Here is a 109,904-nt window from a genome sequence, read left to right as displayed (position 1 = left end):
GAGCCCGGCCAGTCCCGATGCCGTCGCCGCGACCAGCGCATGACGGGTCGCGGCCGAGCCGCGCAGCCAGCCAAAAACCATTCCCATCGGCACGATCCAGATCAACCCGTCAGCCAGCAGGCGAGCCACCTCAACCGCAATGCCGGAAGCGCCCGGCGCGGCGTTGAGTAGCAGAAACAGCGTTTGATTCCAGTGTTCCATATCCGCTCCGATGAGATCAAGCCGTCCGGGGAATCACGTCCTTACGGGTGACGCTCAGGAAAACGACCGAGCCCAGAATGGTCGTGAGAAATATCAGGCTGGTCGTTACCGTGCCCAGTCCCAAACCACCATTGGCGATGGGTTGCGACAGCCAGTCGCCGCAGGAAGCACCGAGAGGGCGCGTCAGGATATAGGCGATCCAGAAAGCCAGAACGGCATTGGCCTTGAAGCCGTAATAGGCCACGGTAACGGCGGCGATCAGCGCACCGAACATGAGCGCGGAGTTGGCATACCCAAGCTTCATACTCTCGGCAACAAGATCGCCTGCAGCTGTGCCTAGGGCAAAAGTAAACAGAATGGCCGCCCAGTAGAGCAGTTCGCGCCGGGTCGTAACGATGGAGTGAATCGACAAAGTCTTCTCGCGGGCATACCAGAGGGCGAACGTGGCCAGCAGGGCGATGCCGAATGCGGCTGTGGTAGTTTCCAGCGCGATCCCGAAGTTATCCACCAGATTGTCGGTGATGAGGGTTCCGACGATGCTGATCAGTACGACGTTCACCCAATACAGCCATGGGACATATTTCCTGGCACGCAACTGGATGAACAGGAATGCGGCCAGCAGGCTGGCCATGACGAGGGAAGTGCCGGTCAGCCCGAAATTCAGATCGAAGTTGAGGAAATCGGCCCCGGTCTCGCCGACCGTGGTAGCCATGATCTTGATAATCCAGAAGTACAGCGTGACTTCCGGCACCTTGTTCAGCATTTGCATCGCTTCGTCGCGCGCGAGTGTTTTCATTTCAATTCTCCCGTCAGTTGCCGTGGCGCTGGCTCGATCCAGCCGACAAGCCGGAGGCGGCCACGCCGCCCCCGGCAATACGACCTGACCGATCAGTCGGCCTGGTCATGGTCGTCGTCGCGATCGGCCTTGTCCTCGGTGGCGGCGATAACCTTGCCGTTTGCCGGATCGACTTTCACGTCCATGACTTTCTTGCCATTCACGACCTCGACATCGAAGACCCACTGGCCCTTGTGCTTCTCGAACTCGGCGCGGGACGCCTTGCCGCCGACGTGTTGCTCGGCGGCGGTAACGGCCTGGGTCAGGCCGATCTTTGCGGCTTCAATCGCCAGAGCGTCGTTTTCCATTGCCTTGGCGGCATAGGCGCTGCCGATCGCGGTGGCGGAAAGTGCGGCAAGCGCAGACAGGTAAATCTTGCGTTTCATGATGGTCACTCCTTTAAATCACGCGGATATTCGCGTGGTTGTAAAGATAGCAATAGAGAATTAGCGGAGAATTAGCCAGTCGTGGTGCTATGGCCAGCTTCGACTACCTGTTCCAAAGGGGATGGTTCAATGTCGGAGAAGGAATGTTAAGCGGCCTATTGGTCGCGCAGTATTAGCGCACCAAAGTCTTCTGCTATTGGCACACAGCAGAAGTTTAGTTGATATGCCAATAGGCGATTTAAGCAACAGCAGGCTCAGCCTTCCCTGACCATATTGATCGTATATTTTGGTATTTCGATCACCAGGTCATCGCGGCCCACGGTAGTCTGGCAACTCAAGCGTGAATCGGGCTCAAGACCCCATGCCTTGTCCAGCATGTCGTCCTCTAACTCATCCGAGGGAGTCAGCGAATCGCCCCCTTCCCTGACGATGATGTGGCAAGTCGTGCAGGCGCAGGATTTCTCGCAGGCGTGTTCGATGGCAAGACCATGTTGCAACAGCGCATCGCATATCGAAATACCGAACGGTACATCGATGGCGATACCCTCCGGGCAAATTTCTTCGTGAGGGAGAACGATCAGTTGGGGCATGGTAGATGGTTTTGGATCTTCATTTTTAGAATGCGGATTCTCACAAGCTGGCCGCGATTTCTTCAAGGCGATGGCCTGACAGGGCCTGCCGCACCGACATGTCCATACGCCTGGCGGCGAAGTCTGAGGTCACTTGATTGAGAGATTCGGCTGCCATCTTGATAGCACGATGGTTGTCTCCGGCTATGGTTTCGCGCAGGGTCGCCATCGCCAGGCTGATGTCGGCGAGCTCCTTGGCGGTCAACAGGGCACCACCACTTTCTGCCACTGCCGACTCCGTGGCTTCCAGCAGACGGTTACCTTCGGTTTGCTGTTCGCGCAAGGTGCGTGCGGCCATATCCTCCTGGGCATAGAGATAAGAATCCTGCAGCATCCGGGTGATTTCTACGTCACTCAGACCGTACGAGGGTTTGACTTCTACCCTGGTTTCCACATCGGTACTTTGTTCGCGAGCGGAAACGGAAAGCAGGCCGTCCGCATCTACCTGAAAAGTGACGAGGATACGCGCCGCGCCGGCCACCATGGGCGGAATACCGCGCAACTCGAATTTGGCCAGCGAGCGGCAATCGCTCACCAGTTCGCGCTCGCCTTGCAATACATGGATCATCATCGCGGTCTGACCATCCTTGAAGGTGGTGAATTTCTGGGCGCGGGCAGCGGGGATGGTGGAGTTGCGCGGGATGATTTTCTCGGTTATTCCGCCCATGGTTTCTATCCCGAGCGACAGAGGGATCACGTCCAGTAGCAGCATCTCGTCCGCACTGCGGTTACCCGCAAGGATATTGGCCTGGATCGAGGCGCCGATGGCGACCACCTTGTCCGGGTCCAGGTTGGTGAGAGGATTCTGCAGAAAAAATTCGCCGACGGCACGGCGGACGTGGGGCATGCGCGTGGATCCGCCCACCATGACCACGCCCTTGATGTCTTCAATGCCCAAGCCGGCATCGCGCATCGCCTTGCGAGTCGGGGAAAGGGTTTTGTTCACCAGGTTTTCGGTCATACCGGCGAAGCTCAGGGAAGTCAAAATCAAATCCACTATCTGGCCTGTGGAAAGCACGGCCGTGATCGCCGTTTCAGGATGTTTGGTCAAGGCTTCCTTCGCTTCACGCGCCTTGGTCAACAGCAGACGCACATCGTGGGCGCCCAGTGAAGACAGCTTGGTTTGCTCCAGAATCCAGCAGTAGATGCGCTGGTCGAAGTCGTCCCCGCCCAATGCGGAATCTCCGTTGGTGGCCAGCACTTCAAACACTCCGCGTGTAAGCCTGAGGATAGAGATATCGAATGTTCCGCCGCCCAAATCGTAAACCGCATAGACACCCTCGGAGGCGTTGTCCAGACCGTAGGCCACGGCTGCGGCAGTGGGCTCGTTCAGCAGCCGCAGCACATTGATCCCGGCTAGCTTGGCTGCGTCCTTGGTGGCTTGGCGCTGGGCGTCGTCGAAGTAGGCTGGCACCGTGATGACCGCGCCAACAAGATCCCCGCCCAGTGCAGTTTCCGCCCGTACGCGCAAGGTTTTCAGGACATCGGCGGAGACTTCTACCGGGCTTTTCACGCCTGCGGCGGTTTTGATTTGCACCATGCCTGGCGCGTCCACAAAGCGGTAGGGTGTATCGATGGTCTTCTGCAAGTCACTGAGGCCCCTGCCCATGAAACGTTTGACCGATACGATGGTGTTGTGTGGATCTTCGCTTTGTTTGGCCTGCGCCCCGTAGCCCACTTCGACGGGGCCATCCACGCTGTAGCGCGCCACCGAGGGCAACAATCCTCGCCCTTGCTCATCGTTGATCACAGCACTGACGCCGTTACGCACACTGGCCACCAGTGAGTTTGTCGTGCCGAGATCGATCCCCACCGCCAGCCGATGCTGGTGGGGCGCGGTGCTCATGCCGGGTTCGAAAATTTGCAATAGTGCCATGATCCCTCCCAAACACTCAGACGTTAAAACTTTCGCCGCAGCCGCATTGGTTCTTGATGTTGGGGTTATTGAACTTGAACCCCTCGTTCAGCCCTTCGCGTACGAAATCCAGTTCGGTACCGTCCAGATAGGCCAGGCTCTTGGGGTCTACCAGCACGGTGACGCCGCAGCTTTCGAACTTGATATCGTCGGCGTTAAATTCGTCCGCAAACTCCAGCGTATAGGCGAGCCCCGAGCATCCGCTGGTGCGCACGCCCAGGCGCAGCCCGACTCCACTGGCACGCTGGATGAGGAATTTTTGCACGCGGTCCGCCGCGCTGGATGTTAAGGTGACAGCCATTTGTCCGCTCCCCTGGATAATTAAACCGAAAATGAACTGCCGCAGCCGCAGGTAGTGGTCGCATTAGGGTTCCTGATCACGAAGCGTGCTCCTTCCAGGCCCTCCTCGTAGTCGATTTCTGCGCCAACCAGATACTGGAAGCTCATGGGATCGACGAGCAATCTCACGCCGCCTTTTTCGACCACGGTATCGTCATCGGCAGCAGCCTCGTCGAAACTGAAGCCGTATTGAAACCCTGAGCATCCTCCTCCGGAAACAGAAACGCGTAGCTTCAGGTTCGGGTTGCCTTCGTCCAGGATGAGCTCGCTCACCTTGTTCGCAGCGCTGTCGGAAAAGACGATCGGGCTTGGAGTCTGGGTAGTCGCGTCTAACATGGTTTGACCTTTCTATCTGTGGAACTGGTGGATCAGGCTGCCTTCATCGGCGAGCAGGCATCGTAGCCCTGATCAGCGACGGTGTGCCTGGTTTTGTAATCAGCCACGGCCGCCTTGATCGCGTCTTCCGCCAGAATGGAGCAGTGAATTTTGACTGGAGGCAATGCCAGTTCTTCGGCAATCTGAGAATTCTTGATTTCCAGCGCCTGATCCAGGGTTTTTCCCTTGACCCATTCCGTCACCAGGGAACTGGACGCAATCGCGGAACCGCAGCCGTAAGTTTTAAATTTGGCATCCTCAATCACCCCGTCCCGGTTGACCTTGATCTGCAGTTTCATCACGTCTCCGCAGGCCGGTGCGCCGACCATGCCGGTGCCGATGTCATCATCGCCATTCTCGAAAGCGCCAACGTTGCGGGGGTTTTCGTAATGGTCCAGCACCTGCTCGCTATATGCCATGATTCACTCCTTGAAATTGATAGTGATACTGCTTTTCAAACCGGTGATTAATGTGCTGCCCACTGCACGCTGCTCAGGTCGATTCCAGCCATATGCATGTCCCACAGGGGAGACAATTCGCGCAATCTCGCAATCTTGTTTTTCAGCAGCTGAATGGCGTAATCCACTTCCTCTTCCGTGGTGAAACGGCCGATGCTGAAGCGGATGGAACTGTGCGCCAGTTCGTCGCTATGTCCCAAGGCCTTGAGCACGTAGGACGGCTCCAAACTGGCCGATGTGCAGGCGGAGCCGGAAGACACGGCAAGATCCTTGATCGCCATCATCAGCGATTCGCCTTCGACATAGTTAAAGCTGATGTTCAGGTTGTGTGGAATGCGCTGTTCCATATCACCATTCACGTACACTTCTTCCATGTCCTTCAGGCCGTTATAGAGCCTGTCGCGCAGCATGCGGATGCGCTCGTTTTCCGTGGCCATTTCCTCGCGAGCGATGCGGAAAGCTTCGCCCATACCCACGATCTGGTGCGTGGGGAGTGTACCGGAGCGCATGCCGCGCTCGTGTCCGCCGCCATGCATTTGCGCTTCCAGGCGGATGCGCGGTTTGCGTCGCACAAATAAGGCGCCGATGCCCTTCGGGCCATAGGTCTTGTGCGCGGAAAACGACATCAGGTCCACTTTCAGCGTGCGCAGGTCAATCGCCACCTTGCCGGTAGATTGGGCTGCATCGACATGAAAGAGGATGCCTTTTTCGCGGCAGAGAGTGCCGATAGCAGCGATATCCTGAATCACGCCGATTTCGTTGTTCACATGCATGATGGATACGAGCATCGTGTCAGGTCGAATCGCCGCCTTGAGTTTTTCCAGATCCAGCAGGCCGTTCGGCTGCGGGTCGAGATAGGTCACCTCGAAGCCCTCGCGCTCCAGTTCACGCAGGGTATCGATTACCGCTTTGTGTTCTGTTTGCATGGTGATCAGGTGCTTGCCTTTGCCCTGATAAAAATGAGCGGCACCCTTGATGGCCAGATTGTCTGATTCGGTTGCACCGGAGGTCCAGACGATTTCCTTGGGGTCACAGTTCACCAGCCTGGCCACTTCTTCGCGCGCATTTTCAACGGCCTGTTCAGCCGTCCAGCCGAACGAATGCGAACGGCTTGCTGGGTTGCCGAAATTTTCCGTCAGATAGGAAATCATCTTTTGCGCAACCCGTGTATCGACTGGGGTTGTTGCCGAATAATCCATATAAATTGGAATGCTTAGCACTTGTGCGATCCTTCGATGGTGTGTCTGCCCGGATATCGGACAGACAGTTTTATTCAATACTTAGCAAGTCTTATGCCATCGACTATTTCATGGCTAATGCACTGGTTCATAAAGATAAAATTTATTGGTCTGAATACAAACAAAAAGGTTTGTCGGTTTTTGTAGGGTTTGAGACAAACTGAAATGGCGGTGTTTTGACGTATAAATTGCGGCGATCGACCCGGACTTGCTCATTAAAACGTGGAAGGAGGGGGGGTCGATTAAAGAGCTGTCGATACTTGCGCTGGAAGGGATTGTGGTCGCACGTGAATATTGGAGGAGATGCGACCACTGGATTGCCGATATGGCCAAGTTCAGCGAAGAGGGGAGCCTCTGCTGGAGCCCCTGCTTTCCATGATCGACTAGCCGTGGCGTCGCGTGATGCTGTCAATATTGATTGTTGCCTTACCGGCTCAAGATCCGATGACGGTGCTGCTGCAACTTCCTCCGCATGTCCCGTGTGCATTCGGGTTGAAGAACTTGAGCCCGGCTTCCATTACGGCGTCGGCAAAGTCGATGATGCAACCCTCCAGCAAATCGCGGCTGGCCTTCGGCATGAACACTCGGAGAAATTCCAGCTCGATCACGTAGTCGCCAAAATGCGGGGCGCGTTCGACAGTAAACTCGGAGCTCAACCCGGAACAGCCTCCTGGGCTTACCACCAGGCGAAAACCTGCTGTCGCTCCGGCATTGCCGAAGCGGACCATGCGGCGCATGAAGTTTTCCGCCATGAGCGTAATAGTCAGGTTCATATTCATCCCCCTTTATGCCGCGTAGCGAGGCAAACTTTTATCCACCACCACGCAGCCTTCAACCGGGCAAACCTCTACGCACTGCGGTTCTTCGCCATCACATTCAGTACATTTCTTCGGGTCGATAATGTAAGTGCCGTTTTTTTCCTTGATCGCGACGCTGGGGCAAAGTGGCTCGCAGAGGGTGCAGGCGGTGCACGTAGATGAGATGATCTTGTAAGGCATGGTTTTCTCCTGGTGAATAAAATAATTCGTTATGCGGTCGCTAAATCTTCCGGGATGCTTATCTCACCTCTGCCGCCACGGCCGGTGAGGCCGTAATGGCGCTTTAGGTGGCAACCCAGCGTTCGTGCAGCCTGAGAGGAAAAAATGGAAATGACTTTGGTTAACATCACTTGATCCTTGCGAGCTTCATTTTCCTAATAGCAACAAGCGTGCCATGTGATTGTTTTGTTTTAATACCATTAAAAACATAAGGATGCAGAAAACTCAGAGGCTGTCTTGAATGCGACAAAAGAGAGGGGGTAGGGTGAGAAATGCGACAAGATGATTAATTGGGCAGCCAGGGCACCATCCCGGTCAAAGTGGTGCTTTGCATCAACCCCAGCGCCAATGTATTCGGTACTATTGATCCGTTACAACTGCTTAATCTCAATATTGAACTTCTTCAACGCATAACCCATCTGACGCGGCGTGAGATTCAGCAACCGCGCCGCCTTGGCCTGCACCCAGCCGCACTTCTCCATCGCCCATATCAGACGGTCACGCTCTGAAACCGGCTGATGTACTTCAGGGTGCTCGCTAGTGCTTTCCGCCTCCTGATAGGATTCCGGCAGGTCTTCGGGAATAGTCGGCATTTCAGGCGCGGATTGCCGTTGCGGCACGAGCGGGATCGAGCGGTGATCCTTGCCATAGTCCTTTAAGGTCGACGAAAAACACAGCCCTTTCTCGCACAGCATGTCGGACTGGCGGATAAGATTGCCGCGCGTCATGGTGGCCATTCGCTCGACGCAGTTTTCCAGCTCGCGCACATTGCCAGGCCAGTTACACCTGCACATGGTCTGCATTGCCTCCGGGCTGACGGTGAAGTTGCGCTTGTTTTCGCTGTTGTACTTATCCAGGAAATGCTTCAGCAGCGGGGGGATATCGTCGCGTCGTTCACGTAGCGGCGGCAGGAAGATCGACACCACGTTAATGCGGAAATACAGGTCGGCGCGGAATTCGCCCTTGCTCACCATTTCTTCCAGATTGCGGTTGGTGGCGGTGACCATCCGCACATCCACGCGGATGGTACGGTTTCCGCCGACACGCTCGAACTCTCGCTCCTGCAGCACACGCAGGAGCTTGGCCTGGAATGCCGGCGAGATGTCGCCGATTTCGTCCAGAAACAGCGTGCCGCCATTGGCTTGCTCGAAACGCCCCTTGCGGTCCGAGGTGGCACCGGTGAAAGCCCCCTTCTCATGGCCAAACAATTCCGATTCGAGCAGGCTTTCCGGCAGGGCAGCGCAGTTAAGCTTGATGAAGGGGCCGTCCTTGCGCGGACTGAGGAAGTGAATGGCGCGGGCAATGGCCTCCTTGCCGGTGCCCGATTCGCCGCGCAGCAGGATGGTGGCCTTGCCCGGCGCGGCTTGGTGCACGTCGGCGAAAACCTGCTGCATGCGCTTGCTCACGCCGATGACGTTGTCCAGGCTAAATTTTCCTTGCAATTCCTTTTGCAGCCGGAATTTTTCCTGCATCAACTGCTCGCGCTCCGCCGCCACATTCTGATGCAGGCGCACGCTCTGGCCGATCAGGTTGGCGACCATGGAAAGAAAGCGCACATCGCCCTGGAAGCGCCCCGACCTGTCCGCCTCCCGGTCCATGCCCAGCACGCCGATGCAGCGGCGTCCCACCTTGATCGGCACGCCGATAAACGCCACCTCTCCGGCTTCCACCTTGCGCGAACCGGTGCGGTTGAGGAACAGTGGCTCCTTGGAGACATTCGGAATCACCGCCGGCATGCCGCTCTGCAGGATGCGCCCAGTCACGCCTTCGCCTATCAGGAACCGACCGCGCTTGATCTCCTCGGCAGAAAGCCCTACCGCAGCCACCACCTGCAACTCACCGTCCTCTTCCACCAGGCTGACCATGCTACGCTGCATGTGCAAATGCGAGGAAAGCAAGTTCAGCACGCCACGCAAAGTTTTGTGCAGATCCAGCGAGGAGCCGAGAATCTTGCTGATTTCATATATGGTGACTAATTGCACCGATGAAGTATCTTGTGCCATGTTCGATCCAGGATGATTTTTCGACGACTGCATGGATACACGCAAGTTTCGCGCCAAGTGGCCATCCAGAGTTCAGCAACGGGTCATGAATGGCGTCTTATCTCGTCTTAAGGAAATTAACGGGATTTCTTCAAATACCAATTCGGGAGTTCACGACAGTAATTTAAGCAACGTAATGGTGCATGGTGTGGAATTAGGGCACAGCATGCACCATGGTAGACCACCAATTCCCGACAAATTTACTATACTATTGCCAGCAGATCTCATATGTGTTCAAATATAAACATATAAGAATAAAACGCTCTACCATAAAGCGCACAGGAATCCATTGTTTTATTTAAGATTTTAATGAGATAAAACACCTAGCCGGGGGTGTCCTGAATTTTGTGTAAACGGGTTTTCGTTTAACGCTGTGGCAACCGGTCATCGAACTGGATAGTAAACTGGTTTAGCGCAGCTTTCCAATCCCGGATCGGCATGGTCCACTTCTGGCTGATGTTCATCAGCGCCAGATAGAACAATTTCAGCAGCGCCTCATCAGACGGGAATGATCCCCGGTTCTTGGTTATTTTACGCAGGCTCATGTTCACCGACTCGATGGCGTTGGTGGTATAAATCACCTTCCTGATTTCCGGCGGGTAGTCGAAGAACGGGATGATGCGCTCCCAGTTACGCCACCAGGACTGGACAATCGAAGGATAGGCCTCTCCCCATTTCTCCTCGAACTCGGCCAACTTGGCCTCAGCTTCCTCGACGGTTGCAGCCGAGTAGATGGTCCGCAGATCAGCAGCGACGGCCTTGCGCAGTTTCCAGCTCACGTAGTTCAGGCTGTAGCGCACCAGATGCACGATGCAGAGCTGGACGGCCGTCTTGGGGAAGACCGCCTCGATGGCTTCCGGGAAACCTTTCAATCCATCAACGCAGGCGATAAAGATGTCCTGCACGCCACGGTTCTTGAGTTCGGTCACGACTTGCAGCCAGAACTTGGCGCCTTCTGTCTGGGCAATCCAGATGCCCAGCAGTTCCTTCTCGCCAGCCAGATTGATACCCAGCGCCAGATACACCGCCTTGACCCGCACCGCGCCGCTATCACGCGCCTTAACGTAAATGCAGTCGAGATAGCCGATGGGATACAGGGTATCCAGCGCTCTGGACTGCCAGGCTTTGGCATCGTCAATGACCGCATCCGTGACCGAGGAAATCAGCGAGGGCGAGACTTCGGTGCCATACATTTCTTCCAGGTGCCCTTGAATCTCCCGCACTGTCATGCCGCGAGCGTAGAGCGATAGTATCTTGTCGTCGAAGCCCGTCCAGCGGGTCTGATGTTTGGGGATCAGTTGCGGCTCGAAGCTGCCGTGGCAGTCTCGGGGGATATCGATGGGCAGTTCGCCGAATTCGCCTTTGAGCGTCTTCTTGCTTTTGCCATTGTGGGTGTTGCCGGCAGGGTTGGCGACGGGCTCATTTTTGGCATGGCCAAGGTGTTCGGCCAGCTCGGCTTCGAGCGCCCGTTCCACCAGTTTCTTGGTGAGTTGCTTGAGCAGCCCATCTTCCCCAATCAGGTCTTCGGGTTTCTTGTAATCAGCCAGCAGGCTGTCCAGCAGTTCGTTGCTTACGGTCATTACAGCTCCTTTCTTCAGGACGGCAGTTTCCTGCCAAATGACCGTTTACACAAAATTTCTTACACTCTTAGTTCTCGAATTTCTTACCCAGGTCGCTGAAAACCAGAGCCAAGTTGGCCTCATTTAGGAAACGACCGACACCGGTCTGGAACTTCCTTGACAACATCTAAGGTGTTCTTCCCAACAAAAATAGGGTTTTCATGTATTCACAAATACGCTCTCGCCTATGATACTCAAACCACATCCATAAGCGTTGCACCGGGATAGGTTGTACCAGCCCCCGTGACAGCCAGCTAGGGGGTAAGGCGCATGGCGCAGCCAGATGCGGTTTTCCAGAAAGGTGATGGCGGGCTGCGCGATACCGTCAGTCAGACGGTGGTTGCCGTGCAAGGCGGCAATTGTGCTGCCCCAGCTTGCGAACAGCCAAAAAACGTGCGCAGTTGCCGGGTGCCACCGCTGCGCAAATCATGCGAGACACCCTCTTGGGACTAAAACATCACCCAATCGACCGGACAACACGGCAGCGACACACCATCGCGCATCGGGATGCGTTCGTACCGAATTCCGCTGTGAAACCAGCTTGTCGATTCGGACGATAGACGCAAAAAACTGAATTCGCCCCTGCTTTGCTGCTTTGCTTTGAGGGATGCCGCGATGAAAAAATCAAAATCAGTCCGCTGGATAGCCATCTGTAGCGTTGCCGTCGTCGGGGCGACGCTCTGGTTTGCCCAGCCTGCCAACGAGGCGCGTGCCACGCTGCCGTCGGACCAGCCCACACCGGGCGCTGCCGTGCCGCACCCGGTCGCGCTGCCGGACACTACCGCCATGCCTGATGCGGCGGTGCCGTACAATGACGCCGCTTTCCACACCGCCGAAAAGGGACTCTCGCCGTCCGCCCGCGCCGGGCGCGAAATCTGGTTCAAGGCGACCGCAGGCAATGCGCGTTTTCACACCTATACCTTCCAGCAGCGCATCACCGCGCTGATCGACTGGTACGGCGTACTGCGCGGCGACCAGCGCAACACGCGTTTCAAAACCTGGGGCTTGATCAACGACCCCGACTGCTGCACGCCGGGTTCGGTTGGCTGCCCGGCCAGCAGTTACGAAGTAACCTATGGCTTCGACTGGTGCCCCGGCGACCAGACCCTGCTGAAGTTCGTCGGCAAACCCGGCTACCGTGACCCGGCATGCGACTTCAAGGATGCCAGTGCTGCCGCCAGCGACCCCGCAGGCCACCGCAATGGCCGCGAGGACAGCTGCAATCTCGCTTTCGGAACCTCCACCGGCGCGCTCGGCTTCCGCAAATTCCCCAACCCGCGCTTCGACCCGGTGGCCTGGAAAAAACTTAACGGCAGCCTCGGTACCTGGCAGGGCTACGACCACAAACTGTCCAGCGACTCCTCCCGCGCTGACTTCAAGCTGCGCAAACTCGCCGACGCCTCGATCGAACCGCCCTTCCTCATCGGCACCGCGTGCGCTTCATGCCATGTTGCCTTCAACCCGGCCAGGCCACCGCTCGACCCCGAACACCCGAAGTGGGAAAACCTCTCCGGCCTGGTCGGCAACCAGTATATTCGCGTCTCCGAAATCCTGGTTTCGGGGATGCCGCACGATGACCTGCTGTGGCAGATTTTTTCCCATGCGCGTCCCGGCACTTCCGACACTTCGGCGATCCCCAACGACCAGGTGAACAACGCGGGCACCATCAACGCGCTCATCAACATCGCACAACGCCCCACGTTTGCAGGCGAAAAAGTCAACCGCTGGCGCAAGGCGGCAGCCTGCCCGACGGGCGCCAAGGAATCCACCTGCTGGTGCGAGCCCGGCAAGCCCGGCAAATGCTGGGAAAAAAGTATCCAGACCGAGACCGTTCACCACATCCTCAAGGACGGCGGCGACTCGATCGGCGCACTTGGCGCGATCCAGCGCGTGTACTTCAACATCGGCTCATGCGCCGAGCAGTGCTGGGTCAACCACCTCACCGACCTGCGCCAGCTCGACCCGCAAGCGCGCAACTTCGGCCAGACGCCGTTCGACATCGGCCAGTGCCGCCGCGACTGCCCAAACTTCCGCGCAGTGGAAGACCGGGTGCACAACATTCTTGATTTCTTTTTGACCGCTCCCGAAGGCCAGGCGAAGGATCTCACCGAGGCGCGCGCGAACCAGCGCCAGACCGCATACGGCCAGGCCGACCTGGTGCGCGATCTGGAAACAAACTTCGGCAAGGACGCGGTGTCGCGCGGACAGCAGGTCTTCGTCGCCAACTGCGCTCGCTGCCATTCCAGCAGCAAGCCGCCGTTCGAAGTGGTGGACTTCCGCGCCATCGACAGCAAGACCGGCCTGCGCGCCGACTGGCTGGGTAACGACGTGCCGACGCCGGTCACCGAAGTCGGCACCTATCGCTGCCGTTCGCTGCATTCCAACCACATGCGCGGCCACGTCTGGGAGCAGTTTGCCAACGAAGATTACCACGCGCGCAAGACCGTCTCCGGCCTCCTCGAACCGCACGACGGTGGGCGCGGCTATTACCGCAACGTATCGCTCTTGAACCTGTGGGCGCACGCGCCCTTCCTGCACAACAACTCGGTCGGCCCGGAGCTGTGCGGCTGGGGCGGCGACAAGGCCAATGCCTACGAGCTGTACCGTTCCAGTTACGTCGATACGAGCAAACCCGGCAACCCGCCGCTGGCAAAGGACAAGCAGCCGGCCTGCTGGCCATACGACCCCTCGGTCGAGGGCCGTTTCAAGCTCTATGTCGCGGCTATGCAGGACTTGTTGAACCCGGCGCAACGCATCCCCAAGGCGACCAAAGTCGACGAGGACATCGTGCTCGACATCGGCCCGCGCATCTTCGACGGCAAGGAAGAAAAACGCCTGATCGGCTTCACCGTGCGGGTGCCTGCCGGTGCCACGGCGGGCAACGTCGGCAACTTCCACCACAAGGACTTCATCGTCGATCTGGTGCGCGCCAGGCTCAAGCCCGCCGAACTCGAAGCCCGGTTGGCCAAGGTGCTGCCCGCCGCCGAAGCGAAACAGCTTGCCACAGAAATGCAGGGCATCGGCAAAGCCATCGTTTCCGATCCAGGCCAGCTGGTCGAGGTGGTGAAGCAAGCACGCGCCCGCACCCCCGCACTGTGGCAAGTCTATGCGTCGTGCAGCGCTGAAATCGAAAACGACGGCCACCGCTTCGGCGAAGACCTGTCACCCGCCGATAAAAAGGCGCTGATCGCCTTTCTGGCGACTCTCTGAGGCACATGCCGATGAGCACGCCTCGACTCCTGGTTCTTGCGTTAATCCTGTCGGGCTGCGCCGAGATGGAGCAGCTTAAAAGTCGCTTGACGGTCGATCAGACGCCGCCAACAGCGCGCATTTATGTCGCGAACGAGAGCTCGAATTCGGTGTCGGTGATCGACGCGGCCAGTTTTAAGCAGATCGCCCTGATTGATCCAAAAAATACTTCGACCCATGACCTCGCGCTATCGCGCGATGGCACCCGCTTATACGCGACTAACCTGGCGTCTGGCCGGCTCTCGGTCATCGATACGCGCGGGCTGGAAACCATTGCTTCCATCTACACGGGCAAACGCTGCCACGTGGTGGCGCTCACCAACGACAATCGCCAGGCGTGGGTTGCCAATATCGGCGAAAACACCGTGTCCATTGTCGATACCGCCACTTATCGCGTGGTCGGCACGATCGCGGTCGGACATGGGCCTACCGGTCTGGCTTTTTCCCATGACGGAAAGTTTGCCTATGTCAGCAACCAGGGGGACCGGGCCGTGGCCGTGGTGGATACCGCAAGCTTGAAAGTCATCAAGACGATCCCGGTGGGAGAGAGCCCGCACTTTCTGACCTTGGGCCCGGACGGACGCATATGGGGAGCAAACTCTGGCAGCAAAGATATCTACATCATTGATCCTGCCACGCAGACCAAGCTTGCCAGCCTCGATGTAGGTGCGAACCCCCAGCAAATCGCATTCGCCTATAGGGGAATGAACGGACTCTATGCTTACGTCACACTTTCAGGCGCCAATCAGATCGCGGTGGTCAATACCGAGTTAAGCAATTTGCGTGTGGTCGCAAGGCTTGCCGCGGGTGAAAAGCCTAACGGCATTTGGGCGAATGCCGAGGGCACACGTCTTTATGTAGGGCATGAAGTCTCCAACGATCTACGCGTAATCGATACCGGAAGCAATGCTCTGATTGCCACGGTTCCTTTGGGTAAAAAGCCGATCCGGGTGGTGGCGTCGCGATGATGGTGATTGGATCTGGAATAATTAGGCACGGTCACCATATCGGCAAGGCGTTGCTTTTGCTCATTCTGGCACTGACCGCCGCTGTAGCCGCGGCAAGCACCATTGTTGGCGAGGCTAAAAATGCAATCGGTACGCTGCTGGTGACGCGCAGCGACGGCATCGAAGAGCGCTTGCGTGGCAAAGGCGCACTGGCTCTTTATGAGGGCGACGTATTAAGCACTGGACCCGACAGTCGCGCGCTCATCCAATTTCGCGATGGCGTTCGCGTGGCACTGGATTACCGAACCCGTTTCATGATCCTCTCGCGCTGGGAAAAAGATAAAGCCAGCACGCGCATCCTCCGTCTCGACAAGGGCGCGTTGTGGGTAAAAACCAGGTCAGGATCCGGGGCGCTGGAAGTAGAAACGCCGGTCGCCAGCGCCGCGGTGAGCGATGCTGAATTCATCATCGAAGTACTGGATGGCGGCAATAGCATCCTCAGCGTAATCAAGGGTGTGGTGCCATTCGGCACGGCTTTCGGCACCTGCCCGATTCGAACGGACACGGTGAGCTACGCGGTCCAGGGTAAAAAATGCACCAAGCCCGAGACCATGGATGTGCGACCCGCCGCGGCCTGGAAAGCCAGCCTTGATGACTCGCCAAGCGACTCGGCCGCTGGCAGCAAGCCGGATGCAGCACCCCTGCCGCCGTTCTGGCCGCCGCCGGACGCTTCAACCCACCAGACGATTCCGCGCGAGCTGGTGGTGGGCAACGCGCCTGCCACATCGACCTTGGCCAGCGTGGCGGCCCGGATGGAACGCGCGATCGGCAGCGCCGGCTATTCCAGCCCCGGCTACTATTCCGTGCCGGGCGGATTTGCCATGTTGACCCAGCTTGAGCGGATCAACCCCGATGCCACACCGCTCCCGGCTGAACAACGCTGGAAAATCAAGGTGAGTCCGGTCAGCCTCACTTCCTTCAATCTGGCGGCATATCTGAAAGCCTTGCTGGGCAAGGATGCTGGCTTGTTTCGCGTCATCGCTTTTGTATTTACTGCAGAGCCTATCGTCGCCAGCGGGGTGAAGCCGCTCATGGACGAAGCCAAGCTTTGGGTTGGCCATGGCGGCACCGCTCTGCCCGCAAAGTTCTCGGCACTGCCCTATTCCAGTGACATGATTTGCACCGCACTGGTTTACGAATTCGAAATACCGTCGCATGGTGCGGCTGCCCACCAGTTGAAACCGTCTGATCACAACGGACAGCAGCATCTCAAAGCTGCCCGAATTCTCCAGGCGCTCGGAGGCTAGAATGCAGGTATCCATGAGCTCCTCACGCAAAACGCTGGCCCTGGTCTGGTTCGTCGGCGCGGGGCTCAGTTTTCTGGCGCTCTATCTCATTACGACTTTCGGCCAGAGCGAGCGGGTCGAGAGTTTATGGGACTGGTATCTGCCCGCGGTCACCCCCAATCTCTCGCTCATCGTCGGCGTGATGTTCCACGACATCAAGTACAAATCTGCAAAGAGCGAACAGGTGGATGCTTTCATCTATCGGGTGGCGCTGTGGCTGTCCGTCTTCTACCTGCTCATGCTGCTGGCCACACCGCTGCTTTCGCCTTTTACAGAGGCTGGGATTGACCTCGATCTGAAGAATTCGCGTTTCGCCCTGTCCCTGATCCAGGCGCTGGCCACCACGGCACTGGGCGCATTTTATGTCAGCCAGAAGGGAAACCCATGACCCATCCCATATCCGTGAGTCTTCTGCTGCTGGCGTCCGTGTTGCTGGGCGGCTGCGACAGCGGCTGGTTCGCCGGCAAGCCCGCCATCGCCTTCGCGCCCTACGGCGACGCCTATCCCAGCAAGCCCGACTTCGCGCAGGTCGAATACGAATACCCGATCCCACTGAAGCAACTGGCCAAAGTCACGCCCAAATACCTTGCCAGCCTCGAACAGGAGCAGCTCGACCAGCTCTACGCGCGGCTCGGCTCGGGGCCGATTCCCAATGGCGCGTTCGACGGCGAAATCGTGTTTCCGCGCGGCAGCTCGGGCAAGTTGCGCGCCGCAGAGATCATCGGCGGCTTGAAGGGTCTCGGCGTCAACTTCAAGGGCAGGATGCTGGAAACCGCGGGCGAAGCTTTGTGGAAAGGCAAGGTTTTTTACCGCGACGAAAAAATCCTGCGCAACCGCATCGAAGACCTCGCCATGCTGCGTCCGGTCATCGGCCCCGGCGACATTCCAAAAATCGATGTCGATGGGAAGGATGCCTGGCTGCTGTTTCCCGCCAAGCTCTACTGCGGGCAAAGCCTGATCGACTCGCGCCGCGAATCCATCATCATCGACTACGCCTTCACCGACGACATCCGCGGCTACCGCGAAAAGCCCGATTTTCTGGCCGGGCGGCGCGGCCTCAAGGTGCGCGACGAAATCCGCATGGTGCGCCCGGGCCTCTATCTCGGCCGCGCCTACATGGACCACGCCTTCATCCTCAACTTCGTGCTCTACAACAAGGAACTTGACCACGCAGGCCGCGCTGAATTCGAGACCGGCCAGGTCAGGGACGAATGCTGGAGCGGCACGCAGCAGCGCGTCGTTGCTGCCCGCTGAGGACATTGCCATGCAAACGCTCGCCGATATCGACTTTGCCGCGCTGACGCAAAACCATTTCCATCCTTCGCCCGCCGCGTGGGAAGATCAGGTGTTCTACTTTTTTCTGGTGGATCGCTTTTCCGACGGCAACGAGGCTGGCTTTCGCGACCCCGCAGGCAATCCGGTAGCGGGCGGCACCACTCCCTTGCTCACCACCGCCGACCACGACAACACAGTCGGCACCGAGCCTGACGCGCAGACCTGGCGCAACACCGGCGCGCGCTTTGTCGGCAGCGCGCTGGTGGTCGCCGCGCCGCGTCCCGAGTGGCGTGCAGTGTGGCTCGAACTGCCTGCCGCCGGTTGCGCAGTGTACGGACCGGCGGACTGATGCCCGATGCGCGCCGCCGCTCCTGCCTGATTATGCTTGCCATTTGCCTGGCGCTAAGCCCAGCATGGAGTCATCCGGCGCAGCCGCCTGCTCCGGCGCAACCCGATCTACCTCCGCTCGGGCGATCGCGATTTGATCAGCTCATCGGCAACGCGCCGGTGCCCTATCCCTACTCGCGTCTGGCGCAAATAATCCAGGCGCAAATGCAGCCCGACCCGGGCGGCATGCCCACGCTCAAGACCACGCTGATCCCGCTCGGTCGCTCGCTGCAAAAAAACGCTGGGGCACCGGATTTCTTTCGATTTCCGCGCGTGGTTGCCGCCGCCGACGGCCTCAACAAACCCGGGGTCGCCCCGCTGCAAGACCGGCTGTTCCTCGGCTTCCACGAAAAGGGCGAGGTCATCGAAGTCATCAGCTACAACGATACCGCCGGGCGCTTCGAATTCCAGGTGGTGCGTGATTACGCGCCGGGCAAGACGCCGCAGGTTTTCTACGCGCGGCGCAATTTGTGCCTCGCCTGCCACCAGAACGCCGCACCGATATTTGCCCGCCCGCTGTGGGACGAAACCCCGGCCAACCCAGAAATCGCCCGCCGCTTGCGCGCGACGCGACGCGACTTTTACGGCGTCAAGCTCTCCGGCACTGACATCGCCTATTTCATCGACGCAGCCACCGAACGCGCCAATTTATTTTCGGTCTGGCAGACGCTGTGGCAACAGGCCTGCGGCGAGGGCGAAACAGGCGACCGCTGTCGCATGGAAGCGTTTGCCGCAGCGCTGGATTACGCCCGCAGCGGCAGTCTGCCCGCCGCCAACGCGTTACCGACGCTGGATCTCAACTGGAAAACCCGATGGCCGCAGGGGCTGCCCATCCCCAATCCTGATCTGCCCAACCGCGACCCGCTGGCCGCAATGCCGGATGCCGCGAACGACCCGCTGTTGCCGCGCCCACCGCTGGAAATCTGGAAAGCGCCGGACAAAACCGCTTTTATCGTCGGACTGGCCGGCATGCTAGACGCTGCCGTCGTTAAACAATCGACGCTCAAACAGCTGAGGCAGCGCGATTTGAGTGCCGCGCTGGAACGCTTGCGTGCACGTGGCGAACTGGGCGCGCGTCCGTTCAGCCTGTCACTGTTGCATGCCCTGCAAGCCGAGCTTGGCATGGCACGCAAAATAGCGCCGCTCAGACTGCCGATCGCGCGCACCGAAGCCGCCTCCCAGATCAGCGGCGCGCACGCCCTGTTCCGCACCCAGTGTGGCTTATGCCATGACAGCACAGCGAACTTTCCGCCGAATTTTTTGCACGGCGACGACGCTGCCGTCAGTGCCCGTCTCGATCATTGCGCCGAACGCATTTATTATCGCCTGAGCATGTGGCACATCGCCGAAACACGGCGCGGCAAATCCCCCATGCCGCCGCCCAGCATTCTGGCTGCGCGCGGCATCGACACCGAAACCTGGACACACTCGCCCGCCATGGCGGCACTGCTTGAAGACGTACGCCTGCGCATCCGCGCCCAGAACGGCCAACCCGAAGCCCTGCTCGCGCGGCGTTTCGAGCAACTGCGTGCCTGCCTGCCCGACCCTGTCGCGCCCTAAGCCGAAAGGACATCGCATGCCCAGCGAAAACTCAAATGCCAGTCGTCCGGTTCCGCGCGCAGATACCGACTCGGCGTTGCTGAACTGGCTCTCCGATACGTCCACCTTCCTGTTGCATCTGGAGCGGCGCATCGATCCCTGGCTGCGCCCACCGTTCGATGCACTGCTGCGCGACTCACTGGCGCGCCTGGTCACGGCCTGGATTAACTGGCAGCGCCACGATGAAGGCTTGCAACTCGCCGAGGAAAAAACACTGCCCGATGAAGCCGCGTATCTCGATTCGATCATTTCCACCTTCGAAGAACAGATGAAAAAACTGTGGAAGCCCGGTGGAATGGAACGTGGCGGCAACACCAAGACGCACGGCATTGTGCGCGGCGAGTTTATCGTTCATGACCCTCTCCCGCCGCAATTCCGCCACGGCATTTACGCCAGGCCGCAAAGCTTTGCCGCCTGGGTGCGTTTCTCCGGGCCGGGGCCTTACATCACGCCGGACATCGACGATGTCGGCTTCATGAGCATCAGCATCAAGCTCATGGGCGTGCCGGGTGCGAAGCTGATGGATGAGGAGCGGCACACGCTGGATATGTTCGGCGTCTCCACGCCGACCTTCGTCACGCAGGACACCCGGGCCAACGCGCACTTGCAAACCTGGAGCCTGAAGAACGCGTCGATATTCCATTTCCTCAACTTCAAGCGCCCGCACGTGCTGGATCTCATCATGCAGTCGCTGTTCATCAAGACGCAGAGCAGCCCGTTCGAAGCACCCTATTTCAGTTGCGTGCCGTATCTCCTGGGTGAAGGCCAGGCGATGCAATATTCGGTCTGGCCAAAGACGAAGCAGCGCACGCCGATCCCGCGGCTGCCGCTGCGCCCGCCCGACGACTACCTGCGCGACGCGATGATCGCAGCGCTGAGCAAAGGCGACGTTGAATTCGACATCCGCCTGCAACTGCAAACCGATCCATTCCTGATGCCGATCGAAAACAATGGGGTGCTGTGGCCGGAAAAATTGTCGCCGCGCGTGGCAGTGGCGACGCTGCGTCTGCCCAGACAAACATTCGATTCCCCGAAGCAAATGGCATTCGCCAAAAAACTTTCCTACAACCCGTGGCATACCATCGCCGAGCATCGTCCGCTGGGCAATCAAAGCCGCGCCCGGCAGCGCATGTATTTCGAGTTGTCCAGGCTGCGCCATACCGTAAACGCGGTGCCGCACTACGAGCCCAATGGTGACGAGCGCTTCGATGAGTAAACTGCGATGACACCGCAATCCAGCTTCATGATCCTGGCAGCCATTGTTCCGGCGCGCGAGGCAGTGTTGCGCCAGTCGCTCGCCGCCATGAACGACGCACCGGGGCGCGTAAATCCGAACAACGCGCTGCTGCCGTTCGCACAGTTCAATACCTTGCATGTCGCGCGGCTGCTGATCCTCGATGACCAAACCAGCGCAGACATCCGCATCCACGGTGAGACGGCCCCGGCTTACCCGCTTTATTTTGCCTTGCTCGGCGACATCGACGGCGACGAGGACAGCTTCCTCAACGCACTGGTACGGCACGCAGCGAATGGCTTGCGCACGCTGTTTTCCTGCTGCGAGGGCTTCACGCCCGCCACCGATCTGCTGGCCTGGATGAAGCAGCAGAGCAGCAGCGCCATCGCCAATTACGTGAACTGTCGCGGGCGCACGGTGGTACAGGTGCGCGAAGAAGCGGCGCTGCACGATGCGCTCGAAAGCCACCTCGCGGCACATGCGCCTGCGCTCCAAGGGCTTGCCCCGCGTGCGCTTCACGCGCAGCTGGCGCAGTTCGTTCAGGCAGAGAGAGCCGCCGGGCAGCTCAAACTCTCCGAGGAAAGCGCGACCCCGTTCAAATGGTGGATCGCCAACACGCTGCACCTGCTCGGCATGCCCGTGCTGCTGGTGCTGGCGTCGCCGCTGCTCATCGTGATTGCGCCATTCTATCTGGCGCGCCTGCGCTATCTGGAGAAAACCGATCCGGAACTGTGCCCCAGCGTCGATCAGGCCTATTCCGACGCGCTGGCGCTGGGCGAAGATCACGATGTCACCAACCAGTTCAGCGCGATGGGCAGCTTAAAGCCGGGCCTGGTGCGCCGGCTGACCACCATCGGCGTACTGCTCACAGTCAACTACGCCGCGCGGCATCTGGTTCGTCCCGGTCGCCTCGGGCGCATCCGCTCGATCCACTTCGCGCGCTGGGTGTTTATCGGCGGCACGCAACGCATGGCGTTTTTCAGCAACTACGACGGCAGCGTCGAGAGCTACATGGACGATTTCATCAACAAGACCGGCTTCGGCCTGAATGCATCTTTCAGCAACGGCGTCGGCTATCCACGAACCAACTGGCTGGTGCTGGACGGCTGCGCCGACGAATGCAAATACAAGGAATTCCTGCGCCGTCACACCCTGCCGACACAGGTCTGGTACAAGGCCTATCCCGGTTTGACCGCGATCGATCTGGAGCGCAACACGCGCATCCGCCGGGGCCTGGAATCCGCGTCGATGAGCGAAGAGGCAGTTCGCGAATGGATCGCCCTGTTATGAACCCAGTCGATTACGCTGACGTGCAAGGTTTGCTGCGCTTTGGCTACAAGCACATGACGCAAGCCACCTACGCGCTGGTGCGAGTCAAAAACCCCGCTGCCGCCCGCGACTGGCTGCGCACGGCACCGGTCAGCAACGCAATGCTGATGACCCCGCCGCCGACCACGGCGCTGCAGGTCGCGTTCACTGCGCCGGGCCTGCGCGCGCTCGGCGTTGCCGAGCCGGTGATCGCAGGCTTCTCGCACGCGTTTCGCGGCGGCATGACGCAGGAAAACCGTGCGCGCGAACTGGGGGATGTGGGCATCAATGCACCAGAACATTGGGAATGGGGCGGGCCCGCCAACGAGGTGCACCTGGTGATCATGTTCTTCGCCCAACCGGATGCTTTCGATGCGTTTGTGCAAGTCAGCACCGGCGCTGTCTGGAAGGAGGCGTTCAGCGAAGCCCGTTGGCTCAAGACTGAAAATCTCGACGGCGTCGAGCCATTCGGTTTCGCCGACGGCATCAGCCAGCCACAGCTCGATTGGGAACAGCAGCAAGCTGCCCATGTCGAGTATGACTACAGCAACTTGGCCGCGCTCGGCGAATTTTTGCTGGGCTATCGCAATGAGTACGGCAAGATCACCGACCGGCCTGTGCTCGATCCCGGTACCGCGAGTGCGGATCTGCTGCCCGCGCTGGATGCTCCGGAGAAGAAAGACCTCGGTCGCAACGGGACGTATCTCGTGATGCGGCAACTGGAGCAGGATGTGCGTCTGTTCTGGCAATTCGTCTACCAGCAGCGCGGCGGCAATGCGACTGAAGCGCAACAATTGGCGGCGGCAATGGTGGGGCGGACGCGCGCGGGCGATCTACTGGTGCCGATTCAGCAGCAGCCCATTCCAGGGACAGGAACAGACCCGGAACAGATCAGCCAAAACCAGTTCACCTTCGATCACGATCCGACGGGCGCTCGCTGTCCGTTCGGAGCGCATGTGCGGCGCGCCAACCCGCGTAATGCCGACTTCCCCGAGCGCCCGGCCAGCCTGCTGAAAAAACTCATCACCCTGCTGGGGTTTGGCCCGCAAGGGTTCCGCGACGACCTGATGTCTTCCGTGCGCTTTCATCGCATCCTGCGGCGCGGCCGCGAATATGGCAGCGAGCTGAAACCGGAAGATGCGCTGGCGCCCGCTCCGCCGGATGATCCCAGGCGCGGACTGCACTTCATTTGCCTCAACGCCAACCTCGCGCGCCAGTTTGAATTCATCCAGAACGCATGGATAGCAAGCACCAAGTTTTCCGGCCTGAGCGGCGAGAGCGACCCGCTTCTCGGCAATCGCCAAGCCATCCCAGGCTGCCCGGTAACCAGCGCTTTCACCGTGCCGCACGATGGTGCTTTACGCCAGCGCGTGACCGGGCTGCCGCAGTTTGTCACGGTACGCGGCGGGGCATATTTCTTTCTGCCCAGTCTGCGCGCATTGCATTACATCGTCGGAACAGATGATGCGTAATCTCTGAAAACCCTTGAGGAAATCAACCATGTCCACTCTGCGCCTTGCCACCTTCAACGTCGAAAACCTGTTCGCCCGCTACCGTTTCAAGGACGGCATCCAGCCCACCGAGGACGACGGCTTCAGCATCAACGACCTGGCATTCCGCATCCAGGATGAGGCCTCGAAAAAAATCACCGCCAAAGCCATACGCGCAGTGAACGCCGACGTGATCTGCCTGCAGGAAGTGGAAAGCCTGCCAGTGCTGGACCGCTTCAATTCGTTTTACCTCGGCGGCATGAAATACGCCTACCGTGCGGTGATCGACAGCTTCGACCCGCGCCAGATCGACGTCGCCGTGCTGTCACGCCATCCCATCGCCGCGCTGCGCTCGCACCGCGAGGAACGTAGCAAGGGTGGCGCAGCCTTCCTGTTTTCGCGCGATTGCCTGGAGGTGGACGTGTTGGTAGGAGGCACGATGCTCACCCTCTATCTCAACCACTTCAAATCCATGATGGAAGGCCGGGATGCCACCCGCGCACGGCGACAGGAACAGGCCGAGCGCGTGGCGTCGATCATCGACTCACGCTGGAAGAAGTCGGCCTACAAGGGAAATTTCGTGGTGTTGGGCGACTTCAACGACTATCCAGAAGGCAAGACCAGCCTCACCGCCCTCCTCGATCACAAAGGCCTCAACAACGTGCTGACGCGTTTGCCCGAGACCGAGCGCTGGACGCATTACTACTCTGGCGGCAATTCCTACAGCCAGCTTGACTATCTGTTGCTGTCAGCGGGGCTTGCCAAGGCCAACGCAACTCACCCTGCCGTGATGCGGCGCGGCCTGCCCTGGCGCGCTCAAAAAGTCACAGAAGAGCGGCTCGACGGCGTCGGCGAGAACGAGCCCAAAGCCTCTGACCATGCGCCGCTGTATATGGACATCACGCTTATCTGAATAGCGCATGCGACGGAAAATCGATCTATGGAACTGAGCAAAGGCATCGCACTCTTCGTTGGCTGGCTGTCCGGCGCACTGGCCGGCATCGGCGCGATTCTGTATGCCTGCGGCTATCTGCTGAGCACGGCGCAACTGCACCTGCTTGGGCTGTCCGGACTGGTGAATTACGGTCAGGAGCGTTATGTCGCGGAGGGTGGCCGCTTTCTCATCGACGTGCTTGGACTGCTCGGCGAAATCCTGCTCAATCTGCTCATCAGCGTCGGCTTTGTCGCGCTGCTGGTGCTACTGGTGCTGGCACCGCTGATGTATGTCATGCGTCGCCGCCTGCGTGCGGCGCAATCGCTCTGGCACGCGCGTCTGGCGCAGCTGCGGCAATCTGGACGGGCGCGCGCGCTGGTGTTCGCCGCGCTGCTGATGCTGCTACTGGCGGGCAGCGAAGACCCGCAGAGCCTGAATGCGCCGCTGCAAATCTCCAATCTGCTGTTCGTGCAGGGTCAAGCCGCCGCGGGCAGCCTGACCGCTCTGCTGCTGAGCGGCGACAGCGTCCGCCTCAAGGCCATTTTTGCCAACAGCCTGCTGATGCTGATCAAGGCTGTGGGACTCCTGCTACTGGCCTGGCGCGTAGCCGCGCCGTGGCGCTGGCGGCCGCTATTGAGCGCGCCGTTTGTGCTAATTGTGCTGCTCTATACGGTATTGTTGCCGATGCTCTATGGCGTGTTGCAGCGCCAGATCCGCCTGCCGGTCATCAGCCTCGAAACAGCGACAGCCTGGCCTGGCAGCGATGCTCAAAAGCTGTTCCTGCTCAACCAGACCGAACGCGATTTTGTGCTGTGGGATGCGCACGCCAGACGCGTGCTGTGGCTGCCCGTCACCGCCGTGCGCAGCGCGCAGATCCGGCAAGTCGAAGCACTGTTCGCAGGCAGTGCAGCTGCGCCAACGAGGGGAACGCCATGAGATCAGTGCCCGCGACATCATTGTTCACCATGCTGGGGCTGCTGTTTGCCTTGGGTGGCGACGCAGGCGGCGCGAACAGCCAGCGCGAACCGGCAATGGACGAGCGCATCGGCACGCTCGGCGTGGCCGGTAGTCAGGTGTTCCTCAACGGCACGCGCGCCTTGGGCGGCGAGGCGATACACGTGGGAGACACCGTCACCACCGGCAACGCCAGCAGCGGGCTGATTGAATTTAGCGACGGCGGCCTGTTTCAGCTGGATCAAAACACCGATCCGATCTTTCTCGTCAAACGCCTGCAGTCGGGTTTCTGCATTCTGGCGAAGATACTGAGCGGGCAGGTGTTCGTCGACAAACAGCCGTTCTGCATCGACAGTCCGGCGCTCGACGCGATCAACAACAGCCGCATCAATATCCGTGTCACGCCGCAGCAGACCGGCATCACCGTACTTTCGGGCAGCGTCACCGTGGTGCGCCCAGAATCGGCGCGCATTCTGGTGTCCCAGCAATACATCATGACCCTGCAGGGGGAGGCACGCACGCGCCAGCTGAGCGAACGCGAACTGATGGAGATGTTGCGCTGGCGCAAAAATTATACCTTCACAGGCTGGTGCTGCAAGGATCAGCAGGTCACTCACAGTGACCGCGAACAATGCGGCACAGCACAGTTTTCTTTCGACCGCGTGCTGCTGGAAGCGAAATGCAGGGCGCGGGACTCACCCCGCTTCGATCTCGATTTCGGTCTGCCCATGTATCCGCGCCACCGGCCGACCGAGCCCCCCACGCAGCAACCCAACTCGTTGCAATAAGCCGCTTTGGCACAGGAGACACTCATGAAAATTGAATTTTTTGGAACTGGACGGCATCGACGATGACTCAATCGACGACCACCACCGCAACCGAACACGACAGCGGGTTTCCTCCCACCGGTCAGGTGAGCCTGCATTTCAACACCATCACGATGGAATACCGGCCGCAGCAGGCTGGGACATCGCAAAAAATCAGGCCATTTGAGGCCACTACTGAGGAGCGCATCATGAGCAAAAAAACCAAGCTACACCTGTGCATCGACCGCATCATCCCGATTGAGCAAAAAATCGTCGCCGCCACGCTGGCAATCGATGAATACCACGGCAACCAGCCCAGAATGCCGCGCGCGTTGGCGGGCGCCTCGATGCATCCTGCCAAAATGGCGCTGCTGACGGGCAAGAAATGGCGCGTCGGACGCGAACTCGGCGTGTATTTCATGGACGGCAGCGCCACGCAGAAAGCCAAGGTGCGCCAGTTCGCCGAGATGTGGATACCTTACGCCAACATCAGCTTCAATTTCAGCGCCAGCCAGAACAGAGCCGAAATCCGCGTGTCGTTCGAAGCCGACGACGGTTCCTGGTCGGCAATCGGCACCGATAGTCTGCACACCGCGTATTTCAGGAAAAGCGAGCCCACCATGAATTTCGGCTGGTTGCGCGACAGCACCGGCGATGAAGAGTGGCGCCGCGTGGTGGTGCACGAGTTCGGCCATGCGCTGGGCGCTATTCACGAGCACCAAAACCCCAAGAGCGGCGTCAAATGGAACCTGCAGGCGGTGTACGATTATTTCAGCGGACCACCGAATAACTGGAGCAAGGCGGACATCGACCACAACATCATCCAGAAATATTCGCTCGATCAGCTCAACGCCAGCAAGTTCGACGCCAAGTCCATCATGCTCTACAGTTTCCCGCCTGAACTGCTGCAAGGCGGCGTGGGCACCGCCAATAACACCCGACTATCCACCGGCGACAAGCGCTTCATCCGGCGCATGTATCCCAAGGTTGCATGATCCTAGAAACCTCAACAGAGCGCACTAAGAACACCGAGGAGAAGCCGGTACCTGGCGTAAATTTATACCCTCCTCAGATGAGCCGGGATAACAGGTCAACCCCGCTTCATCTCTGTGTTCTCCGATATCTCTGTGGCGCGCTTTGCAGTTGTTCTGTTCAAGGAGTCACAGTTCATGTCACCCCCCCAGCCTGACCCAACCGACCCGAACGCCGCCCTCACTCTGGCGGCGATGCTGCAACACGAGCACGCCGTGCTGGCCGCGTTGCGCGTGCAGGACGGCACACCTGCTGACGCGCCGCGCATCGGCCTGGCCTTCTCCGGCGGCGGCATCCGCAGCGCCACCTTCAATCTCGGCGTAATTCAGGCACTGGCCGAACGCAAACTGCTGCGCGGCTTCGATTACCTGTCCACGGTGTCGGGCGGCGGCTATATCGGCGGCTGGCTGGCCGCGTTGATCCGGCGCAAGGGCAATGGCAGCGTGGCGGCACTCGAACCGCAGCTGGTCTGCGGCGGCGATGAGCTGACGGCGGTGCGCTTTCTGCGCAGCTACAGCAATTACCTGACGCCACGCGGTGGCCTGCTGTCGTCCGATACGCTGGACGCAGTGGCGACCTATCTGCGCAATCTCTACCTCAATCTGAGCGTGCTGATTCTGAGCATGGCGGCACTGCTATTACTGCCATGGCTGCTGATTGCCGCGCTGCCGCAGTTGGCCGGGCTGCAGCTGCCGTGGCTGGGCACGCTGCTGGAGTGGAGCGGATTTCATACTCTCAACGCGCTGCACCCGGTCTACTTCGGGCTGGGCGGGCTGAGTCTGCTGGTCGCGGTGGTGGCGACCTCGTTCAATCTGGTGAGCTCCGCGACGCCGCGCTGGTACTGTCAGCAAGGCTGGGTGCTGACGCTGATCGTGCTGCCGACGCTGCTGGCCGCGGCCTTGTTCAGTTACGGCTTTTTTCTGCTCGGCGCACAGCTCACCGCGCCGCCGCTGGAATGGATGAAAACCGCCGCGCTACTGTACACGCTGCCATGGCTGTACGGCCGGCTGCTGAGTCTGGCATTCGGCCAGGCAGAACGGCGCGAACTGCTGCGTCGACCACTGCGCAGCAGTCTGGTGATGCTGCTCAGCGCGCTGGCGGCTGGTGCGCTGGGTGGACTGCTGTTTTATGCAGCGGTGCACGGCTTGCGCTATCTGCCCGCCGAGACTGCGGTGTGGTGGGCGGTGGGGCTGGGCACGCCGCTGATCCTGAAGATTTTTTCGCTGGTGGTGGTGGCGCACATCGGCTTCATGGGGCGCGATTTTTCCAACGTCATGCGCGAGTGGTGGAGCCGTCTTGGCGGCTGGGTGCTGATTATCGGGCTGGCCTGGCTGGCGCTGTTTATGGTCGCCATTTACGCGCTACCGTTGGTGCTGTGGGCCAGCCACTGGGCGTATGGCGGTGGCGCGGCCTGGCTGGCGTCCACCGTGGCCGGACTGCTGCTGGGTGCCGGGCCGGGTACCGCCAAATCCGGCAGCGTGTGGTGGAAGGAATGGCTGGCGAAAAGCGCACCGTGGGTATTCATCAGCGGCTTGCTGATCCTGCTTGGCGCGCTGCTGCAGTACGCGCTGAGCGGCGTAGATGTGAACGCACTGGCGGCCAACAGCAGCATCCAGAAGTATGCGTATCACTGCCTCGCCGCCATGAATCAGGTATCCGGCTGGCTGCTGCTGGGGGTGGCGCTGGCGTGTCTGGCGGTCGCTACGCTGCTGTCCTGGCGCGTCGATATCAACCTGTTTGCGCTGTATTATTTTTACCGCGACCGGCTGGTGCGCTGCTATCTGGGCGCCTCGCGTCAGCCCGGGCGCAAACTGCAGCCGTTTACCGGCTTCGACCCGGCTGATGACCTGGCGCTGGCCGATCTGGTACAGCGCCCGTATCCGATTTTCAATACTGCTATCAACCTAGTCAAAGGCAGCGATCTGGCCTGGCAGCAGCGCAAGGCGGCGGCGTTCAGCTTCACCCCCAGCCATTGCGGCTTCAGCCTGGCAACCACCGCCAGCAGTACGGCGCATTGCCAGGGCGGCTACCGCCCGAGCGCCGAATATCACGGTCCGCACGGTGCCTTTCTGGGCACGGCGATGGCGATTTCTGGCGCGGCGGCGAGCCCCAACATGGGCTATCACAGCTCGCCCGCGCTCAGCCTGCTGATGACGGTGTTCAACGTGCGCCTCGGCCACTGGAGCGGCAATCCGTGTCACCCCAGCGCCTGGCGCGCCTATGGGCCGAAACTGGGCGGACGCTACCTGCTGAGCGAGCTGTTCGGCCTCACCGACAGCGATACGCCGTTCGTCTACCTGTCGGACGGCGGACATTTCGAGAACCTTGGCATTTACGAACTGGTGCGGCGGCGCTGCAACTACATCGTCGCCATCGACGCCGGACAGGATGCAAAATTCAACTTCGACGATCTCGGCAACGCCATGCGCAAGTGCTACACCGATTTCGGCGTGCGCATCGACATCGACGTCACGCCGCTGCGCCCGGACCCGGCCAGCGGCCTGAGCCTGTGGTCGGCGGCAGTGGGCTGCATCCACTATCCCGACGCGCCTGACGCTCAGCTGCTGTACCTCAAGCCCACACTGGCGTGCGACATCCCCTCGGACGTGTTCAACTACGCCGCCGGCAACCCCGGCTTTCCGCACCAGAGCACCGGTGACCAGGACTTTGACGAAGCGCAGTTCGAGAGCTACCGCAAGCTCGGCCACCACCTTGCGGCGCGTGTATTTGACGATGCCTATCGGGAACTGGTCGGCAACCATTACAATGCTGGACAGGAGCTACCCAACCACGACTGGGCGGGACTATTCCGTATCCTGCGGGTACACGCAGGCGCAGAGTTTCGCAAACAGACAAATCTCAATTCATGACATCACACGCACTCGAAGTGCTGGCTGGAAGAAAGACGTTCCGTCTATCTGTATCGTGCCGTCGCGGCGACCAAAGCCGGTACGCCGCGTCAGACACTGTTCAACGAGCTGGCCGCAGCGGCGGACTGGTGTCGAACGCCACGACACGCAGGGTAAAGGTTTGCGTGGTGGTGTTGCGTCCGTCGCTTGCGCGTGCGGTGACAGTGAAGTCGCACACGTGGTTGCTGGCTTGCAGACGTGGCTGGTGGTTGACGACGAACACCCGTACTTGCACGGTTTGCTGTGTGGTGGTCTTGCCGTCGTTGACGCTGAAGGCGCTTATGCGGTGGCAGGTGGTTACGAATTAATTCTCACCAAACAGCCACAATAAAATTTGAACAAATGTAGTATAGAAGGGTTCGAAGTTTTATCTTCGAACCCTTTTTTTTTATGCGCACACAATTCGCAGGAACGAGTTTACGCAGGAAACTCATCGGCTGGTCATCAAGACAACGGCTATTCGGCTGGCTCCTGGTGGCGTACCTGTTCGCCCTGCCTCTGACGGTGATGGCAGCGCCGCTGGCCAACCGTCTCGCCCATCATCCTTCCCCTTACCTCGCACTGCACGGTGCCGACCCGGTGGCCTGGCAGGAATGGAACCCGGCCACGGTCGCCTTGGCGCGGCAACAAAACAAACTGCTGTTCGTCTCCATTGGCTATTTCTCCTGCCACTGGTGCCATGTGATGCAGCAGGAAAGTTACAGCGACCCAAGAATCGCCGAAGTACTCAATCATGACTTCATTCCGGTGAAGGTGGATCGCGAATTGAACGCCGCGCTGGATGCCGAAATGATCGAATTTGCGCGGCGCTCCCGTGGCGTTGCCGGCTGGCCGCTCAATGTATTCATCACACCCGAAGGCTATCCACTCTACGCCACGCTTTATTCGAAACCGGACCAGTTTCTCGGCCTGATAACCAAACTGAGTGAACGCTGGCAGACGGGGAGCCAGGAACTCAAGGCGGCAGCCAGGAAGACTGCCGGTAGCGGCAAACCGGTGGCAGCCGCCCCGGTGAAACCGTCTCCCGATATTGCTGCGACCTGGCGCAAACGCCTGGTGGAAGAGACCTTGGCGATGGCAGACTCCTTGCGCGGCGGACTCGACCAGGCGCGCAAGTTCCCCATCGCGCCCCAGCTCACATCCCTGCTGCAAATCCAGGAGCACCATCCCGACGAGCGGCTTGCCGCATGGCTGAAACTGACGCTCGACCGGATGATGAAGGGCGGACTGCACGACCATGTCGGCGGCGGTTTTTTCCGCTATACGGTCGATCCTGACTGGCACACCCCCCATTACGAGAAAATGCTCTACGACAACGCCCAGCTCGCGTTGCTTTACCTGCGCGCAGCCCGCATATTGGGCAAGCCGCAATACCGGGAAATCTCCTTCGAAACCCTGGATTTCATGCTGGCGGAAATGCGCGATGCGGAAACCGGCGCCTTCATCGCCAGCACGTCAGCGGTGGATGGTGAAGGGCGGGAAGGCGGAGTCTATCTCTGGAGCAGGGAACAGCTCCGGCTAATGCTGAGCCCGGACCAGTTCGCCCTGGCCTCGCGCGTTTGGGGGCTGGAAGCGGCGGCGGAGTCGGATCTGGGCTATCTGCCTCAGCAGATGCGCGAACCGACGGCGGTGGAGCTAACGCAACTCGAGACTGTCTACCGCAAGTTGCGGGAGGTGCGGCGACAGCGCCATTTGCCCAAGGACGACAAGCTGCTGGCAGGACTGAACGGATTGGCGCTCAAGGCCCTGAGCGAAGCGGCGGCGGAAGATCCCCGTTACCGCCGACCTGCCGATGAAGTAAAGAATTTTCTGGCCAGGCAACTGTGGCAAAAGGATGGACTGCGACAAGGAATGGGGAAAGGCAAACTGTTCGGCTCCGCCGAGTTGGAGGGTTACGCCTACGCGGCGACTGGCCTGCGCTACTACGCCCGCCTGAGCAGGAAGGCGGCAGACCATGCCTTGGCGGACAAACTGGCACGGGAAGCCTGGCGGCGTTTCCATTCTGCCCGAGGATTTCGCCTGGCAGGAACAACCCTGCTCGCCTCCGAAAACTGGCAGGCTAGCATTGTGGACGGAGCAATCCCTTCGCCATCAGCGGAACTGATTACAGCCAGTCTGGCTTCCGGCGACAAGACTCTTCGGCGCAAGGGTTCCGAAGCGCTCGGTTTTACGATTCCCTCCATTGGCCGAGGCTTGTTCATGCAGGCGAGCCTGGTGGCAACGATGGATGTTACTGCCCGATGAGGAATCGGGCGGCATTCAACGGTCCATATTCAAATTGGGCGAAGCCTGCAACCAGGGCTTTCCGCCGTGCCGAACAAGCTCCATATTGCGAAAGAATCAAGTTAACAGGGAGCGAGCTTAAAAACCAAGCGCAAAAGGCCTGAAAACTGTCCCATTTTTTATTGAGGAGCCATCAGTAGCATTACCCATTAGCACCAATCCTGCCAAAGCATCCCTCAATTCGGCCTCCGGCCTGCGACAGGGCGAGCTAAGCCATCGTATCTTGATGTCCTCAATAAGATCAAAATACTTCCAGCAACCTGCCCGCAATTCTTCTAAAATACGCGTCCCTCAACCGCTAAAAAAACCATGCGCCTGATTCTCGCCCCCATGGAGGGCCTTGCCGACCATAGCCTGCGCGACATATTGACGCGCCTGGGCGGCATCGACCTGTGCGTGGCCGAATTCGTGCGGGTCACCAACCATTTGCTCACCGAGAAAGTGCTTCTGCGCACCGTGCCGGAGCTGGCCAGCGGCGGATGTACGCGGGCCGGTGTGCCGGTGCGGGTGCAACTGCTGGGGAGCGACCCGGTCTGCCTCGCCGAAAACGCCGCATTCATCGCCAGCCTGGGCGCACCGGGTATCGACCTCAACTTCGGCTGCCCCGCCCCCAAAGTTAATAGTCATGGCGGCGGTGCAGTTCTGCTTCAGTATCCGGAGCAAATCCACGCCATCGTGGCCGCCACTCGCCGCGCCGTACCGAAACACATTCCCGTCACCGCCAAGATGCGTCTCGGCCTGGAAGACACCTCGCTGACGCTGGATTGCGCCCGCGCCATCGAAGCAGGTGGCGCCGACGAACTTACCGTCCATGCCCGCACCAAGACCGACCGCTACCGCCCTCCCGCGCGTTGGGAATGGCTCGCCCATATCCGCGAAACAGTGAAGCTGCCGGTGGTAGCGAACGGCGAGGTGTGGACGCCACAAGATAGTGAAAAAATCCGCCATGTCAGCGGCTGCACCGATGTGATGATCGGGCGCGGCGCCATCGTCCGCCCGGATCTGATGCGACGCATCAAAACGGGGGATGAGGCCATGCACTGGCCGGAATTGCTTCCCTGGGTCCTCGATTTCTATGACCAGCTGCGCGCCAGGATGGACCAGAGGCACGCACCGGGGCGGCTCAAGCAATGGCTCGGAATGATGCGCGTCGCCTACCCGGAAGCGGAGGCTTTACACCGGACGTTGCGCACCGAGCGCGACCCGGTGGCGGTTGGCAAGATGCTGGAGGATATGCTAAATCCGGCAATTCACCGCTAAGGACGCAGCTGCTTCAGCATCTCGATGCGCTCTTCCAGCGGCGGATGGGTCATGAACAGGCGCTTCAAACCTGAACCCACCCGGCCGGAAATACCGAAAGCGGCCATTTTATCCGGCAACGGCGCCGGTTCGTGCTGAGCCTTGAGACGCTCCAGCGCGGCGATCATGGCGCCCTTTCCGGCCAGTGCCGCGCCGCCCGAATCGGCGATGAACTCGCGCCGGCGCGAGAACCACATGACGATGATCGAGGCGAGAATCCCAAGCACCATCTCGGCGATGATCATGGTGACGAAAAACGCCGGACCCTGACCGCGCTCGGTCTTGAACACGACTTTGTCCACTAGATGGCCGATGACGCGGGACAGGAACATCACGAAAGTGTTGACCACGCCCTGGATCAGCGCCAGCGTCACCATGTCGCCGTTGGCAACGTGGGAGATTTCGTGTCCCAGCACCGCTTCCGCCTCGTCCTTGTTCATGGCCTGCAACAGACCGGTGGATACCGCCACCAGGGCGCTGTTCTTGCTCATGCCGGTGGCGAAAGCATTAACATCGGGCGAGTCGAAAATCGCCACCTCCGGCATGCCGATGCCGGCGGTCTGCGCCTGACGCCGCACGGTCTCGACCAGCCAGGCCTCGCCGGGGGTTTCTGGCGTCTCGATCACCCTTGCACCCGTCATGCGCTTGGCGCTCCACTTGGAGATGGCGAGCGAGATAAAGGAACCGCCCATTCCCATCACGGCGGCGAAAATCAGCAAGGAGCTCAGGTTCAGCCCTGACGCAGTGAGATATGGCTCCACTCCCAACAGCCGCATGGTGATTGAGAGCACCAGGACAATGGCCAGGTTGGTGGCGAGAAACAGGAATATGCGTTTCATGATTCAGTCTCCAGGATGTTCGGTTTCTTTTCCATGTGATTCGGCCTTGTGGGTCAGGAACAGCGCCGCGCCGATCAGGGCGATGGCCCCGCCGAGATACAGAAGGTCGAGCGGGGACGATATCTTCATGTTCAGTGCTTCCTCGAACAGGGTGACGATCAGGATCATCAGGATTACCTTGGCCAGCCGTGCCTTGAGGTCGTCCAGGCTCTCGATCACCAGGATCTTGCTGGAGGTCTTGCTGCCTTTGGCCTCGTCGATGTCGCTGACGAACAGCTCATACATGCCGAGCGCAAAAATCAGCATGAAAGTGGCCAGCAGGTAGCCGTCCACCACTTCCACCACATGGGTGATGGTCTGGTCGTGAAGAAGCCTGCGCGCCTCCTCGGCTAGAGCGGGGTCGGCGTAATGCAGCATGTGGCCGATCAGGTACACCACATCCACCGTGGCCATGTAGAAAATCGCGGTGGCGGCGGCCATGCTCGCCACCACCGCAACCACGACCACGAAACGGCCGTTCCAGAGCGTTTTCTCAAACAGTTTTTCTAATGTATTCAGCATGTCTGACCTATTCGTTGCTATTCATGAAGCCCAGCAGATGGAGCAGGCTGGTGAACAGGTTAAAGATGGACACGAACAGCGTGACCGTGGCCATGATGTAGTTGGTTTCGCCGCCGTGAATGATATTGCTGGTTTCGTACAGGATCAGCCCGGACATGAGCAGCACGAAAATCGCCGAAACCGCCAGCGACAGGCCGGGCAGCTCGAAGAACATCGCCCCCAGACCAGCCAGAAAACCGACCAGGATGCCGACCATGAGAAAGCCGCCCATGAAGCTGAAATCCTTGCGGCTGGCCAAGGCATAGCCGGAGAGCCCGAGGAAGATCGCGCCGGTGAGCCCCATTGCGGTCATCACCATCTGGCCGCCGTTGGGCAGGCCCAGATAGTGGCTGACTATCGGCCCCAGGGTGTAACCCATGAAGCCGGTAAGGGCAAACACGAACGCCAGCCCGAGCGCGCTGTCACGGAACTTGGTGGTGAGGAACAACAGTCCGAAATAGCCGACCAGGGTGATGATCATGCCCGGATGGGGCAGTTTCATCGCCACCGATGCCGCCGCGCTCAGCGCGCTGAACAGCAGCGTCATCGACAGCAGCATATAGGTGTTGCGGATCATCTTGTTGGTGGCAAGCGTCGCGGACACTTGGGCCGGCAGGGCTTGCGCCTGGTTGATGGAATGGATCGGGTTCATGGTGCTTTCCTCCTTCTGGTAGTAACAGCATTGAAGTATAGCGACCATTACATATTCCATAAAGTCGAATATAATTGATATATCATTCGATAATTACGAACTGGATGGCGCATGGGAACCATGAATTACAAACATCTTCACTATTTCTGGGCGGTGGCCAAGGCCGGCAGCGTAACCCGCGCCAGCGAGAGGCTGCACCTGACCCCGCAAACCATCAGCGGCCAGTTGAGCCTGTTCGAGGAAGTGCTGGGTGAAGCGCTGTTCAACCGCAGCGGCCGACAATTCGAGCTGACCGAGACGGGCCGGATGGTGCTGAGTTACGCCGACGAAATTTTTTCACTCGGCCAGGAACTGGAAGAGACCTTGCACCACCGCCCCACCGACCGGCCCCTGCAATTCAGGGTGGGCGTCACCGATGTGGTGCCCAAGGCCGTTGCCTATCAGCTGCTGGAGCCGGCGATGCAGTTTGAGCAACCACCGCGCATCATCTGCCGGGAAGGGAAAGTTGCCGCTTTACTGGCAGAACTGGCGTTGCACCGGCTCGACATCGTGATCGCCGACAGCCCCATGCCGCGCACGGTCGACGTGCGGGGCTTCAGTCACCTGCTCGGGGAATGCGGGCTCACCTTCTTTGCCACGGCGGAGCTGGCGCAGCAGTACCAAGGGGCGTTCCCGCAATGCCTGGACGGCGCACCCATGCTCCTGCCGGGCGAGGATGTCGCGGTGCGGTCCAGGCTGACGCGCTGGTTCAGCGACCACCGGATTCGACCGCGCATCACCGGCGAATTCGACGATGGCGCCTTGATGACCGCCTTCGGACAGGCCGGGGTAGGCATCTTCGCCGCCCCCACTGCGATTGAGGAACAGGTGACGCGGCAGCACGAAGTCGTCAGCATCGGCACGACCGAAGAAGTGATCGAGCAGTTCTACGCCATCTCGGTGGAGCGCAAGCTCACCCACCCGGCAGTGGTCGCCATCAGCCGCGCGGCGCGACAGGAACTGTTCATCAAACGGCGCCCGGGGGAGAAAGCTTCAGGCTAGCGGCGCGTCCTCACGGCCACTCGGGGATCAATCCCGTTCCCTGGATCTCCAGCTGATTATCTGCACTGCGGGTTCAGGCTGCAGCGTGACATGATCGATGCCGAAACGCTCATGTAGCAGCTTACGGCTGTCTGCCAGTATGGCTTCCCAGTGCCCTATATCCGCAACGGTCAAATGCGCGGAAAGCATGATTTTCTCCGAAGCGACACTCCACACATGCAGGTCATGCACCGAAATTACGCCGGGAACACAGGCCATCTCCTGTCCAATTTCTTCCAGCGACAAATGCAGCGGCACGCCTTCCATGATCCCGTGCAGCGCCTGGCGCAACAGGCGCAGGCTGGAAACCAGAATCAGTGCGCCAATGGCCAGCGACAGCAGTGGGTCGATGGGCGTCCAACCGGTAAAAACGATCACCACCCCGGCGATCAGCGCCGCCACCGAACCCAGCAGATCGCCCATGACATGCAGCAGCGCGGCGCGGGTGTTGAGATTTTGCTCTCCCCTGAAGAGCAGCCACGCCACCCCGATATTGATCAACAGCCCCAGCGCAGCGGTGAGCGAAACAGCCTCGCCCTGCACGGCTTGGGGCGTGTGCCAGCGTTGCACGGCGGAAACGGAAATCCACGCCACCAGCACCAGCAAGCCGAGGCTGTTGACTAGGGCGGCAATAAATTCCGCTCGCCCCAGGCCATAACTGTGGCGTTGCGAGACCGGCCGCCGGCTGACCCAGCTTGCAACAGCGGCGATCACCAGCGCCAGGGCATCATTGACCATATGCCCGGCATCTGCCACCAGCGCCAGCGAACCTGCCCACCAGCCGACACCCGCCTCCACGGCGGCGAAGCCCAGCGTCAGCGCCACGGCAAACCACATTAGCCGGCCCGCAGTTTCACCGTGAGAGTGAGGATGCTCATGATGATGATCGTGATGGTGTGCTGCACTCATGCTGCTTTCTCTCTAGTCATCCGCGCGGCAATCCAGGTGATAGCCACGGCCACGCCCAGCAAACTAAATGCTACGGCCAGATTGTTCAGCCGTTCCGGCGCGACCAGCAGCAACGTGCCCAATTCCAGCATCATGACGCCGGAGATCAGCTTGAGCAGCCTGCCATCCCGTTCCGTCAACTTGCGAGCGCCCATGGTGCGCACGAAGACCAGCACGATGAGCACCAGCGGCACCACGTAGATCAGGTTGTACAGGGCCAGATAGAGGTAATATCCGGCGGGTGACAACTCGCTCAGGGTCAGCAGCCGTGTATAGACCAGGGGAAAACCCGCGGTGCAAAGTAGCTCGTAGAAGTTGGCGGCAATCGCCAGGAACACCGTCGCCGCGACCATTGCCGGCAGATTGTCGGCGCCGAGGATGGCGCGGGCGCGGCGGTAGATATCCGGCTTGCGTGATTCCGGGATGGACAGGGTCAACCCCCGCTCGAAGGCGAAGAAATCCTTGACGTTGACGACACCCACAAACACCGCCAGCGCACCCGCCGCCAGGGTCACCCAGACGAGGTTGCCGAGCACCTGGAACAGGTTGAGCCAGGCCGCCATGAAGGCAAAATACATCAGACCGGAAATCAGCACGAAGATGCCGCCAATGACGAGCATGCGCTTACGGTTTTTCTGGTGCGCAAGCAGGGAAAGCAGGAACAGCAGCACGAAGAAGGCGCAGGGGTTGAAGGCATCCAGGCCGGCGATGGCGATCGTCAGCAGGGGCAGGGAGAAACGCTGCGGATCCACCTCGCCCAGGATGGGCAATGTGATCTTTCCGGCCGAAAGACCGGCAACCACGTTGCCCGCAAGGAGTCGGGCATGGCATTCATCCAGGCGCCACACCATCTCCGCGCCCGTGGTTTCGGCCTTGTCCCAGCCCACATGCATTTCGCCGCAAAACAGCAGGGCCGGCACGGAAGCGGCATCCTGCCCGAGTTGTGCCGCCATCGTTTGATACTGGCGGGCATATTCGGGATGACCGGTCAGTTCCATGGAATGCAGCGCCACCCAGGGGCGAGAGGCGGGGATAGCCTCGACGAATGGCCGCGCCTCCTGGCAATGGGGGCAGTAGGTAGCCCAGTAGAAATACAGTTGCAGCTGGGACTGCCCGTCCGGGCCGGCCTTGACCCACAGATCATCGGACTGCGCCGCGACTGGCATTATCCAGAGCGAAGCCAGGGCGAACATCGCCAACAGGCGCAGCCAGGTACCCTCAATAAGCAAAGCGGCTCCTCATTTCCTCCAGGTTAAGCTCTTGCAGAATCTGCTCCAGCCGGTCCTGGGCATTCTTTCTTGGCGCGTCCTTGAAACTGGCGATAATCAGCTCGTTTTTCATGGAATGTTCCCAGCCGACCAGCTCTGTCACCGTCAACTGGTAGCCGTGGGATTCAAGCAGCAGGCAGCGCAGTACATTGGTGATGAGGCTGCCGAATTCCCGTGTGTGGATGGGATGGCGCCAGATTTCGGACAGGGGCGTTTTCGAGAACGAGTCGTTTTTGTGCTTGCGCAGCACCGCAGCCAGCTCCGCCTGACAACAAGGCACCAGCACGATGAATTTGGCCTGCTTCTGCAGGGCGAACCTGATCGCGTCGTCCGTCGCCGTGTCGCAGGCGTGCAGCGCCGTCACCACATCGATGTTTTCCGGCAGTTCGGCGGAGGCCATCGAGGCTTCCACCGACAGGTTAAGGAAGGTCATGCGCCCGAAACCCAGCCGTTCGGCCAGCTCGCGGGATTTAGAAACCAGTTCCTCGCGGGTTTCGATGCCATAGATATGCCCGGCCTCCAGCGCCTTGAAGAACAGGTCGTAAAGGATGAAACCCAGATAAGACTTGCCCGCACCGTGGTCGGCCAGGGTCAGGTTTTCATTCCCTGCCAGCACTTCCTTCAGCAACGGCTCGATGAAGTGATACAGGTGATAGACCTGTTTCAGCTTGCGCCGGCTGTCCTGATTGAGCTTTCCATCCCGCGTTAAAATGTGCAACTCTTTGAGAAGCTCGATGGATTGACCGGGCTTGATTTCGGGGATGGAATTCACGATGGCTTTCTGATGGGCGGATCGGGCCATTTTAACCCATAAAAGCTGTTGAACCGCTGAGGACGCGGTGAACGCCGTTTTTTTAGGATCTAACCCTTCGGACTGGAAGCATGGGTAAGGGCAAAGCGTTGCCGTAATTCGGGCACCAGCTTCGCACGAATCTCGTCCCGCACTTTGACAAAGCTTTCCAGCGGCTCGCCGTGAGGGTCGTGAAACGGCATGTGGATCGCGGGGATAGCCCTGGGGAAAACCGGGCAGGCTTCCCTGGCGTTGTCGCATACTGTCACCACCAGGTCGATCTCTTCATTCATCACCGCATCCACGTCCTTGGGGTAAAGCCCGTCGGTGGCCATGCCACCCAACTTCAGCGCCTCGATGGCGCCGTCCGCCACCTTGGGCTGGGGCCGGGTGCCGGCCGATAGCGCGCGCACTTGCGGGCCGAGGTCGTGATTGACAAGGGCTTCAGCCATCTGGCTGCGGCAGGAGTTGCCGGTGCACAGAATCAGTACGGTTTTAGTCACAGTGCTTACTCCTTGCCGCAGCAGCCGCAGCAAGATTCGGCACCGCCTACCCAGCCTTCCACCGCTCCCTTGGACGGCACACCGCCGGCATGCACCACCTTGCCGTCGACCACCACGCCCGGCGTCGACATCACGCCATAGCCCAGGATGGCAGCCATGTCTTCCACCTTTTCCAGCTGAATTTCCACGCCCTTGGCCTTGGCGGTTTCCTCGATCAGCTTCATGGTTGCGTTGCAGTTGGCACAGCCTGTGCCCAATACCTTGATGTTCTTCATTTTCAGTAGTCCTCCAATAAATTGTTAAAACGTTCGTGGTCAGCAATCAAAATTTGTAAAAATTTGTATTCAGATAGGCGACCAAATCCGCGTTATCCTGTTCCGACATCGCCGGGCTGTAATAGTCGCCCCAGCGCGCCACTTCATTGCGTAATGCCTTTAGCGACTTGATCTTGCGCTCCGGCGACGCATACACTCCCGTACCATGGCAATCCAGGCACACCGCATGAACTTTCTCGCCGCGCACCGGGTCGCCTGTTGTGGGCACATTGGAACTGGATGATGAGCATCCCGCCAACAGGACAACCGTTGTCGCCAGCAGCCCAAGTATCAGGTTCGATGTAGAGGTTTTCATTGGCTTCGGCCTCCACGCTGGCGCAGACGCAGGGGTATGCACTGTTCCGCATCACCGCCACGCTGCCGGGCGCGCGCCCGCATTTCCTGCTGATGGGCCTGGCGCAACGCCACCTTCTCCTCAGGCGTCCGCGCGGCGCGCATGCTGGCACGATAGGCCTCGCGTTCCTCGTGGGTCATCAGGTCGGCGCAGTAAATCAGCTCGCGCTGCTCTGCCGCCTGGGGCGGCTCTCCAGCGCCCTGGGCGCGAAGCGGGGCGGAAACTACGAGTAGCATAATTACCAAAATACCCCAGAAAACTTCGGTTATTTTTTGCATGGTTCGCACTCCTGTTTGAAATAGCATAATCATCCGGGCTTGACCGCCTCGATGCTGGCCGAGCAGATATAGTCTTCCACTCCCCGCCCCGGCGCCCACTGCCGTATGAAGTCCCGGCTGGCATCCTTGGCTTCAATGCGGATATCTGCAAACCCTGCCGCTGCCAGCATCTGTCCGATTTCCTCCGCTGCCGCCGCACCGGCGATACAGCCGGTGTACAGAGCCAAGTCGCGCCGCGCTTCTTCCGGCAGCGGCGCGGTGGTGACGATGTCGGAAATCGCCAGGCGGCCACCACACTTCAGCACCCGGAAGGCATCGCGAAACACCTGCGCCTTGTCCGGCGAGAGGTTGATCACGCAGTTGGAAATGATCACATCCACCGTGCTATCAGCCACCGGCAAATGCTCGATCTCGCCGAGGCGGAATTCGGTGTTGGCGTAGCCGCCCTTAGTCGCGTTGGCGCGAGCCTTGGATAGCATATCCGGCGTCATATCCACGCCGATGACCAAGCCGCTGTCACCCACCTGGCGTGCCGCGAGAAAGCAGTCGAAACCCGCCCCGCTGCCCAGGTCCAGCACGGTTTCGCCGGGTTTCAGCGCGGCGATGGCCTGGGGATTGCCGCAACCCAGCCCGAGGTTGGCACCTTCCGGCACCGCACCCACTTCACTTTCACTATAGCCAATGCCACGCGACAGGATGTCTGCAGCCGGCAATTCAGCCGGGGTGCAGCAAGCCGGCCCACAACCGCAGCCGGAATCGGCGCGGGCCACTGCGCCATAGGATTCGCGCACTGCGGTGCGTACCTGGTCGGCAGATGTTTGATCCATGTTCTCGCTCCTTAACAGCAGGATTTCCCACTCGGCGTCGGCGTGCAGCAAACACCCTCCGCAACGGGAATGGCGGACAACTTCGCTTTGGCGCCTTCCTTCCTGCACGCTTCGTCGAAGCTGGTGTCCAGCGAATCTCCCGCCTCGTCGCGGATGTGGCGGGAGATTTCGACCACCGCGTCGATCTGCTCCTGCGCCACGCCATACTGTTTCAGCTTATCCATCTGGCACAGCCCCTGTTTGGGGTGGTTGGCGGCAATGTTCGCCGCCAATGAGACCAGGGCCACGATGGATGGATGCAATTCCGTACTCATTTTAATACTCCTATCTGATTAAACAACATCCCGACAATCACGAAAGCGGTCGCGAGGTATCCGGCGAACAGCGCCAGCAGCGGCCATTTCACTACCTTGCGCAGGATCAGAATCTCCGGCAGTGACAGCGCCACCACGGCCATCATGAAAGCCAGCACCGTGCCCAGCGGTACGCCCTTGGCCAGCAGCACCTCAGCGACAGGGATGATGCCCACCGCGTCGGAATACAGCGGCACTCCGACCAGCACCGCGCCGATCACCGACAGCAGGCTGCCGCTGCCGGCGATGCCGACGATAAAATCCTTAGGCACGTAGCCGTGCATCAGAGAACCGATGCCGACGCCGATCAACACGAATTTCCAGATGCGGCCGACGATCTCTCGGACCTGTCCCATGGCGTATTCATGGCGCGCTTTCAGGGAGCGGTCTTCCTCTACCGAAGGCACCTGCCCCATGTGGATTTTCCAGACATATTCTTCCACCCACTTTTCCGGCTTGAAGCGCTCCAGCACGAAGCCGCCGACCAGCGCCACGGTCAAACCGGTAGCCACGTAAATCACGGTCATTTTCCAGCCGATGACGGAGGCCAGCACCACTACCGCCACCTCGTTCACCATCGGGCTGGCGATCAGGAAGGACAAAGTCACCCCGAGCGGAATACCGGCCTCGACGAAGCCGATGAACAGCGGCACTGAGGAGCAGGAGCAGAACGGCGTCACCGCACCCAGCCCCACCGCCATGAAGCGGCTGGTGACGTTGCCCCGGTTGCGGATGAATTCGCGCACGGTTTCGGGCTTGAGCAAGGCGCGCAGCAGACCCATCAGGTAAATGACCAGCGTCAGCAAAAACAGGATCTTGGTCACGTCCATCACGAAGAAATGGGCAGCGTCGCCGAAGGGGGTGTCCTTCAGCGCCGCCAAATCGTAGACCAGCCAGTCAGCCAAAGCTTCAAACATGCTTGCCTCCACCGCAACAGTCGCTGCCAGCACCCTCCTGCTGCACAGGCGGACAGGGCAAGGTCGACAGGAGAATCATGATTGCGCTCCCCTTTCGTACCAGGTTTTGGAACCATTCACGATGCGCACCACCGACAGCATCACAGGCACTTCAATCAGCACCCCCACCACTGTAGCCAGTGCTGCGCCCGACTCGAAACCGTAAATAGATATCGCTGCCGCCACCGCCAGCTCGAAAAAATTGCTGGCGCCGATCAGCGCCGAGGGGCCAGCCACGCTATGGACCTCCCCCACGGTTCGGTTGAGCCAGTAGGCGAGCATGGAATTGAAATACACCTGGATCAGAATCGGTACTGCCAGCAGCAGAATGATCAGAGGCTGAGCGAGAATGGCCTTGCCCTGGAAGGCGAACAACAGTACCAGGGTTGCGAGAAGAGCCAAGATACCAACCGGGTGGAGTCGGGCAAGAACAATGTCCAGCGCACCTCTGGCGAGCAGCACCCGGCGCAGGGCTTGGGCAATAGCCAGCGGAATGACGATATACATCACCACCGACAGCAACAGGGTATCCCACGGCACCGTGATGGAAGCGACGCCCAGCAACAGTCCGACAAGGGGCGCGAAAGCGAACACCATGATGGTATCGTTGAGGGCTACTTGGGACAGGGTAAACAGCGGGTCGCCCTTGGACAGGCTGCTCCACACGAAGACCATGGCCGTGCAGGGGGCAGCGGCCAGCAGGATCAACCCGGCGATGTAGCTGTCGATCTGCTCAGCCGGCAGCCAGGTGGCAAAGGCTACACGAATGAACAACCAGGCCAGCAGTGCCATGGAAAATGGCTTCACGCCCCAGTTGATGAACAAGGTGACCCCGATGCCGCGCCAGTGCTTCTTGACCTGATTCAGCGCCGAGAAATCGATCTTCATCAGCATCGGGATGATCATCAGCCAGATCAGCAGACCCACCGGCAAGTTGACCTGTGCCACTTCCAGCTTGCCCAGAATTTGAACTGGTGCGGGCGCAAGCTGCCCCAGCGCAATGCCCGCCACGATGGACAGAAACACCCACAGAGTCAGCCAGCGCTCGAAAAAACCCAGTTCCGCACCAGCGGCTTTCCTGGCCGTGATTTCGCATTGAGCGCTCATGCGATCACTCCCCTTGTTCGCGCAGACGTCCGATGTCCTCGATGTTGCTCTTCAACGTCAGATTGTCCAGCTTTTCCATCGGCAAGCTGACGAAAATGGAGAGGCGACGATTGAGCTGCGTAAGTGCGCGGGAAAATGCCTCGCGCTTGTCTTCGTCGCTGCCTTCGACGGCAGCCGGGTCTTCGATACCCCAGTGGGCGGTCATCGGCTGGCCTGGCCAGGCGGGGCAAGCTTCGCCGGCGGCGTTGTCGCACACAGTAAAAACGAAATCGAATTCCGCTGCGCCGGGCGCAGCGAATTCATCCCATGACTTGCTGCGCAATTCGACAACCGGCAACTTGCTCTTTTGCAATAGCTCGACGGCTAACGGATTGACCTTGCCTGCCGGATAGCTGCCGGCGCTAAAGGCGCGGAAGCGGCCTTTGCCAAGATGGTTGAGAAGCGCTTCGGCAAGAATCGAGCGCGCCGAATTGCCGGTGCAAAGGAAAAGCACATTGTATGTTTTATCGCCCATGGCGTTATATCTCCAAAAATAACGGGATCGTCATAGTATTCATGCGTCGTTACATATATATGACAAAACGGATGAATAATTACAAAAAATTCAGGCGCAGCAGCGCACTGGGCGATTGGGCATCTCTTTCAGGCGCTTGCGGTCGGCCTGAAAAATCGCCAACGCAGCGCAGCCCTGTCCCATCTGGTCGAGTATCCTGTAAGCCCACGCGGGCAACAGGGAGTGGATGCGGTAATAGATCCACAACCCTTCCCGGCGTACCGACAGCACCCCGCTCTCGCGCATCACCGCCAAGTGCCTCGACACCTTGGGCTGGGGTAAATCGAGGGCGTAACAAAGCTCGCACACACACAATTCGTCATCACCCACCAGCAGCGCCAGAAGGCGGCGGCGGGTTTCGTCGGAAAGCGCATCGAAAAAATCATTGGTGTTTATCATTTGGCGACTATATACGCCAATACAGATATAGTCAACCGGTTCTTGGCCTTCCGGTTGGTTTTTCCTAAATTAGACCGAAGGCTGGGAATCCTTCGCGGGATGGTTCCGCTTCCATGTTTCCATGCATCCCAAGCCGCAGAAGTGCGCGGTGTAATCAGCGCCTTCGAAAGTCTGCGCCGCACTTTGCGGAATTTCGGCCTTGCAGAGATCACAGATCAAGGGAACACATACATCGTCATCAGAGCAAGAGCCAATGGTCGCACCGGTATGGGCTTTGGATTGCATGATTCACCTCCTTATCTTCTTACTTGTAAAACATAGACTCCCGTAATTCAGAAAAATTCAATCCGTGTTGCCACCCATGATGGATCGGAACTACAAATATACGCTTGACAATGGTTCTAATTAGAACAACAATAGTCCTAACTAGAACTTTATCTCAATCATGACTACCACCTCATTCCTGCCCACCCTGCGCGAGTTGACCAGCGCCTACCAAGCCTTCGAAACCTATTCGGCAGTGCATATCCGCACCCTCGACCTGACTCCGGCCCAGTTCGACATCATCGCCACGCTCGGCAATACGCCGGGCATGCCGTTCAAGGAGCTGGGCGAAAAAACGCTGATCACCAAGGGGACACTCACCGGCGTGGTCGATCGTCTGACCGATAAACAATTGGTGCAGCGCGTGGCTTCACCTAGTGATGGCCGCAGTCAGACCGTGCAACTGACCCCGCAGGGCGTAGCCCTGTTCGAGCGCATCTTCCCCGATCACCTGGCTCATTTGCAGCGCGCTTTCGTCGAACTCCCGCCGGATGAACTGGTCAATCTGGAGAAGTCACTGCGTCACCTGCGCGAAGCGCTGGTCAGCGCACGCAACAACATAAAGGCAACATCATGACAACCTCTGCACGTTACACCTTTACCGCCATTCGCCTGCACTGGCTGATCGCTTTCCTGATTTTCGCCGCCTTCCCGCTCGGCCTATATATGAGCGACCTGGAACTATCGCCGCTCAAACTCCAATTGATCAGCTACCACAAATGGCTGGGCGTCACCATTTTCCTGCTCACTGTGGCACGCCTGGCATGGCGTGCGAAACACACGCCACCGCCATTACCAGAGGCCATGCTCGCCTGGCAACGAACCGCCACGCACTCAGTGCACCACTTGCTGTATCTGCTGATCATCGCAATTCCACTCAGCGGATGGCTGATGAGTTCGGCCAAGGGTTTCCAGACCGTGTATTTCGGCGTGCTGCCGCTGCCCGATCTGATCGGCAAGGACAAGGCGCTGGGAGACATTCTCAAGGAAGTGCATGAACTGCTGAACTACGGGATGCTGGGGCTGGTTATCGCCCACGTCGGCGCCGCGCTCAAGCACCATTTCATCGACCGCGACGGCATCCTCGCCCGAATGCTGCCTTTCCTCGACAAGGAAAACCGCCCATGATCCGTCTGCTCGCCATCCTGAGCTTGCTTTCTTCGAGTTTCGCCTACGGCGCCGAACTGAGCGCCGTGCAGCTCAACAAAAGCACCATCGCTTTCGTTTCCAGGCAGATGAACGTGCCGGTCGAAGGAATTTTCAAACAATTCAGCGCGCAAATCAGCATCGACCCGACCAAGCCGGAAGCCGGTCGCGCCCGGATCGAGATCGACTTGGCCAGCATCGACGCCGGCAGCACTGATGCGAACGACGAGGTCAAAGGCAAAAGCTGGTTCAACACCCGCGAATTTCCCAAAGCGAGCTTTGCCTCCAGCGAGGTAAAGGCGCTCGGCAGCGGCCGCTTCGAAGCTTTGGGCAAAATGACCATCAAGGGAAAAACCCTGGAGTCCCGTGCACCTTTTACCCTCAAACAAGAAAAAGGCGTCCTGATCCTGGACGGAACCTTTCCGCTGAAACGCCTCGACTTCGGCATCGGCTCCGGCCTGTGGAGCGACACTTCAGTGGTCGCCGACGAAGTCCAGGTCAAGTTTCATTTTGTCTTGAAGTAGTTCCCACCCTCAACAGGAGAAACACCATGAAAAAACTCGCTATTCTCGCCGTTGCCGCTTCCATGTCATCCGCCGCATTCGCTGCGACGGAAACCTATGTCATCGACGGCACGCATACCTTCCCTCGTTTCGAATACAACCATTTCGGCTACTCCAACCAGGTCAGTCGCTTCGATAAAACAAGCGGTAAGATCACCCTGGACCGTGCTGCCAAGACTGGCTCTGTCGATGTGGTGATCGATGCCAAATCCGTGGACACCGGATACGCACTCTTCAATGAGCACATCCAGGGGGAGGATTACTTTTATACCGCAAAGTACCCAACCATTACCTTCAAGTCCAGCAGCATGAAATTCGATGGCGATAAACTGGTCGCCGTGAATGGCGACCTGACCATCAAGGGCGTAACCAAGCCGGTGACACTCACAGTGACATCCTTCCACTGCATGCCCCACCCCATGCTCAAGAGAGAGGCCTGCGGCGCCAATGCCACCACCAAAATCAAGCGTTCCGAATTCAACGCCGGTAAAAACGCCCCCTACGTGAGCGACGAAGTGACCCTGACCATCCCTGTCGAGGCCGTCAAGGAATAGTGGCGGACAAAAACTTGCTTCCCGCTCGCAGTTCGCGTAATTTCAGTTCAGTAGTCAAAATTTTTTAAAAGGAGCTTTCATGTCAGACAAGCAACCCGTTATCGCCCAGAAATCCCCCTTTGCCGTGGAAGTGGAAGCCGGCAAGAGTTACTGGTGGTGTTCCTGCGGCAAAAGCGCGACCCAGCCTTTTTGCGATGGCAGCCACAAGGGCAGCGATTTCGCCCCTGTTGAACACAAGGCGGAAAAAGCGGGCACGGTTTACTTTTGCGGCTGCAAGCACAGCGCCAGCGGCGTAACCTGCGACGGCAGCCACCAGAAGCTCTGATTCCATCAGGTGTAAAAAAACCCGAGGGATGATCACCTCGGGTTTTTTTACGCCTGGAGAATGCTATTCCATCACTGGTGGCAACTGCGCAGCGAGTGCGTTCTTTTCCGCCGTTACGGTGCCCAGCAGCGCAAAACCGAGCAGCTTTCCTTCCGCACTATGGAACAATGCCCTGATGCCATCCTCCAGTTCCTCGACTTGCCACTCGCCCTGTGCGCCCATATCCGGCGGCGACACTACGGCCGGGCAGGCCGGGGTCTTCACCACCACCGGCATGGCCGGGTAGCGCACCTGGGTAGCGTTGCCGGCCAGGGTAGGTGCCAAGGCACGCGCCGCCTGCATGATGGGCATGACGAAAGGCAGCACCCTGCCCTCCACTTCCGCGCAGTCACCCAGGGCGTAGACATTCTCGTCACTCGTCTGCAACGAAACATTCACCACAATGCCGCGATTGACCTTGATCCCCGCCGCTTCTGCCAGCGTATTCCGCGGCCGCAGCCCGACCGCCGACAACACCACGTCAGCTGCTATGGTTTCGCCGTTGGCCAGCATCATACTGAATCCTTCCCCGGCGCGCTCCACCTGCTGGGTGGTTGTGCCGAGATGGAAGACAACCCCCGCCGCTTCAAGCTTGCGCTGTATGAATGCCGCGGATGCCGGCGGCAACAAACGTCCCAGCGGCTGCGGGGCAAGGTCGATGACATGCACGTTATAACCTGCCCCGACGAGGTCATTGGCAAACTCGCAGCCGATCAGCCCGGCACCGAGTATGGCGATGTTCTTCTTCCCCTCGATGGCCTCGCGAAAGCGTCGGTAGTCGGCATGATCGTTAACCGACAACACCGCATCCGCCCCATCGCCCTGCAGTGGCAGACGGATAGGATCGGCGCCCATGGCCAGTACCAGCTTGCTGTAGGGCACGGTTTCGCCATTCACCACCACCTGCTTCAGCGTGACATCAATAGCCGTAACTTTGACGTGCGCACGGATATCCAGCTTGAGTTCCTCCGCCATCTGAACGGAACTTTTGCCGAGCAACGCATCGGCATCCTTCTTCTGGGCAAACGCATTGGAGAGCATGGGTTTGGAGTAGAACCCGCCGTGATCCGAGGAAAGCATCACGAGGGGGGCTTCGCCGTCCAGCTTGCGGAACTCGCGAGCCACAGTATAGCCCGCAAGCCCGCTGCCGATGATAACCACGGGCGGCCGGTTCATGATCAGATCTCCACCATCTCGAAGTCTGCCTTGGCTACGCCGCACTCAGGGCAGGCCCAGCTCTCCGGCACATCGGCCCAGCGCGTGCCGGCAGGAATGCCTTCCTTGGGATCACCCGCGGTTTCGTCGTAAACATAGCCACATACGATACATTTCCATACTTTCATTTTCAGCTCCTTAAAATAGTCATTAAATAATCAGGTTATTTTGCTACGCTGGCTTTTTCGCTACGCCAGCTTATTTCACTTCAATCTTGGCCAACGTATCGCGGTAGTGGTTGGCGTGCTTCTCTTCCACCTTGGCCAATGCCGCAAAGCGCTTGGCGGCTTTCTCCAGAGTGACCCTGAACTGGTGGGCATGCTCCCTGGATTCGGCGATCTGCTCGTCGATTTCCGCCACGGCAGCCTGGTTGCCTTCTTCCACCGCGGTATGGCGGAAGGAAGGGTACATTTCGGTGTATTCGTGAGTCTCGCCGGCAATCGCCATTTCCAGGCACTTGGCGGGCGTCATGGACCCTGCCGGGTAGAGCAGGTCAAGATGGCCCAAGGCATGCTGCACTTCCTGGGCGGCAGTTTCCTCGAACACCCTGGCGGTCTCTACATCGCCTGCAGCGCGGCAGACTTTTGCAAAGAACATGTACTTGGTGTGAGCCATCGATTCGCCGGCAAAGGCGGCTTCAATATTCTGGATCGTGGTTGGCGCTTGCATCTGGATTCTCCTTTAAGGTTTTAGTCATCGTGTGTTGAGTGCACGATTCGCATGGTAGAGAAACCCGATACATAGGTCTAATTGATTGTTACGATACAAGCGATAGGGAATAGCTATGAGATAATTTACGACTCCATAGCGGCCTCGTCCAGCTTGCCCACACCCGGCAGATTGCAGGCCAAAATCGCCTGATACACCGTCTCCACCGCCTGTGGGCGAGGAAAACTCTTGCGCCACGCCAGTGCCACGCGGCGACTGGGAACAGGGGGAGCAAACGGGCGCACGGCAAGAAGACTGTTATGCTCGGGAATAGAATCCGCCGAGGTCGAAGGCAGCACAGTAATGCCCACCCCGGAAGCCACCATGTAGCGGATGGTTTCCAGAGAGCTGCCCTCCAGCGTCTTCTGGATGTTGTTGCTGCCGCGGTTGAGCATCGGGCAGGCCTGCAACACCTGGTCGCGAAAGCAGTTGCCGCTAGTCAGGAGCAGCACGTCCTCCTGATCCACCCAAGCGGCGGAAATTTCCTTGCTTTTCAGCCAGGCATGCCCGCTCGGCAGAACGATACGAAACGGCTCGTCGTACACCGCCTGGGTGACAATACCGGTTTCAGAAAAAGGTAGCGACAACACCACCAGATCCAGTTCACCGCGCCTGAGAAGATCAGCCAGTTTGAGCGTGTAATTTTCCTGGATCAGCAACGGCATCCTGGGCGCCCGTTCACGCAGGATCGGAATCAGGCCCGGCAGGAGATAAGGCCCGATGGTGTAAATGGCGCCCAGACGCAGCGGCCCAACCAACTGGTCCTTGCTCTGCGAAGCGACGCGCTTGACCCCCTCCGCCTCCTCCAGCACGCGATGGGCCTGGGCCACGACCTGCTCGCCGAGAGTTGTCAACGACACCTCGCTCGCGCCGCGTTCGAACAAAGTCACCCCAAGCTCCTCTTCCAGCTTGCGCACCGCCACGCTCAAGGTCGGCTGACTAACGAAGCAGGCTTCAGCCGCACGGCCGAAGTGCCGCTCACGAGCGACGGCAACGATATATTTGAGTTCAGTAAGGGTCATGTCGGCATTTAGGGCAAGCACAAGCCCGCTTAAAATCTCTACGATAGCCAGTTTCCAGAGCCGCTGTCCACCCATTTCAAGACTCATTGCCAACCTCTGACAAAATTGTGCAAAATAATGGGTTCCAGATTTTCCAGTTGCTGGCGGATGGCCATTCGATCGCCAAAATCTTCTACATCAGCTAAAAAAACTGCCGGGCCCCAGCATACCAATATCATGAAAAATCCGGGCATCCGGAATACCGTCCAGCGTGGCATTACCCAAGCCTGACTGAGTGCCGAGTCCCCGAGTGGATACTCAGCATTCCCCGCTAGATAAATACATTACGCCAACTAGGCATTTTTTTTAGTACAAATTAAGCGGAGTGCCTATATATTTACCTACGTTTGTTCTACTACATTTACATAGTAGTTCCATCACCGCATACCGCGCCAATGCCTCATGTAGGCGGATACCCTGCCATCCCAATGCATTTAACCTGTATTACGGAGATTACAGCATGCAAGTGCATGAAATTCCACAATGCAACCCGGATGATACGATGAGTTTGCGTGATACCGTGGTGAAGGAAGTTCATCATCGCATCAAAAATCATCTTCAGGGCGTAGCCGGGTTATTGCGCCAGCGTGCCGACGAACATCCTGAAATACGATCCATCATGGATACAGCCATCACACAAATGCAAGCTTTGGCCTCTATCCACGGATTGCAGGGCAATCCAGCGGGCAACGGGGTCAACTTGTGCGACATGGTAACCAGCATCGCCAGCGCCGTGGGCGATCTGACCAACGCACAAATCGTTCCCAGCATCATGGCGGATTCAGCCATGCCTGCGCAGATATCGGTAAGCGAAGCAGTAGCTATCGCCCTGATCCTGAACGAGCTGATCACGAACGCAATCAAGCATTCTCCTGTCAGGAAAGATAGCAGAAAAATTATCCGGATTGGCGTAACGAGCGCCCGCAAGGCCGCCCAAATCAGAGTTTTCAACCTGGGAAAACTGCCTATCGGTTTCAATTTCGAGCGCAGCAAGGAAACCGGCAATGGTCTCAGCATGGTCCACTCCTTGCTACCCCAGGAAGGCGCCATCCTGAGGATCATGGCCACCCACGGTGGCGTAGAAACGGTGATGGACCTGTCTCCGCCGATTGTAGTGTTGCAATGATTGCTGAAGGGAGCATGACCGATGCATTCGTCCGCGCATGGGGCAGGTTCCATCCACAGGGGAGGTAACGACGGTGATGCAATTTGGAGAAAAGCACTTGGCCGCCGGCCGAGGCACACAACTCGACAACCACGGCATTCCGGCCAAGGAGTCAAATGACATGAAATGTGTACGTGAATCGCTGCTGGAAACCGGCCTCCAGCCGGAGAAGATTGAATTCGGCACAGGAACTAACCACGGATTCGGCGCGGGAGTAAATGACTGGCTGGGAGCTGAAGCCTGTATCGATCCACTACTCTATCCAACCGTGCAAGAGCTTAATGAAAAAATTATTAAATCGAGGAGATTCAGACCATGTCAGACACCCAATACCCATTGAACATTAAATTGGAACGCGTCTCCGACTTGACACACGCTATCGCCAACTTCCTTGAATGGGCCGAAAAGCAGAAAGGGCTGAGACTGTGCGAGGCATACAAACCGCAGTATTCATGGTTTGTCCCTATCCATACCAGCAAAGAACAACTCCTTCTGGAGTTTTTCGACATCAATCCGGCAGAGCTGGAAATAGAGAAAAAACAAATGACCGATGAATACATAAAGTTGGCATAAGCAAGTAAAAATACGGAAAAAACAGTTATCATCTAATCGCGAATACTCAACGTGCTTGCATAACCGGATGAGCATGCAAGGTACCTGGATCAGATTGGTTTCCGTCACTCTCATATGTGCTTTGAATGGCATGGGGTTGGCTTGTTTGTGGCAAATTGCAGATTAGGGATGAAAAAATGGACACCCGGAACTTGCTCTATCTCAAACCACCTAATACACCAGCCGTACTGCTATCGGACGTCCGGGCGGCGGGATGGGATGCGCAGGTTGCCGAAAACCCGAACGAAGCCAGGGCCAAGATCAATTCCGAACGCTATCATGTCGGTCTGGCGCTTTTTGACTCAAAAAACTATATTGATTTCACCGGCGAGAACCTGACTTCAATGGGCGGATCAATGAAATGGATCGCCCTGTTGCACCCCTCACAAATGCAAAACGAGCATATCAGCCAGATGATCCAGGAGAACTTTTACGACTACCATACCCTTCCCGCCGACAGTAAACGCCTGCTGCCAATTTTGGGCCACGCTTACGGAATGGCAAGCATTCCGTACAAGCCATTGATCCAGCAAGGCGACGCACACCCCGGCGAGGACGAAATGGTTGGCACCAGCCCCGCCATGCTGGCGCTATTCTCCAATCTGCGCAAGATCGCAAGCGTTGATGCCCCCGTGCTCATCATCGGAGAAAGAGGCACTGGAAAGGAACTTGGCGCCAAGGCCATCCACGAACGATCCAGCCGGTCTGGCGGCCCATTCGTGGCGGCAAACTGCAGCACGCTGCCGCCTGCCCTGATTCAGTCGGAACTGTTTGGCTACGAAAAAAGCGCCTTCACCGGGGCTGCCCAGCGCCAGATCGGACGCATTGAAGCTGCCGCCGGCGGCACGATCTTTCTCGACGAAATCGGCGACCTGCCCATGGACATGCAGATTAATCTGCTGCGATTTTTGCAGGAGAAAACCATTGAGCGCGTTGGCGGTACCAAGCACATCAATGTGGATACCCGCGTCATTGCAGCGACCCATGTGGATCTGGAAACGGCCGTAAAGGAAGGGCGATTCCGCGAAGACCTCTACTACAGGCTACATGTGCTCGACCTGAAAATGCCGGCCCTGCGTGACCGCAACGAAGATATTGAGCTACTAGCCCGGTTCTTTTTCAAGAAATTTACCACCGAAAAGCACAAGAATGTCCGGGGATTCACCCAAGAGGCAATACGGATAATGAGTAACCACGACTGGCCCGGCAATGTGCGCGAGTTGATCAACCGCATCCGGCGTGCCATGGTCATGTGCGAAAATGGCCTGATCACGCCAGCAGACCTTGGCCTTGAGCGGAGGACTTCCGGAAGGTATATGCAGACCCTGGCCGAGGTGCGATCGACTGCCGAACGCGCAGCCATACAAACCGCGCTACGGCGTACTCACAATAATGTTTCCAAGGCGGCGCAGGAACTCGGTGTATCCAGGGTGACGCTGTACCGCCTGATGGAAAAATGCAGCTTGCATAATGCTCGTGGAACAATTTGAATGCTGCCATACGGTGAAAATCGAAGACGGCTAATCCCCTTCCTTCTTCTTTCTCACCGTTCTTTTAGCCTGCCGGGCAAACGACTTTCTGATTTCAGACAATTCCGCCAGCCTCGCCGCGACCCGCCGATTGACGCTGCCCTCCGGATATTTTCCGGAGGCATCGGTGTCCCCAGCCGGCACACCGGTCAGGAGGGCTATCGCCTGATCGACATTTTCCACGGCATAAATCCGGAACTGGCCCTGCTCGGCGGCCTCCACTACGTCCCGGCGCAGCATCAAATGTTTGACGTTGGCGGCGGGGATCAGCACTCCCTGCTCGCCGGTCAACTCACGTGCCGCGCAGATATCGAAGAAGCCCTCGATTTTTTCGTTGACCGCGCCGATCGCCTGCACCTGTCCGAACTGGTTCACCGATCCGGTTACCGCCAGAGACTGTCTGATCGGCGCATCCGCCAGATTGGATAACAACGCGCACAGTTCCGCCAGAGAGGCGCTGTCGCCCTCGACAAAGCCATAGGACTGCTCGAACGCCAGACTGGCGGAAAACGCCAGCGGCTGGTTTCTGGCGTAGCGCGCGGCGAGAAACGAAGACAGGATCAGCACCCCCTTGGAGTGAATGGCGCCGGAGAGCTTCACCTCGCGCTCGATATTAATCATCTCCCCGTCGCCTAACCGGGTGGTGGCGGTGATCCGGGTCGGCTGGGCAAAGGCGAACTCGCCCAGTTCGATCACGGAAAGCCCGTTCACCTGCCCCGCCGTCTCGCCCTCGGTGGCGATCATCAGGGTGCCGCGCAGAATCTCCTCGTACAGCCTCGCCCTCAGCCGATCCAGCCGGTGGATGTGGGTGTCGATCGCCTGTTGCACGGCGGCGGCGTCCACCACTTCATGGCCCGCCTCGCGCGACCAGTAATCGGCCTCGAGCAGCAGGTCGGCCACGCTGCGCATGTGGGCGGAAAGCCTTTGCGCATCACCAGCCAGGCGCGCACTTTGCTCGATCACCCGCGCCACCGCACCCCGGTCGAACGGCTGTAATCCCTCCTTGCGAGTCAGCGTGGAAATCAGCCTGGCATACAGCAGATGGGTGTCGGCGCTGCGCTCGATGCGATCCTCGAAATCTGCCGCCACCTTGAACAGCTCGTCGAATTCCGGGTCGTATTCTTGCAGCAGGTAATAGAACAGGCGGTCGCCGAACAGAACCACCTTGGTGTCCAGCGGGATCGGCTCGGGCTCCAGCGAAACGGTGCTGACCAGGCTGTACATCTGGCCCAGCGATTCGATGCGGATCTCGCGCGATTGCAACGCACGCTTCAGAGCCTCCCAGGCAAAAGGCTGCACCAGCACCTTGCGCACGTCCAGCAGCAAATAGCCGCCGTTCGCCCGGTGCAGCACGCCCGGCTTGATCAGGGTGAAATCAGTCACTAGCGCGCCGAGCTGGGCGATATGCTCTACCCGCCCCACCAGGTTGCTGTAGGTCGGGTTATCCTCGCTGACGATCGGCGCACCGGGCGTTGCGTCGTGCATCACCAGCGCATTCACCTGGTAGCGATGGAAGGTCTGGTGCGTCGTCACGGTCATGCCGGCAAAGCTGGCGGATTCCTCCTGCTTGCGGAAATCGTCCGCGTTCTCGACCATGTCCTGCTGCACCAGGTCGAGGTATTTCAACACCTCGGGCAGGTCGGCGTAGGCTTCCCTCAACTCGTTCACCCGGTGAACAACGACTGACAAAGTGGTTTCGCGGTTGAGCTGCTTGACCTGTTCTTGCCGTTCCTTCCGCCACTGCGGCATCTGGCGCAGGATCTTCTCCAGCCTTTCCTGCAGCACGGCGATCGCAGCTTCCACCCGCTGCTTTTCTTCGTCCGGCAGCTTCTCGTATTCGTCGGGGGGAATCACCTCATGGTTGCGGGTAGGGGCGAAGGCGAATCCGTCAGGGGTGCGCAACAGCGCGATTTCCTGCTTCTCGGCTTCATCACCTACCTCCTTGAATGCCTGCTCCCGCCGTTTGTTGAACGCTTCCTGGATCGCCTCGGTCCTGGCGCGGTATTCGTCGCTCTCGAATATGGCGGGGATCGCAGTCCGCAAATCTTCCACCAGTTGCGCCATGTGGCGGTGCAGTTCGACGCCCTTGCCGGGCGGCAGCCTGAGCGCCTGAGGCTGGTGCGGCTGGGCGAAGTTGTTGATATAGCACCAGTCGGAGGGCTGACGCTCGTCCCGCGCCCGCCGTTCGAGAACCTGCTGCACCATGCTGCGCTTGCCCATGCCGGCGGGGCCGAGCACGAAAAGGTTATAGCCCTCGCGGCGGATGCCGGCACCGAAGCGCACCGCGTCCATGGCACGCATCTGGCCGATGATTTCGGCCAGGTCTTCCAGTTCGGCCGTGGTCTGGAATTCGAACTGTTCGGGATCGCAGGTTTGATAAAGCTGGTTGGGTTGCAGCGGGGAAAGGGTGGGCATTTTTTATCTTTCTTGAGAAGACGACACGCTCTTGTTTTTATTATAGGGCACCTCCAAAAATTTCGCCTCTGCTTGCCACCTGTGAAAGGCTCCAGTCTCGTCACGCATTGCCAGCTTGAAATCCCCCCCCCCGCTCCTATAGTTAATTAATACCTTAAAACAATTGGGTATTTAAGTGAACTAATTGATACATCATGAGGGGAATAATCATGGCAAACGAAACAAAAACCGAAGTCGCCGCAACCCAAAAAGGAAGCTCATTGCAGAAGATTTCACCGATGCACGCCATAAGCCCATTCGAGGAAATGGAACGCATGATGGAGACATTTTTCCCACATGGCTGGATGCGGCCATTCCTTTGGGAGCGGCCTCTCATGAGCGAGCCGGCGCTGCCATTCGAAGGCAAGCTGCCACGCGTCGATGTTATCGACCGCGACGAGGAAGTTCTGGTGCGCGCCGAGGTGCCCGGAGTGAACAAGAAGGACCTGTAAATATCGGTGAGCGAAAACACCGTGACCATCAATGGCAAGACCAGTCACGAAGAAAAAGAAGAAAAGGACAACTATTACCGATGCGAGGTTTCGCGCGGCGCCTTTACCCGCACCGTGGTACTGCCGGCCGACGTGGACGCGGACAAAGCCAAAACCACGTTCAAGGATGGCATATTGGAGCTGACCCTGCCCAAAGTGACGAAATCGAAACGGCACACCATCAAGCTGGAATGATCTTCGCCCTTCCCACCTTTCTCTTTGCGAGAAGGGTGGACAACGAACCGCCGAATTCCGGATAGAAGGATACGAGTCATGCAAGTAATTGACGAATTGAAAGAAGATCTGGGTGAAATATTGGAATCCATGGCCGAAGGCTGGAGGCACATGCGCCAACGGGCTGCTGGTGCGCTGACCCGCTTCCGCCCCGGCGAAAAGTACCCGGCGCCATCCGCTGGTATGGCCTTGCCATCTACCGGCTGGGCTCTGCTTGCCGGGGACGTGTTCGAGGACGATCAGAAACTGAGCGTGCGCCTGGAAATACCGGGCATGGAAAAAGAAGACCTGACCATCGAAGTCAACGACGACAGCTTGATCGTTCACGGCGAGAAGCGCTTCGAGCAGGAATCTGAGGAAGGGCGATATCGCGTCCTGCAGTGCGCCTATGGCCGCTTCGACGGGTTATTCCCTTACCGGCACCTGTATTGTCCGATCAGGCCCAGGCCAGCTACAAGAATGGCGTACTGAAGATCGACCTGCCCAAGGCACATCCGGGCAAGTCAAGCCGGGTCGAAATCAAAATCGCCTGAACGCTGCTCGCCGCCAAGCTGAATAATCGGCCTGAAAGCCGCTCCAGTGCTTGATCTACGATAGACTATTTTCTGAATACGGGAAGGCTTGACCGATAATCGCTTTTACTCCATGCTCTCCGCGTACTCCGTGTTCAACGGCTTCTTGCAGGCCAAATGCCGAACGCTATAAATCAAATAAAGGCATGCCATGAATGATCGAATTCGCCATTTGCTTGCCCAGATGACCGCCATTGAAGATGAACTGCGCGTCGCGCTCCTCGAGCAGGAAAGCAATGTGCTATACCAGATCAAGGGAAAGCGCATCGAATTCGAACAGTCCATCAAGCAAGCGCACAGCCGGCTCAAAAAAGGATTTTTTCACTGGCTGGTGACCAACCGTCCGCAAAACCTGATCACCGGACCGATCATCTACGGCATGATTATCCCGCTGGCCATTCTCGACCTGTTCGTCAGCTTCTATCAGGTGACCTGTTTTCCGATTTACGGCATTGCGAAGGTGCGCCGTGCCGAATATATCGTGTTCGATCGGCAACAACTCGAATACCTCAATTTCATCGAAAAATTCCACTGTACTTACTGTGCCTATGGAAGTGGTCTCATTGCCTATGCCTATGCGATTGTGGCCAAAACCGAGGAGTACTTTTGCCCGATCAAGCATGCGCGCAAAATACTCGGCACCCATTCGGGTTATCCCCGTTTTCTGGATTATGGGGAAGCTGCGGACTATGAGGCCAAGCTCGAGGAATTCCGCACCAGGCTCGCCAAGATAGAATAGACAGAGACGCCATACCATGCGGGCTCATTCGATCCCCGCACGACGCAACTGCCCTTTGAGGCGATCGATCTCGTCAAGCAGTTCGATGATCACGGCTGCGGCATCCAGATCCGCCCCCAGATCGCGCTGCAATCGCTGAAAACGGCGGGCACGTGTGAGTTCCTGTCCGCCGAAACGCCACCCCTCCGGGTCGCCGCCTGCCGGATGCAGAACCTCTTCAGCCACCAGCTCCAGCACCCACGTTGCGTCGGTGCCGCAGGCGCAGGCGAATTCGGCCAGGGTAAGGCCGGTCTCGTCCACCACCACGCCGGTCAGTATTTCATCCATGTTCTATACTCCCAATGTCCGGCGAGGGTTGAAAGCCAGCTCGCGCGCCATGGTCAGGTAAATTTCCCTGGCCCGTTCGCTGTCTGCGCCGGGCAGCACCACTTGCAGTACCAGGTAGAGATCGCCCGGCGGATTCCCCGGAATGCCCCGGCCCTTGAGCCTGAGCTTGCGCCCTGCCTGGGTGTTTGGCGGCACCTTGACCTGCACGCTCCCACCCGGCGTGGACGTTGTGACCTCTGCCCCCAGCGCCGCTTCCCACGGCGCTAGCGGCAGATCGAGATAGAGGTCGCGGCCATCTACCCGATAGAGGGAATGGGGCTTGAAATCCACCTCCAGATAAAGATCACCCGCCGTTCCGCCACCTATGCCCGGCGTGCCTTGACCGGCGAGCCGGATGTGCTGGCCTGCGCGTATACCTTTTGGGATGTTTACGGTCAGTGTACGGTTTGCCACCACCATGCGGCCCTGCGGATCAAGTTGTGGCGCACGCAAGGTGAGGGTGCGGGCAGCGCCGGAGAAGGTATCTTCCAGGTCGATAAGAATTTTTGCGTGATGATCCTCCCCCCGTGTCCTGTAGCCACCAGAACCGCGCTGGCGGGGCGCGCCGCCGAACAGGGTCGAGAAGAAATCGCTGAAGTCCTCCGCGCCGTCCCCGCCAAAGCCGCCGGAAAACTCGAAACCGGCATTCCAGTCGGGAGGGGGACGAAAATCCTGGCCCGATTTCCAGCTCGAACCAAGCTGATCATAAGCGGCCCTTTTTTCCGGATCCTTTAGCACCTCGTAGGCTTCTCCGACTTCCTTGAAGCGCACTTCGGCATCCGGCTCTTTGCTGACGTCCGGGTGATATTTGCGTGCCAGCTGGCGATACGCGCGCTTTATTTCGTCCTGGGCAGCATCGCGCGACACCCCCATGATCTGATAATAATCCTTGAATTCCATTTGCATCCCCGGAAAAAGAAATAGTCCGCCTTACATTTCCTACAGATGCCACCAGCTGTTGCGGTGCGGTTCGCCGGCCAAATCGCGCAGCTTCTGGTACAGTTCCCGCTCCTCGGCCGAAAGGTGCTCCGGGATATGCACCCGGATGCGCAGGAAAAGATCTCCATGTTTCCGGCCTCCGAATTCGGGCAGCCCCTTGCCGCGAACGCGCAGCACCGTATCATGCTGCGTACCCGGCGGGATGGTGACTTCGGCAGAACGGTCCAGGGTCGGTACCTTGAGCTTTGTGCCCAGAACGGCGTCAGCCACCGTGATCGTCTCGCTGCGCCAGAGATCGGCGCCATCGCGCTCGAAGCGCGGATCGGGCGCACTGCGCACCACCACGAACAGGTCCCCCGACTGCCCACCCTGCTCCCGGCTCGGCATGCCGCGGCCTGGAATGCGCAGGGCCATCCCCTCCTCCACCCCGACCGGAATCGTGACGCTCAGGACTTCTTCGTGCGTTGTCTTGCCCGTGCCGCCGCAAGACGGGCAGGGCTTGTCGATCACGCTGCCCCTGCCCAGGCAGGCCGGGCAAACGCTGATCTGCTGGATGAGAACATTGCTTTTGTCGCGGGTTTCGCGGCGGCGGGTGGTCTGCTGGCCGGTGCCGTTGCACGCGCTGCAAACCCGTGGCTGAGTGCCTGCTGCCGCGCCGCTGCCGTGACAGGCCGAACAGGCTGTCTGATAAGGCAGGCGAACCTTCTCCTCTCCGCCGGAAACCACCCTCTCCAGCGGGATGGTCAGCTCGACCTCGATATTCGACCCGTGCACCGGACCGGCCTGGCGACGGTGAAAGAAATGATTGAACAGCCCTCCGCCCGGACCGAAATCGAAATTGAGGCCGCCGAACAGGTCTTCGAAATCGATGCCGCCGAATAGATCCTCGCGGCTGAACCCGGCCACGCCCTCAAACCCGCGCGCATCATATTCAGACCGCTTCTTCGGGTCGGAAAGCACTGCGTAGGCTTCGGCGATTTCCTTGAAGCGCTCCTCGGCGCCCGGCTCCTTGTTGCGGTCGGGATGGTACTGCAGTGCAAGCTTGCGAAAGGCGTCCTTGATCGCCTTGCCGTCGGCATTTTTCGGAACACCAAGCACCTCGTAGTAATCGCGTTGGGCGGTTGCGATGATGATTCCTTCATCATGAATTTATTGGCTTTGACAAAGCGATTTAACCGCAGAGGACGCGGAGGACGTAGAGGAGTTCAAAGTCTAAAACAGGCCACCAAAAACTCACCCAAAGTAAAAATCGGCGCGTGTCTATAATTCTTCTTTTTTGGGGTTCCTCTGCGTCCTCGGCGTCCTCTGCGGTGAATCGTTGTTTTTTAATCGCTTGCTCTACCTTGCCTCTTTATATTCGGCATCCACCACCCTGCCACGCGGCCCGGAGCCACTTGGTCGGGCTTCGCCGGCAGGAGCACCTTGTTCAGCCTCTGCCCCTTGATAAGGGGTCTGTGCGTACACGCCGGCGTTCGGCGTCTGGGAATAGATCACCGCCCCGGCTTCCTTCAGCACCTTCTGCAAAGCTTCAGCACGCTCGGTGGCAAGCTGGGCATCGCGCCTGGTCAAGGCTTCCTTCACCTCGCGCAGCGCGGCCTCGATCCTGCCCTTGAGTTCGGCGGTGAGCTTGTCGCCGAAATCCGCCAGCATCTTTTCCGCCTGGTAGCAGACGGAATCTGCTGCGTTCAGCTTGTCCACTTCCTCGCGTCGTTTCTTGTCCTGATCGGCGTACTGTTCGGCCTCCCGGATCATGCGCTGCTTCTCGCTATCGGAAAGCCGGGTCGAGCCGGTAATGCGGATCGACTGGGATTTGCCGGTGGAGGTATCCCTGGCGTTGACGTTGAGGATGCCGTTCGAGTCGATATCAAACGTCACCTCGATCTTCGGCATGCCGCGCGGCGCAGGCGCCAGACCGTCGAGGTTGAATTCCCCCAGGCTGGCGTTGTCCGGAGCCATCGGGCGCTCGCCCTGGAACACATGGATGGTGACGCTGGTCTGCATGTCGGCTGCGGTGGTAAAAATCTCGGATTTCTTCACCGGCACCGGCGTGTTACGCGTGATCAAGGGGGTGGCGACGCCGCCCAGGGTTTCAACGCCTAGCGTCAGCGGCGTCACGTCCACCAGCACGATATCGCCCACCTCGCCCGACAGCACGCCAGCCTGGATCGCCGCGCCGGAAGCGACGCATTCCATCGGGTCGACCCCCATTTCCGCCTTGCGGCCGAACATGTCCTCAAAGAAAGTGCGTACCGACGGCATCCGGGTCGGCCCGCCGACAAAGACGATGCGGTCGACATCGCGCGGGGTGATGCCGGCATCCCTCAGCGCCTGCTCCACCGGCCCGCGGCAGCGCTCGGTCACGGAGCGCACCACCCGCTCCAGGTCGGTGCGCGTCAAATCCAGCTCGAGATGGCGCGGCTCCCCACCCGAGGAAGCGATGTAAGGCAGGCTGATGTGAGCGGTGGTGCTGGCGGTGAGTTCGATCTTGGCCATCTCCGAGGCTTCGAGCAAACGCGCAGCGGCCTTGCGGTCGCCGCGCACATCGATGCCGGATTCCGTCCTGAAGCGGTCGGCCAGGTACTCGAAAATGCGCTGGTTCATGTCGGTTCCGCCGAGCTGGGTATCGCCCGAAGTGCTCTTCACCTCGAACACGCCCTTGCCGAACTCCATGATGGTCACGTCTAGCGTGCCGCCGCCGAAGTCGATCACCGCGATGCGCAGTTCCTGGCCCAGCCGGTCGAGACCGTAGGCGAGAGCGGCTGCGGTGGGCTCGTTCACCAGTCGCTCCACCTCGATACCGGCGATACTGCAGGCGTCCTTGGTGGCATTGCGCTGGTTATCGTCGAAATAGGCGGGGACGGTCACCACCGCCTTGGTTACCGGCTCGCCCAGGAAGGCTTCGGCGTCGCGCTTGATTTTTTGCAGGAGAAAGGCGGACAACTGCTCGGGCGTATACTCGTTATTGCGCAGGCGGACCTTCTCGCGGCGCCCCATCTGCCGCTTGAAAGCGGTGGCGGTGCCTTCCGGATTCGACGCCGCCTGGCGCCGCGCCGGCTCGCCGACCAGCACCTGCCCGTCGGCGGTCACTGCGACATAGCTGGGAAATGCCTTGCCACCCAGGCTCACTCCCTCGGAGCTGGGTATGATGACTGGCCGACCGCCGCGCAGCACGGCGGCTGCGGAGTTGGAAGTGCCGAGGTCGATCCCGATGATAGCCATGATGCTCTCCCTGATTGCTTCCTTAAATTTGCGTAACCTCTATACTGTTAAAAATAGCAGAAGGCGATCCGACATGATCAAAAACAAACGCATCCGCCGAACTGGCGCACTAGTCATGGTGGTGCTGGGCGCAATCCTGATGTTTCTCGCCCCGGAAGTCTGGCAGGGTGCCCTGTTGCTCGCCTTGGGCGTCATCATCGAACTGGTCGGCATCACGCTGGAGCATAACGCCGAATAAGGCTATCGGCTGCGCTGATATTGCCCTATCAACTCCGCATGGCTGAGAATATGCCCCTGCATTGCCTTTTCCACCACCGCTTTGGCAGGTCTGCCCAAATCCGGCAGAACAGCATCCAGCGCATACAGCTTGAAAAAATAGCGGTGGCGTCCCACGGGCGGGCAAGGTCCCCCATAACCCGTGCGCTGCCAGTCGTTCACCCCTTGCAACGTCCCTTGTGGCAGCACCTTTGCCGGAACACCCTCAGGCAATTCACCCGCAATCGGCGGCAGGTTATACAGCACCCAATGCACCCAAGTCATCTTAGGCGCGGCCGGATCTGGCGCATCGGGGTCATCTACAATCAGAACCAGACTTGTTGTTCCTGTCGGCAATCCGGACCAGGCCAATGGCGGAGAGATATCCGACCCATCGCAGGTATAGCGTTGCGGGATCATGCCGCCCTGGAAAAACACCGTGGATGTCAACATCATGTCCATGCCCTCCCGTTTTTTATCACCCGCCATGGCGGGCAGAACCACCGTTAACAGCGCCGCCACAGCCATGCGCCGCAGGGCTGCATGTGCGATCAAGATACTCATCGTCACTCTCAAAGATAGGCCACTCGCTTCAATATAGCAGTATCCGGGTAATTGGTTATCGCTGCAGTGGCGCTACAATAGCGGCATGAGAGCGAACAATGCCATCGGAAGTTTATGAAAAACAATAAAGCAACAGGCGGGCTCGTCTATTCCACCGAGCACGGGAAAATGTGTCCTGAGTGCCGGAAATCTCTTGCCGAGTGTATTTGCAACCGAAACACAGCTATCCCTGTGTCTGACGGTATTGTGCGAGTCTCCAGAGAGACCAAAGGCCGCAAAGGGAAAGGCGTTACCCTGATCAAGGGGCTTACGCTGGATGTTCTTGCGCTCGCGCAACTGGGCAAGCAGCTCAAAACGGCGTGCGGCTCTGGTGGCACGGTGAAGGATGGGGTGATTGAAATCCAGGGCGATCACTGTGATTTTGTGATCGAAAACCTCAAGAAGCAGGGCTGGGTCGTGAAGCGGGCTGGTGGGTAGTTGATCTGCCACCGCCGCGCCACATCACAGCCCGACCGTATTAGCGTCTGTGTTATGCATCGCTCTCGTAACTCGACGGCGTCACTCCTGCCCGGGCGAGGAATTCGCGCAGCTGCTTGATCAGCATTTTGTCGCAGACATTGCTTTGATGGGGGTGGTGCAGGAATTCCTCGTAACCATTTAGCGTCGCGTGGAAGCGTGCGCCGTGAGCAGAGGTGACGCTGGCGCCCAAGTGGTGCAGCAAGGATTCGATTTCGCGCCAGTGGATGTTGCCGCTGACCGGATCATGGAAGATGGCGCGTAGCAGGTTGATATGCTTGTGGCTCATGGCGAGGCTCCTTTGTGTGCGACCTTGCTCGAATTATTATCCCCTGTGGCGGCAAGGTAAAGCAAAGTTGAGCAGATTTTGCGCGGTGTGAAATAATGACCCCCTGTGTTTGCTTTCGTGCGATGCATGGAAACAATGATAAAACTGGCTAACAGAGATTCCAAAGACCCGATGTCCCTATCCGAACATTCCCATTCCAGTACAAAGTCTCAGCCCGGCCAGGCCAATTTGCGTTCGATCGGCCGCGTGTTCCCCTATCTGTGGGAATTCCGTGGCCGGGTAGTGCTGGCCCTGGCCTTGCTGATCGGCGCCAAGCTGGCGGCGGTGATGGTCCCGCTGGTGTTGAAAGAAATCATCGATGCGCTGGACAAGTCGCGTGCCGACCTGGTTCTGCCGCTGACGCTGATCATCACCTATGGCCTGCTGCGCTTTGCCAGCACCACGTTTGCCGATCTGCGCGATGTGGTGTTCGGCAAGGTCACGCAGCGTGCCATGCGCCGGGTGAGCATGGCAGTGTTCGAACACCTGCATGCGCTGTCGCTGCGCTTTCATCTGGAGCGCCAGACCGGCGGCATCACCCGCGACATCGAACGCGGCACCAAGGCGATCTCCAGTCTGGTAGGCTACTTGCTGTTCCGCATCACGCCGACCGTGCTGGAAATCCTGATGGTGGCGGTCATTCTGTTCGTCAAGCTGGACTGGGTATTCGGGCTGATTACGCTGGTGACGCTGGCGGCGTATATCGGCTTTACCGTGACCATCACCGACTGGCGCACGCAGTTCGTGCGCCGCGCCAACGCGCTGGATTCCGAAGCGTATGGCCGCGCGATCGACAGCCTGTTGAACTATGAAACGGTGAAATATTTTGGCAACGAGCGCTATGAGGCTGCGCGCTACGATACCAGTCTGGCGGAATGGGAGCGGGTAGCCTTGCAGTCGCAGCGTTCGCTCGGTCTGTTGAACGCGGCGCAGGCTGGCACCATCGCCATCGGCGTCACGCTAATGGTGCTGCGCGCAGCGAACGGCGTGGTGGAAGGCACGCTCACGCTGGGCGATCTGGTCATGGTCAACGCCTTTCTGTTGCAGATGTTTCAGCCTTTGAGCTTTCTCGGCGTGATGTACCGCGAGATCAAGCAGTCCATGACCGATGTGGAACGCATGTTTATCCTGCTGCATCGCCCCAAGGAAGTGGAGGATGCGCCGGATGCAGGCACGCTGGACGTGCTTGGCGGGGAAGTAAAGTTCGAGCACGTCAGCTTCGCCTACAATGCCGACCGCCCGATTCTGCATGATGTCAGCTTCACCATCCCGGCCGGAAAAACCGTGGCCGCCGTGGGCGCGAGTGGCGCGGGAAAATCCACCCTGGCGAGGTTGCTGTTCCGCTTTTATGACGTTAACCAAGGCAGCATCCAGATCGATGGCCAGGACATCCGCCACATCAGCCAGGACAGCCTGCGCGCGGCCATCGGTGTAGTACCGCAGGACACAGTGCTGTTCAACGACAGCATTTACTACAACATCGCCTATGGCCGCCCCGATGCCACGCGCGATGAAGTCATCGCTGCCGCCCGTGCCGCGCATATCCTGAACTTCATCGAATCCCTGCCGCAAGGCTGGGACAGCGTGGTCGGCGAACGCGGCCTGAAACTCTCCGGTGGCGAAAAACAGCGCGTCGCCATCGCCCGCACTTTGTTGAAAAATCCGGTGATTCTGATTCTGGATGAAGCCACCTCCGCACTCGACACCAAAACCGAAAAAGCCATCCAGGCCGAGCTGCTGGAAATCGCCAGGAGCCGCACCAGCCTGATCATCGCACACCGGCTCTCCACCGTGGTCGAAGCCGATGAGATCCTGGTCATGGATGCCGGGCGCATAGTCGAGCGTGGCCGGCATCCCGAGCTGCTGGCAAAAGACGGCGTGTACGCACACATGTGGGCGCTGCAACAACAGGCTGAAGAAGAAGTCGCGTAAGTTTCGAAGACGGTTAACTGCTTTTAAAACCGCTATAACTTATTCTTGGCAGGCATACATCTTTTTCAGGAATAACTCCGAAATTTCCATCGTAAGATCAGCGGGTATTGTCGTATGCGTGTCGGACAGTTCAAGCAGATTCTGACACACCAGGCCAACATCGGGGTTCCATCCAGCGCACATGATTTCATCGCCGTACTCCGCCTCTACCGAATCGGTTCCGATTTCGTAGCTGCTCATGTTCGTCGTGATAGCCATGACACACCTCCTTCTTTTAGTTTTTATTGAGACTTCTCTCTGCCGAATTTAAATCAGCTGTCTTGCAATTTATAAAAAGCATTATCCATGCCATACGCAAGAATACAAACAACAACTAATTCAATATCAATGCGTTGAATATTATTCATACACTAACAATTAATCGAATCAGGGAGCGTATCAGGTGAAAATGTAAAAAGTTCCGACACAAAATGCCGTTTTCCGACGCGGCTCGATACTGTCCACCATGAGTTAAATATAGCCATACATAGACGCTTCGCCATTTTTGGATCGGCGGCCTGAATCTCGGCTAGGAATAAAAATTCCGCCATAATGGCTAAATATGAAACGCTTAACAATGATTCTGGCTGCGTTGCTGCTGACTGGCTGCGCGGCTTACAGCGGCGGCCTCAAGCCTGGCGAGGCGAGACTGGAAGATGTGCTGCGCGTGATGGGGCAACCGGCGATGCGCTGGCAGGAACCGGACGGTGCCCTGCAGCTGGCTTATCCACGAGGGCCGATGGGCGTTCACAGCTATATGGCGTTTATCGGAGCGGATGGTGGGCTGCAGCGCATCGAGAACGTGATGGACCGGAGCGCATTTACCCGCATCCAGGCCGGCATGGGCAAGGAGCAGGTGCTGCGCATTCTGGGGCCATCATGGCCGGGATGGACGGTTTATTTCAAGGCGAGAGACGAATTGGTGTGGGAATGGCGCTATTGCGACGAGTGGAATGAGCCGGCGCGCTTCGATGTACTGTTCGATGCCAGCACGGAGACGGTGCGCTCGACCCTGAGCCTGACCGAAAGCCAGATGGGGTTGTGCGAACAAGGGGGATGCTGGTGCTCGCGCTGACGCAACGGAGTCAGCGGTGGCAGCATCGCAGGGGTCGTACTTGAACGCACGTGCCGCGCACCCAGAAAAAATAAATTGAACTTAACCGTTTTTGCTGTAGTCTTAATGCAAGTCTGTGGAATTCAAGTTTCAATTGCGGTACCTCATTGTTGGTCTGTTTTTTTCCTTGATGTTCGATAGGCTGGGCATTTGCCCGTCTTCATCCGGCTATTTTTAGCCGGCTTTAACTTGATATTGAGGTGAATTAAATGGCAACAGGTACTGTGAAATGGTTTAACGATGCAAAAGGTTTTGGCTTTATTACCCCGGATGATGGCAGCGAAGATTTGTTCGCGCATTTCTCTGCGATTCAGGCAGGGGGTTTCAAATCCTTGCAAGAAAACCAGCGTGTCAGTTTTGAAGTGACTGCCGGCCCTAAAGGCAAACAGGCTTCAAACATTCAAGCTGCGTAAACCTGCAGTAGTTTAAGAAAAAGCCCCGGCCTGCCGGGGCTTTTTTACGCCTGTACCACGGAGTTTCAGGCGACAACCTGTGTGATCGAGCTTCCTCCCTCTCAAACGTGCAGGAAGGAAAACACCGCCTTGCCCCCCGCCCCCGCGCGTCTATAGTTACTATTGTTGCTGTTGTTCTGCCAAGGAGAAACCGGCCATGGAAAAATGGATATATGCGGGGTTATTCATGATGAGCGTGACGGGAAACGGATGGGCGCAGGAAACCGATGCCATCAAACTGCCACCGCCCCAGATGGAGAGCGGGAAGCCGTTGATGCAGGTTCTGAAGGAGCGCCACTCGACACGGGAGTTCGGCACCAAACCGCTGCCACAGCAGGTGCTGTCGAATTTGTTGTGGGCGGCGAACGGCGTGAACCGGACCGACTCGGGCAAGCGTACAGCGCCTTCCGCTCGCGATTGGCGCGAAATCGATGTGTACGTGGCAACAGCAGAAGGGGTTTATCGTTACAACCCGATCACCCATACGCTGAAGCGTGTAGTAGCCGGCGACATCCGCGGACTGACGGGCGTGCAGGATTTTGTGGCAACGGTGCCGGTGAACCTGGTTTATGTGGCGGACCTCAACCGGATGAGCGACGCCGGGGCGGAACAGAAAGCACTTTACAGTGCAACCGACACCGGCTTCATTGCCCAGAATGTGTATCTCTTCTGCACTTCTGCAGGCTTGGCTACGGTAGTGCGCGGGTCGATCGATCGAGCAGCGCTTGGCGCAGCAATGGGGCTGGGTAGTCATCAAGAGATCATCCTTGCGCAATCCGTCGGCTACCCGGCAAAAAATGTGCAATAGCAGCCTGTCCTAACGTCAACTGTATCTGCGCTGTAACGTTGTTTAGCTACTTCCCAGCGTCAAGGCTTACGGCGCGCAACTCCAGGAAAATGCTCCTGGCTACCCAAGGCGACGCCCATGTTTCCATTGTCCAGAATGATCACTGCTCTTTCCGTCATGTTGCTCATCGTCATGAGCAGCCTTCCCGCCCTCGCTCAAGAGGATGATCAGAAAGCGGCCGCCAGTCCGTTGCGTCTGAGTTACGTCGAAGGGGATGTCTCTTTCTCGCGCCTGGGCGCAGAAGACTGGGTGGAGGCGCAAATGAATACTCCGCTTGCCGCCGGCGATGCACTCTATGTCGGCAGCGACGGCAACCTCGAACTCCAGATGGGGGGACGAGGCTTTGTCCGGGCCGACGATGATACGCAACTCACGCTCGTCAACCAGACGGCCGATTTCATTCAGTTCAGAATCACTTCCGGCCGTGTGTCCTTTGATCTGCGCACGCTTCCCACAGGCTTTTCGGTGGAGGTGGATACACCCAATGCGGTGTTCACCATTGATCGCACAGGCTATTACCGGGTGGACGTGAATGGGGATGTGCATTTCATCACCCGTCGCGGCGGCCGGGCGATGATGGTTCCGGCCGGTGGGCAGGCCATGAGCATTCTTCCCTCCGAAGAAATCGTGGTACAGGGTGGCACCGTGGCTCAGGCAAAAACCTACGTGGCGCCGGAGCTCGACCAGTGGGATCGATGGAATTACGAGCGCACGGAGAGTCTGGTCGATGCGGTCAGTGAACGCTACCTTCCCGCTGGAATCGCTGGCGCCTCCGATCTGGATCACTATGGCAGATGGCGTGTAGTGCCGGACTACGGGCAGGTCTGGGTACCCGACGCAGTATCGCCGGGATGGGCACCCTACAGCACCGGCAGGTGGGTCTGGGACCCTTACTATCAGTGGACCTGGATAGACGACGCTCCGTGGGGATGGGCTCCGTTCCATTATGGCCGCTGGGTTCATCTGGGCATCTACTGGGCGTGGGCTCCAGGCCCGGTGGCCAGACAAGTGGTGTATGCCCCTGCCTTGGTGGCATTTTTCGGTGTCAGCTCGCGCGTGTCCGTTGGCATCGGCATCGGCGGCTCAGGGGTGGGCTGGGTGGCGCTCAGTTGGGGTGAACCGTTGACCCCGTGGTGGGGGCGCCCCGGTTTCATCGGAAGACCCTGGTGGGGCGGCTGGCATGGCCCACGGGTGGTGAATAACGTGGTCATTAAGCAAACCACGATTGTCAACGTGAGCAACATCACCTATCAAAACACCCGCGTGAGCAATGCTGTTGTTGCCACGACACGGGAGCGCTTCGGCAGAGGCCATGTGCACGATGCGCCGGTGCGGGTGACGCAAATCCGTGAACTGGAGCATGTCCGGGGCGCTCTGCCGATACAACCCGATCCGGCAAGCCTGGTGGCCGGTGCCCACAGGGGAGTTCGCCCGGCGGAAAGTGTGCTGTCGCGGCCGGTGGTGTCTACGCGGCCACCCAGTGAGTCCAGGCTGCCGTGGCGTACTGAAGCGCCCAAGTCCGAGAAAAAAACCGCCCCCGAGCAACGCTACGTAGAGATGCCAAAACATCCATCCAACGACCTGCCGCGCCCGGAATTCGGCGCTCAGACCGGGGCGGAACGCGCCACCCCTCCGTTTCAGCCACGCTTCAAGGAAAGGCGGCGCGATGCCGAACCTACTTCTTCTGGCAACGTGATACGGGAACGCGCCCAGACTGACCGGGCTGAACCCAGAGCGCCGCGCACCTCTGTCCCTGAAGCGACAACGCCACCGCACGCTGTGCGTGAAATTGCCCCGCCACGCGCAGTTCAAGAACAGGAAAGGGTGCGGGCAACACCTGAGCCCCGCAGAGGGGAGGCAACGCCAGGCTGGACGCGCTCAGTTCCCGAGGCAACTCCGCAGCGGGAGCGAGCAGAACGCGAGCGCGCGGACCTGCCCGGCAAGCCGGCCAACCGCGTGTACCGCGGTCAGGATAGTAATAAAGAGAACAGCGATCGGCGCCGCTCGTGGCAGAAACCTGATAACTAGCAGCAGTAACCTATTGATTACTAATGGCCAACACCAAGGATCTGTCGCCGCCCTTGCCAACCGAATGAAAGAAAAGTATTATTGCGCGTTTCGTCTGCCCCGCAGAGTAATATCCAAGGAGTTTCATCAATGGCAAACAGCGCACAAGCCAGAAAGCGTGCAAGACAGTCCGACAAGCAACGCGAGCACAACACCAGCCAGCGTTCCGAGTTCCGCACCGCAGTCAAGAAGGTGATCAAGGCTGTTGAAGCTGGCGACAAGGAAGCTGCCAAGGCGGTTTACCTGGAGTCGGTTAGCGTGATCGACAGCATCGCCGACAAGAAAATCGTGCACAAGAACAAAGCTTCACGCCACAAGAGCCGTTTGAACGCTGCCGTCAAAGCGATGGCCTGAGACTCGCCGCAGCACTAGCTGCCGCGCGCCCGTTTTGCTTGCCCGGCAGCCTTTAGCTAGCCGGGCATTTGTTTTGGCTTGGCCAAACCTGCTTGCCACGCCCTGAGGTTGGCTTGAAGGGCAAATTTCTCTTGCAAGTATCCGTTGTTTGGCTAAATATAACGCTTTCGAGCGCACCAATACACGGCGGCTGATGCCGCCGTTTGCATTTATATTTTTCGCGCGATCATTTGTCCAACTCTAAAAGCAGCAACAGCTCACCATATGTCACATTTAATGAACACCTATGCCAGATTGCCCGTCGCCTTTACCCGCGGCGAAGGCGTGTGGCTTTGGGACGAACAAGGCAAACGCTATCTGGATGCAGTCGCCGGAGTCGCCGTAAACGGTCTTGGGCATGCTCATCCGAGACTGGCCCAGGCGATCTGTGAGCAGGCGAAGACGCTGATCCATACCTCCAACCTGTACCAGATTCCCAAGCAGGAGCAACTGGGCACCGAACTGGCGCAATTGGCCGGTATGGACAAGGTATTTCTGTGCAACTCCGGCGCCGAAGCCAATGAAGCCGCGATCAAGCTGGCACGCCTTTATGGCCACAACAAGGGCATCGACAGACCCGCCATCATAGTGATGGAGAAAAGCTTCCACGGCCGCACCATGGCGACGCTGACCGCTACCGGCAGCCGCAAGGTGCAGGCCGGCTTCGAACCCCTGGTGAGCGGCTTCGTGCGCGTACCCTACAATGACATCGCCTCGATCAACCAGATCGCTGAGCACAACCAGAACATCGTCGCCATCCTGGTCGAACCGGTGCAGGGCGAAGGCGGCATCCAGATACCGCAACCCGCCTATCTGCAAGAGCTGCGCCGCATCTGCGACAGCCACGGCTGGCTGTTGATGCTGGATGAGGTGCAGACCGGCATCGGCCGCACCGGCACCATGTTCGCTTTCCAGCAAACCGGCATCGTGCCCGACATCATGACCTTGGCCAAGGCTCTCGGTTCGGGCGTACCTATCGGCGCCTGCCTGGCGAAAGGCATTGCCGCGGAGGTATTCAAGCCCGGAAACCATGGATCGACCTTCGGCGGCAACCCGCTTGCCTGCGCTGCTGCGCTGGCGACGCTGGAAGCGATCGATGAACAAAACCTGTGCCAACAGGCCGCTGAAATCGGCGCGTTCATCCGCGATGGCTTGAGCAGTCAATTGTCAGATACGACCGGTGTTGTCCAGGTACGCGGTGCCGGGCTGATGATCGGCATCGAACTGGATCGCCCCTGCGGTGATCTGGTCAAGCTGGCGCTGGAGCAAGGCCTGATTATCAACGTTACGGCGGACAGCGTGGTACGCCTGTTACCGCCGCTGGTCATGAAGCGCGACGAGGCACAGCAAGTAGTGGACATGCTCGCGCCGCTGATCAAGGATTTTCTCGCGCAAAAATAATGCGCCCATGGTGGCATCTATGCAGATCAAACATTTCCTGCAGTTCAACGACCTGACCAGCGACGAATACGAGCACCTGTTCGAACGTACGCGCCGGATCAAGGAACAGTTCAAAGCCTATCAGACCTACCACCCGCTGCATGACCGCACGCTGGTGATGATTTTCGAGAAGGCGAGCACGCGCACCCGGCTGTCGTTCGAAGCCGGCATGCAACAGCTTGGCGGTAGTGCCATCTACCTCAACACCCGCGATTCGCAGCTGGGCCGCGGCGAACCGGTGGAGGACGCAGCCCAGGTGATCTCTCGCATGAGCGACATCGTGATGATCCGTACCTTCGAGCAGGAAATCATCGAGCGCTTCGCCGCCAACTCGCGGGTGCCGGTGATCAACGGCCTGACCAACGAATACCATCCGTGCCAGATCCTGGCCGACATCTATACTTATATTGAGCAACGTGGCAATATCAAGGGCAAAACCGTGGCCTGGATCGGCGACTCCAACAACGTCTGCAACACCTGGCTGCAAGCCGCTGAAGTACTGGATTTCAACGTCCACGTTTCAACCCCGCCTGGCTATGAAGTCGAACCGGAACGCGCCGGGCTGTATGGCACCGACCACTACGAAGAATTTCGCGACCCAATGGAAGCCGCGCGCGATGCCGATCTCGTCACCACCGACGTGTGGACCAGCATGGGTTTCGAGGCTGAAAACGAAGAGCGCATGCGCGACTTCGCCGACTGGCAGGTGGATGGCGATATGATGCGCGTGGCCAACAAGGACGCCGTATTCATGCACTGCCTGCCCGCCCACCGCGGCGAAGAAGTCGCCGCCGAAGTGATCGACGGCCCGCAAAGTGTGGTGTGGGATGAAGCCGAGAACCGGCTACATACCCAGAAGGCGCTGATGGAATATCTGCTGCTGGGCAAAATTACGGGTTAAAACCTTTTCACCACAGAGACACAGAGACACAGAGAAATTCTTTTTTTGCTGTTCTCCGTGCCTCTGTGTCTCTGTGGTTAAGAATTGTTTTTATTGGAAATCAGTTATGTCTAATGTCAACAAAGTCGTACTCGCCTATTCCGGCGGGCTGGATACCTCGGTGATCCTGAAGTGGTTGCAGGACACTTATCAATGCGAAGTAGTCACCTTCACCGCCGACATCGGCCAGGGTGAGGAACTCGAGCCGGCGCGCAACAAGGCGCTGCAGTTCGGCATCAAACCGGAACAAATCTATATCGACGATCTGCGCGAGGAATTCGTCCGCGATTTCGTCTTCCCGATGTTCCGCGCCAACACCGTTTATGAAGGCGAATACCTGCTCGGCACCTCGATCGCCCGTCCGCTGATCGCCAAGCGGCTGATCGAAATCGCGAAGGAAACCGGCGCGGTCGCGATCTCGCACGGCGCCACCGGCAAGGGCAATGACCAGGTACGCTTCGAGCTCGGCGCCTACGCTCTCAACCCGGAAATCAAGATCATCGCGCCATGGCGCGAGTGGGACCTGCTGTCACGCGAGAAGTTGCTGGCCTATGCGGAGAAGCACGGCATCCCGGTGGAAATGAAGCACAAACAGGGCGGTTCCCCCTACTCGATGGACGCCAACCTGCTGCACATCAGCTACGAAGGCCGCCACCTGGAAAATCCGGCGGCAGAGGCCGAGGAAGATATGTGGCGCTGGACGGTGTCGCCGGAAAAAGCACCCGACCAGGCGGAATATCTGGATATCGAATACATCAATGGCGACCCCGTCGCGCTCAATGGTAAGAAACTGTCAGCCGCTGAAATGCTGGCCGAACTCAACCGCCTCGGCGGCAAGCACGGCATCGGTCGCCTCGACTTGGTGGAAAACCGCTACGTCGGCATGAAGTCGCGCGGCTGCTACGAGACCCCTGGCGGCACCATCATGCTCAAGGCCCACCGCGCCATCGAATCTATCACCCTGGACCGCGAAGTGGCGCACCTCAAGGACGACCTGATGCCGCGCTACGCCAGCATGATCTACAACGGTTACTGGTGGTCGCCCGAGCGGAAAGCCTTGCAGGTGCTGATCGACGACACCCAGCGGCACGTCAATGGCTGGGTACGGGTCAAGCTGTACAAGGGCAACGTCATCGTGGTCGGGCGCGACTCCAAGACCGACTCGCTGTTCGACTCGACCATCGCCACCTTCGAGGACGATGCCGGCGCCTATAATCAAGCGGATGCGGGAGGTTTCATCAAGCTCAACGCGCTGCGCCTGCGCATCGCGGCGAAGTTGCAGAATCGTTAAACCGCTAACCGCAAAGACGCGAAGAGATATAAGTTCGGTTTTCTTTGCGCCTTTGCGGTTAAATCTTTTCAGGAGTTGTTCATGACCCAGTTCGACAATGTCAGCGTCGTCAAGAAAGCCAACGTCTACTTCGACGGCAAGTGCATTTCCCACACCGTATTGTTCCCCGATGGCAGCAAGAAAACCGTCGGCGTGATTTTCCCAAGCAGCCTTACTTTCAACACCGGCCTGCCGGAACTGATGGAGATCAATGCCGGAGTCTGCAAGGTAAAACTGGCGGGCGAGAAGGACAGCAAAACCTACAAGGCGGGCGAGAGCTTCAGCGTGCCGGGCAACACCAGCTTCGACATCGAAACCGTGGAATTGCTGGATTACGCCTGCCATTTCATCACCGAATCCACCTGCTGCGCGGGTTAAGGGGAGTCAGCCATGCCGACATTCGATATCGTTTCCGAAGTAGACAAGCAGGAATTGCGCAATGCCGTTGACCAAGCCAACAAGGTCATCAGCGGCCGCTTCGATTTCAAGGGCTCGGATTCACGCGTCGACCAGGCGGAATATGTGCTGACGATCTATGCCGATGACAACTTCAAGCTCGACCAAGTGCTCGACATCGTCAACCAGACCTTCGGCAAGCGTAACATCGATGTAAGCTGCCTGGACAAGGGCAAGATCGAGAAAATCAGCGGCAACAAGGTCAAGCAGACCGTTACCGTCAAGACCGGCGTGGAAACCGAACTGGCGAAGAAAATCGTCAAGCTGATCAAGGATTCCAAGCTCAAGGTCCAAGCCAGCATCCAGGGCGAGGCCGTTCGCGTCACCGGCGCGAAGCGGGATGTGTTGCAGGAAACCATCACGCTGGTCAAAAAATCCATCACAGACTTTCCGCTGCAATTCCAGAACTTCAGAGACTAAAATCTTTCACCGCAGAGGACGCAGAGTACGGCAAGACCGGAATCGGTTTTCCTCCGCGTCCTCTGCGGTTGGTCTTTTTACGGATTAAAACATGCCTAAAGTCCTCGTCCCACTCGCCCAAGGCTGCGAAGAAGTCGAAGCCGTCACCATTATCGACCTGCTGCGCCGCGCCAAAATCGAAGTCATCTCTGCCGGACTCGACGATAAGCCGGTGACCGCCAGCCGCGGCGTTAGCCTGATCGCCGACACCACTCTGGATGAAGCTCTAAAGCAGGAATTCGACATGATCGTGCTGCCTGGCGGCATGCCCGGCATGACGCACCTCAAGAACGATCCCCGCATCATCGCCCTGCTGCAAAAAATGGCCCGGGATGGCAAGTACACCTGTGCCATCTGCGCCGCGCCCGCTGTGCTGGCAGAAGCCGGCCTGCTGGCGGGCAAATCGGCGACCAGCTTTCCCGGCTTCGTCGACAAGATGAACCTGCCCGACACTGCCTACAAGAACGACCCCGTGGTCAAGGACGGTAAAGTCATCACCTCGCGCGGGCCAGGCACGGCGATGGATTTCACCCTGGAGCTGATCGAGGTTTTGGCTGGCAAGGCCCAGAGGGACGAAGTCGAAGCCGGCTTGCAGCGTCCGGGCAAATTTTGACGCTGCAAGCCTCTCGTGCTGGCTCCAGAAGCCGAATCGTGTATACTTGACTAAATTACACTACTATTCAGCGGTGCATTATGAGTTTCCAAGTTCGCCTCCTGCCCAGCGGCAAAGAGTTTACCGCCGAGAAAAACGAAACTGTGCTCGAAGCCGCACTCCGCTCCGGCATCTCACTTAACTACAGTTGCAACAATGGCACCTGCGGCGGCTGCGGTGGCAGGATAAAGTCCGGCCAGGTACGCGAAACCCAGCAACACGATTTCCATTTTTCCGACACACAGAAGGCCCAGGGCCATGTGCTGTTGTGCGTCAACGCCGCGCAATCCGACCTGGAAATAGAGGTCAAGGAGGCTGGCGGCATCGAAGATATCCCGCTCCAGCTGATCCCCACCAAGGTTGAGCAGATGGAGCGCATTCAGGACGACATCATGATCCTGCACCTGCGCACACCGCGCTCGCAGACGCTACGCTTTCTAGCCGGGCAACACCTCAGCCTCGCCATCGCCGGCATGCCGCCACGCAATAAGTCGCTTGCCAGCTGCCCATGCAATGCCATGCACTTGCAATTTCACATCCGCCGGGTGCCGGGCGATCAATTTTCGGATTACGTCTTTACCCATCTGAAAATCTCTGAAACGGTGACGCTCGAAGGGCCATGGGGCAACTTCTCCCTGGACGAAAGCTCAAAGCGGCCCATCATCTTCGTCGCCTACGAAACCGGCTTCGCGCCGATCAAAAGCATTATCGAGCACGCCATCGCCCTGGAACTTGAACAGCCCCTGCACCTCTACTGGATGGCGCACCAGCCTGGCAACCACTATCTCAATAACCTGTGCCGCTCCTGGTTCGACGCCCTGGACAACTTCAGTTACACGGCACTGACGGGGGATAAATTATCCGGCGAATCCAGTTGGGAAGCGTCCACCGACCCGGTGGTGGGCCTGCGCGACATGGAAACCGCAGGCACAGCGATCGTAGCCGATCATCCTGATCTTGCCGGCTTCGAGGTCTATCTCACGGCACCGGAATCAAGCACAGAGGGCATTGTTGAGCTGCTACAGCAGCACGGTCTGCCGAAAGGGCAGTTGCACCTGGACGTCATGAAGCGTTTCTAGCCTAGCATCAGTAGCACGCACCCTACAAAACAAACAATTCCAGCTAACGCACCAGCCCTTCAATCCACTTTGTATAGATTTTTTGCGCTGCAACATTCAAGCGCTTCACGTGCTCCGCCAGGTTATCCAGAATTCCTGCCTGCTGCTGCACAGCCGGGCTGGTAATGGCGGAAGCAATTTCTTGCTCGCCCAACGCACACCATTCCCGCACCATCTCTTCGGTCATTTCGATATGGCATTGCATGCCCAGATGCTTACCCATGGCAAATGCCTGGTTTACACAGTGCGCATTACCCAGGATACCGGTGGCGCCGGGTGGAATCGTGAAGGTCTCGCCATGCCAGTGGAAGGCCTCGAATTTTTTCACCTCTTCGAACCAGGCCTTGGCGGTGGCATTGTCCGCCACCATAACTTCACCCCAGCCGATTTCCTTGATCGGATTCCTGCCGACAGCACCGCCAAGGGCCTTGGCCATCAATTGCCCGCCGAGGCAGTGCCCAAGCACGGGAATATCGGCCTGCGCCGCCTGCCGGATCAGTTCCAGGGAATGGGGTATCCACGGCAAGTCGTCGTTCACGCTCATCGGTCCGCCCATGAACGCCAATCCACTGAAGAGTCTGACATGTGTCGGCAAGGCGTCACCGGCATCGATCCTGAACAGCTGCCAGGGTATGCCGTGAGTGTCGAGAAATGTGGCAAAATAGCCTGGCCCCTCGCTGGGCGCATGGCGAAAAATCGCAACCGGTTTCATGATCTGCATGATCTAGAGGAGTCCTGATGAATTTAGAATGGCGTTATTCTAACCTGCTCGGCCTGCTTATTCTATGCACTGCAAACAGTGCCTATGCCACCGAAGTTAACGTGGTCGGCCTGTTCAGTGGCAAGGCCATGGTCAGCATCAATGGCGGCAAGCATCGCGTAATGGCTGCCGGTGAGACCTCGCCTGAAGGCGTCAAACTGATCAGTGCCGACTCCGCAACCGCAGTACTGGAAATCGACGGCAAGCGCCAGAATTTGGGCATGGGCAAAAGCGCCTCTATCCCCTCCGCCGATGGCGGTGGCAACCAGAGTGCAGTCCTGGCCGGCGATTTGAGGGGCCATTTCGTCACCACCGGCAACATCAACGGCACCAGCACGCGCATGATGGTAGATACAGGAGCATCCATGGTATCGATGGGTAAAGATGAAGCGAAGCGGCTCGGGATTTCCTACCTCAACGGTGAACGCGCCGCGGTTTCCACCGCAAATGGCGTGGTTCCGGCCTACCGCATCACTCTCAATACGGTGAGGGTGGGCAATATCACGCTGAATCAGGTGGACGGCCTGGTTCAGGACAGCAGCATGCCTTTCGTGCTGCTCGGCATGAGCTTCCTGAAAAGGCTGGAAATTAAGCAGGACGGGACTAACATGACACTGCTGAAGAAATATTGAGCGGAATACTGACGCGTCCCTGCCACTATCTGGAATGGCAATTCAACTGTGAAACCTTCAATAATGAATCAAATTTATCGCAGAGCTTCAGTCAGCAAGGCACGATAATGGCCGACCAGTTCGTGCTCGCCACCCACCATATTGAAAATGGCAATCAGCCCGTTACGGCCAGCATCGTCGCGGAAGGTCCGGTCGTGGCGTACGATCTCCAGCAACTGGTCCATCGCACCGACACAATCATCCTGGACCAGCTTGACTGCGCTCAACTGATAGCGCGCCAGGCTGTTATTCGGCTCTGCGGCGACATCCCGTTCCAGCGTTTCGATATCCGGCGCATCCTGCGCGATACGAATAAAGCCCGCGTGCGTCAGCAAGGTGCTGATTTCGGCATCGGCTCGCACCTCTTCCGGCAGTGCTAACAGTAGATGCTCAGCCTGGACGTAATCGCCCTTGAGCAGAAGCAGCTTGGCAAGGTCGACCGGAATCTGGAAATTATCCGGGTCATCAAGAGCGGCCTTGGCCAGCAGGCTGCAGGCATTCTCCAAATTTCCCTGCTGGCGAAAAGCGCTCAATACAACTTGGGACGCCCCGCTTGGCCGCGCAACGAACTTGTCGATGGCGCGACGGAATTCGGCATCGGATTCTGCGCCATGGATGGTATGGGCCACCTGCCCCTGCCGAAAAAACTTGACCGTCGGCACGCTGGTGACGCCGTACTCTTCCCTGGCCATCCTGCCGTGCTGATCGGTATCCAGCAGGACCAGCAGAAATTTTCCGGCATATTCATGCGCAAGCTGAACCAGCCTGGGCATCAGCACCATGCATGGCCCTGCTCGGGGCGACCAGAAATACACCAGTACCGGGCCTTTTTCCGAATTTTCCAGCACCAGGGTACGGAAGTTGGCGGGGTTCGCGTCAGCAATATAGGGAGATTTCGCCATGCCATTGGAAGAGAGTGAAGAGGATACGTAGGGCGCGACCCACGCACCAGACAGTGCATGGTGCGCACCCTGTTTTTTTGCTCAGCTTGCCGTTTTGTCCCGTTCGATCAACGCATAAGCCGAGTGGTTGTGAATCGACTCGAAATTCTCGGCCTCAATCACATACGCATCGATACGCTTGTCGGCATTCAGCGCTGCGGCCACGTCACGCACCATGTCCTCGACGAACTTGGGATTGTCATAGGCACGCTCGGTAACGAACTTTTCGTCCGGCCGCTTGAGCAGGCCGTAGAGTTCGCATGAAGCCTGATCCTCGACCAGCCGCACGACGTCCTCGATCCACACCATTTCATTGGTACGCACCGCCACGGTGACGTGGGAACGCTGGTTGTGGGCACCGTAATCGGAAATCTTTTTCGAGCACGGGCACAGGCTGGTGACCGGTATCACCACTTTCATGGTGAGCTGGTACTTGCCCTTGACGATCTCGCCGATGAAGGTGACATCATAGTCGAGCAGGCTCTGCACGCCGGAAACCGGGGCCGTCTTGTTGATGAAGTAGGGAAAGCTCATCTCGACGTGGCCGGATTCGGCCTCTAGCCGCTGCACCATCTCGCGCAGCATGGCCTCGAACGATTCCACCGAAATCTCGCGCTCATTGGCGTCGCTGTTGAGAATCTCAACGAAGCGCGACATGTGCGTGCCCTTGAAGTTATGCGGCAGATAAACGTTCATGTTGAACATGGCGATGGTGTGCTGCACGCCCTCGCTCTTGTCAGCAACCCTGACCGGATGACGAATGGATTTGATGCCCACCTTGTCGATGGCAATCTGGCGAGAATCCGCGTAGTTCTGCACATCGGCAATGGCGTCTTTGTCACAGACGGGAGAATTCACATCGCAAGTCGCATTGCAGTCGGTCATGATTAATTCCTTGAAATGATTTAGACCAAGTATAACACTTGATAATAGTTGAGTAAACTACTCGGCTACTCGGGGCTTGTAATTAACCGGGCTCGCACCGCGCAGACGATGCCGTCCCGGTCCAGACCGCAGGACGCCAGCAATTTGGCCGGATCGCCATGTTCGACGAAACGGTCGGGCAGACCGAGTTGCAGTACCTGCACCGTCACGCCCTGACTCTCCAGAAATTCAAGCACGGCGCTGCCGGCACCGCCCATTACCGCGTTTTCTTCGACCGTAACGAGCAGGTCATGGGTTTGCGCCAGGCGTAGCGTCAGTTCCTCGTCCAGTGGCTTGACGAAGCGCATGTTGGCGACCGTGGCATTGAGCTCTTCGGCTGCGGCCAGTGCGGGCGCAAGCATGCTGCCGAAAGCGAGAATGGCGACTTTTTCGCCCTCGCGCCGGACTTCACCCTTGCCTATCGGCAGTGCCTGCATTTCCTGTTGGATGGCTACACCCGTGCCGCCGCCGCGCGGGTAGCGCACCGCCGACGGACCATTGTGCATGAATGCAGTGTAGAGCATCTGGCGGCACTCGTTCTCGTCCGAGGGCGCCATCACCAGCAGGTTAGGTACACAACGCAAAAAGGACAGATCGAAACTGCCTGCATGGGTCGGCCCGTCGGCGCCAACCAGCCCGGCACGGTCTATCGCCAGCACGATGGGCAGACCCTGCAGCGCGACATCGTGGATCAACTGGTCGTAGGCGCGCTGCAGAAAGGTCGAATAGATCGCCACCACCGGCTTCATCCCTTCACAGGCGATGCCGGCGGCAAAAGTCAGCGCGTGCTGCTCGGCGATGCCGACATCGAAATAGCGCTTGGGGTATTCCCGGGCGAAGCGCACCATGCCGGAACCTTCGCACATCGCCGGGGTAATGCCGACAAGGCGCTTGTCCTGGGCCGCCATGTCGCACAGCCAGTCGCCGAATACCTGGGTGTAGGTGACCTTGCCGCCAGCCTTGGCATCCCTTACCCCATCCTCGGGGTTGAATTTGGCCACTCCGTGGTAAAGACAGGGATCCTCTTCTGCCAGCTTGTAGCCCTTTCCCTTTTGCGTGGCGATGTGCAGCAACTGTGGCCCCTGGAGATGTTTCAAGTTGTTCAGCGTGGTCACCAGCACGTCAAGGTCGTGACCATCGATCGGGCCGATGTAGTTGAAGCCGAACTCCTCGAACAGGGTGCCGGGAATGACCATGCCCTTCATGTGCTCTTCGGCGCGCTTGGCCAGTTCCAGAATCGGCGGTACAGCCCCCAGCACCTTCTCGCCGCCCTTGCGCATTGCGGAATAAAAGCGCCCCGACATCAGTTTGGCGAGATAGTTGTTGAGCGCGCCGACGTTTTCCGAGATCGACATATCGTTGTCATTCAGCACCACCAGAAGATTGGCGTCCATCGCCCCGGCATTGTTGAGTGCCTCGAACGCCATACCCCCGGTCATCGCGCCGTCGCCGATGATCGCCACCGCGCGCCGGTCGCTGCCTTCCGCCTGAGCCGCAACCGCCATGCCGAGTGCGGCACTGATCGAGGTGCTGGAATGGCCGGTACCGAAAGCGTCGTATTCGCTCTCGGCGCGCTTGGGAAAACCGGCGATGCCACCGAGCTGGCGCAGGGTGGCCATGGCTTCGCGCCGCCCGGTCAGAATCTTGTGTGAATAAGTCTGATGGCCGACATCCCACACCAGCCGGTCGTCCGGCGTGTTGAACACGTAATGCAGAGCGATGGTCAGTTCCACCGCGCCCAGATTGGAGGCCAGGTGGCCACCGGACTTGCTCACGCTTTCGATCAGAAAGGTGCGCAGCTCCTCGGCAAGTTGAGGCAGTTGCTTGCGCTCGAGGGCGCGCAACTCTGCGGGGTCGTTGATGGCTTCGAGAAGGGAGTACTTACCTGGCACAAAAATCCTTCAACCGCGCAGGGCACGGAGGATGCGGAAGTGAAAGCTTAAATGACTTTCCTCTGCGACCTCCGCGCACTCCGCGGTAAATAACTTAAAACCTGTTCAAAATTGACGCTTGACGATGAAATCGGCGATCTGGCGTAATCTTTCCGCCCGTGCACCAAATACTTCAAGCGACTGTAACGCATCCCGGTGCAAATCTGCAGCAAAGGCACGCGCCGCATTCGCACCGAGTATCGTGACGTAGGTCGGTTTGTTGGCTTCGGCATCCTTGCCGGCCGTCTTGCCCAGCGTGGCAGTGCAGGATTCGGCGTCGAGCACATCGTCCACCACCTGAAAGGCCAGCCCGATACATTTGGCGAAATGCAGCAAATGCTCCATTTCGCTGTTTTCAAGGACCTTGCCACACAACGCGCCCAGTTGCACCGAGGCTCGGATCAGCGCTCCGGTCTTGTGGATGTGCATGAATTCCAGCTCCGGCAGGGACAGCGTCTTGCCGACGCTCTCGCCGTCTATCGCCTGACCGCCGGCCATGCCGCGCGAACCGGCAGCCACTGCCAGAATCTTCAGCATTTCCAGCTGTACCGCGGGAGCATCTGCCAATGGATGCTCCGCCAGCAGCTGGAACGCCAGGGTTTGCAGGCTATCACCCACCAGCAGCGCAGTGGCCTCGTCATATTCGAGGTGACAGGTGGGCTTGCCGCGCCGCAAGCTGTCATCGTCCATGCACGGCAGGTCGTCGTGCACCAGAGAATAGGCGTGGATCAGTTCAACCGCAGCCGCAGCCGCATCGATGCACGGCGGACCGGCACCGACCACCTCACCGGCAGCGAAGGCCAGCAAAGGCCGAATGCGCTTACCGCCGCCAAGCACGGCGTAACGCATCGCCTGATGCAGGCGCTGAGGCGCAATCGATGGCTGAGGCAGCACGTCGGACAGCACGTTTTCCATGCGCTGTTGCCGGGCCGCAGCCCATGACTGAAAATCAATCAAGGTCAACACCAGCGCCCTTCACGTTTGCCCCCTCTCCCGCTTGCGGGAGAGGGTTGGGGAGAGGGATATCCGTGTCAGCGACGAAATTCTGCAAGCTGCCCGCTTCGAGGATACGCACCTGCTGCTGCGCATCCTGCAACGCCTGCTGACAGAACTGGAGAAGCTCCGCACCGCGCTTATAGGCCGACAGAAGCTGCTCAAGCGGCAACTGGCCCGCTTCCATGGTGGCGACGATATTTTCCAACTCGGCGAGTGCGCTTTCGAAGGTCGGTGATTTTGAAGCTTTGCTCATTACTTGCCGCACTCTAAAAAGAGTTAAAATACCGCATATTGCGGTCTCCGGTCAATCTCCGCGCGGCTTTCAGCCCCTACGCATGGGCGGAAAGCGGCTCTCTCCTTTAACCTCCGGCCTGAAGGCAAATCCGGGATAAACTATCCGCACCATGCATTGCACAACAACGCCACAACATAATCCATGCCCAAACTTCCACAACTAAAATCCGCATGGATGGTCGTGGCTGGCGTCCTGTTCGGCTGCATGGGGGTATTCGTCAAGATTGGTGCGGAGTTTTTTTCCAGCGCCGAACTGGTGTTCTACCGCTCCCTGTTCGGCTTGCTGATCATTTTTCTGATCATCAGAATCCAGGGCATGAGCTTTGCCACGCCTCACTGGAAAGCGCACCTGTGGCGCGGGCTGTCCGGCTTCGCTGCGCTGATGCTGTTTTTTTATGCCATCACCCGGCTACCGCTGGCCACTGCGGTGACGCTCAACTATACCGCGCCGCTGTTCCTTGCCTTTCTCAGCGTGCTGATCCTGAAAGAACGCCCGCACTTGCCGCTATTGCTGGCCATCCTGCTTGGCTTTGCCGGCGTGGTGCTGCTGCTGCGGCCCACCCTGCACCAGGAACAACTGCTCGCAGGACTGATGGGGCTGGCCTCCGGCTTTTTTGCCGCCATCGCCTATCTCAACGTCAAGCATCTGGGTCAGATGGGCGAACCGGAATGGCGGATCGTGTTCTATTTCACCCTGATCTGCACCTTCGGCGGCGGCATCTGGATGGGAGTTCACGCCTTTCACCCCGTTTCACCGCAAAAGTTCCTGCTCCTGCTCGGCCTCGGCACCACCGCCACCCTGGCACAACTCGCGATGACCCGCGCCTACCGCGAGGGCAACACACTGGTAGTCGGCAGCCTGGCCTACAGCACGGTCATCTTCGCCAGCCTGTGGGGCATCCTGCTGTGGCAGGAAATCCTGTCCCTGACTAGCTGGCTGGGGATAGCCCTGATCATCCTGAGCGGCGTTCTCGCTTCCCGCGTAGCGCCCCGCCTCCCTGCTGCATAGATGATTTGCTATAGTGAATAAACATTACCACTATAAGGGGTAAGCTATGATCACCATCGAACTCCGAAGCCACCTCGTCAACGTCGCCGTGCTGGGTCAGTTCACCCTCGCCGACTTCAAGGAACTTGAAGACGCCGTCATGTACAAGATCAAGTTCGAGGGTCGGGTCAACCTGCTGTTCGATCTGCGCGACATGGCCAAACTCACCGTGGATGTTGCCTGGGAAGAAATCAAGTTTGCCCGCGAACACCGCTTCGACCTGTGGAAAATCGCTGTGGTCACCGATAACAAATGGATCGCCTGGAGTGCCTGGCTGACCGGCCTGTTCACTTATGCCGAAACCCAGGTGTTCGAGGACTACAATCTGGCCAGCGATTGGGTTGCTGCCGCTTAATTTACTTATGGCACTACTGGCCGACGCAGTCCTGATCGTCCACTTTCTGTTCGTACTGTTCGTGGTGGGCGGATTGCTCGCCATCTGGACCGGTGCCGCACTCGGCTGGGCCTGGGTGCGCGACATCCGCTTCCGCCTGGCGCATCTTGCCGCCATCCTCTTCGTAATGACTGAATCCCTCGTCGGCATGGCCTGCCCGCTGACCGTGTGGGAAGATTTTTTGCGCAAGACCGGTTCGGACGGAGCCAGCTTCATGCAGCACTGGGTCGGTCGACTGATCTTCTACGACCTGCCGGAATGGGCATTCACGCTGGCGTATGTGCTGTTCGCCCTGGCCGTTCTGGCCACCTTCCGGCTTGTCCGCCCACGGCAGCATGACATTGATCCATAATCGTAACTTGCCGCTATAATGGCGCGATATCTCCACTCCCAGACCGCCCATGTACCAAAGTTACTTTAACCTCTCCGAAGCGCCATTCTCCATCGCGCCGGACCCGCGTTATCTCTACATGAGCCAGCGCCACCAGGAAGCGCTCGCGCATCTGCTCTATGGCGTGAATGGCGGCGGCGGGTTTGTATTGCTCACGGGCGAGGTGGGTGCCGGCAAGACCACGGTATGCCGCTGCCTGCTCGAACAAATTCCAGAATCCTGTGATGTCGCCTATATATTCAATCCCAAGCTGACGGTAGCAGAGCTGCTCTCGACCATCTGCGCAGAATTCGGCATCGCCTGCCCGTCCGGCAACACCAGCATCAAGGTGTTCGTCGATTGCATCAACGCCTACCTGCTCGACGCCCATGCCAGGGGCAGGCACACGGTACTGATCATCGACGAGGCGCAAAACCTCTCCGCCGAAGTACTAGAGCAGATGCGGCTGCTCACCAACCTGGAAACCAACCAGCGCAAACTGTTGCAGATCATCCTGCTGGGTCAGCCCGAGCTGGCAACGATGCTGGCACAGCCGGAACTGCGGCAGCTCGCGCAACGGATTATCGCGCGCTATCACCTGGGGCCGCTGACCAAGCAGGAAGTCGCTGCCTATGTACGGCATCGCCTTGAGGTTTCCGGCACCCAGCGCCAGCTGTTCCCGGCTGCGCTGATGGGTAAACTGTATCGCCTGAGCGGCGGCATTCCCCGGATCGTCAACGTACTCTGCGACCGGTCACTGCTCGGTGCCTACGTACAAGGCAAGGAGCGCGTCGATCATGCGACCCTTGCGCAAGCGGCGCGTGAGGTGCTCCACCAGCCGACTTCGCAACGCCGCATCATGATGCGCCCCCTCCTGGCAGGTTTGGCTTTGCTGGCCGGCGTTGCACTGGCGGCAACGCTGTACCAGCCCACTGAGAAACCCGCAGGACAGACCAAAGCCGCGAATCAAGCAGAGGCCGTCAACGCCAAAGATAAAATCGAATCCGCCAAGCAAGTAACGGCATTGCCGGTTACTCTGGAATGGCCGGCAGCGGAGCCGCTCTCGCGCAGCAAGGCATTGGCTTACGCTGCGCTGTTCCGGGCATGGGGAACGGACTATCAAGGGGAGGACGCGTGCCGGCAGGCTGAAGGCATGGGTTTACGCTGCCGCACCACGCGCGGCGGGCTGGACGAACTGCGCCAACTGGACCGGCCTGCGGTTCTGCACTTGCGTGACAACCAGGGCCAGGAATTCCATGCAGCCCTGACTCAACTTGATGACAAATCCGCCACCTTCACCATCGGCACCGCAACCAGAACAGTCGCCATTGACGCCCTTGCGGCACAATGGTCGGGGCACTACACCTTGCTGTGGCGCCTGCCACCGGTTGCACGCAAGAACATCCGGCAGGGGGAGCGCGGGCCGGATGTGGAATGGCTGGGCAAGCAACTCGCGCAAGTCCAGGGTAAGGCGGCGGAAACCACCGCAGACCCGGTTTTCGATGAGGCCATGGTGAGTCAGGTCAAACAGTTCCAACTCATTCAGGGACTCACCCCTGACGGTGCCGTCGGATCCCAGACCCTGATGCGCCTGAGCGGTGTGGCGGATCGAACGGCGCCGAAGCTATCCCACGCGCCAGTGGAAATAGGAAAATAGGCATGTCGTATATCCTGGAAGCGCTCAAAAAATCCGATCAGCTGCGCCAGCGCGGCACAACGCCGACATTGCCGCCAGCACAGACACCGTTGGCCGCGCCAAAACAACCCGTGTTTTTGTATTACGGCCTGCTTGCAGCTGTCCTGCTCTCCGCCGGCATCCTGATCGGCTGGCTGCGCCCGTGGCAGGCGGAACAACCGGCTCCCGCGACAGAACCCCTCGCCGCGAAATCACCCATGCCAGTCTCACACCAGACCACCCCGGCATTCCTCCCCGATCCGCCTGAAATGGCCAGAAAGACGGCGCAGGAATTACCGGCGCCGGATTCAGCGCCAACCGTGCAACCTGCTCCCATGGTTGCCGCCATGAAACCGGACATGCCAGCACCCGCCAAGGCAGAGACACACAGCGCGCCGCCCAGAATAGTTGCTTATGCCCCGTCACCCATGCCGGAAAAGCCCGCCGGCCCTGCCGACACTACGCGGGAACCGAAAGTGCTACCCCTGGCCGAACTGCCTCTTCAGGTCCAGCAGGAAATTCCGGCCATGACAATTCCGCTCCATGCCTATTCGAGCAAACCCAAGGACCGTCTCGTCAGCATCAATGACCGGATGCTGCGGGAAGGCGAATCTCTGACGCCCGGCCTCAGGCTGGAGCAAATCACCAAGGATGGCCTGATATTCAGCTACAAGGGATATCGTTTCCAGCGCGGCGTGCAGTAGCAACCAATCCACCACTTCATTCGACCGCCGGCCCGGAAGCCAGACGATGCGCCCAGCGCGTCGTCTCCGGCAGGCGGTAGCGGGTGACGCAGGCCATCACATAGTCGAGCGCCGTCGCCAGGCTGATGCGGTGACCAATGGAGATGTAGAGCGGCTTCACGCCGGGTCGGCTGCGCAATATCGCGCCTATGGTTTCGCCATGATAGCGCAGTGGCACGGATGCGCCGCGCTGGTCAGGCGGCTCGACCTGCTCGCCGATCAGCCGGGTTTTGGCCACGCCGATGGAGGAAATGCCGCACAGCAGGCCAAGGTGGCTGGCGATGCCGAAACGGCGAGGATGGGCAATACCCTGACCGTCGCACAGCAGCAAGTCGGGAATGACGGTAAGCTTCTCCAGAGCTCCGATCACCGCAGGCACCTCGCGGAAAGACAGCAGCCCCGGCACATAGGGAAAACAGGTAGGAGTGCGAAAAATGGCATGATCCACCAGTTCGAGCGTAGGAAAGGCTAGCACCGCCACCGCAGCGCGGGTGATCCCGCCGCCTTCCTCGAAACCCACGTCCACCCCCGCCACATGGCGCACCGGGCCGAGCCAGTCTTCCCTCACCACCTCGCCGCGCAGTTGCTGCTGGATGGCAATCGCTTCAGCCGGACTGATATCCCAAGGGTGCCTTTGGACTATTTTCATGGCGTTTGCTAAATCCACTCATGCATAAAAGGTAGCCAAGACAATCAGCCCCGTTCACGCAAAAATCTCTTCACATCACTCACGGCTACTGCCTGTAACTTCAGCATCAAGGCAACAGGTATGCGTTGCAATTCAGCTTGTTTGAGCAATTGTTTTTCCAATGCCTGCCACAGAGCCACAGTCTGATGGGCATCAGGTAACGCGCGGTGGGCATTGCTGTTGGCGTTCAGGCTAAAATGGCTGGTCAGCGCTGCCAGGCTGTAGCTGCGCAGACCCGGCTCCACCCGTTTAGCCAGTTTCATGGTACACAGCAGATTAGACGGCACAGAGAGACCCAGGCGGTCGAATTCCATTTTCAGGAAACCTTGGTCGAACTTGGCGTTATGGGCAACGATAGCCGCGCCGCGCATAAAGTTGTGCAGCTTTGGCATAACTTCGGCAGGGCGAGATTGCCCCTTAAGCATGGCATTAGTGATGCCGGTGATATTGGTAATCTCAGACGACAGTTGGACGCCAGGATCGATGAGAGAGGTGAATGTTTCCACCACTACGCCGTTCACCACTTTCACCGCGCCCACTTCGATGACCCGACAGCCTGCCGGTTTCAGCCCAGTAGTTTCGAAATCAAAAAAGACTAGCGCCTCGTCGACGGTGTGCCTTCCCGGCTTTGGCGTGGCTGCTTGTGGTTGCACCGACTGTGGTTTAGCTGGTTTCTCCTCAGTCAACGTGGCTAATACCTGCTGAATTTGTGCCACGACACGCCCCAAGGAGGCCACATCTATCCCCTGTCCGGCCATTTCGGTGGAAACAAAAAGTGTCTTGCCGCTCTCAAAACCATGGTCACGGTACCATGTCAGCTTTTGAGCCCAGCGGGCCATATAGTCTGGGTCATCGGCCCGGCCAAGATGTTCCCACACGATCACTTTAGTGCCGCGCTGGAAGGCGAAATCTGGGCGAACGCCACGACCCAAGCCCAGTGTCGAAAGATCAAGTTCGTACTGATAGTCCAGCCTGGCCTGATGCAGCAGGTTAGCGATAATCACCTCGGATTTGCTTCTGACCTTTTCGCCTCGCTCGGTACAGTGAATCAGACCTTCCGGCCTGAAAACGTTTGCATTATTATCAGTCTCAGCAGATTTCCGTCCCTTTGCTGCATTGTCTATTGATGCCGCTAGGGCAGCAGCATTTGCTTCTAATATGTTGCGTTTTTCTTCAAGGATTTTTTTGGCCGCTGCAATTCGTTCGCTTAACTGTGCGGCCAGCTCCGCCAGCGCATCCTCTCCCTGTTCCGCGCGGGTTTCCGCCTCCCTTTGCAGATCTGCTAGTTCACCGTTTTCCAGTTGCAGCAATTCTTCTTCCACCTCCCGCAGCCTGGCTGCCAGACGGGATTTCTGACGGATGGTGCGAATCAGACGTGCGCCGACGTCATCACCCTCGATGGCTTCAGGGTGATCCCGGTACTCGGCAATAATCGCCTCAATGCGCGCCTGGTCACCGGCACGGTACGCCACATTCACTTGCGCCATCAAATCATTGCGCAGGCTCCGGTCAGCGTCGCTGGCTCCCCGGTCGGGGTGAAGGCGTCTCGCTGCCGCCCTGTACAGGTTCTTGAGTTCATCCGTCGGGGCAAAAGGCTCGGCTGCTGCGGCGTCTTCTGGGGTGGCGGAGGATTCCCATGCCGACTGCGCCGCTCTCTCACTAGCGGCAGCCGCCGCTGCCTGCGCCTGCTTGTCGCGCGGCTTGGCATTCGCCTCAAGCCGGGCAGTTCCAGCCTCTATCGCATCCAGTTCCGCATACAGGGTGCCCACCATTTGCTGATACCGGGTGTGAAAGCGCTGGATGGATTCAGCGCGCGTGGCCAGTTCCAGCTCTTTTTCGGAAAGCGCGGCTTCCAGCGAGGCAATCTCCGTCAACCGCTGTTCCAGTTCCCGTTCTTCCGGGAGTAAGTCGTGTTGCTTTGTCATTCTTGTTGTTTAATCCCTTGGAATACCAACCCTATGCCATGTCAAGCAGGACATGGCTCAGCATAATTATGTGAGCATCTGCTCCAGTCTGGTTTGAGCTTCAGCATTCCCCTGTTCAGCCGCCAGGCGGTACCACTTCACTGCTTCTTCATCGTCCTGTTCAACGCCACCTTGAGTGCCACTATCACCTAAAAGAAAAAAGGTTTCCTCCTTACCCTCATCAACAACCATTTGATACCATTTTTCAGCTTCAGCATTACTCTGCTTTACACCCCTGCCTTTCTTGTGCATGCGTGCCAATGCGACCATGGCCCAAAAGCGATAAATGCTGCAATCTGATTTATTGTCAATCACCGAGTGGTACCACTTCATGGCCTCCGCAAAATTCTGTTCGACGACTTTCCCTTCGGCGTACATTTGCCCCAAGTCGAACTGTGCTTCATAGCTACCGCGCTCAGCTGCCAACAAATACCACTTTAAGGCTTCGGCAATATCCCCCTTTTCTTCCCATCCGGGCATGTAGTCCTGTGCTATCCCGCATAAAATATCCTCATCCCCATGGTCGGCCACTTCCCTGAGCAATCTTTCTGCTTCTTCATCATCCTTTTCGACGCCGAGCCCATTTTTGTATCTGAGCGCCAGCGCATACTGGGCACGGTCGTATCCTTGTTCAGCCGCCAGGCGATACCACTTCACCGCTTCTACATCATCCTGTTCGACACCTCGGCCTTTGGCGTACATATCCCCCATGCAGTCCTGAGCTCTGGCATTACCCTTCTCAGCAGCAATCTGAAGCCATTTTATGGCTTCAGCATAATCTCGCTCATTGCGACCTTGCTCATACACAAACCATAAACCCAAACTAAGCATAGCCCCAACATGCCCTTGAGCAGCCGCCAAGCGGTACCACTTCACCATCTCATCGTAGTCATGCTCTGCACCGTGATGATCCCATCGGTACACATACCCCAATTTGTATTGGGCATCCACATACCCCTGTTCAGCCGCTAGGCGGTACCACTTCACCGCTTCTTCATCGTCCTGCCCAACACCGCGGCCTTTGGCGTACATCCTCCCCAAGATGGACTGAGCGGTGGCATTTCCCCGCTCAGCCGCCAAGCGGAACCACTTCACCGCCTCTTCGTCGTCCTGCTCAACGCAGCGGCCATCGGCGTACATTGCCCCCAAGATGGTCTGTGCAGTGACATACCCCTGCTCAGCCGCCATGCAGTACCACTTCACCGCTTCTTCATCGTCCTGTTCGACGCCTTGGCCTTTGTAATACATCACCCCCAGTTTGCACTGTGCTTCAACATCCCCCTGTTCGGCAGCCAGACGATACCATTTCACTGCCTCAGCGTCGTTTTGCTCAACGCCTTTACCTCTGAGATACATTAGTCCTATGTTTCGTTGTGACTTGGCAAGTCCCAGATTGGCCGCTGTTAGAAACCACACTACAGCATCCGCGTAGTTCTGCTCGGTGCCATGCCCACCGCGGCATATCACCCCAAGCAGATTCATGGCGTCTGTATCGCCAGCCAGCGCCAACTCTTGAGCAAACTCAAAGGCCTCTACATATTGTTTGTTTTCATAAAGTTTCTTGGCATCGGAGTACTGTCGTGCAGTTTTTGCTACCGGCTTGCCAAGATCACTCAAGCCACGCGCCACAAGCGAGTTGGAGGAAATCGCCGGGAATCTATTATTGCTTTTATCTGGTAATGAGTTGTTTTTGTCACGCATCATTTCCACATAGTCCTTAAATTTTAGAAATTCCCGTACATCATATAACCACGGCTTGCCGAATGTAACCTAGTTCTCAATATGGAAACGTAACCAATTGTTGTGGTGGTGTGGGAGGAGTAAGCTTGTAAAGAGTCATCCACTTCCATGATTTTAACCGCTTAGACCGCCTCCATTAAAACCATGACCGCATATCAGAACTTCATAGATGATTTCCCCCGGCGCTGCCGAGACATTCTAGAATTCGCTGGGAAACCGGCTTTGTTCAGAGGGCGAGAGGTGACGCTCACTCTTATGGTAGCCTCTGCAGGGTTGGTTGTTCCATATGAAAGGTTAAAACCTGATAGTGAAATCGACCATCCATCTGGAGACAACAAGATATTCTCCGCTGCTGCCGAACAACTTAAATTACTGCTCGCCGAACCTTTTCTAGCTTCCGAATTGTGGAACCAGCCCTACTCGACATGGCACTCTGGAAAGCTGAAATCTGTTCGGGGCGATCCCGATTCGTGGGAAGGTCTACGTAATCGCCAGCCCATTCAAGCGGACAAAACCGTCAAAAATGTTCTTCGCGTCATTCGCAATGCGCTCGCCCACGGAAACATTTTTACATTCAAGAACCCAATAGAAGCGATCATTTTCATCAACGCCAATGTGAATGACCAAAATATAGTACGGGACTATTCATTCGTGTTCGTAGGCCCTAATGATTTCCATCAATTTTTGAAGCAGTGGTTTGATTTTTTGGATCAATTGAGAATTCATCAGGATGAAGCTTTCGCGGTGCTGGAAGATGCGGCCTAGAGTTGCATTCTATCCGTGCTGCCATCTTGACATTCTGGAGCCGCTTGCACTGTTGGCTCCCTATGTTGATGAAGTGATTTTTTGTGATATCAACGCGGCACTGTTGTCCCGATGGAGAAAATCTATTGCTTCTCTGTCTGGCCCGCCGAGTGCATCATTCTTGATAGGCGATGTAAGGCAAGTTATTTCAAGTGTCAAAGAAATTGACATATTGTTCTACCGTGGCGACAGTCCAGGTGAAGACGGCAGCGGCGTTTTCGTTCTCGGCGATTCCTTTCTCCCCTTCATACTTGAACGATTTCACGCTGATGGGGGCTTGATTATCACAGATGGCTCAAACAGTCGCGGAAGCAATTTCGAAAGGATGATTCGACCGAATGGCTTAGCTAAGCATGGCTGGTTATTCCGTAAATGCTCTGACCAACCATTCGTTGAGAAGCATCGGCTACATGTTATCGATGTCAAGTCAGCCCGCTCGGCCCAACCCATCAAGAATCAATAGCAAGAATCATAGGGAGCCAAACGGGTCAGCTTCGGATTGCTTTTCTTGGACTCCTTCATTCGATAGCATCTTTTGGAAATCATCCGAAGCTGACCCTGTGGTTTACTCGCTGGCCCTGAACGGATTACATATCGTCAACTGGCCTTCAATGATCTGGCCGTGTTGCATGTCTTCTGAGTAAAGCGTCGAGCAGCCAGCTAACAAGGCTGCAGCGACAATCAGCGAATCGTATAGGGAAATGCCATAGCGCTCGGCCACCAAAAGGCTGCGCTCATGCGTTTCAACTAACAGGGGCTCTACACTGCTCACGGCACGTACCTGATCCAGCACTTCGCGGATTTCCGGCCACGACATCCCCAACTTACGCGAAGCAACAGCGGCGAACTCGTTAAGTACCTGCACGCTGATTATGCCGCCTTCGGCGAGCAGTTCTTCCGCGCGATCTGCCTTCGCTTGGTCAGCCGACAGCAGATAGAGCACGACGTTTGTGTCAAAGAAACGCCTATCGCCGCTCATTGGCTTCGAGCCGGTCAAACTTGAAATCAACAGGCAGCCGCCCACGGTATTTTCGTAATCGCGCCAGCAAATCTCGGGCGCTGGGTGCCTTTTCTATGGAGAAATCGCGGGCGCCGGCAACGTGAATTTCGATGTTGTCCCCCGGCTTGAGATCAAGCGCCTCGACCACTGTTGCCGGGAGGCGCACTGCCAGGCTGTTACCCCATTTAGCTACTTGCATGGCTTCACCTTTAAGATATACAAAATAATTTGTATATCCTACTCACATTTCCCTGGCATGCCAAGTGAATCGAAAAAACTAAGGGGACGGATTTATACTAAAAACCGCAATTGAACGATGCAAACCCTTCGATACGCCCGCTGCGCGGGCTACTCAGGGCGAACGGTCTTTCACCAAATGGGTGACCACCCCATTCGTGCTGAGTAGCGCGGTTTCTTGCGCGTATCGAAGCATGAGCGGGGTGGTCACTGCTTTTTATAGGTTTGTTTTTCTGTGTCGCCTAGAGGCGCCTACTTTTGGCTCTTGTGGTGAACCGCTTGTTCTAGGGTAAAATGCGGGTTTCCCAAATACCTACAGCACGGGCCGGCTTATGAATCTCTCCACGCTTACCGCACTATCCCCTCTGGACGGGCGCTACCACAACAAGGTGGCCGACCTGCGCGCCTATTTCAGCGAGTTCGCGCTAATCCGCTATCGCGTCAAGGTGGAAATCGAATGGCTCAAGGCGCTCTCGCGCGAGCCCGCCATTGCCGAAGTTCCGACCTTTTCCGCTGAAACCTTCGCGCAGATGGACGCGCTGGCGAACAATTTTTCGGAAGCCGACGCCCAGGCGGTCAAGGATATCGAAAAGACCACCAACCACGACGTCAAGGCGGTTGAATACTGGATGAAATCCCGTCTGGCCGGCAATGCGGAGGTGATGAAAGTGAGCGAATTCATCCATTTCGCCTGCACCTCGGAAGACATCAACAACCTGTCACACGGCCTGATGCTGAAGGATGCGCGCGAAGCAGCGATGCTGCCCGGCCTTGCCAAGCTTGTCTCCCGACTCACCGAGCTCGCCCATGAATTCGCGGCCATGCCGATGCTGGCCCACACCCACGGCCAGCCCGCCTCGCCCACCACGGTCGGCAAGGAGATGGCCAACGTGGCCTACCGCCTGCAGCGCCAACAAAAGCGCCTGACCGAGGTCGCCATCCTGGGCAAGGCCAACGGCGCGGTGGGCAACTACAACGCCCATCTGTCGGCCTATCCCGATTTCGACTGGGAGCGCTTCGCGAAGCATTTTGTCGAAGGGCTGGGGCTGGATTTCAACCCCTACACCATCCAGATCGAGCCGCACGACTGCATGGCCGAGCTGTTCGATGCCTACACCCGCACCAACACCATCCTGATCGACCTCGACCGCGACGTATGGGGCTACATCTCTCTGGGCTATTTCAAGCAGAAAGTGAAGGCTGGCGAAGTGGGGTCCTCCACCATGCCGCACAAGGTCAACCCGATCGATTTCGAGAATTCGGAAGGCAACCTCGGTCTGGCAAACGCCCTGCTGCGCCATTTAAGCGAAAAGCTGCCGGTTTCCCGCTGGCAGCGCGACCTCACCGACTCCACCGTGCTGCGCAACATGGGCGTGGGCCTGGGCTACACCCTGCTCGGCTACGATTCCTGCCTGCGCGGCCTCAACAAGCTGGAAGCCAACCCGCAACGCCTGAGTGACCACCTGGACAACAACTGGGAAGTGCTGGCGGAACCGATCCAGACCGTGATGCGCCGCTACGGCGTGGAGAACCCCTACGAGCAGCTCAAGGAACTCACCCGCGGCAAGGGTGGCATCACCCGGGAAACCCTGCACGCCTTCATCTCCAAACTCGCCATTCCGGAGGAAGCGAAACAGCGGCTGCTGCAGATGACACCGCACAACTACATCGGCAAGGCTGCAGAACTGGCGGCGAGGATTTAGTCTTCCCGTTCACCTTCGATGGTGCGATAGAACTCGTCCATTTTCCGCGCCGCCACATGCTTGTTGTAACCCCGGGTCACATAGCGAATCAGCCAGGCGGTGTAGATAAATGCGGCGACGAAGGCGAAGGATAGCCCCCAACCCAGCCCGGTTCGTAGCGACAGCGTGAGCATCTCGCCGCGGGGTGCATTGAACACATAGAGGCCGAGTAGCGGACCGCCGATCAACGAAACCGCGGCTATCACGGCAATATGCAAGATAATGCGCCGGGTCGGCGGCAGGAAACTGCTTACCGGGACGTCGTCGAGCATGGGTTCCATGACTATGGGATGCGGTGGCGCAGGTAACCGATGATTCCCGGCAGGATCGACAGCAGGACAATGCCGAAAATCACCAGCGTCAGGTTCTGCTTGATGAACGGGATGTTGCCGAAGAAGTAGCCGGCCAGCAGCAGCGAGCCGACCCAGGCTATCCCGCCCGCCAGGCTGTAAGGCAGGAAACGGCGGTAATCCATGCGCCCGATCCCGGCGACGAAGGGAGCGAATGTGCGGATGATGGGGAAAAAACGCGCCAGGATAACGGCCTTGCCACCGTGTTTTTCATAAAAGTGGTGAGTCTGCTCAAGGTGTTTGGGGTTGAGCAGGCGCGAACGCTCTCTGCTGAACACCTTCGGCCCGATATAGCGACCAACCCAATAGTTGGTGTTGTCGCCCATGAACGAGGCGGCGATCAGCAAGCCAGCCAGCACCTGAAGTTCCATCGCCCCGGTCGCGGTCAGTGCGCCGGCCACGAACAGCAGGGAATCGCCAGGCAGGAAGGGCGTCACTACCAAACCGGTTTCGCAGAAAATAATCAGGAACAGAATCAGGTAAACCCAGGTACCGTAATCCTGCACCAGTACCAGCAGGTGCTTGTCGAGGTGCAGGACTAGATCGATAAAAGCGGTCAGAAGCTCCATCAGGGCAGCGCTTCCGTCCCTTCGCCTTCCTTTTTCTCAGGCTTGAGGAAATCCTCGCGCGACACGCCCAGCCACATCACGATCGGGCTGGCCACCAGCACCGAGGAATAGATGCCGAAGACGATGCCGATGGTCAGCGCCAGGGCGAAGTAGAACAGTGCCTCGCCGCCGAAGAACAGCATCGACAGCACCATCAGTTCAGTCATGGTGTGGGTGATGATGGTACGCGACATGGTGCGGGTGATGGCGTTGTCGATCACCTCGGACACCGATGCCTTGCGCATCTTGCGGAAGTTTTCACGTACCCGATCGAACACCACCACGGATTCGTTGACCGAATAGCCGAGTACGGCCAGGATACCAGCCAACACGGTGAGGGAAAATTCCCACTGAAAGAAGGCGAAGAAGCCGAGAATGATCACCACGTCGTGCATGTTGGCGATAATTGCCGCCACCGAAAAGCGCCATTCGAAACGAATGGCGAGGTAGGCCATGATGCCGAGGGAGACCACCAGCAGCGCAAGCGCGCCGTTCTCGTACAGTTCCTTGCCCACCTGCGGACCAACGAACTCGACACGCTTCAGCGTGACGGAATTGTCAGCACCCTGCAACACCTTGAGCACCTGCTCGGAAAGCTGGGCGGTGCTGACATCAGGCTTGAGCGGCAGACGGATCATGACGTCGCGCGCCGTGCCGAAATTCTGCACCGCCGCATCGTGCATGCCGATTTTGGACAGAGTATCGCGGATCTTGGGGACATCCGCCTGCTGGCTGTAGCTCACCTCCATCACCGTGCCGCCGGTGAAGTCCACCCCCAGGTTAAGACCCTTCAGCCCCAGCGCTGCTACCGCCGCGATGAACGTCACCAGCGAGATAAAGGTCGTCACCCGCGCATAACTCATGAACGGGATGTCGCGTTTGATATTGAAAAATTCCAGCATATTTTTTCCTTGAAAATCCTGACTACTCGTTGCGGCGGGCTTCCCTCTCCCCAACCCTCTCCCACTCGTGGGAGAGGGAGCAAACGTAAAAGGCGCTTGTTTTAAATTGAAACCTTTTCCAGCCTGGCTTTGCGTCCGTAGGTCAGGTTGACGATACCGCGCGACACCACCACAGCGCTAAACATCGAAGTCAGAATGCCGAGGCACAACACCACCGCAAACCCGCGCACCGGACCGGAACCCAGCCAGAACAGCGCCACACCGGCGATCAAGGTGGTGATATTGGAATCGAGAATGGTGGCAAATGCCCGCTCGTAGCCGGCATGGATAGCCGCCTGCGGCGAGGAGCCATTCCTGAGTTCCTCGCGGATGCGCTCGTTGATAAGCACGTTGGAGTCGATCGCCATACCCACCGTCAAGGCGATACCCGCCATGCCAGGCAGGGTCAGGGTGGCTTGCAGCAGTGAAAGCATCGCCACCAGCAGAAACACGTTGACGGCCAGTGCCGCCGTCGAAACCATGCCGAAAAACCGGTAGTAGAACATCATGAAGGCGGCGATGGCGACAAAACCGTAGACATTGGAATTGAAGCCCTTGGCGATGTTCTCCGCGCCCATACTCGGTCCGACGGTACGCTCCTCGATGATATCCATCGGCGCAGCCAACGCGCCGGCACGCAGCAACAGCGCCACGTCACTGGCTTCCATTGTAGTCATGCGACCAGAAATCTGTACCCTGCCGCCGCCGATCTCCTCGCGGATCACCGGAGCGGTGATCACTTCGCCTTTGCCTTTTTCTATCAGCAGAATCGCCATGCGCTTGCCCACGTTATCGCGCGTCAGTTGCTTGAAGATGCGGGCACCGCGGCCATCCAGGTTGAGATGTACGGCCGGTTCGCCGCTTTGCCCTTCGAAGCCGGGTTGCGCATCGCTGATGTAATCACCGGTCAGTACCACGCCCTTCTTCACCAATAATGGCAGACCCTTACGTTCGGTATACAGCTCGCTGCCGAAAGGAATCTGGCCACTCTGCACTGCGGCCGTCACGTCATGCTCCTCGTCCACCATGCGGATTTCCAGGGTGGCGGTACGGCCGAGAATGTCCTTGGCCTTGGCGGTATCCTGCACGCCGGGCAACTGCACCACGACGCGGTCTATGCCCTGCTGCTGGATGATCGGCTCGGCCACGCCAAGTTCATTGATACGATTGCGCAGGGTGGTAATGTTCTGCTGCAGGGCAAATTCCTGAATGCGCTTCTGCGCCCCCAGCTTAAGCGTGGCTACCAGCTTGAATTCGGAACCATCTTCGACTTCCTTCAGCAGCAGATCCGGCGAGGTCTTCTGCAGCTCATCCATCGCCTTCTGGCGTGATTCGGCATCGCGGAACTTGATCTCCACCGCTTGGTCCTGCCGGGAAATGCCCGCATAAGCGATTTTTTTCTCGCGCAAGCTGGTGCGGATATCGCCGTTATAACGATCGAGTGCCTTGGTGATTGCACCCTTCATGTCCACCTGCAGCAGGAAGTGCACCCCGCCGCGCAAGTCCAGGCCGAGGTACATCGGCAGTGCGCCCAGGTTGGAAAGCCACTTGGGGGCGCTCGACAGCAGATTAAGCGCCACCACGAAGTTCTCCCCGAGATTTGACTGGAGAATATCCTTGGCCTTGATCTGGGTGTCGGCATCTGCAAATCGCACCTTCACGCCGGAGGAGTCGAACGTGATGCCTTGATTGGCTAAATTATTTTTCTTCAGCACATCCTCGACCTGCTTCATCAGCCCCTGGTCCACCTTGGTCATGCCGCGCATCGGTGAAACCTGGACTGCGGGCGACTCGCCGAAGAAATTGGGCAGGGTGAAAATCAGGCCGGACAGCATCGCTACCGCGATGACAAGATATTTCCACAGGGGATAACGGTTCATTCAAAACTCCGTGAGGGATGAGGAGTCAGGGGTGAAGAGGGAAGGTAGACACCTCACCCCTCACTCGCAACTTAGATATCCTTGATCGTGCCCTTTGGCAGCAGGGTCGTAATCGCCGACTTTTGTACATTGATCACCACATTCGGGGCAACTTCCAGGCCGACGTAGGCAGTACTCACTTTCGCCACCTTGCCCACTTCGCCACCGGCGGTAACCACTTCGTCGCCCTTTTGCAGCGACTCAATCATGTTCTTCTGCTCCTTGGCGCGCTTCATCTGCGGGCGGATCATCATGAAGTAGAACAGTGCGAAAATTACGATCAAGGGCAGGAACTGTTGCAGGCTGCCCATCATATCGGCCGGTGCACCATCGGCGGCATGTGCAAGACTAATCAGCATATTCGGTTCTCCATCATGAAAAAATAACGTGGCATTTTATCACGACCCCGCCACACGCGCTTGCCTAAACTCTTGCACGAATTCGGCCAAGCGCCCTTCCTCGATGGCGCGGCGGATGCCCTGCATCAGTTCCTGGTAGTAGTGCAGGTTGTGGATAGTGTTAAGGCGCGCACCGAGTATCTCGCCGATACGGTGCAGGTGGTGAAGGTAGGCGCGGGTGAAGTTGCGGCAGGTATAGCAGCCGCAGACCTCGTCCAGCGGCCTCATGTCCAGCCGGTATTGGGCATTCTTGATCCTGACCGTGCCGAAACGGGTAAACAGCCAGCCGTTGCGGGCGTTGCGCGTCGGCATCACGCAGTCGAACATGTCCACCCCGCGCGACACTGCATCGACGATGTCCTCCGGCGTACCCACTCCCATCAGGTAGCGCGGCTTGTCCGCCGGCATCTGCGGCGCGACGTGGTCGAGAATGCGCAGCATGTCCTCTTTCGGCTCGCCCACCGACAGCCCGCCGATGGCATAACCGTCGAAGCCGATATTCACCAGCCCGGCCAGCGATTCGTCACGCAGGCTCTCGTGCATGCCGCCCTGTACGATGCCGAACAACGCATTCGGATTGCCCTCGTGAGCCCTCTTCGAACGCTCCGCCCAGCGCAGGGAAAGGCGCATCGAATCCCCTGCCTGCTGCAAATCGGCGGGATGAGGCGTGCACTCGTCGAAGATCATCACGATATCGGAGTTCAGCACCTTCTGAATCCGCATCGACTCTTCCGGCGTCAGGAAACAGCGGTCGCCGTTCACCGGCGACTGGAACTTCACGCCTTCTTCCGTGATCTTGCGCAGGTCGCCCAGACTGAACACCTGGAAACCGCCGCTATCCGTGAGTATCGGCCCGTCCCAGCCCATGAAACGGTGCAACCCGCCATGCGCCGCTATCACCTCCAGACCCGGGCGCAGCCACAGGTGGAAGGTGTTGCCGAGCACGATGTGGGCGCCGATTTCCTTCAGCTCGGCGGGCGACATCGCCTTGACCGTGCCGTAGGTGCCCACCGGCATGAAGGCCGGGGTTTCGACCGTGCCGTGTGCCAAGGTGAGAGTGCCGCGGCGGGCGGGGCCATCGGTGGCGAGAAGTTCGAATTTCATTGCTGCCTTTCTATGAGCATTGCATCGCCGTAGCTGAAAAAGCGGTAGCGATTTTCCACCGCATGGCGGTAAGCGCGGCGGATGTTTTCCATGCCGCCGAAAGCCGACACCAGCATCAGCAGGGTTGATCTGGGCAGGTGAAAATTGGTCAGCAGCCTCTCCACAACCCTGAACCGATAGCCGGGGAAAATGAAGATGTTGGTTTCGCCGCTCCCCGCTTCCAGTTCGCCGCCAGCCGACGCAGATTCCAGCGCCCGCAAGCTGGTCGTCCCAACCGCCATGACTCGCCCGCCTTCCGCCCTGGCCAGCCGGATCAAATCCACAGTCCGCTGCGGCACGGTGTACCACTCGCTGTGCATGTGGTGCTCGGCGATTTCCTCCACGCGCACCGGCTGAAAAGTCCCAGCGCCAACATGAAGCGTGACGTAGGCGATCTTCACCCCCATTTTTTCCAGGGTTTCCAGCATCGCCGGATCGAAATGCAGCCCCGCCGTAGGCGCGGCCACTGCGCCGGGCTGACGCGCGTAAACGGTCTGATAGCGGGTTTCGTCCAGCGCTTCCGGAGCATGGGTGATGTAGGGCGGCAGCGGCAGGCTGCCATACTGTTCCAGCAGTTCCAGCAGCGGCGTTTCCCCCGCAAAGCGCAGACGGTAGAGTTCGCCCTGGCGTTCCTCCACTGTCGCCGCGATCTCGCCTGCCAGCAGCAGGCCGGAGCCGGGCTTGGGCGCATGGCTGGCGCGGATGTGGGCGAGTGCATGATGCTCGTCCAGCAGCCGCTCGATCAACACCTCGAGTTTGCCGCCGCTGTCCTTCACCCCGAACAGCCGGGCCTTGATCACGCGCGTGTCGTTAAACACCAGCAAGTCACCGGGCTTGAGAAATTTCGGCAAGTCGCTGAACTGTTCATCCGCCAGCTCTCCGTTCGCGCCGTCGAGATGGAGCAAACGGCTCTGACTACGTTCCTGGGTGGGAAACTGGGCGATCAGTTCGGGAGGCAGGTCGAAATCGAAATCACTGGTTTTCATGCGAAGAAACTTGCCGGGAAAATGTTTTTGGTTGATAATTCGCGACTTCCAGACAGTCAGGATGTTTCATCCGGACTTCCAGCCGGGATGGCGGAACTGGTAGACGCACGGGACTCAAAATCCCGCGCTAGCAATAGCGTGCCGGTTCGATTCCGGCTCCCGGCACCAAGTAATTCAAGCTGTTACCTCTACTTCCATATAATCCGTTATTCCCATTTTTTGCCCGAAATTTTGCGCAAATTTGCGCAGCCATCGCACAAACAAACCACCACCTACTGAAGCAGGTGGATTAGCGCAGAAGCCAAAAGACTTGTGAAAAGCGCCGGTGCGCCGGAACCTTGCCGCTACGCAGCGTGGCTCAAGTGCATATCCACATGAATATCTGCGAACGGGCAGAGCAAGCCCCCGCGAGAAGTGCGCTCCACCAGTCCGAGATCGACCAGGACGCTGGCGTCTTCATGGACTCGTTTTACGTCGCGTCCAACCCTCCGGGCCAACTCGCGCACAGGCAATTCCCCAGAACCCTGCAGAGCATTTATCAACACCCAACGCCGTTCTGTCAGATGTGAGAAAAATGCGGCTGGAGAATCAAAGTTGAGCGTTTCGCCCTGGTAGGCGTTGGCCTGAAAAGCGGACTTCGCAGCGTGCCGCAATGCCCCTTGCCAATCCGGTCGCATGTTAATAGTCAATGTCCTTGCTTCCATCGCTCAACCTCCTCGATAAAATCATCAACCAGCCTGTCAGGGGTGGCAAACACATAGGGCATTTCCACGTTACCCACATGCTTGTGATCGCCTTTGCCGCGCTCGTTGTCAAAGCCCACCACACGACACCCATTTTCAATATAGACCAGCCGGTATTTGTACTTATGTTCTGATGGCGGCACCGACTCATGCACAAGCCAGATTACCATTTCAATCCCCGTGCCGTCCTCGGAAATGTTGCGAAAACGGGTAATCAGATCGGCCTTCATGTTGTCCATAATGCCAACAATATATAATACTGTCAACCCAACTTCTTCGCCAGATCCTCACCCTGGTAAATAGTACCCGCCTCCTGTAAGGATATCCTTCGGCGGCCTACCGAAAAACCGTAAACAATCACCATCCCATTGGCCCATCCCGTTTCAATCGAGGCAGGTTGCTGCTTTATCTCGCTCAAATCACCCAGAGTAGGCATAATCCTGTGTCATACAAAGAATAATTACAGGCATATTGATGAACCAACAAGCACTCTCCTCCTTCATCTGGTCAGTTGCTGACCTGCTGCGTGGCGACTACAAGCAATCTGAATACGGCAAGGTGATTCTGCCCTTTACTGTACTGCGCCGTCTGGACTGCGTACTGGAATCCACCAAGGTTGCCGTGCTGGCCGAATATACCAAACAACAAAAAGCCGGTCTGAACCCTGAGCCGTTCCTGTTACGCAAAGCCGGGCAGAGCTTCTACAACACCTCGCCGCTGGACATGAAGAAGCTGATGGGTGACCAGGACCACATCGGTGAAAATCTCTACTCCTACATACAGGCATTCTCCCCGGCGGTGCGGGACATTTTTGAACGCTTCGACTTCTACACTCAGGTTGACCGTCTGACCAAGGCTGGTTTGCTCTATCAGATCGCGGAGAAGTTTTCCAATATCGACCTGCACCCTGAGGCGGTCAGCAACTCGCAGATGGGTCTGGTATTTGAGGAGCTGATCCGCAAGTTCGCTGAAATCTCCAACGAAACTGCCGGGGAGCACTTCACCCCCCGTGAAGTCATCCGCCTGATGGTCAACCTGCTGTTCATTGAGGACGACGAGGTGCTATCTAAGTCCGGCGTGGTACGTACCATCTACGACCCAACGGCAGGCACGGGAGGCATGTTGTCTATTGCAGGTGAATACCTGGAGGAACATAACCCACAGGCGCGGCTCAGCATGTTCGGGCAGGAGCTGAACGACGAGTCCTACGCCATCTGTAAGGCCGACATGCTCATTAAGGGCCAGGAAGTTGCCAACATCGTGGCAGGCAACACCCTCTCGGATGACGGACACCCGCACAGGAAATTCGACTACATGCTCTCCAATCCACCGTTTGGCGTGGAATGGAAAAAGGTCGAGAAGGAAATACGCAAGGAATACGAAAGCCAGGGCTATAGCGGTCGCTTCGGCCCCGGCCTGCCCCGTGTCTCTGATGGCTCGTTGCTGTTCCTGCTCCACCTCATCAGCAAGATGCGCCCCGCCGTGGACGGCGGTAGTCGCTTCGGTATCGTGCTCAATGGTTCCCCCCTGTTCACAGGTGGTGCCGGGTCAGGCGAATCTGAAATCCGCCGCTATGTACTGGAGAACGACTTGGTGGAGGCCATCATCGGCCTGCCTACTGACATGTTCTATAACACCGGCATCAGCACCTATGTTTGGATACTCTCCAACCGCAAGCCGGAACACCGCAAGGGGCTGTTGCAGCTAATCGACGCATCCGCCTTCTGGCAGAAGATGCGTAAAAGCCTGGGTAGCAAGCGCAAGGAAATGAGCGATGAACATATCGCCGAGGTAACACGGCTATTCGGCAGCTTTGTCGAAGCCGAGCAGGATGGCAAGCCTATCTCGCGCATCTTCAAGAATGAAGACTTCGGCTACCACACCATCACCGTGGAACGACCGCTGCGCGATGAGGCTGGCAAAATCATGCTGTGTGAAAAAGGCAAGCTGAAGGGCAAGCCGCAGCCGGACAGCAGCTTGCGCGACACCGAGAACGTGCCGCTCGCGGAAGACGTGGCAAGCTACTTCAAGCGCGAAGTGCTGCCCCATGCGCCAGATGCGTGGATAGACCACGAGAAAACCAAGGTAGGCTACGAAATTCCGTTCAACCGCCACTTCTACGTGTTCGCGCCGCCGCGCCCGCTGGCGGAGATTGATTCCGATTTGAAGCAATGCACTGACCGGATTCTGACCATGATCGCGGGACTGAGCGCATGAGCTTGCCGCGTTATCCCGAGTACAAGGACAGCGGCGTGGAGTGGCTGGGGGAGGTGCCGGGGCATTGGGAAGTAAGGCGCTTCAAGCAGGTCTTCAAAGAACGTGATGAACGTTCTGGATGTGGCACGGAAACTTTGCTTTCCGTGTCGGCATATACTGGCGTTAGCCCACGCTCAGAAATAGTTGATGCAGGCGATCACTTGAGCAGAGCAGAGTCATTAGAGGGCTATAAAATCTGCCATCCTGACGACCTCGTAATGAATATCATGCTTGCGTGGAATCGTGGATTGGCTTTTTCCTCTTACAATGGAATTGTTAGCCCTGCCTACTGCGTATTTCATGTGATTGATGGAAGTGCGCCAATTTTCTTGAACTATCTTGTTCGCACCGACTTGTACACGCTCTATTTTAAAGCGTTTTCAAGCGGGGTAATTGATTCTCGTCTTCGACTTTATCCTGATGTTTTTGGCAGTCTGTCCTGCACACTCCCACTCCTTGCTGAGCAACACACGATCGCTGCCTTCCTTGACCGCGAGACGGGGAAGATTGATGCCTTGATTGCCGAGCAGCAGCGGCTGGTTGAACTACTGGCGGAAAAACGGCAGGCAGTGATTTCCCACGCCGTCACCAAGGGGCTGAACCCCAATGCCCCGATGAAAGATTCCGGAATCGAGTGGTTGGGCGAAGTTCCGGCGCATTGGGAGGTTCGCCGAGTAAAGGATGTGGCGAGACTCGAAAGTGGTCATACCCCATCGAAACAAGTTCCAGCGTACTGGGAGGATTGCGATATTCCTTGGGTGTCACTAAATGATTCAAAACAGTTAGCGGTCTGTGACTACATCTCAGAAACAGCAGTACAAATAAATCACCTCGGGTTAACTAACTCATCAGCACGTATGCTCCCGGGGGGCGCAGTCGTTTTTACTCGCGATGCAACGATTGGGTTAACAGCAATCACGACACGACCAATGGCTGTTTCTCAGCATCTAATCGCATGGTGTCCTTCAGAAAAAATTGACGCCCTGTTTCTATTGAGGGTGTTCAATACTATGAAGCTATTCCTTGATGCGTGTACCTTTGGTGCAACGATCAAAACAATTGGCATGGCTGATGTAAAGAAATTAGTGACACCTGTCCCACCTATACCTGAGCAACAAGCCATCGTTGCCTTCCTCGAAAACGAAGTAGCAAAGTTTGACGCCCTCACCACCGAAGCCAACCGCACCATCGCCCTGCTGCAAGAACGCCGTAGCGCCCTGATTTCCGCAGCAGTAACAGGCAAGATTGATGTGCGTGGGCTTGCACTTTCCTGACGAGTTGTTATAACATAGTTATAATATTTTATTCGGGAGGTCATCATGCGTACTAGCTTGAGAAATGTGGGAAATTCCCGTGGGATCATCATTCCCGCTCCGTTGTTGGCGGCTTGTGGGATGAGCGACGAGGTGGATATTCGTCTGGAAGGCAAAAACCTGGTGATTGCGCCAGTGAACGCGCCGCGCTTGGGCTGGTTCGATAGCTACAAGCCGGAAACGGACGCGGAGCCACTGGCGGCTTTGCCGGTGGATGAAGACAGCGAGGAGTGGGCGTGGTAAAACGCGGTGAAGTGTATTGGGTCAACCTCGACCCGACTATCGGCACGGAAATCAAAAAAACGCGCCCCGCTTTGGTGGTCTCACCGGATGATCTGAATGCCGCGCTGCCGCGTGTCATTATTGCGCCTCTAACCAGCAAGGGGCAGCCGCTCGGTTGCCGCCCGGAGGTGAAATTTGCTGGTAAACAGGCGCGTATCTTGCTCGACCAAATCCGCTCGGTGGACAAGCGCCGTCTGGCCGGGAAGATGGGCGAGATCGAACTCTCGGCATGGCATCCCGTGTTGCTGGAAATGTTGACTTAGGGCGACCCGATGAGCCTGCACAAGGAAATCAGCTTCGAGACTGAAATCTGCGACACCCTAGCCGCGCAGGGCTGGCTATATGCCGAGGGCGATGCCACGCAATATGACCGTGCCCGTGCCCTGTTCCCGGCGGATGTAATCACTTGGGTGCAGGACACCCAGCCCAAGGCGTGGGAGGCATTGAGCAAGAACCACGGCGCAAGTGCCGAGGCGGTGTTGCTGGACAGGCTACGCAAGTCGCTGGATGACCGTGGCACACTGGATGTGTTACGGCATGGGGTGGAACTGCTGGGGCTGCGTCAGCCGTTATCCCTGTGCCAGTTCAAACCGGCGCTGGCGATGAACGCCGAAACCGTTGCTAAATACCAGAAGAACCGCCTGCGGGTGGTGCGGCAAGTGCGTTACTCGCTGCATAACGAGAACGCCATCGACTTGGTGCTGTTCCTCAACGGCCTTTCCATTGCCACGGTGGAACTGAAAACTGACTTCACCCAATCGGTGGAGGATGCGGTTGACCAGTACCGCTTTGACCGCAACCCGAAACCCAAGGGGCAAGGATCGGCGGAGCCCTTGCTGTCATTCCCTAAGGAAGCCCTGAACAAGTTCCTGAACCTGTAAAATAGCGGACATCATCAATCGACTGAAATTGCCCATGAAACAACTCAGTTTTGCAGC

125 protein-coding genes, 1 tRNA gene and 1 pseudogene (1 of these 127 running past the window's edge) are annotated in these 109,904 nt (G+C 58.2%); 62 read left to right on the top strand and 65 right to left on the bottom strand.

Features of this window, described 5'->3' with window-relative positions; all coding sequences use genetic code 11:
• From SCT_RS04140 to SCT_RS04080, 13 genes are all read right to left on the bottom strand, one after another.
• On the bottom strand, positions 1–201 hold the 5' portion of the coding sequence (locus SCT_RS04140; protein WP_059419366.1) for an undecaprenyl-diphosphatase. 396 nt of this gene lie to the left of the window's left edge; the window shows 201 of its 597 coding nt (coding positions 1–201); the start codon lies at positions 199–201; its stop codon lies off the left edge, out of view.
• A 16-nt stretch (positions 202–217) separates the two neighbouring features.
• Positions 218–997, bottom strand: coding sequence for a hypothetical protein (locus SCT_RS04135; protein ID WP_059419364.1), 780 nt, complete (start codon positions 995–997; stop codon positions 218–220).
• A gap of 92 nt (positions 998–1,089) precedes the next feature.
• The gene (locus SCT_RS04130; RefSeq protein WP_059419363.1) at positions 1,090–1,422 is read right to left on the bottom strand and encodes a PepSY domain-containing protein; all 333 of its coding nucleotides are present in this window, start codon (positions 1,420–1,422) and stop codon (positions 1,090–1,092) included.
• Between the two features lie 254 nt (positions 1,423–1,676).
• On the bottom strand, positions 1,677–2,012 hold the full coding sequence (fdx, locus tag SCT_RS04125; protein WP_059419361.1) for an ISC system 2Fe-2S type ferredoxin: 336 nt from the start codon (positions 2,010–2,012) through the stop codon (positions 1,677–1,679).
• A 40-nt stretch (positions 2,013–2,052) separates the two neighbouring features.
• Positions 2,053–3,927, bottom strand: a complete 1,875-nt coding sequence (gene hscA, locus SCT_RS04120) for a Fe-S protein assembly chaperone HscA (RefSeq protein WP_059419359.1) — start codon at positions 3,925–3,927, stop codon at positions 2,053–2,055.
• 16 nt (positions 3,928–3,943) lie between these two features.
• Complete coding sequence (gene iscA / locus SCT_RS04115; protein WP_059419357.1) at positions 3,944–4,267, bottom strand: iron-sulfur cluster assembly protein IscA; 324 nt, start codon at positions 4,265–4,267, stop codon at positions 3,944–3,946.
• Between the two features lie 20 nt (positions 4,268–4,287).
• Complete coding sequence (gene erpA, locus SCT_RS04110) at positions 4,288–4,641, bottom strand: iron-sulfur cluster insertion protein ErpA (protein WP_059419355.1); 354 nt, start codon at positions 4,639–4,641, stop codon at positions 4,288–4,290.
• Positions 4,642–4,673: 32 nt separating this feature from the next.
• The gene (gene iscU / locus SCT_RS04105; protein ID WP_059419353.1) at positions 4,674–5,099 is read right to left on the bottom strand and encodes a Fe-S cluster assembly scaffold IscU; all 426 of its coding nucleotides are present in this window, start codon (positions 5,097–5,099) and stop codon (positions 4,674–4,676) included.
• 47 nt (positions 5,100–5,146) lie between these two features.
• Positions 5,147–6,358 carry an IscS subfamily cysteine desulfurase gene (locus tag SCT_RS04100; protein WP_202812114.1) on the bottom strand — a complete coding sequence of 404 codons (1,212 nt, stop codon included), beginning with the start codon at positions 6,356–6,358 and terminating at the stop codon, positions 5,147–5,149.
• A gap of 452 nt (positions 6,359–6,810) precedes the next feature.
• Positions 6,811–7,149 carry an iron-sulfur cluster assembly accessory protein gene (locus SCT_RS04095; protein ID WP_059419454.1) on the bottom strand — a complete coding sequence of 113 codons (339 nt, stop codon included), beginning with the start codon at positions 7,147–7,149 and terminating at the stop codon, positions 6,811–6,813.
• A gap of 12 nt (positions 7,150–7,161) precedes the next feature.
• Positions 7,162–7,374 carry a 4Fe-4S binding protein gene (locus SCT_RS04090; protein ID WP_059419348.1) on the bottom strand — a complete coding sequence of 71 codons (213 nt, stop codon included), beginning with the start codon at positions 7,372–7,374 and terminating at the stop codon, positions 7,162–7,164.
• A gap of 410 nt (positions 7,375–7,784) precedes the next feature.
• On the bottom strand, positions 7,785–9,416 hold the full coding sequence (nifA, locus tag SCT_RS04085; protein ID WP_059419346.1) for a nif-specific transcriptional activator NifA: 1,632 nt from the start codon (positions 9,414–9,416) through the stop codon (positions 7,785–7,787).
• A 404-nt stretch (positions 9,417–9,820) separates the two neighbouring features.
• The gene (locus SCT_RS04080; RefSeq protein WP_059419344.1) at positions 9,821–11,035 is read right to left on the bottom strand and encodes an IS256 family transposase; all 1,215 of its coding nucleotides are present in this window, start codon (positions 11,033–11,035) and stop codon (positions 9,821–9,823) included.
• A gap of 309 nt (positions 11,036–11,344) precedes the next feature.
• On the opposite strand from SCT_RS04080, the gene SCT_RS17015 reads away from it, so the two are divergent.
• Positions 11,345–11,527: a hypothetical protein gene (locus tag SCT_RS17015; RefSeq protein ID WP_144408216.1), complete on the top strand. Its 183-nt coding sequence runs from the start codon at positions 11,345–11,347 to the stop codon at positions 11,525–11,527.
• Here SCT_RS17015 and SCT_RS17010 read toward each other — a convergent pair.
• Entirely contained in the window at positions 11,524–11,886 is a 363-nt protein-coding gene (locus SCT_RS17010; protein ID WP_159107881.1) for a hypothetical protein, read from the bottom strand. The two genes, SCT_RS17015 and SCT_RS17010, sit on opposite strands and share 4 nt — an antisense overlap.
• On the opposite strand from SCT_RS17010, the gene SCT_RS04075 reads away from it, so the two are divergent.
• The 15 genes from SCT_RS04075 to SCT_RS17465 all read left to right on the top strand — a co-directional run bounded on the left by SCT_RS04075 (position 11,861) and on the right by SCT_RS17465 (position 30,505).
• Positions 11,861–14,284, top strand: a complete 2,424-nt coding sequence (locus SCT_RS04075) for a hypothetical protein (RefSeq protein WP_088178628.1) — start codon at positions 11,861–11,863, stop codon at positions 14,282–14,284. The genes SCT_RS17010 and SCT_RS04075 overlap by 26 nt on opposite strands.
• An 11-nt stretch (positions 14,285–14,295) precedes the next feature.
• Positions 14,296–15,291: a beta-propeller fold lactonase family protein gene (locus SCT_RS04070; protein ID WP_059419343.1), complete on the top strand. Its 996-nt coding sequence runs from the start codon at positions 14,296–14,298 to the stop codon at positions 15,289–15,291.
• Positions 15,288–16,577: a FecR domain-containing protein gene (locus SCT_RS04065; protein ID WP_059419340.1), complete on the top strand. Its 1,290-nt coding sequence runs from the start codon at positions 15,288–15,290 to the stop codon at positions 16,575–16,577. Before SCT_RS04070 ends, SCT_RS04065 begins: the two co-directional genes overlap by 4 nt.
• 13 nt (positions 16,578–16,590) lie before the next feature.
• Complete coding sequence (locus tag SCT_RS04060; protein WP_144408214.1) at positions 16,591–17,004, top strand: hypothetical protein; 414 nt, start codon at positions 16,591–16,593, stop codon at positions 17,002–17,004.
• Positions 17,001–17,870 (top strand): hypothetical protein, encoded by an 870-nt coding sequence (locus SCT_RS04055; RefSeq protein ID WP_059419336.1) that lies wholly within the window; start codon positions 17,001–17,003, stop codon positions 17,868–17,870. The genes SCT_RS04060 and SCT_RS04055 overlap by 4 nt, the downstream gene beginning before the upstream one ends.
• A 10-nt stretch (positions 17,871–17,880) precedes the next feature.
• Positions 17,881–18,240 carry a hypothetical protein gene (locus tag SCT_RS04050; RefSeq protein WP_159107880.1) on the top strand — a complete coding sequence of 120 codons (360 nt, stop codon included), beginning with the start codon at positions 17,881–17,883 and terminating at the stop codon, positions 18,238–18,240.
• Positions 18,240–19,838, top strand: coding sequence for a hypothetical protein (locus SCT_RS04045; protein ID WP_059419332.1), 1,599 nt, complete (start codon positions 18,240–18,242; stop codon positions 19,836–19,838). The genes SCT_RS04050 and SCT_RS04045 overlap by 1 nt, the downstream gene beginning before the upstream one ends.
• Before the next feature lie 16 nt (positions 19,839–19,854).
• Positions 19,855–21,093, top strand: a complete 1,239-nt coding sequence (locus SCT_RS04040; RefSeq protein ID WP_237759601.1) for a hypothetical protein — start codon at positions 19,855–19,857, stop codon at positions 21,091–21,093.
• A 6-nt stretch (positions 21,094–21,099) separates the two neighbouring features.
• Complete coding sequence (locus tag SCT_RS04035; protein WP_059419331.1) at positions 21,100–22,401, top strand: hypothetical protein; 1,302 nt, start codon at positions 21,100–21,102, stop codon at positions 22,399–22,401.
• Positions 22,398–23,891 (top strand): hypothetical protein, encoded by a 1,494-nt coding sequence (locus SCT_RS04030; RefSeq protein ID WP_059419329.1) that lies wholly within the window; start codon positions 22,398–22,400, stop codon positions 23,889–23,891. Before SCT_RS04035 ends, SCT_RS04030 begins: the two co-directional genes overlap by 4 nt.
• A 28-nt stretch (positions 23,892–23,919) precedes the next feature.
• Positions 23,920–24,822 carry an endonuclease/exonuclease/phosphatase family protein gene (locus SCT_RS04025; protein ID WP_059419328.1) on the top strand — a complete coding sequence of 301 codons (903 nt, stop codon included), beginning with the start codon at positions 23,920–23,922 and terminating at the stop codon, positions 24,820–24,822.
• Positions 24,823–24,849: 27 nt separating this feature from the next.
• The gene (locus SCT_RS04020) at positions 24,850–25,779 is read left to right on the top strand and encodes a hypothetical protein (protein ID WP_059419325.1); all 930 of its coding nucleotides are present in this window, start codon (positions 24,850–24,852) and stop codon (positions 25,777–25,779) included.
• The gene (locus tag SCT_RS04015) at positions 25,776–26,585 is read left to right on the top strand and encodes a FecR family protein (RefSeq protein WP_144408212.1); all 810 of its coding nucleotides are present in this window, start codon (positions 25,776–25,778) and stop codon (positions 26,583–26,585) included. Before SCT_RS04020 ends, SCT_RS04015 begins: the two co-directional genes overlap by 4 nt.
• Positions 26,586–26,647: 62 nt before the next feature.
• A complete protein-coding gene (locus tag SCT_RS04010) occupies positions 26,648–27,598 on the top strand; it encodes a hypothetical protein (RefSeq protein WP_059419317.1) in 951 nt (316 codons plus the stop codon).
• Between the two features lie 174 nt (positions 27,599–27,772).
• On the top strand, positions 27,773–30,505 hold the full coding sequence (locus SCT_RS17465) for a patatin-like phospholipase family protein (protein WP_159107879.1): 2,733 nt from the start codon (positions 27,773–27,775) through the stop codon (positions 30,503–30,505).
• Between the two features lie 100 nt (positions 30,506–30,605).
• Here the strand turns inward: SCT_RS17465 and SCT_RS17290 are convergent, their stop codons facing one another.
• Positions 30,606–30,779, bottom strand: coding sequence for a hypothetical protein (locus tag SCT_RS17290; protein ID WP_159107878.1), 174 nt, complete (start codon positions 30,777–30,779; stop codon positions 30,606–30,608).
• 155 nt (positions 30,780–30,934) lie between these two features.
• Between SCT_RS17290 and SCT_RS04000 the strand changes: the two genes are divergently transcribed.
• Positions 30,935–32,788, top strand: a complete 1,854-nt coding sequence (locus SCT_RS04000; protein ID WP_082098169.1) for a thioredoxin domain-containing protein — start codon at positions 30,935–30,937, stop codon at positions 32,786–32,788.
• A 348-nt stretch (positions 32,789–33,136) separates the two neighbouring features.
• Positions 33,137–34,087, top strand: coding sequence for a tRNA-dihydrouridine synthase (locus SCT_RS03995; protein WP_059419309.1), 951 nt, complete (start codon positions 33,137–33,139; stop codon positions 34,085–34,087).
• Here SCT_RS03995 and htpX read toward each other — a convergent pair.
• From htpX to SCT_RS03980, 3 genes are read right to left on the bottom strand one after another with little or no spacing between them, the layout of a single operon-like run.
• Complete coding sequence (gene htpX / locus SCT_RS03990; RefSeq protein WP_059419307.1) at positions 34,084–34,965, bottom strand: protease HtpX; 882 nt, start codon at positions 34,963–34,965, stop codon at positions 34,084–34,086. The genes SCT_RS03995 and htpX overlap by 4 nt on opposite strands.
• Positions 34,966–34,968: 3 nt before the next feature.
• Positions 34,969–35,526 (bottom strand): YqhA family protein, encoded by a 558-nt coding sequence (locus SCT_RS03985; RefSeq protein WP_059419305.1) that lies wholly within the window; start codon positions 35,524–35,526, stop codon positions 34,969–34,971.
• A gap of 7 nt (positions 35,527–35,533) precedes the next feature.
• Complete coding sequence (locus SCT_RS03980) at positions 35,534–36,217, bottom strand: Bax inhibitor-1/YccA family protein (RefSeq protein ID WP_059419447.1); 684 nt, start codon at positions 36,215–36,217, stop codon at positions 35,534–35,536.
• A 120-nt stretch (positions 36,218–36,337) separates the two neighbouring features.
• Here SCT_RS03980 and nhaR point away from each other — a divergent pair, with 120 nt between their 5' ends.
• Positions 36,338–37,258 (top strand): transcriptional activator NhaR, encoded by a 921-nt coding sequence (gene nhaR, locus SCT_RS03975; RefSeq protein ID WP_371257725.1) that lies wholly within the window; start codon positions 36,338–36,340, stop codon positions 37,256–37,258.
• A gap of 27 nt (positions 37,259–37,285) precedes the next feature.
• On the opposite strand, the gene SCT_RS03970 is transcribed toward nhaR, so the two are convergent.
• The 14 genes from SCT_RS03970 to SCT_RS03905 form a co-directional block, all read right to left on the bottom strand.
• Entirely contained in the window at positions 37,286–38,206 is a 921-nt protein-coding gene (locus tag SCT_RS03970; RefSeq protein ID WP_059419300.1) for a cation diffusion facilitator family transporter, read from the bottom strand.
• Entirely contained in the window at positions 38,203–39,474 is a 1,272-nt protein-coding gene (locus tag SCT_RS03965) for a thioredoxin family protein (protein WP_059419298.1), read from the bottom strand. Before SCT_RS03965 ends, SCT_RS03970 begins: the two co-directional genes overlap by 4 nt.
• Positions 39,464–40,285: an SAM-dependent methyltransferase gene (locus SCT_RS03960; protein ID WP_202812118.1), complete on the bottom strand. Its 822-nt coding sequence runs from the start codon at positions 40,283–40,285 to the stop codon at positions 39,464–39,466. Before SCT_RS03960 ends, SCT_RS03965 begins: the two co-directional genes overlap by 11 nt.
• 89 nt (positions 40,286–40,374) lie before the next feature.
• Entirely contained in the window at positions 40,375–40,806 is a 432-nt protein-coding gene (locus tag SCT_RS03955; protein ID WP_082098168.1) for an arsenate reductase ArsC, read from the bottom strand.
• 5 nt (positions 40,807–40,811) lie between these two features.
• Positions 40,812–41,081, bottom strand: coding sequence for a thioredoxin family protein (locus tag SCT_RS03950; RefSeq protein WP_059419294.1), 270 nt, complete (start codon positions 41,079–41,081; stop codon positions 40,812–40,814).
• A 46-nt stretch (positions 41,082–41,127) separates the two neighbouring features.
• Positions 41,128–41,436, bottom strand: a complete 309-nt coding sequence (locus tag SCT_RS03945; protein WP_059419291.1) for a cytochrome c — start codon at positions 41,434–41,436, stop codon at positions 41,128–41,130.
• The gene (locus tag SCT_RS03940) at positions 41,433–41,753 is read right to left on the bottom strand and encodes a hypothetical protein (RefSeq protein WP_059419287.1); all 321 of its coding nucleotides are present in this window, start codon (positions 41,751–41,753) and stop codon (positions 41,433–41,435) included. The genes SCT_RS03945 and SCT_RS03940 overlap by 4 nt, the downstream gene beginning before the upstream one ends.
• Before the next feature lie 29 nt (positions 41,754–41,782).
• Positions 41,783–42,580 carry an arsenite methyltransferase gene (locus tag SCT_RS03935; RefSeq protein WP_059419285.1) on the bottom strand — a complete coding sequence of 266 codons (798 nt, stop codon included), beginning with the start codon at positions 42,578–42,580 and terminating at the stop codon, positions 41,783–41,785.
• A gap of 11 nt (positions 42,581–42,591) precedes the next feature.
• Positions 42,592–42,894 carry a hypothetical protein gene (locus SCT_RS03930; protein ID WP_059419283.1) on the bottom strand — a complete coding sequence of 101 codons (303 nt, stop codon included), beginning with the start codon at positions 42,892–42,894 and terminating at the stop codon, positions 42,592–42,594.
• Complete coding sequence (locus SCT_RS03925) at positions 42,891–43,850, bottom strand: permease (protein WP_059419280.1); 960 nt, start codon at positions 43,848–43,850, stop codon at positions 42,891–42,893. The genes SCT_RS03930 and SCT_RS03925 overlap by 4 nt, the downstream gene beginning before the upstream one ends.
• Positions 43,851–43,925: 75 nt before the next feature.
• Entirely contained in the window at positions 43,926–44,996 is a 1,071-nt protein-coding gene (gene arsB, locus SCT_RS03920) for an ACR3 family arsenite efflux transporter (protein ID WP_059419278.1), read from the bottom strand.
• 4 nt (positions 44,997–45,000) lie between these two features.
• Positions 45,001–45,510: an arsenate reductase ArsC gene (locus tag SCT_RS03915; RefSeq protein WP_059419275.1), complete on the bottom strand. Its 510-nt coding sequence runs from the start codon at positions 45,508–45,510 to the stop codon at positions 45,001–45,003.
• A 90-nt stretch (positions 45,511–45,600) separates the two neighbouring features.
• Positions 45,601–45,948 carry a metalloregulator ArsR/SmtB family transcription factor gene (locus tag SCT_RS03910; RefSeq protein ID WP_059419273.1) on the bottom strand — a complete coding sequence of 116 codons (348 nt, stop codon included), beginning with the start codon at positions 45,946–45,948 and terminating at the stop codon, positions 45,601–45,603.
• A 69-nt stretch (positions 45,949–46,017) separates the two neighbouring features.
• The gene (locus SCT_RS03905) at positions 46,018–46,233 is read right to left on the bottom strand and encodes a DUF3330 domain-containing protein (RefSeq protein ID WP_059419271.1); all 216 of its coding nucleotides are present in this window, start codon (positions 46,231–46,233) and stop codon (positions 46,018–46,020) included.
• Between the two features lie 160 nt (positions 46,234–46,393).
• On the opposite strand from SCT_RS03905, the gene SCT_RS03900 reads away from it, so the two are divergent.
• The 5 genes from SCT_RS03900 (at position 46,394) to SCT_RS03880 (ending at position 48,860) form a co-directional block, all read left to right on the top strand.
• Complete coding sequence (locus SCT_RS03900; protein ID WP_059419269.1) at positions 46,394–46,849, top strand: MarR family winged helix-turn-helix transcriptional regulator; 456 nt, start codon at positions 46,394–46,396, stop codon at positions 46,847–46,849.
• Entirely contained in the window at positions 46,846–47,400 is a 555-nt protein-coding gene (locus tag SCT_RS03895; protein WP_059419268.1) for a cytochrome b, read from the top strand. Before SCT_RS03900 ends, SCT_RS03895 begins: the two co-directional genes overlap by 4 nt.
• Positions 47,397–47,942 (top strand): YceI family protein, encoded by a 546-nt coding sequence (locus SCT_RS03890; RefSeq protein WP_059419265.1) that lies wholly within the window; start codon positions 47,397–47,399, stop codon positions 47,940–47,942. Before SCT_RS03895 ends, SCT_RS03890 begins: the two co-directional genes overlap by 4 nt.
• Positions 47,943–47,968: 26 nt before the next feature.
• Positions 47,969–48,535, top strand: coding sequence for a YceI family protein (locus SCT_RS03885; protein WP_059419264.1), 567 nt, complete (start codon positions 47,969–47,971; stop codon positions 48,533–48,535).
• 79 nt (positions 48,536–48,614) lie between these two features.
• Positions 48,615–48,860 (top strand): CDGSH iron-sulfur domain-containing protein, encoded by a 246-nt coding sequence (locus SCT_RS03880; RefSeq protein WP_059419261.1) that lies wholly within the window; start codon positions 48,615–48,617, stop codon positions 48,858–48,860.
• Positions 48,861–48,923: 63 nt separating this feature from the next.
• On the opposite strand, the gene SCT_RS03875 is transcribed toward SCT_RS03880, so the two are convergent.
• The 5 genes from SCT_RS03875 to SCT_RS17285 all read right to left on the bottom strand — a co-directional run bounded on the left by SCT_RS03875 (position 48,924) and on the right by SCT_RS17285 (position 52,101).
• Complete coding sequence (locus SCT_RS03875; protein WP_059419259.1) at positions 48,924–50,075, bottom strand: NAD(P)/FAD-dependent oxidoreductase; 1,152 nt, start codon at positions 50,073–50,075, stop codon at positions 48,924–48,926.
• Positions 50,076–50,077: 2 nt separating this feature from the next.
• Complete coding sequence (locus SCT_RS03870; RefSeq protein WP_009205170.1) at positions 50,078–50,242, bottom strand: rubredoxin; 165 nt, start codon at positions 50,240–50,242, stop codon at positions 50,078–50,080.
• Positions 50,243–50,312: 70 nt separating this feature from the next.
• The gene (locus SCT_RS03865; protein WP_059419258.1) at positions 50,313–50,783 is read right to left on the bottom strand and encodes a rubrerythrin family protein; all 471 of its coding nucleotides are present in this window, start codon (positions 50,781–50,783) and stop codon (positions 50,313–50,315) included.
• A 125-nt stretch (positions 50,784–50,908) separates the two neighbouring features.
• On the bottom strand, positions 50,909–51,844 hold the full coding sequence (locus tag SCT_RS03860) for a hydrogen peroxide-inducible genes activator (RefSeq protein ID WP_059419443.1): 936 nt from the start codon (positions 51,842–51,844) through the stop codon (positions 50,909–50,911).
• A gap of 83 nt (positions 51,845–51,927) precedes the next feature.
• Entirely contained in the window at positions 51,928–52,101 is a 174-nt protein-coding gene (locus SCT_RS17285) for a hypothetical protein (protein ID WP_159107877.1), read from the bottom strand.
• Between the two features lie 242 nt (positions 52,102–52,343).
• Here SCT_RS17285 and SCT_RS03855 point away from each other — a divergent pair, with 242 nt between their 5' ends.
• The 4 genes from SCT_RS03855 (at position 52,344) to SCT_RS03840 (ending at position 55,150) form a co-directional block, all read left to right on the top strand.
• Positions 52,344–53,009, top strand: a complete 666-nt coding sequence (locus SCT_RS03855) for a sensor histidine kinase (protein WP_059419256.1) — start codon at positions 52,344–52,346, stop codon at positions 53,007–53,009.
• 76 nt (positions 53,010–53,085) lie between these two features.
• Complete coding sequence (locus tag SCT_RS03850) at positions 53,086–53,388, top strand: hypothetical protein (RefSeq protein WP_144408211.1); 303 nt, start codon at positions 53,086–53,088, stop codon at positions 53,386–53,388.
• Positions 53,364–53,621 carry a hypothetical protein gene (locus tag SCT_RS03845; protein ID WP_144408210.1) on the top strand — a complete coding sequence of 86 codons (258 nt, stop codon included), beginning with the start codon at positions 53,364–53,366 and terminating at the stop codon, positions 53,619–53,621. Before SCT_RS03850 ends, SCT_RS03845 begins: the two co-directional genes overlap by 25 nt.
• Positions 53,622–53,797: 176 nt before the next feature.
• Positions 53,798–55,150: a sigma-54 dependent transcriptional regulator gene (locus SCT_RS03840; protein ID WP_059419248.1), complete on the top strand. Its 1,353-nt coding sequence runs from the start codon at positions 53,798–53,800 to the stop codon at positions 55,148–55,150.
• Between the two features lie 30 nt (positions 55,151–55,180).
• Here SCT_RS03840 and SCT_RS03835 read toward each other — a convergent pair whose 3' ends face one another.
• Entirely contained in the window at positions 55,181–57,604 is a 2,424-nt protein-coding gene (locus SCT_RS03835; RefSeq protein WP_059419244.1) for a Lon protease family protein, read from the bottom strand.
• A gap of 209 nt (positions 57,605–57,813) precedes the next feature.
• On the opposite strand from SCT_RS03835, the gene SCT_RS17460 reads away from it, so the two are divergent.
• The 4 genes and pseudogenes from SCT_RS17460 to SCT_RS03820 all read left to right on the top strand — a co-directional run bounded on the left by SCT_RS17460 (position 57,814) and on the right by SCT_RS03820 (position 59,679).
• The gene (locus tag SCT_RS17460; protein WP_202812113.1) at positions 57,814–58,095 is read left to right on the top strand and encodes a hypothetical protein; all 282 of its coding nucleotides are present in this window, start codon (positions 57,814–57,816) and stop codon (positions 58,093–58,095) included.
• Positions 58,096–58,101: 6 nt separating this feature from the next.
• Positions 58,102–58,329 (top strand): Hsp20/alpha crystallin family protein, encoded by a 228-nt coding sequence (locus tag SCT_RS17455; protein ID WP_202812112.1) that lies wholly within the window; start codon positions 58,102–58,104, stop codon positions 58,327–58,329.
• Positions 58,330–58,407: 78 nt separating this feature from the next.
• A pseudogene (locus SCT_RS17895) lies at positions 58,408–58,901 on the top strand (Hsp20/alpha crystallin family protein).
• Between the two features lie 190 nt (positions 58,902–59,091).
• Positions 59,092–59,679 (top strand): hypothetical protein, encoded by a 588-nt coding sequence (locus tag SCT_RS03820; RefSeq protein ID WP_059419241.1) that lies wholly within the window; start codon positions 59,092–59,094, stop codon positions 59,677–59,679.
• 24 nt (positions 59,680–59,703) lie between these two features.
• Here the strand turns inward: SCT_RS03820 and SCT_RS03815 are convergent, their stop codons facing one another.
• The 4 genes from SCT_RS03815 to dnaK form a co-directional block, all read right to left on the bottom strand.
• Positions 59,704–60,006: a chaperone modulator CbpM gene (locus SCT_RS03815; protein ID WP_059419239.1), complete on the bottom strand. Its 303-nt coding sequence runs from the start codon at positions 60,004–60,006 to the stop codon at positions 59,704–59,706.
• Between the two features lie 3 nt (positions 60,007–60,009).
• Complete coding sequence (locus SCT_RS03810) at positions 60,010–60,945, bottom strand: DnaJ C-terminal domain-containing protein (RefSeq protein ID WP_059419439.1); 936 nt, start codon at positions 60,943–60,945, stop codon at positions 60,010–60,012.
• 39 nt (positions 60,946–60,984) lie between these two features.
• On the bottom strand, positions 60,985–62,082 hold the full coding sequence (locus tag SCT_RS03805) for a DnaJ C-terminal domain-containing protein (RefSeq protein WP_202812111.1): 1,098 nt from the start codon (positions 62,080–62,082) through the stop codon (positions 60,985–60,987).
• Between the two features lie 240 nt (positions 62,083–62,322).
• Entirely contained in the window at positions 62,323–64,203 is a 1,881-nt protein-coding gene (gene dnaK, locus SCT_RS03800) for a molecular chaperone DnaK (protein WP_059419235.1), read from the bottom strand.
• A 73-nt stretch (positions 64,204–64,276) separates the two neighbouring features.
• Between dnaK and SCT_RS17395 the strand changes: the two genes are divergently transcribed.
• The gene (locus SCT_RS17395; protein ID WP_189799642.1) at positions 64,277–64,441 is read left to right on the top strand and encodes a hypothetical protein; all 165 of its coding nucleotides are present in this window, start codon (positions 64,277–64,279) and stop codon (positions 64,439–64,441) included.
• 2 nt (positions 64,442–64,443) lie between these two features.
• On the opposite strand, the gene SCT_RS03795 is transcribed toward SCT_RS17395, so the two are convergent.
• Positions 64,444–64,920, bottom strand: a complete 477-nt coding sequence (locus tag SCT_RS03795) for a YbhB/YbcL family Raf kinase inhibitor-like protein (protein ID WP_059419438.1) — start codon at positions 64,918–64,920, stop codon at positions 64,444–64,446.
• Between the two features lie 216 nt (positions 64,921–65,136).
• Here SCT_RS03795 and SCT_RS03790 point away from each other — a divergent pair, with 216 nt between their 5' ends.
• Positions 65,137–65,499 (top strand): translation initiation factor Sui1, encoded by a 363-nt coding sequence (locus SCT_RS03790; RefSeq protein WP_059419233.1) that lies wholly within the window; start codon positions 65,137–65,139, stop codon positions 65,497–65,499.
• Positions 65,500–65,551: 52 nt separating this feature from the next.
• Here SCT_RS03790 and SCT_RS03785 read toward each other — a convergent pair whose 3' ends face one another.
• Positions 65,552–65,827 carry a hypothetical protein gene (locus tag SCT_RS03785; RefSeq protein ID WP_059419230.1) on the bottom strand — a complete coding sequence of 92 codons (276 nt, stop codon included), beginning with the start codon at positions 65,825–65,827 and terminating at the stop codon, positions 65,552–65,554.
• Positions 65,828–65,998: 171 nt separating this feature from the next.
• Here SCT_RS03785 and SCT_RS03780 point away from each other — a divergent pair, with 171 nt between their 5' ends.
• Positions 65,999–67,798 (top strand): ABC transporter ATP-binding protein/permease, encoded by a 1,800-nt coding sequence (locus SCT_RS03780; RefSeq protein ID WP_059419436.1) that lies wholly within the window; start codon positions 65,999–66,001, stop codon positions 67,796–67,798.
• A 39-nt stretch (positions 67,799–67,837) separates the two neighbouring features.
• Here the strand turns inward: SCT_RS03780 and SCT_RS03775 are convergent, their stop codons facing one another.
• Entirely contained in the window at positions 67,838–68,056 is a 219-nt protein-coding gene (locus tag SCT_RS03775) for a hypothetical protein (RefSeq protein WP_059419228.1), read from the bottom strand.
• A 343-nt stretch (positions 68,057–68,399) separates the two neighbouring features.
• Between SCT_RS03775 and SCT_RS03770 the strand changes: the two genes are divergently transcribed.
• From SCT_RS03770 to SCT_RS03715, 12 genes are all read left to right on the top strand, one after another.
• The gene (locus SCT_RS03770) at positions 68,400–68,912 is read left to right on the top strand and encodes a hypothetical protein (protein WP_059419226.1); all 513 of its coding nucleotides are present in this window, start codon (positions 68,400–68,402) and stop codon (positions 68,910–68,912) included.
• A gap of 248 nt (positions 68,913–69,160) precedes the next feature.
• On the top strand, positions 69,161–69,364 hold the full coding sequence (locus tag SCT_RS03765; protein ID WP_009205186.1) for a cold-shock protein: 204 nt from the start codon (positions 69,161–69,163) through the stop codon (positions 69,362–69,364).
• A gap of 196 nt (positions 69,365–69,560) precedes the next feature.
• On the top strand, positions 69,561–70,211 hold the full coding sequence (locus SCT_RS03760) for a SagB/ThcOx family dehydrogenase (RefSeq protein WP_237759600.1): 651 nt from the start codon (positions 69,561–69,563) through the stop codon (positions 70,209–70,211).
• A gap of 117 nt (positions 70,212–70,328) precedes the next feature.
• Positions 70,329–72,278: a DUF6600 domain-containing protein gene (locus tag SCT_RS03755; protein WP_059419225.1), complete on the top strand. Its 1,950-nt coding sequence runs from the start codon at positions 70,329–70,331 to the stop codon at positions 72,276–72,278.
• Positions 72,279–72,407: 129 nt separating this feature from the next.
• A complete protein-coding gene (gene rpsT / locus SCT_RS03750; RefSeq protein WP_059419223.1) occupies positions 72,408–72,671 on the top strand; it encodes a 30S ribosomal protein S20 in 264 nt (87 codons plus the stop codon).
• 264 nt (positions 72,672–72,935) lie between these two features.
• Positions 72,936–74,111, top strand: coding sequence for an acetylornithine transaminase (locus SCT_RS03745; protein ID WP_059419217.1), 1,176 nt, complete (start codon positions 72,936–72,938; stop codon positions 74,109–74,111).
• Positions 74,112–74,130: 19 nt separating this feature from the next.
• Positions 74,131–75,051: an ornithine carbamoyltransferase gene (gene argF, locus SCT_RS03740; RefSeq protein ID WP_059419432.1), complete on the top strand. Its 921-nt coding sequence runs from the start codon at positions 74,131–74,133 to the stop codon at positions 75,049–75,051.
• Positions 75,052–75,157: 106 nt separating this feature from the next.
• Positions 75,158–76,381: an argininosuccinate synthase gene (locus SCT_RS03735; RefSeq protein ID WP_059419216.1), complete on the top strand. Its 1,224-nt coding sequence runs from the start codon at positions 75,158–75,160 to the stop codon at positions 76,379–76,381.
• Positions 76,382–76,462: 81 nt separating this feature from the next.
• Positions 76,463–76,798 carry a pyrimidine/purine nucleoside phosphorylase gene (locus tag SCT_RS03730; RefSeq protein ID WP_059419211.1) on the top strand — a complete coding sequence of 112 codons (336 nt, stop codon included), beginning with the start codon at positions 76,463–76,465 and terminating at the stop codon, positions 76,796–76,798.
• Positions 76,799–76,810: 12 nt separating this feature from the next.
• Positions 76,811–77,296: a YajQ family cyclic di-GMP-binding protein gene (locus tag SCT_RS03725; RefSeq protein ID WP_059419206.1), complete on the top strand. Its 486-nt coding sequence runs from the start codon at positions 76,811–76,813 to the stop codon at positions 77,294–77,296.
• A gap of 91 nt (positions 77,297–77,387) precedes the next feature.
• A complete protein-coding gene (locus SCT_RS03720) occupies positions 77,388–77,948 on the top strand; it encodes a DJ-1 family glyoxalase III (protein ID WP_059419203.1) in 561 nt (186 codons plus the stop codon).
• An 80-nt stretch (positions 77,949–78,028) separates the two neighbouring features.
• A complete protein-coding gene (locus tag SCT_RS03715) occupies positions 78,029–79,066 on the top strand; it encodes a 2Fe-2S iron-sulfur cluster-binding protein (RefSeq protein ID WP_059419200.1) in 1,038 nt (345 codons plus the stop codon).
• Between the two features lie 43 nt (positions 79,067–79,109).
• On the opposite strand, the gene SCT_RS03710 is transcribed toward SCT_RS03715, so the two are convergent.
• A complete protein-coding gene (locus SCT_RS03710; protein WP_059419430.1) occupies positions 79,110–79,817 on the bottom strand; it encodes a type 1 glutamine amidotransferase in 708 nt (235 codons plus the stop codon).
• Between the two features lie 26 nt (positions 79,818–79,843).
• On the opposite strand from SCT_RS03710, the gene SCT_RS03705 reads away from it, so the two are divergent.
• Positions 79,844–80,497 carry a TIGR02281 family clan AA aspartic protease gene (locus tag SCT_RS03705; RefSeq protein WP_059419198.1) on the top strand — a complete coding sequence of 218 codons (654 nt, stop codon included), beginning with the start codon at positions 79,844–79,846 and terminating at the stop codon, positions 80,495–80,497.
• 74 nt (positions 80,498–80,571) lie between these two features.
• On the opposite strand, the gene SCT_RS03700 is transcribed toward SCT_RS03705, so the two are convergent.
• The 5 genes from SCT_RS03700 to SCT_RS03680 all read right to left on the bottom strand — a co-directional run bounded on the left by SCT_RS03700 (position 80,572) and on the right by SCT_RS03680 (position 85,581).
• The gene (locus tag SCT_RS03700; RefSeq protein ID WP_059419197.1) at positions 80,572–81,438 is read right to left on the bottom strand and encodes a tetratricopeptide repeat protein; all 867 of its coding nucleotides are present in this window, start codon (positions 81,436–81,438) and stop codon (positions 80,572–80,574) included.
• An 81-nt stretch (positions 81,439–81,519) separates the two neighbouring features.
• Complete coding sequence (gene folE2 / locus SCT_RS03695) at positions 81,520–82,362, bottom strand: GTP cyclohydrolase FolE2 (RefSeq protein WP_059419195.1); 843 nt, start codon at positions 82,360–82,362, stop codon at positions 81,520–81,522.
• Between the two features lie 65 nt (positions 82,363–82,427).
• On the bottom strand, positions 82,428–84,293 hold the full coding sequence (gene dxs / locus SCT_RS03690; RefSeq protein ID WP_059419193.1) for a 1-deoxy-D-xylulose-5-phosphate synthase: 1,866 nt from the start codon (positions 84,291–84,293) through the stop codon (positions 82,428–82,430).
• Between the two features lie 105 nt (positions 84,294–84,398).
• Entirely contained in the window at positions 84,399–85,289 is an 891-nt protein-coding gene (locus SCT_RS03685; protein WP_059419191.1) for a polyprenyl synthetase family protein, read from the bottom strand.
• Complete coding sequence (locus SCT_RS03680; protein ID WP_082098167.1) at positions 85,282–85,581, bottom strand: exodeoxyribonuclease VII small subunit; 300 nt, start codon at positions 85,579–85,581, stop codon at positions 85,282–85,284. Before SCT_RS03680 ends, SCT_RS03685 begins: the two co-directional genes overlap by 8 nt.
• A 216-nt stretch (positions 85,582–85,797) precedes the next feature.
• On the opposite strand from SCT_RS03680, the gene SCT_RS03675 reads away from it, so the two are divergent.
• Genes SCT_RS03675 through SCT_RS03655 form a run of 5 tightly spaced genes read left to right on the top strand, consistent with a single transcriptional unit; the run spans position 85,798 to position 89,813 of the window.
• Positions 85,798–86,631 (top strand): DMT family transporter, encoded by an 834-nt coding sequence (locus SCT_RS03675; RefSeq protein WP_059419189.1) that lies wholly within the window; start codon positions 85,798–85,800, stop codon positions 86,629–86,631.
• Between the two features lie 46 nt (positions 86,632–86,677).
• Positions 86,678–87,025, top strand: a complete 348-nt coding sequence (locus SCT_RS03670) for an STAS/SEC14 domain-containing protein (RefSeq protein WP_059419187.1) — start codon at positions 86,678–86,680, stop codon at positions 87,023–87,025.
• A gap of 7 nt (positions 87,026–87,032) precedes the next feature.
• On the top strand, positions 87,033–87,416 hold the full coding sequence (locus SCT_RS03665; protein ID WP_082098166.1) for a DUF2784 domain-containing protein: 384 nt from the start codon (positions 87,033–87,035) through the stop codon (positions 87,414–87,416).
• A gap of 49 nt (positions 87,417–87,465) precedes the next feature.
• Complete coding sequence (locus SCT_RS03660; RefSeq protein ID WP_059419185.1) at positions 87,466–89,091, top strand: AAA family ATPase; 1,626 nt, start codon at positions 87,466–87,468, stop codon at positions 89,089–89,091.
• Positions 89,092–89,093: 2 nt separating this feature from the next.
• Complete coding sequence (locus tag SCT_RS03655) at positions 89,094–89,813, top strand: general secretion pathway protein GspB (protein ID WP_059419184.1); 720 nt, start codon at positions 89,094–89,096, stop codon at positions 89,811–89,813.
• 16 nt (positions 89,814–89,829) lie between these two features.
• On the opposite strand, the gene nfi is transcribed toward SCT_RS03655, so the two are convergent.
• From nfi to SCT_RS17860, 3 genes are all read right to left on the bottom strand, one after another.
• Positions 89,830–90,501, bottom strand: coding sequence for a deoxyribonuclease V (gene nfi / locus SCT_RS03650; protein WP_059419181.1), 672 nt, complete (start codon positions 90,499–90,501; stop codon positions 89,830–89,832).
• Positions 90,502–90,545: 44 nt separating this feature from the next.
• On the bottom strand, positions 90,546–92,465 hold the full coding sequence (locus tag SCT_RS03645) for an exonuclease domain-containing protein (protein WP_059419178.1): 1,920 nt from the start codon (positions 92,463–92,465) through the stop codon (positions 90,546–90,548).
• A gap of 66 nt (positions 92,466–92,531) precedes the next feature.
• A complete protein-coding gene (locus SCT_RS17860) occupies positions 92,532–94,208 on the bottom strand; it encodes a tetratricopeptide repeat protein (RefSeq protein ID WP_059419176.1) in 1,677 nt (558 codons plus the stop codon).
• Positions 94,209–94,388: 180 nt separating this feature from the next.
• On the opposite strand from SCT_RS17860, the gene SCT_RS03635 reads away from it, so the two are divergent.
• Positions 94,389–95,009 carry a hypothetical protein gene (locus SCT_RS03635; RefSeq protein WP_059419175.1) on the top strand — a complete coding sequence of 207 codons (621 nt, stop codon included), beginning with the start codon at positions 94,389–94,391 and terminating at the stop codon, positions 95,007–95,009.
• The gene (locus SCT_RS03630; RefSeq protein WP_059419173.1) at positions 94,999–95,511 is read left to right on the top strand and encodes a hypothetical protein; all 513 of its coding nucleotides are present in this window, start codon (positions 94,999–95,001) and stop codon (positions 95,509–95,511) included. The genes SCT_RS03635 and SCT_RS03630 overlap by 11 nt, the downstream gene beginning before the upstream one ends.
• A 102-nt stretch (positions 95,512–95,613) precedes the next feature.
• On the opposite strand, the gene SCT_RS03625 is transcribed toward SCT_RS03630, so the two are convergent.
• Complete coding sequence (locus SCT_RS03625; RefSeq protein ID WP_237759599.1) at positions 95,614–96,072, bottom strand: PIN domain-containing protein; 459 nt, start codon at positions 96,070–96,072, stop codon at positions 95,614–95,616.
• Entirely contained in the window at positions 96,014–96,247 is a 234-nt protein-coding gene (locus SCT_RS03620; RefSeq protein WP_059419168.1) for an AbrB/MazE/SpoVT family DNA-binding domain-containing protein, read from the bottom strand. The genes SCT_RS03625 and SCT_RS03620 overlap by 59 nt, the downstream gene beginning before the upstream one ends.
• Before the next feature lie 370 nt (positions 96,248–96,617).
• Between SCT_RS03620 and purB the strand changes: the two genes are divergently transcribed.
• Positions 96,618–97,988 (top strand): adenylosuccinate lyase, encoded by a 1,371-nt coding sequence (gene purB / locus SCT_RS03615; RefSeq protein ID WP_059419165.1) that lies wholly within the window; start codon positions 96,618–96,620, stop codon positions 97,986–97,988.
• On the opposite strand, the gene SCT_RS03610 is transcribed toward purB, so the two are convergent.
• The 7 genes from SCT_RS03610 to queA form a co-directional block, all read right to left on the bottom strand.
• On the bottom strand, positions 97,985–98,299 hold the full coding sequence (locus tag SCT_RS03610; protein ID WP_159107876.1) for a hypothetical protein: 315 nt from the start codon (positions 98,297–98,299) through the stop codon (positions 97,985–97,987). The genes purB and SCT_RS03610 overlap by 4 nt on opposite strands.
• Before the next feature lie 11 nt (positions 98,300–98,310).
• Positions 98,311–98,946, bottom strand: a complete 636-nt coding sequence (locus SCT_RS03605) for a DedA family protein (protein ID WP_059419161.1) — start codon at positions 98,944–98,946, stop codon at positions 98,311–98,313.
• Positions 98,946–99,884, bottom strand: a complete 939-nt coding sequence (gene secF / locus SCT_RS03600) for a protein translocase subunit SecF (protein ID WP_059419427.1) — start codon at positions 99,882–99,884, stop codon at positions 98,946–98,948. Before secF ends, SCT_RS03605 begins: the two co-directional genes overlap by 1 nt.
• A gap of 104 nt (positions 99,885–99,988) precedes the next feature.
• Complete coding sequence (gene secD / locus SCT_RS03595) at positions 99,989–101,806, bottom strand: protein translocase subunit SecD (RefSeq protein WP_059419158.1); 1,818 nt, start codon at positions 101,804–101,806, stop codon at positions 99,989–99,991.
• A 71-nt stretch (positions 101,807–101,877) separates the two neighbouring features.
• Positions 101,878–102,204: a preprotein translocase subunit YajC gene (yajC, locus tag SCT_RS03590; protein WP_059419156.1), complete on the bottom strand. Its 327-nt coding sequence runs from the start codon at positions 102,202–102,204 to the stop codon at positions 101,878–101,880.
• Positions 102,205–102,243: 39 nt separating this feature from the next.
• The gene (gene tgt / locus SCT_RS03585; RefSeq protein ID WP_059419154.1) at positions 102,244–103,347 is read right to left on the bottom strand and encodes a tRNA guanosine(34) transglycosylase Tgt; all 1,104 of its coding nucleotides are present in this window, start codon (positions 103,345–103,347) and stop codon (positions 102,244–102,246) included.
• A complete protein-coding gene (gene queA / locus SCT_RS03580) occupies positions 103,344–104,372 on the bottom strand; it encodes a tRNA preQ1(34) S-adenosylmethionine ribosyltransferase-isomerase QueA (RefSeq protein WP_059419152.1) in 1,029 nt (342 codons plus the stop codon). The genes tgt and queA overlap by 4 nt, the downstream gene beginning before the upstream one ends.
• A gap of 81 nt (positions 104,373–104,453) precedes the next feature.
• Here queA and SCT_RS03575 point away from each other — a divergent pair.
• Positions 104,454–104,540: transfer RNA gene (locus SCT_RS03575), tRNA-Leu, on the top strand.
• A gap of 176 nt (positions 104,541–104,716) precedes the next feature.
• On the opposite strand, the gene SCT_RS03570 is transcribed toward SCT_RS03575, so the two are convergent.
• Together SCT_RS03570 and SCT_RS03565 are read right to left on the bottom strand one after the other, a co-directional pair.
• A complete protein-coding gene (locus SCT_RS03570) occupies positions 104,717–105,076 on the bottom strand; it encodes a hypothetical protein (protein ID WP_059419150.1) in 360 nt (119 codons plus the stop codon).
• The gene (locus tag SCT_RS03565; protein WP_059419147.1) at positions 105,058–105,354 is read right to left on the bottom strand and encodes a DUF6516 family protein; all 297 of its coding nucleotides are present in this window, start codon (positions 105,352–105,354) and stop codon (positions 105,058–105,060) included. The genes SCT_RS03570 and SCT_RS03565 overlap by 19 nt, the downstream gene beginning before the upstream one ends.
• 235 nt (positions 105,355–105,589) lie before the next feature.
• Between SCT_RS03565 and SCT_RS03560 the strand changes: the two genes are divergently transcribed.
• The 5 genes from SCT_RS03560 to SCT_RS03545 are packed head-to-tail and all read left to right on the top strand — an operon-like array spanning position 105,590 to position 109,847.
• A complete protein-coding gene (locus SCT_RS03560; protein WP_059419143.1) occupies positions 105,590–107,332 on the top strand; it encodes a class I SAM-dependent DNA methyltransferase in 1,743 nt (580 codons plus the stop codon).
• Positions 107,329–108,645: a restriction endonuclease subunit S gene (locus SCT_RS03555; RefSeq protein ID WP_059419141.1), complete on the top strand. Its 1,317-nt coding sequence runs from the start codon at positions 107,329–107,331 to the stop codon at positions 108,643–108,645. Before SCT_RS03560 ends, SCT_RS03555 begins: the two co-directional genes overlap by 4 nt.
• 45 nt (positions 108,646–108,690) lie before the next feature.
• The gene (locus SCT_RS16940; RefSeq protein WP_088178627.1) at positions 108,691–108,927 is read left to right on the top strand and encodes an AbrB/MazE/SpoVT family DNA-binding domain-containing protein; all 237 of its coding nucleotides are present in this window, start codon (positions 108,691–108,693) and stop codon (positions 108,925–108,927) included.
• Complete coding sequence (locus SCT_RS03550; RefSeq protein WP_059419424.1) at positions 108,921–109,229, top strand: type II toxin-antitoxin system PemK/MazF family toxin; 309 nt, start codon at positions 108,921–108,923, stop codon at positions 109,227–109,229. The genes SCT_RS16940 and SCT_RS03550 overlap by 7 nt, the downstream gene beginning before the upstream one ends.
• Before the next feature lie 9 nt (positions 109,230–109,238).
• Positions 109,239–109,847 (top strand): type I restriction endonuclease, encoded by a 609-nt coding sequence (locus tag SCT_RS03545; RefSeq protein ID WP_059419139.1) that lies wholly within the window; start codon positions 109,239–109,241, stop codon positions 109,845–109,847.
• Positions 109,848–109,904: the final 57 nt, after the last annotated feature.

The sequence above is a fragment of the Sulfuricella sp. T08 genome (genome assembly GCF_000971475.1).
GTDB lineage: Bacteria > Pseudomonadota > Gammaproteobacteria > Burkholderiales > Sulfuricellaceae > Sulfuricella.
Note: the sequence above shows the minus strand (reverse complement) of the source record. Positions and strands in the feature narration are given on the sequence as shown.

Excerpts from the sequence above, each read along its gene's own strand:
- SCT_RS04135 (WP_059419364.1), bottom strand. The coding sequence starts at position 997 with ATGAAAACACTCGCGCGCGACGAAGCGATGCAAATGCTGAACAAGGTG.
- SCT_RS04130 (WP_059419363.1), bottom strand. The coding sequence starts at position 1,422 with ATGAAACGCAAGATTTACCTGTCTGCGCTTGCCGCACTTTCCGCCACC.
- fdx (WP_059419361.1), bottom strand. The coding sequence starts at position 2,012 with ATGCCCCAACTGATCGTTCTCCCTCACGAAGAAATTTGCCCGGAGGGT.
- hscA (WP_059419359.1), bottom strand. The coding sequence starts at position 3,927 with ATGGCACTATTGCAAATTTTCGAACCCGGCATGAGCACCGCGCCCCAC.
- iscA (WP_059419357.1), bottom strand. The coding sequence starts at position 4,267 with ATGGCTGTCACCTTAACATCCAGCGCGGCGGACCGCGTGCAAAAATTC.
- erpA (WP_059419355.1), bottom strand. The coding sequence starts at position 4,641 with ATGTTAGACGCGACTACCCAGACTCCAAGCCCGATCGTCTTTTCCGAC.
- iscU (WP_059419353.1), bottom strand. The coding sequence starts at position 5,099 with ATGGCATATAGCGAGCAGGTGCTGGACCATTACGAAAACCCCCGCAAC.
- SCT_RS04095 (WP_059419454.1), bottom strand. The coding sequence starts at position 7,149 with ATGAACCTGACTATTACGCTCATGGCGGAAAACTTCATGCGCCGCATG.
- SCT_RS04090 (WP_059419348.1), bottom strand. The coding sequence starts at position 7,374 with ATGCCTTACAAGATCATCTCATCTACGTGCACCGCCTGCACCCTCTGC.
- nifA (WP_059419346.1), bottom strand. The coding sequence starts at position 9,416 with ATGGCACAAGATACTTCATCGGTGCAATTAGTCACCATATATGAAATC.
- SCT_RS04080 (WP_059419344.1), bottom strand. The coding sequence starts at position 11,035 with ATGACCGTAAGCAACGAACTGCTGGACAGCCTGCTGGCTGATTACAAG.
- SCT_RS17015 (WP_144408216.1), top strand. The coding sequence starts at position 11,345 with ATGGCGCAGCCAGATGCGGTTTTCCAGAAAGGTGATGGCGGGCTGCGC.
- SCT_RS04075 (WP_088178628.1), top strand. The coding sequence starts at position 11,861 with ATGCCTGATGCGGCGGTGCCGTACAATGACGCCGCTTTCCACACCGCC.
- SCT_RS04070 (WP_059419343.1), top strand. The coding sequence starts at position 14,296 with ATGAGCACGCCTCGACTCCTGGTTCTTGCGTTAATCCTGTCGGGCTGC.
- SCT_RS04065 (WP_059419340.1), top strand. The coding sequence starts at position 15,288 with ATGATGGTGATTGGATCTGGAATAATTAGGCACGGTCACCATATCGGC.
- SCT_RS04060 (WP_144408214.1), top strand. The coding sequence starts at position 16,591 with ATGAGCTCCTCACGCAAAACGCTGGCCCTGGTCTGGTTCGTCGGCGCG.
- SCT_RS04055 (WP_059419336.1), top strand. The coding sequence starts at position 17,001 with ATGACCCATCCCATATCCGTGAGTCTTCTGCTGCTGGCGTCCGTGTTG.
- SCT_RS04050 (WP_159107880.1), top strand. The coding sequence starts at position 17,881 with ATGCAAACGCTCGCCGATATCGACTTTGCCGCGCTGACGCAAAACCAT.
- SCT_RS04045 (WP_059419332.1), top strand. The coding sequence starts at position 18,240 with ATGCCCGATGCGCGCCGCCGCTCCTGCCTGATTATGCTTGCCATTTGC.
- SCT_RS04040 (WP_237759601.1), top strand. The coding sequence starts at position 19,855 with ATGCCCAGCGAAAACTCAAATGCCAGTCGTCCGGTTCCGCGCGCAGAT.
- SCT_RS04035 (WP_059419331.1), top strand. The coding sequence starts at position 21,100 with ATGACACCGCAATCCAGCTTCATGATCCTGGCAGCCATTGTTCCGGCG.
- SCT_RS04030 (WP_059419329.1), top strand. The coding sequence starts at position 22,398 with ATGAACCCAGTCGATTACGCTGACGTGCAAGGTTTGCTGCGCTTTGGC.
- SCT_RS04025 (WP_059419328.1), top strand. The coding sequence starts at position 23,920 with ATGTCCACTCTGCGCCTTGCCACCTTCAACGTCGAAAACCTGTTCGCC.
- SCT_RS04020 (WP_059419325.1), top strand. The coding sequence starts at position 24,850 with ATGGAACTGAGCAAAGGCATCGCACTCTTCGTTGGCTGGCTGTCCGGC.
- SCT_RS04015 (WP_144408212.1), top strand. The coding sequence starts at position 25,776 with ATGAGATCAGTGCCCGCGACATCATTGTTCACCATGCTGGGGCTGCTG.
- SCT_RS04010 (WP_059419317.1), top strand. The coding sequence starts at position 26,648 with ATGACTCAATCGACGACCACCACCGCAACCGAACACGACAGCGGGTTT.
- SCT_RS17465 (WP_159107879.1), top strand. The coding sequence starts at position 27,773 with ATGTCACCCCCCCAGCCTGACCCAACCGACCCGAACGCCGCCCTCACT.
- SCT_RS04000 (WP_082098169.1), top strand. The coding sequence starts at position 30,935 with ATGCGCACACAATTCGCAGGAACGAGTTTACGCAGGAAACTCATCGGC.
- SCT_RS03995 (WP_059419309.1), top strand. The coding sequence starts at position 33,137 with ATGCGCCTGATTCTCGCCCCCATGGAGGGCCTTGCCGACCATAGCCTG.
- htpX (WP_059419307.1), bottom strand. The coding sequence starts at position 34,965 with ATGAAACGCATATTCCTGTTTCTCGCCACCAACCTGGCCATTGTCCTG.
- SCT_RS03985 (WP_059419305.1), bottom strand. The coding sequence starts at position 35,526 with ATGCTGAATACATTAGAAAAACTGTTTGAGAAAACGCTCTGGAACGGC.
- SCT_RS03980 (WP_059419447.1), bottom strand. The coding sequence starts at position 36,217 with ATGAACCCGATCCATTCCATCAACCAGGCGCAAGCCCTGCCGGCCCAA.
- nhaR (WP_371257725.1), top strand. The coding sequence starts at position 36,338 with ATGAATTACAAACATCTTCACTATTTCTGGGCGGTGGCCAAGGCCGGC.
- SCT_RS03970 (WP_059419300.1), bottom strand. The coding sequence starts at position 38,206 with ATGAGTGCAGCACACCATCACGATCATCATCATGAGCATCCTCACTCT.
- SCT_RS03950 (WP_059419294.1), bottom strand. The coding sequence starts at position 41,081 with ATGAAGAACATCAAGGTATTGGGCACAGGCTGTGCCAACTGCAACGCA.
- SCT_RS03945 (WP_059419291.1), bottom strand. The coding sequence starts at position 41,436 with ATGAAAACCTCTACATCGAACCTGATACTTGGGCTGCTGGCGACAACG.
- SCT_RS03940 (WP_059419287.1), bottom strand. The coding sequence starts at position 41,753 with ATGCAAAAAATAACCGAAGTTTTCTGGGGTATTTTGGTAATTATGCTA.
- SCT_RS03935 (WP_059419285.1), bottom strand. The coding sequence starts at position 42,580 with ATGGATCAAACATCTGCCGACCAGGTACGCACCGCAGTGCGCGAATCC.
- SCT_RS03930 (WP_059419283.1), bottom strand. The coding sequence starts at position 42,894 with ATGAGTACGGAATTGCATCCATCCATCGTGGCCCTGGTCTCATTGGCG.
- SCT_RS03925 (WP_059419280.1), bottom strand. The coding sequence starts at position 43,850 with ATGTTTGAAGCTTTGGCTGACTGGCTGGTCTACGATTTGGCGGCGCTG.
- arsB (WP_059419278.1), bottom strand. The coding sequence starts at position 44,996 with ATGAGCGCTCAATGCGAAATCACGGCCAGGAAAGCCGCTGGTGCGGAA.
- SCT_RS03915 (WP_059419275.1), bottom strand. The coding sequence starts at position 45,510 with ATGGGCGATAAAACATACAATGTGCTTTTCCTTTGCACCGGCAATTCG.
- SCT_RS03910 (WP_059419273.1), bottom strand. The coding sequence starts at position 45,948 with ATGATAAACACCAATGATTTTTTCGATGCGCTTTCCGACGAAACCCGC.
- SCT_RS03905 (WP_059419271.1), bottom strand. The coding sequence starts at position 46,233 with ATGCAATCCAAAGCCCATACCGGTGCGACCATTGGCTCTTGCTCTGAT.
- SCT_RS03900 (WP_059419269.1), top strand. The coding sequence starts at position 46,394 with ATGACTACCACCTCATTCCTGCCCACCCTGCGCGAGTTGACCAGCGCC.
- SCT_RS03895 (WP_059419268.1), top strand. The coding sequence starts at position 46,846 with ATGACAACCTCTGCACGTTACACCTTTACCGCCATTCGCCTGCACTGG.
- SCT_RS03890 (WP_059419265.1), top strand. The coding sequence starts at position 47,397 with ATGATCCGTCTGCTCGCCATCCTGAGCTTGCTTTCTTCGAGTTTCGCC.
- SCT_RS03885 (WP_059419264.1), top strand. The coding sequence starts at position 47,969 with ATGAAAAAACTCGCTATTCTCGCCGTTGCCGCTTCCATGTCATCCGCC.
- SCT_RS03880 (WP_059419261.1), top strand. The coding sequence starts at position 48,615 with ATGTCAGACAAGCAACCCGTTATCGCCCAGAAATCCCCCTTTGCCGTG.
- SCT_RS03875 (WP_059419259.1), bottom strand. The coding sequence starts at position 50,075 with ATGAACCGGCCGCCCGTGGTTATCATCGGCAGCGGGCTTGCGGGCTAT.
- SCT_RS03870 (WP_009205170.1), bottom strand. The coding sequence starts at position 50,242 with ATGAAAGTATGGAAATGTATCGTATGTGGCTATGTTTACGACGAAACC.
- SCT_RS03865 (WP_059419258.1), bottom strand. The coding sequence starts at position 50,783 with ATGCAAGCGCCAACCACGATCCAGAATATTGAAGCCGCCTTTGCCGGC.
- SCT_RS03860 (WP_059419443.1), bottom strand. The coding sequence starts at position 51,844 with ATGACCCTTACTGAACTCAAATATATCGTTGCCGTCGCTCGTGAGCGG.
- SCT_RS17285 (WP_159107877.1), bottom strand. The coding sequence starts at position 52,101 with ATGCCACGCTGGACGGTATTCCGGATGCCCGGATTTTTCATGATATTG.
- SCT_RS03855 (WP_059419256.1), top strand. The coding sequence starts at position 52,344 with ATGCAAGTGCATGAAATTCCACAATGCAACCCGGATGATACGATGAGT.
- SCT_RS03850 (WP_144408211.1), top strand. The coding sequence starts at position 53,086 with ATGCAATTTGGAGAAAAGCACTTGGCCGCCGGCCGAGGCACACAACTC.
- SCT_RS03845 (WP_144408210.1), top strand. The coding sequence starts at position 53,364 with ATGTCAGACACCCAATACCCATTGAACATTAAATTGGAACGCGTCTCC.
- SCT_RS03840 (WP_059419248.1), top strand. The coding sequence starts at position 53,798 with ATGGACACCCGGAACTTGCTCTATCTCAAACCACCTAATACACCAGCC.
- SCT_RS03835 (WP_059419244.1), bottom strand. The coding sequence starts at position 57,604 with ATGCCCACCCTTTCCCCGCTGCAACCCAACCAGCTTTATCAAACCTGC.
- SCT_RS17460 (WP_202812113.1), top strand. The coding sequence starts at position 57,814 with ATGGCAAACGAAACAAAAACCGAAGTCGCCGCAACCCAAAAAGGAAGC.
- SCT_RS03820 (WP_059419241.1), top strand. The coding sequence starts at position 59,092 with ATGAATGATCGAATTCGCCATTTGCTTGCCCAGATGACCGCCATTGAA.
- SCT_RS03815 (WP_059419239.1), bottom strand. The coding sequence starts at position 60,006 with ATGGATGAAATACTGACCGGCGTGGTGGTGGACGAGACCGGCCTTACC.
- SCT_RS03810 (WP_059419439.1), bottom strand. The coding sequence starts at position 60,945 with ATGGAATTCAAGGATTATTATCAGATCATGGGGGTGTCGCGCGATGCT.
- dnaK (WP_059419235.1), bottom strand. The coding sequence starts at position 64,203 with ATGGCTATCATCGGGATCGACCTCGGCACTTCCAACTCCGCAGCCGCC.
- SCT_RS17395 (WP_189799642.1), top strand. The coding sequence starts at position 64,277 with ATGATCAAAAACAAACGCATCCGCCGAACTGGCGCACTAGTCATGGTG.
- SCT_RS03795 (WP_059419438.1), bottom strand. The coding sequence starts at position 64,920 with ATGGACATGATGTTGACATCCACGGTGTTTTTCCAGGGCGGCATGATC.
- SCT_RS03790 (WP_059419233.1), top strand. The coding sequence starts at position 65,137 with ATGAAAAACAATAAAGCAACAGGCGGGCTCGTCTATTCCACCGAGCAC.
- SCT_RS03785 (WP_059419230.1), bottom strand. The coding sequence starts at position 65,827 with ATGAGCCACAAGCATATCAACCTGCTACGCGCCATCTTCCATGATCCG.
- SCT_RS03780 (WP_059419436.1), top strand. The coding sequence starts at position 65,999 with ATGTCCCTATCCGAACATTCCCATTCCAGTACAAAGTCTCAGCCCGGC.
- SCT_RS03775 (WP_059419228.1), bottom strand. The coding sequence starts at position 68,056 with ATGGCTATCACGACGAACATGAGCAGCTACGAAATCGGAACCGATTCG.
- SCT_RS03770 (WP_059419226.1), top strand. The coding sequence starts at position 68,400 with ATGAAACGCTTAACAATGATTCTGGCTGCGTTGCTGCTGACTGGCTGC.
- SCT_RS03765 (WP_009205186.1), top strand. The coding sequence starts at position 69,161 with ATGGCAACAGGTACTGTGAAATGGTTTAACGATGCAAAAGGTTTTGGC.
- SCT_RS03760 (WP_237759600.1), top strand. The coding sequence starts at position 69,561 with ATGGAAAAATGGATATATGCGGGGTTATTCATGATGAGCGTGACGGGA.
- SCT_RS03755 (WP_059419225.1), top strand. The coding sequence starts at position 70,329 with ATGTTTCCATTGTCCAGAATGATCACTGCTCTTTCCGTCATGTTGCTC.
- rpsT (WP_059419223.1), top strand. The coding sequence starts at position 72,408 with ATGGCAAACAGCGCACAAGCCAGAAAGCGTGCAAGACAGTCCGACAAG.
- SCT_RS03745 (WP_059419217.1), top strand. The coding sequence starts at position 72,936 with ATGTCACATTTAATGAACACCTATGCCAGATTGCCCGTCGCCTTTACC.
- argF (WP_059419432.1), top strand. The coding sequence starts at position 74,131 with ATGCAGATCAAACATTTCCTGCAGTTCAACGACCTGACCAGCGACGAA.
- SCT_RS03735 (WP_059419216.1), top strand. The coding sequence starts at position 75,158 with ATGTCTAATGTCAACAAAGTCGTACTCGCCTATTCCGGCGGGCTGGAT.
- SCT_RS03730 (WP_059419211.1), top strand. The coding sequence starts at position 76,463 with ATGACCCAGTTCGACAATGTCAGCGTCGTCAAGAAAGCCAACGTCTAC.
- SCT_RS03725 (WP_059419206.1), top strand. The coding sequence starts at position 76,811 with ATGCCGACATTCGATATCGTTTCCGAAGTAGACAAGCAGGAATTGCGC.
- SCT_RS03720 (WP_059419203.1), top strand. The coding sequence starts at position 77,388 with ATGCCTAAAGTCCTCGTCCCACTCGCCCAAGGCTGCGAAGAAGTCGAA.
- SCT_RS03715 (WP_059419200.1), top strand. The coding sequence starts at position 78,029 with ATGAGTTTCCAAGTTCGCCTCCTGCCCAGCGGCAAAGAGTTTACCGCC.
- SCT_RS03710 (WP_059419430.1), bottom strand. The coding sequence starts at position 79,817 with ATGAAACCGGTTGCGATTTTTCGCCATGCGCCCAGCGAGGGGCCAGGC.
- SCT_RS03705 (WP_059419198.1), top strand. The coding sequence starts at position 79,844 with ATGAATTTAGAATGGCGTTATTCTAACCTGCTCGGCCTGCTTATTCTA.
- SCT_RS03700 (WP_059419197.1), bottom strand. The coding sequence starts at position 81,438 with ATGGCGAAATCTCCCTATATTGCTGACGCGAACCCCGCCAACTTCCGT.
- folE2 (WP_059419195.1), bottom strand. The coding sequence starts at position 82,362 with ATGACCGACTGCAATGCGACTTGCGATGTGAATTCTCCCGTCTGTGAC.
- SCT_RS03680 (WP_082098167.1), bottom strand. The coding sequence starts at position 85,581 with ATGAGCAAAGCTTCAAAATCACCGACCTTCGAAAGCGCACTCGCCGAG.
- SCT_RS03675 (WP_059419189.1), top strand. The coding sequence starts at position 85,798 with ATGGTCGTGGCTGGCGTCCTGTTCGGCTGCATGGGGGTATTCGTCAAG.
- SCT_RS03670 (WP_059419187.1), top strand. The coding sequence starts at position 86,678 with ATGATCACCATCGAACTCCGAAGCCACCTCGTCAACGTCGCCGTGCTG.
- SCT_RS03665 (WP_082098166.1), top strand. The coding sequence starts at position 87,033 with ATGGCACTACTGGCCGACGCAGTCCTGATCGTCCACTTTCTGTTCGTA.
- SCT_RS03660 (WP_059419185.1), top strand. The coding sequence starts at position 87,466 with ATGTACCAAAGTTACTTTAACCTCTCCGAAGCGCCATTCTCCATCGCG.
- SCT_RS03655 (WP_059419184.1), top strand. The coding sequence starts at position 89,094 with ATGTCGTATATCCTGGAAGCGCTCAAAAAATCCGATCAGCTGCGCCAG.
- nfi (WP_059419181.1), bottom strand. The coding sequence starts at position 90,501 with ATGAAAATAGTCCAAAGGCACCCTTGGGATATCAGTCCGGCTGAAGCG.
- SCT_RS03645 (WP_059419178.1), bottom strand. The coding sequence starts at position 92,465 with ATGACAAAGCAACACGACTTACTCCCGGAAGAACGGGAACTGGAACAG.
- SCT_RS17860 (WP_059419176.1), bottom strand. The coding sequence starts at position 94,208 with ATGATGCGTGACAAAAACAACTCATTACCAGATAAAAGCAATAATAGA.
- SCT_RS03635 (WP_059419175.1), top strand. The coding sequence starts at position 94,389 with ATGACCGCATATCAGAACTTCATAGATGATTTCCCCCGGCGCTGCCGA.
- SCT_RS03630 (WP_059419173.1), top strand. The coding sequence starts at position 94,999 with ATGCGGCCTAGAGTTGCATTCTATCCGTGCTGCCATCTTGACATTCTG.
- SCT_RS03620 (WP_059419168.1), bottom strand. The coding sequence starts at position 96,247 with ATGCAAGTAGCTAAATGGGGTAACAGCCTGGCAGTGCGCCTCCCGGCA.
- purB (WP_059419165.1), top strand. The coding sequence starts at position 96,618 with ATGAATCTCTCCACGCTTACCGCACTATCCCCTCTGGACGGGCGCTAC.
- SCT_RS03610 (WP_159107876.1), bottom strand. The coding sequence starts at position 98,299 with ATGCTCGACGACGTCCCGGTAAGCAGTTTCCTGCCGCCGACCCGGCGC.
- SCT_RS03605 (WP_059419161.1), bottom strand. The coding sequence starts at position 98,946 with ATGGAGCTTCTGACCGCTTTTATCGATCTAGTCCTGCACCTCGACAAG.
- secD (WP_059419158.1), bottom strand. The coding sequence starts at position 101,806 with ATGAACCGTTATCCCCTGTGGAAATATCTTGTCATCGCGGTAGCGATG.
- yajC (WP_059419156.1), bottom strand. The coding sequence starts at position 102,204 with ATGCTGATTAGTCTTGCACATGCCGCCGATGGTGCACCGGCCGATATG.
- tgt (WP_059419154.1), bottom strand. The coding sequence starts at position 103,347 with ATGAAATTCGAACTTCTCGCCACCGATGGCCCCGCCCGCCGCGGCACT.
- queA (WP_059419152.1), bottom strand. The coding sequence starts at position 104,372 with ATGAAAACCAGTGATTTCGATTTCGACCTGCCTCCCGAACTGATCGCC.
- SCT_RS03570 (WP_059419150.1), bottom strand. The coding sequence starts at position 105,076 with ATGGAAGCAAGGACATTGACTATTAACATGCGACCGGATTGGCAAGGG.
- SCT_RS03565 (WP_059419147.1), bottom strand. The coding sequence starts at position 105,354 with ATGGACAACATGAAGGCCGATCTGATTACCCGTTTTCGCAACATTTCC.
- SCT_RS03560 (WP_059419143.1), top strand. The coding sequence starts at position 105,590 with ATGAACCAACAAGCACTCTCCTCCTTCATCTGGTCAGTTGCTGACCTG.
- SCT_RS03555 (WP_059419141.1), top strand. The coding sequence starts at position 107,329 with ATGAGCTTGCCGCGTTATCCCGAGTACAAGGACAGCGGCGTGGAGTGG.
- SCT_RS16940 (WP_088178627.1), top strand. The coding sequence starts at position 108,691 with ATGCGTACTAGCTTGAGAAATGTGGGAAATTCCCGTGGGATCATCATT.
- SCT_RS03545 (WP_059419139.1), top strand. The coding sequence starts at position 109,239 with ATGAGCCTGCACAAGGAAATCAGCTTCGAGACTGAAATCTGCGACACC.